Annotated in this window: 110 protein-coding genes and 1 tRNA gene (2 of these 111 only partly in view); 53 read left to right on the top strand and 58 right to left on the bottom strand. The window is 56.6% G+C overall.

What is annotated here, in order from left to right:
• From J1C54_RS07665 to J1C54_RS07625, 9 genes are all read left to right on the top strand, one after another.
• On the top strand, positions 1-1,187 hold the 3' portion of the coding sequence (locus tag J1C54_RS07665) for a 2-isopropylmalate synthase (protein ID WP_229146199.1). Its footprint begins 493 nt before the window's first position; only the last 1,187 of its 1,680 coding nucleotides appear in the window; its start codon lies off the left edge, out of view; it ends in the stop codon at positions 1,185-1,187.
• Positions 1,188-1,288: 101 nt separating this feature from the next.
• Positions 1,289-2,173: an acyltransferase gene (locus J1C54_RS07660; protein WP_229146198.1), complete on the top strand. Its 885-nt coding sequence runs from the start codon at positions 1,289-1,291 to the stop codon at positions 2,171-2,173.
• A gap of 139 nt (positions 2,174-2,312) precedes the next feature.
• Positions 2,313-2,729, top strand: coding sequence for a Fur family transcriptional regulator (locus J1C54_RS07655; protein WP_229146197.1), 417 nt, complete (start codon positions 2,313-2,315; stop codon positions 2,727-2,729).
• Positions 2,726-3,769, top strand: a complete 1,044-nt coding sequence (locus tag J1C54_RS07650; protein ID WP_229146196.1) for a GTP-binding protein — start codon at positions 2,726-2,728, stop codon at positions 3,767-3,769. The genes J1C54_RS07655 and J1C54_RS07650 overlap by 4 nt, the downstream gene beginning before the upstream one ends.
• 13 nt (positions 3,770-3,782) lie before the next feature.
• Entirely contained in the window at positions 3,783-4,316 is a 534-nt protein-coding gene (locus J1C54_RS07645; RefSeq protein WP_229146195.1) for a DUF2796 domain-containing protein, read from the top strand.
• The gene (locus tag J1C54_RS07640; protein WP_229146194.1) at positions 4,313-5,026 is read left to right on the top strand and encodes an ABC transporter ATP-binding protein; all 714 of its coding nucleotides are present in this window, start codon (positions 4,313-4,315) and stop codon (positions 5,024-5,026) included. Before J1C54_RS07645 ends, J1C54_RS07640 begins: the two co-directional genes overlap by 4 nt.
• The gene (locus J1C54_RS07635) at positions 5,026-6,282 is read left to right on the top strand and encodes an ABC transporter permease (RefSeq protein WP_229146193.1); all 1,257 of its coding nucleotides are present in this window, start codon (positions 5,026-5,028) and stop codon (positions 6,280-6,282) included. Before J1C54_RS07640 ends, J1C54_RS07635 begins: the two co-directional genes overlap by 1 nt.
• On the top strand, positions 6,279-6,827 hold the full coding sequence (locus tag J1C54_RS07630; RefSeq protein ID WP_229146192.1) for a DUF3299 domain-containing protein: 549 nt from the start codon (positions 6,279-6,281) through the stop codon (positions 6,825-6,827). The genes J1C54_RS07635 and J1C54_RS07630 overlap by 4 nt, the downstream gene beginning before the upstream one ends.
• A gap of 10 nt (positions 6,828-6,837) precedes the next feature.
• Entirely contained in the window at positions 6,838-7,176 is a 339-nt protein-coding gene (locus tag J1C54_RS07625) for a histidine triad nucleotide-binding protein (protein WP_229146191.1), read from the top strand.
• Here J1C54_RS07625 and J1C54_RS07620 read toward each other — a convergent pair.
• Positions 7,157-8,110 carry an alpha/beta hydrolase gene (locus J1C54_RS07620; RefSeq protein WP_229146190.1) on the bottom strand — a complete coding sequence of 318 codons (954 nt, stop codon included), beginning with the start codon at positions 8,108-8,110 and terminating at the stop codon, positions 7,157-7,159. The genes J1C54_RS07625 and J1C54_RS07620 overlap by 20 nt on opposite strands.
• A gap of 111 nt (positions 8,111-8,221) precedes the next feature.
• On the opposite strand from J1C54_RS07620, the gene J1C54_RS07615 reads away from it, so the two are divergent.
• On the top strand, positions 8,222-9,793 hold the full coding sequence (locus tag J1C54_RS07615; protein WP_229146189.1) for a diguanylate cyclase: 1,572 nt from the start codon (positions 8,222-8,224) through the stop codon (positions 9,791-9,793).
• On the opposite strand, the gene J1C54_RS07610 is transcribed toward J1C54_RS07615, so the two are convergent.
• Entirely contained in the window at positions 9,783-10,547 is a 765-nt protein-coding gene (locus J1C54_RS07610) for an SDR family NAD(P)-dependent oxidoreductase (protein WP_229146188.1), read from the bottom strand. The genes J1C54_RS07615 and J1C54_RS07610 overlap by 11 nt on opposite strands.
• 164 nt (positions 10,548-10,711) lie before the next feature.
• On the opposite strand from J1C54_RS07610, the gene J1C54_RS07605 reads away from it, so the two are divergent.
• Entirely contained in the window at positions 10,712-11,215 is a 504-nt protein-coding gene (locus J1C54_RS07605; protein ID WP_229146187.1) for a hypothetical protein, read from the top strand.
• Between the two features lie 2 nt (positions 11,216-11,217).
• The gene (locus J1C54_RS07600) at positions 11,218-13,065 is read left to right on the top strand and encodes a lipopolysaccharide assembly protein LapB (protein WP_229146186.1); all 1,848 of its coding nucleotides are present in this window, start codon (positions 11,218-11,220) and stop codon (positions 13,063-13,065) included.
• 2 nt (positions 13,066-13,067) lie between these two features.
• On the opposite strand, the gene J1C54_RS07595 is transcribed toward J1C54_RS07600, so the two are convergent.
• Genes J1C54_RS07595 through J1C54_RS07580 form a run of 4 tightly spaced genes read right to left on the bottom strand, consistent with a single transcriptional unit; the run spans position 13,068 to position 19,325 of the window.
• Complete coding sequence (locus J1C54_RS07595) at positions 13,068-14,024, bottom strand: FAD:protein FMN transferase (protein WP_229146185.1); 957 nt, start codon at positions 14,022-14,024, stop codon at positions 13,068-13,070.
• 25 nt (positions 14,025-14,049) lie between these two features.
• A complete protein-coding gene (locus J1C54_RS07590) occupies positions 14,050-15,624 on the bottom strand; it encodes a general secretion pathway protein GspF (protein WP_229146184.1) in 1,575 nt (524 codons plus the stop codon).
• A gap of 13 nt (positions 15,625-15,637) precedes the next feature.
• Positions 15,638-18,127 carry a LamG domain-containing protein gene (locus J1C54_RS07585; RefSeq protein ID WP_229146183.1) on the bottom strand — a complete coding sequence of 830 codons (2,490 nt, stop codon included), beginning with the start codon at positions 18,125-18,127 and terminating at the stop codon, positions 15,638-15,640.
• Positions 18,128-18,137: 10 nt separating this feature from the next.
• Entirely contained in the window at positions 18,138-19,325 is a 1,188-nt protein-coding gene (locus tag J1C54_RS07580) for a hypothetical protein (RefSeq protein WP_229146182.1), read from the bottom strand.
• 192 nt (positions 19,326-19,517) lie between these two features.
• Here J1C54_RS07580 and J1C54_RS07575 point away from each other — a divergent pair, with 192 nt between their 5' ends.
• From J1C54_RS07575 to J1C54_RS07550, 6 genes are read left to right on the top strand one after another with little or no spacing between them, the layout of a single operon-like run.
• The gene (locus J1C54_RS07575; RefSeq protein ID WP_229146181.1) at positions 19,518-22,166 is read left to right on the top strand and encodes a hypothetical protein; all 2,649 of its coding nucleotides are present in this window, start codon (positions 19,518-19,520) and stop codon (positions 22,164-22,166) included.
• Positions 22,167-22,185: 19 nt separating this feature from the next.
• Positions 22,186-22,929: an outer membrane beta-barrel protein gene (locus J1C54_RS07570; protein ID WP_229146180.1), complete on the top strand. Its 744-nt coding sequence runs from the start codon at positions 22,186-22,188 to the stop codon at positions 22,927-22,929.
• Positions 22,899-23,549 carry an outer membrane beta-barrel domain-containing protein gene (locus tag J1C54_RS07565; protein ID WP_229146179.1) on the top strand — a complete coding sequence of 217 codons (651 nt, stop codon included), beginning with the start codon at positions 22,899-22,901 and terminating at the stop codon, positions 23,547-23,549. Before J1C54_RS07570 ends, J1C54_RS07565 begins: the two co-directional genes overlap by 31 nt.
• Positions 23,550-23,604: 55 nt before the next feature.
• Positions 23,605-24,090 carry a TlpA disulfide reductase family protein gene (locus J1C54_RS07560; RefSeq protein ID WP_229146178.1) on the top strand — a complete coding sequence of 162 codons (486 nt, stop codon included), beginning with the start codon at positions 23,605-23,607 and terminating at the stop codon, positions 24,088-24,090.
• Positions 24,087-24,302: a DUF4266 domain-containing protein gene (locus J1C54_RS07555; protein WP_229146177.1), complete on the top strand. Its 216-nt coding sequence runs from the start codon at positions 24,087-24,089 to the stop codon at positions 24,300-24,302. The genes J1C54_RS07560 and J1C54_RS07555 overlap by 4 nt, the downstream gene beginning before the upstream one ends.
• The gene (locus tag J1C54_RS07550; RefSeq protein ID WP_229146176.1) at positions 24,293-25,414 is read left to right on the top strand and encodes a DUF3570 domain-containing protein; all 1,122 of its coding nucleotides are present in this window, start codon (positions 24,293-24,295) and stop codon (positions 25,412-25,414) included. Before J1C54_RS07555 ends, J1C54_RS07550 begins: the two co-directional genes overlap by 10 nt.
• Here the strand turns inward: J1C54_RS07550 and J1C54_RS07545 are convergent, their stop codons facing one another.
• Both J1C54_RS07545 and J1C54_RS07540 read right to left on the bottom strand, forming a co-directional pair.
• Positions 25,415-26,425: a phospholipase A gene (locus J1C54_RS07545; protein WP_229146175.1), complete on the bottom strand. Its 1,011-nt coding sequence runs from the start codon at positions 26,423-26,425 to the stop codon at positions 25,415-25,417.
• Positions 26,422-26,610, bottom strand: a complete 189-nt coding sequence (locus J1C54_RS07540; RefSeq protein ID WP_229146174.1) for a Trm112 family protein — start codon at positions 26,608-26,610, stop codon at positions 26,422-26,424. Before J1C54_RS07540 ends, J1C54_RS07545 begins: the two co-directional genes overlap by 4 nt.
• A gap of 189 nt (positions 26,611-26,799) precedes the next feature.
• On the opposite strand from J1C54_RS07540, the gene J1C54_RS07535 reads away from it, so the two are divergent.
• Complete coding sequence (locus tag J1C54_RS07535) at positions 26,800-28,596, top strand: acyl-CoA dehydrogenase C-terminal domain-containing protein (RefSeq protein WP_229146173.1); 1,797 nt, start codon at positions 26,800-26,802, stop codon at positions 28,594-28,596.
• A 115-nt stretch (positions 28,597-28,711) separates the two neighbouring features.
• Entirely contained in the window at positions 28,712-30,490 is a 1,779-nt protein-coding gene (locus tag J1C54_RS07530) for an acyl-CoA dehydrogenase C-terminal domain-containing protein (protein ID WP_229146172.1), read from the top strand.
• Positions 30,491-30,562: 72 nt separating this feature from the next.
• Here the strand turns inward: J1C54_RS07530 and J1C54_RS07525 are convergent, their stop codons facing one another.
• From J1C54_RS07525 to J1C54_RS07505, 5 genes are all read right to left on the bottom strand, one after another.
• The gene (locus tag J1C54_RS07525) at positions 30,563-31,204 is read right to left on the bottom strand and encodes an endonuclease (RefSeq protein ID WP_229146171.1); all 642 of its coding nucleotides are present in this window, start codon (positions 31,202-31,204) and stop codon (positions 30,563-30,565) included.
• A gap of 107 nt (positions 31,205-31,311) precedes the next feature.
• Complete coding sequence (locus tag J1C54_RS07520) at positions 31,312-31,980, bottom strand: energy transducer TonB (RefSeq protein WP_229146170.1); 669 nt, start codon at positions 31,978-31,980, stop codon at positions 31,312-31,314.
• Positions 31,977-32,381 (bottom strand): biopolymer transporter ExbD, encoded by a 405-nt coding sequence (locus tag J1C54_RS07515; RefSeq protein WP_229146169.1) that lies wholly within the window; start codon positions 32,379-32,381, stop codon positions 31,977-31,979. Before J1C54_RS07515 ends, J1C54_RS07520 begins: the two co-directional genes overlap by 4 nt.
• Positions 32,378-32,761 (bottom strand): biopolymer transporter ExbD, encoded by a 384-nt coding sequence (locus tag J1C54_RS07510; protein WP_229146168.1) that lies wholly within the window; start codon positions 32,759-32,761, stop codon positions 32,378-32,380. Before J1C54_RS07510 ends, J1C54_RS07515 begins: the two co-directional genes overlap by 4 nt.
• A gap of 6 nt (positions 32,762-32,767) precedes the next feature.
• The gene (locus J1C54_RS07505; protein WP_229146167.1) at positions 32,768-33,373 is read right to left on the bottom strand and encodes a MotA/TolQ/ExbB proton channel family protein; all 606 of its coding nucleotides are present in this window, start codon (positions 33,371-33,373) and stop codon (positions 32,768-32,770) included.
• Positions 33,374-33,629: 256 nt separating this feature from the next.
• Here J1C54_RS07505 and J1C54_RS07500 point away from each other — a divergent pair, with 256 nt between their 5' ends.
• Both J1C54_RS07500 and J1C54_RS07495 read left to right on the top strand, forming a co-directional pair.
• Positions 33,630-38,708, top strand: coding sequence for a carboxypeptidase-like regulatory domain-containing protein (locus J1C54_RS07500; RefSeq protein WP_229146166.1), 5,079 nt, complete (start codon positions 33,630-33,632; stop codon positions 38,706-38,708).
• A 175-nt stretch (positions 38,709-38,883) separates the two neighbouring features.
• Positions 38,884-39,600, top strand: coding sequence for a sulfotransferase family 2 domain-containing protein (locus J1C54_RS07495; protein WP_229146165.1), 717 nt, complete (start codon positions 38,884-38,886; stop codon positions 39,598-39,600).
• Between the two features lie 7 nt (positions 39,601-39,607).
• On the opposite strand, the gene J1C54_RS07490 is transcribed toward J1C54_RS07495, so the two are convergent.
• The 5 genes from J1C54_RS07490 to rpsU form a co-directional block, all read right to left on the bottom strand.
• Positions 39,608-39,684: transfer RNA gene (locus tag J1C54_RS07490), tRNA-Ile, on the bottom strand.
• A 51-nt stretch (positions 39,685-39,735) separates the two neighbouring features.
• On the bottom strand, positions 39,736-41,637 hold the full coding sequence (gene rpoD / locus J1C54_RS07485) for an RNA polymerase sigma factor RpoD (RefSeq protein WP_229146164.1): 1,902 nt from the start codon (positions 41,635-41,637) through the stop codon (positions 39,736-39,738).
• 133 nt (positions 41,638-41,770) lie between these two features.
• A complete protein-coding gene (gene dnaG / locus J1C54_RS07480) occupies positions 41,771-43,669 on the bottom strand; it encodes a DNA primase (RefSeq protein ID WP_229146163.1) in 1,899 nt (632 codons plus the stop codon).
• A 252-nt stretch (positions 43,670-43,921) separates the two neighbouring features.
• Entirely contained in the window at positions 43,922-44,368 is a 447-nt protein-coding gene (locus J1C54_RS07475; protein ID WP_229146162.1) for a GatB/YqeY domain-containing protein, read from the bottom strand.
• A 17-nt stretch (positions 44,369-44,385) separates the two neighbouring features.
• Positions 44,386-44,601, bottom strand: coding sequence for a 30S ribosomal protein S21 (gene rpsU, locus J1C54_RS07470; RefSeq protein WP_229146161.1), 216 nt, complete (start codon positions 44,599-44,601; stop codon positions 44,386-44,388).
• 191 nt (positions 44,602-44,792) lie between these two features.
• Here rpsU and tsaD point away from each other — a divergent pair, with 191 nt between their 5' ends.
• Positions 44,793-45,839, top strand: coding sequence for a tRNA (adenosine(37)-N6)-threonylcarbamoyltransferase complex transferase subunit TsaD (gene tsaD / locus J1C54_RS07465; RefSeq protein ID WP_229146160.1), 1,047 nt, complete (start codon positions 44,793-44,795; stop codon positions 45,837-45,839).
• Between the two features lie 28 nt (positions 45,840-45,867).
• Here the strand turns inward: tsaD and J1C54_RS07460 are convergent, their stop codons facing one another.
• The 5 genes from J1C54_RS07460 to plsY all read right to left on the bottom strand — a co-directional run bounded on the left by J1C54_RS07460 (position 45,868) and on the right by plsY (position 50,040).
• Positions 45,868-46,476 carry a carboxymuconolactone decarboxylase family protein gene (locus tag J1C54_RS07460; protein ID WP_229146159.1) on the bottom strand — a complete coding sequence of 203 codons (609 nt, stop codon included), beginning with the start codon at positions 46,474-46,476 and terminating at the stop codon, positions 45,868-45,870.
• Positions 46,473-47,933, bottom strand: a complete 1,461-nt coding sequence (locus tag J1C54_RS16715; protein ID WP_229146158.1) for a GMC oxidoreductase — start codon at positions 47,931-47,933, stop codon at positions 46,473-46,475. The genes J1C54_RS07460 and J1C54_RS16715 overlap by 4 nt, the downstream gene beginning before the upstream one ends.
• A 1-nt stretch (position 47,934) precedes the next feature.
• Positions 47,935-48,414 carry a hypothetical protein gene (locus J1C54_RS07450; RefSeq protein ID WP_229146157.1) on the bottom strand — a complete coding sequence of 160 codons (480 nt, stop codon included), beginning with the start codon at positions 48,412-48,414 and terminating at the stop codon, positions 47,935-47,937.
• An 87-nt stretch (positions 48,415-48,501) separates the two neighbouring features.
• Entirely contained in the window at positions 48,502-49,401 is a 900-nt protein-coding gene (locus J1C54_RS07445; RefSeq protein ID WP_229146156.1) for a LysR substrate-binding domain-containing protein, read from the bottom strand.
• Positions 49,402-49,413: 12 nt separating this feature from the next.
• Entirely contained in the window at positions 49,414-50,040 is a 627-nt protein-coding gene (plsY, locus tag J1C54_RS07440; protein WP_229146155.1) for a glycerol-3-phosphate 1-O-acyltransferase PlsY, read from the bottom strand.
• Between the two features lie 167 nt (positions 50,041-50,207).
• Between plsY and folB the strand changes: the two genes are divergently transcribed.
• Positions 50,208-50,567 (top strand): dihydroneopterin aldolase, encoded by a 360-nt coding sequence (gene folB / locus J1C54_RS07435; protein WP_229146154.1) that lies wholly within the window; start codon positions 50,208-50,210, stop codon positions 50,565-50,567.
• Complete coding sequence (folK, locus tag J1C54_RS07430; RefSeq protein WP_229146153.1) at positions 50,564-51,055, top strand: 2-amino-4-hydroxy-6-hydroxymethyldihydropteridine diphosphokinase; 492 nt, start codon at positions 50,564-50,566, stop codon at positions 51,053-51,055. Before folB ends, folK begins: the two co-directional genes overlap by 4 nt.
• 13 nt (positions 51,056-51,068) lie before the next feature.
• Here folK and J1C54_RS07425 read toward each other — a convergent pair whose 3' ends face one another.
• The 4 genes from J1C54_RS07425 to J1C54_RS07410 are packed head-to-tail and all read right to left on the bottom strand — an operon-like array spanning position 51,069 to position 54,374.
• On the bottom strand, positions 51,069-51,998 hold the full coding sequence (locus J1C54_RS07425; RefSeq protein WP_229146152.1) for a DUF4124 domain-containing protein: 930 nt from the start codon (positions 51,996-51,998) through the stop codon (positions 51,069-51,071).
• Positions 51,971-52,417, bottom strand: coding sequence for a DUF4124 domain-containing protein (locus J1C54_RS07420; protein WP_229146151.1), 447 nt, complete (start codon positions 52,415-52,417; stop codon positions 51,971-51,973). The genes J1C54_RS07425 and J1C54_RS07420 overlap by 28 nt, the downstream gene beginning before the upstream one ends.
• A gap of 2 nt (positions 52,418-52,419) precedes the next feature.
• The gene (locus J1C54_RS07415; RefSeq protein WP_229146150.1) at positions 52,420-53,157 is read right to left on the bottom strand and encodes a pteridine reductase; all 738 of its coding nucleotides are present in this window, start codon (positions 53,155-53,157) and stop codon (positions 52,420-52,422) included.
• Positions 53,136-54,374, bottom strand: a complete 1,239-nt coding sequence (locus tag J1C54_RS07410; protein WP_229146149.1) for a multifunctional CCA addition/repair protein — start codon at positions 54,372-54,374, stop codon at positions 53,136-53,138. Before J1C54_RS07410 ends, J1C54_RS07415 begins: the two co-directional genes overlap by 22 nt.
• Before the next feature lie 226 nt (positions 54,375-54,600).
• Between J1C54_RS07410 and J1C54_RS07405 the strand changes: the two genes are divergently transcribed.
• The 3 genes from J1C54_RS07405 to J1C54_RS07395 all read left to right on the top strand — a co-directional run bounded on the left by J1C54_RS07405 (position 54,601) and on the right by J1C54_RS07395 (position 57,107).
• A complete protein-coding gene (locus tag J1C54_RS07405; RefSeq protein ID WP_229146148.1) occupies positions 54,601-55,494 on the top strand; it encodes a DMT family transporter in 894 nt (297 codons plus the stop codon).
• Between the two features lie 80 nt (positions 55,495-55,574).
• A complete protein-coding gene (locus tag J1C54_RS07400) occupies positions 55,575-56,168 on the top strand; it encodes a TetR/AcrR family transcriptional regulator (protein WP_229146147.1) in 594 nt (197 codons plus the stop codon).
• Between the two features lie 30 nt (positions 56,169-56,198).
• Positions 56,199-57,107: a haloalkane dehalogenase gene (locus J1C54_RS07395; RefSeq protein WP_229146146.1), complete on the top strand. Its 909-nt coding sequence runs from the start codon at positions 56,199-56,201 to the stop codon at positions 57,105-57,107.
• A gap of 47 nt (positions 57,108-57,154) precedes the next feature.
• On the opposite strand, the gene J1C54_RS07390 is transcribed toward J1C54_RS07395, so the two are convergent.
• Complete coding sequence (locus J1C54_RS07390; RefSeq protein WP_229146145.1) at positions 57,155-57,529, bottom strand: DUF6746 family protein; 375 nt, start codon at positions 57,527-57,529, stop codon at positions 57,155-57,157.
• 244 nt (positions 57,530-57,773) lie between these two features.
• Between J1C54_RS07390 and J1C54_RS07385 the strand changes: the two genes are divergently transcribed.
• Positions 57,774-58,751: a nitronate monooxygenase family protein gene (locus tag J1C54_RS07385; protein ID WP_229146144.1), complete on the top strand. Its 978-nt coding sequence runs from the start codon at positions 57,774-57,776 to the stop codon at positions 58,749-58,751.
• Between the two features lie 12 nt (positions 58,752-58,763).
• On the opposite strand, the gene J1C54_RS07380 is transcribed toward J1C54_RS07385, so the two are convergent.
• The 6 genes from J1C54_RS07380 to J1C54_RS07355 all read right to left on the bottom strand — a co-directional run bounded on the left by J1C54_RS07380 (position 58,764) and on the right by J1C54_RS07355 (position 66,337).
• On the bottom strand, positions 58,764-59,783 hold the full coding sequence (locus tag J1C54_RS07380) for a radical SAM/SPASM domain-containing protein (RefSeq protein ID WP_229146143.1): 1,020 nt from the start codon (positions 59,781-59,783) through the stop codon (positions 58,764-58,766).
• A gap of 27 nt (positions 59,784-59,810) precedes the next feature.
• Complete coding sequence (locus tag J1C54_RS07375) at positions 59,811-60,992, bottom strand: nucleotide disphospho-sugar-binding domain-containing protein (protein ID WP_229146142.1); 1,182 nt, start codon at positions 60,990-60,992, stop codon at positions 59,811-59,813.
• Positions 60,993-61,066: 74 nt separating this feature from the next.
• Positions 61,067-62,266, bottom strand: coding sequence for a VCBS repeat-containing protein (locus J1C54_RS07370; RefSeq protein ID WP_229146141.1), 1,200 nt, complete (start codon positions 62,264-62,266; stop codon positions 61,067-61,069).
• A 137-nt stretch (positions 62,267-62,403) separates the two neighbouring features.
• Positions 62,404-63,843, bottom strand: a complete 1,440-nt coding sequence (locus J1C54_RS07365) for a GMC oxidoreductase (RefSeq protein WP_229146140.1) — start codon at positions 63,841-63,843, stop codon at positions 62,404-62,406.
• Positions 63,843-65,015: a glycosyltransferase gene (locus tag J1C54_RS07360; RefSeq protein ID WP_229146139.1), complete on the bottom strand. Its 1,173-nt coding sequence runs from the start codon at positions 65,013-65,015 to the stop codon at positions 63,843-63,845. Before J1C54_RS07360 ends, J1C54_RS07365 begins: the two co-directional genes overlap by 1 nt.
• A 14-nt stretch (positions 65,016-65,029) precedes the next feature.
• Positions 65,030-66,337: a DEAD/DEAH box helicase gene (locus J1C54_RS07355; RefSeq protein WP_370635625.1), complete on the bottom strand. Its 1,308-nt coding sequence runs from the start codon at positions 66,335-66,337 to the stop codon at positions 65,030-65,032.
• A 141-nt stretch (positions 66,338-66,478) separates the two neighbouring features.
• Here J1C54_RS07355 and J1C54_RS07350 point away from each other — a divergent pair, with 141 nt between their 5' ends.
• Complete coding sequence (locus J1C54_RS07350) at positions 66,479-67,012, top strand: DUF2058 domain-containing protein (RefSeq protein WP_229146137.1); 534 nt, start codon at positions 66,479-66,481, stop codon at positions 67,010-67,012.
• A gap of 14 nt (positions 67,013-67,026) precedes the next feature.
• Here J1C54_RS07350 and J1C54_RS07345 read toward each other — a convergent pair whose 3' ends face one another.
• From J1C54_RS07345 to J1C54_RS07320, 6 genes are read right to left on the bottom strand one after another with little or no spacing between them, the layout of a single operon-like run.
• Positions 67,027-67,848, bottom strand: coding sequence for a symmetrical bis(5'-nucleosyl)-tetraphosphatase (locus J1C54_RS07345; protein WP_229146136.1), 822 nt, complete (start codon positions 67,846-67,848; stop codon positions 67,027-67,029).
• A gap of 9 nt (positions 67,849-67,857) precedes the next feature.
• Entirely contained in the window at positions 67,858-68,241 is a 384-nt protein-coding gene (gene apaG / locus J1C54_RS07340) for a Co2+/Mg2+ efflux protein ApaG (protein ID WP_229146135.1), read from the bottom strand.
• Entirely contained in the window at positions 68,231-69,046 is an 816-nt protein-coding gene (gene rsmA / locus J1C54_RS07335; RefSeq protein ID WP_229146134.1) for a 16S rRNA (adenine(1518)-N(6)/adenine(1519)-N(6))-dimethyltransferase RsmA, read from the bottom strand. Before rsmA ends, apaG begins: the two co-directional genes overlap by 11 nt.
• Positions 69,047-69,048: 2 nt before the next feature.
• The gene (gene pdxA / locus J1C54_RS07330) at positions 69,049-70,038 is read right to left on the bottom strand and encodes a 4-hydroxythreonine-4-phosphate dehydrogenase PdxA (protein ID WP_229146133.1); all 990 of its coding nucleotides are present in this window, start codon (positions 70,036-70,038) and stop codon (positions 69,049-69,051) included.
• The gene (locus J1C54_RS07325) at positions 70,038-71,321 is read right to left on the bottom strand and encodes a peptidylprolyl isomerase (RefSeq protein ID WP_229146132.1); all 1,284 of its coding nucleotides are present in this window, start codon (positions 71,319-71,321) and stop codon (positions 70,038-70,040) included. The genes pdxA and J1C54_RS07325 overlap by 1 nt, the downstream gene beginning before the upstream one ends.
• Positions 71,318-73,591 carry an LPS-assembly protein LptD gene (locus tag J1C54_RS07320; RefSeq protein ID WP_229146131.1) on the bottom strand — a complete coding sequence of 758 codons (2,274 nt, stop codon included), beginning with the start codon at positions 73,589-73,591 and terminating at the stop codon, positions 71,318-71,320. The genes J1C54_RS07325 and J1C54_RS07320 overlap by 4 nt, the downstream gene beginning before the upstream one ends.
• Before the next feature lie 56 nt (positions 73,592-73,647).
• Here J1C54_RS07320 and J1C54_RS07315 point away from each other — a divergent pair, with 56 nt between their 5' ends.
• From J1C54_RS07315 to J1C54_RS07300, 4 genes are read left to right on the top strand one after another with little or no spacing between them, the layout of a single operon-like run.
• Positions 73,648-74,670 carry an aminoglycoside phosphotransferase family protein gene (locus tag J1C54_RS07315; RefSeq protein WP_229146130.1) on the top strand — a complete coding sequence of 341 codons (1,023 nt, stop codon included), beginning with the start codon at positions 73,648-73,650 and terminating at the stop codon, positions 74,668-74,670.
• A complete protein-coding gene (gene murU / locus J1C54_RS07310; RefSeq protein ID WP_229146129.1) occupies positions 74,667-75,329 on the top strand; it encodes an N-acetylmuramate alpha-1-phosphate uridylyltransferase MurU in 663 nt (220 codons plus the stop codon). Before J1C54_RS07315 ends, murU begins: the two co-directional genes overlap by 4 nt.
• 17 nt (positions 75,330-75,346) lie before the next feature.
• A complete protein-coding gene (rpe, locus tag J1C54_RS07305) occupies positions 75,347-76,024 on the top strand; it encodes a ribulose-phosphate 3-epimerase (RefSeq protein WP_229146128.1) in 678 nt (225 codons plus the stop codon).
• 17 nt (positions 76,025-76,041) lie between these two features.
• Positions 76,042-76,602, top strand: coding sequence for a carbonate dehydratase (locus J1C54_RS07300; RefSeq protein WP_229146127.1), 561 nt, complete (start codon positions 76,042-76,044; stop codon positions 76,600-76,602).
• Between the two features lie 12 nt (positions 76,603-76,614).
• Here the strand turns inward: J1C54_RS07300 and J1C54_RS07295 are convergent, their stop codons facing one another.
• Positions 76,615-77,052 (bottom strand): helix-turn-helix domain-containing protein, encoded by a 438-nt coding sequence (locus tag J1C54_RS07295; protein WP_229146126.1) that lies wholly within the window; start codon positions 77,050-77,052, stop codon positions 76,615-76,617.
• Positions 77,053-77,156: 104 nt separating this feature from the next.
• On the opposite strand from J1C54_RS07295, the gene J1C54_RS07290 reads away from it, so the two are divergent.
• The 7 genes from J1C54_RS07290 to murI all read left to right on the top strand — a co-directional run bounded on the left by J1C54_RS07290 (position 77,157) and on the right by murI (position 83,803).
• On the top strand, positions 77,157-78,263 hold the full coding sequence (locus J1C54_RS07290) for an NADH:flavin oxidoreductase (RefSeq protein WP_370635620.1): 1,107 nt from the start codon (positions 77,157-77,159) through the stop codon (positions 78,261-78,263).
• 97 nt (positions 78,264-78,360) lie between these two features.
• Positions 78,361-78,828 carry a mechanosensitive ion channel domain-containing protein gene (locus J1C54_RS07285; RefSeq protein ID WP_229146125.1) on the top strand — a complete coding sequence of 156 codons (468 nt, stop codon included), beginning with the start codon at positions 78,361-78,363 and terminating at the stop codon, positions 78,826-78,828.
• A 232-nt stretch (positions 78,829-79,060) separates the two neighbouring features.
• Entirely contained in the window at positions 79,061-80,560 is a 1,500-nt protein-coding gene (gene trpE, locus J1C54_RS07280) for an anthranilate synthase component I (RefSeq protein ID WP_229146124.1), read from the top strand.
• Positions 80,557-81,147 carry an aminodeoxychorismate/anthranilate synthase component II gene (locus J1C54_RS07275; RefSeq protein WP_229146123.1) on the top strand — a complete coding sequence of 197 codons (591 nt, stop codon included), beginning with the start codon at positions 80,557-80,559 and terminating at the stop codon, positions 81,145-81,147. The genes trpE and J1C54_RS07275 overlap by 4 nt, the downstream gene beginning before the upstream one ends.
• Entirely contained in the window at positions 81,147-82,199 is a 1,053-nt protein-coding gene (trpD, locus tag J1C54_RS07270; RefSeq protein WP_229146122.1) for an anthranilate phosphoribosyltransferase, read from the top strand. Before J1C54_RS07275 ends, trpD begins: the two co-directional genes overlap by 1 nt.
• Positions 82,196-82,996, top strand: a complete 801-nt coding sequence (gene trpC, locus J1C54_RS07265) for an indole-3-glycerol phosphate synthase TrpC (RefSeq protein WP_229146121.1) — start codon at positions 82,196-82,198, stop codon at positions 82,994-82,996. The genes trpD and trpC overlap by 4 nt, the downstream gene beginning before the upstream one ends.
• Positions 82,997-83,038: 42 nt before the next feature.
• Positions 83,039-83,803, top strand: coding sequence for a glutamate racemase (murI, locus tag J1C54_RS07260; protein ID WP_229146120.1), 765 nt, complete (start codon positions 83,039-83,041; stop codon positions 83,801-83,803).
• 84 nt (positions 83,804-83,887) lie between these two features.
• Here the strand turns inward: murI and J1C54_RS07255 are convergent, their stop codons facing one another.
• Positions 83,888-84,517, bottom strand: a complete 630-nt coding sequence (locus J1C54_RS07255; RefSeq protein ID WP_229146119.1) for a YceI family protein — start codon at positions 84,515-84,517, stop codon at positions 83,888-83,890.
• Positions 84,518-84,660: 143 nt separating this feature from the next.
• Positions 84,661-85,290 carry a cAMP-activated global transcriptional regulator CRP gene (gene crp, locus J1C54_RS07250; protein ID WP_229146118.1) on the bottom strand — a complete coding sequence of 210 codons (630 nt, stop codon included), beginning with the start codon at positions 85,288-85,290 and terminating at the stop codon, positions 84,661-84,663.
• A gap of 186 nt (positions 85,291-85,476) precedes the next feature.
• On the opposite strand from crp, the gene J1C54_RS07245 reads away from it, so the two are divergent.
• Genes J1C54_RS07245 through speD form a run of 3 tightly spaced genes read left to right on the top strand, consistent with a single transcriptional unit; the run spans position 85,477 to position 87,179 of the window.
• Positions 85,477-85,905, top strand: coding sequence for an OsmC family protein (locus J1C54_RS07245; protein WP_229146117.1), 429 nt, complete (start codon positions 85,477-85,479; stop codon positions 85,903-85,905).
• Positions 85,898-86,320, top strand: coding sequence for a VOC family protein (locus J1C54_RS07240; protein WP_229146116.1), 423 nt, complete (start codon positions 85,898-85,900; stop codon positions 86,318-86,320). Before J1C54_RS07245 ends, J1C54_RS07240 begins: the two co-directional genes overlap by 8 nt.
• 55 nt (positions 86,321-86,375) lie before the next feature.
• Positions 86,376-87,179, top strand: coding sequence for an adenosylmethionine decarboxylase (gene speD / locus J1C54_RS07235; protein ID WP_229146115.1), 804 nt, complete (start codon positions 86,376-86,378; stop codon positions 87,177-87,179).
• A 60-nt stretch (positions 87,180-87,239) separates the two neighbouring features.
• Here speD and coq7 read toward each other — a convergent pair whose 3' ends face one another.
• Entirely contained in the window at positions 87,240-87,890 is a 651-nt protein-coding gene (coq7, locus tag J1C54_RS07230; protein WP_229146114.1) for a 2-polyprenyl-3-methyl-6-methoxy-1,4-benzoquinone monooxygenase, read from the bottom strand.
• 60 nt (positions 87,891-87,950) lie between these two features.
• Between coq7 and J1C54_RS07225 the strand changes: the two genes are divergently transcribed.
• Both J1C54_RS07225 and J1C54_RS07220 read left to right on the top strand, forming a co-directional pair.
• Complete coding sequence (locus tag J1C54_RS07225) at positions 87,951-89,453, top strand: AAA family ATPase (protein ID WP_229146113.1); 1,503 nt, start codon at positions 87,951-87,953, stop codon at positions 89,451-89,453.
• Entirely contained in the window at positions 89,450-90,496 is a 1,047-nt protein-coding gene (locus J1C54_RS07220) for an AraC family transcriptional regulator (protein ID WP_229146112.1), read from the top strand. Before J1C54_RS07225 ends, J1C54_RS07220 begins: the two co-directional genes overlap by 4 nt.
• On the opposite strand, the gene J1C54_RS07215 is transcribed toward J1C54_RS07220, so the two are convergent.
• The 12 genes from J1C54_RS07215 to dsbD all read right to left on the bottom strand — a co-directional run bounded on the left by J1C54_RS07215 (position 90,432) and on the right by dsbD (position 105,514).
• Positions 90,432-93,245 carry a hybrid sensor histidine kinase/response regulator gene (locus J1C54_RS07215; RefSeq protein ID WP_229146111.1) on the bottom strand — a complete coding sequence of 938 codons (2,814 nt, stop codon included), beginning with the start codon at positions 93,243-93,245 and terminating at the stop codon, positions 90,432-90,434. The two genes, J1C54_RS07220 and J1C54_RS07215, sit on opposite strands and share 65 nt — an antisense overlap.
• A 7-nt stretch (positions 93,246-93,252) precedes the next feature.
• On the bottom strand, positions 93,253-94,323 hold the full coding sequence (locus tag J1C54_RS07210; protein ID WP_229146110.1) for a cyclic nucleotide-binding domain-containing protein: 1,071 nt from the start codon (positions 94,321-94,323) through the stop codon (positions 93,253-93,255).
• A 76-nt stretch (positions 94,324-94,399) separates the two neighbouring features.
• Entirely contained in the window at positions 94,400-95,689 is a 1,290-nt protein-coding gene (purD, locus tag J1C54_RS07205; protein WP_229146109.1) for a phosphoribosylamine--glycine ligase, read from the bottom strand.
• 28 nt (positions 95,690-95,717) lie between these two features.
• Positions 95,718-97,286 (bottom strand): bifunctional phosphoribosylaminoimidazolecarboxamide formyltransferase/IMP cyclohydrolase, encoded by a 1,569-nt coding sequence (gene purH / locus J1C54_RS07200; protein ID WP_229146108.1) that lies wholly within the window; start codon positions 97,284-97,286, stop codon positions 95,718-95,720.
• 74 nt (positions 97,287-97,360) lie between these two features.
• Positions 97,361-97,672, bottom strand: coding sequence for a DNA-binding transcriptional regulator Fis (fis, locus tag J1C54_RS07195; protein ID WP_229146107.1), 312 nt, complete (start codon positions 97,670-97,672; stop codon positions 97,361-97,363).
• Positions 97,669-98,724, bottom strand: coding sequence for a tRNA dihydrouridine synthase DusB (gene dusB / locus J1C54_RS07190; protein ID WP_229146106.1), 1,056 nt, complete (start codon positions 98,722-98,724; stop codon positions 97,669-97,671). Before dusB ends, fis begins: the two co-directional genes overlap by 4 nt.
• Positions 98,725-98,831: 107 nt before the next feature.
• Entirely contained in the window at positions 98,832-100,181 is a 1,350-nt protein-coding gene (locus J1C54_RS07185; RefSeq protein WP_229146105.1) for a DUF3426 domain-containing protein, read from the bottom strand.
• A gap of 94 nt (positions 100,182-100,275) precedes the next feature.
• A complete protein-coding gene (prmA, locus tag J1C54_RS07180; RefSeq protein WP_229146104.1) occupies positions 100,276-101,148 on the bottom strand; it encodes a 50S ribosomal protein L11 methyltransferase in 873 nt (290 codons plus the stop codon).
• Positions 101,149-101,225: 77 nt separating this feature from the next.
• The gene (gene accC, locus J1C54_RS07175; protein ID WP_229146103.1) at positions 101,226-102,572 is read right to left on the bottom strand and encodes an acetyl-CoA carboxylase biotin carboxylase subunit; all 1,347 of its coding nucleotides are present in this window, start codon (positions 102,570-102,572) and stop codon (positions 101,226-101,228) included.
• 14 nt (positions 102,573-102,586) lie between these two features.
• On the bottom strand, positions 102,587-103,045 hold the full coding sequence (accB, locus tag J1C54_RS07170; RefSeq protein ID WP_229146102.1) for an acetyl-CoA carboxylase biotin carboxyl carrier protein: 459 nt from the start codon (positions 103,043-103,045) through the stop codon (positions 102,587-102,589).
• Positions 103,046-103,080: 35 nt separating this feature from the next.
• Complete coding sequence (gene aroQ, locus J1C54_RS07165) at positions 103,081-103,524, bottom strand: type II 3-dehydroquinate dehydratase (protein WP_229146101.1); 444 nt, start codon at positions 103,522-103,524, stop codon at positions 103,081-103,083.
• Positions 103,525-103,666: 142 nt separating this feature from the next.
• The gene (gene dsbD, locus J1C54_RS07160) at positions 103,667-105,514 is read right to left on the bottom strand and encodes a protein-disulfide reductase DsbD (protein WP_229146100.1); all 1,848 of its coding nucleotides are present in this window, start codon (positions 105,512-105,514) and stop codon (positions 103,667-103,669) included.
• Between the two features lie 150 nt (positions 105,515-105,664).
• Here dsbD and J1C54_RS07155 point away from each other — a divergent pair, with 150 nt between their 5' ends.
• From J1C54_RS07155 to J1C54_RS07125, 7 genes are read left to right on the top strand one after another with little or no spacing between them, the layout of a single operon-like run.
• Positions 105,665-106,153 (top strand): TlpA disulfide reductase family protein, encoded by a 489-nt coding sequence (locus J1C54_RS07155; protein ID WP_229146099.1) that lies wholly within the window; start codon positions 105,665-105,667, stop codon positions 106,151-106,153.
• Positions 106,150-106,371 (top strand): DUF4266 domain-containing protein, encoded by a 222-nt coding sequence (locus J1C54_RS07150; RefSeq protein ID WP_370635619.1) that lies wholly within the window; start codon positions 106,150-106,152, stop codon positions 106,369-106,371. Before J1C54_RS07155 ends, J1C54_RS07150 begins: the two co-directional genes overlap by 4 nt.
• Positions 106,362-107,660: a DUF3570 domain-containing protein gene (locus tag J1C54_RS07145; protein ID WP_229146098.1), complete on the top strand. Its 1,299-nt coding sequence runs from the start codon at positions 106,362-106,364 to the stop codon at positions 107,658-107,660. The genes J1C54_RS07150 and J1C54_RS07145 overlap by 10 nt, the downstream gene beginning before the upstream one ends.
• Before the next feature lie 14 nt (positions 107,661-107,674).
• On the top strand, positions 107,675-108,553 hold the full coding sequence (locus tag J1C54_RS07140; RefSeq protein ID WP_229146097.1) for an FAD:protein FMN transferase: 879 nt from the start codon (positions 107,675-107,677) through the stop codon (positions 108,551-108,553).
• Between the two features lie 22 nt (positions 108,554-108,575).
• A complete protein-coding gene (locus J1C54_RS07135; protein WP_229146096.1) occupies positions 108,576-109,235 on the top strand; it encodes a response regulator in 660 nt (219 codons plus the stop codon).
• Entirely contained in the window at positions 109,235-110,590 is a 1,356-nt protein-coding gene (locus tag J1C54_RS07130; protein WP_229146095.1) for an ATP-binding protein, read from the top strand. The genes J1C54_RS07135 and J1C54_RS07130 overlap by 1 nt, the downstream gene beginning before the upstream one ends.
• A 30-nt stretch (positions 110,591-110,620) precedes the next feature.
• Positions 110,621-111,589: a DUF2333 family protein gene (locus tag J1C54_RS07125; protein ID WP_229146094.1), complete on the top strand. Its 969-nt coding sequence runs from the start codon at positions 110,621-110,623 to the stop codon at positions 111,587-111,589.
• 33 nt (positions 111,590-111,622) lie between these two features.
• Here J1C54_RS07125 and J1C54_RS07120 read toward each other — a convergent pair whose 3' ends face one another.
• Complete coding sequence (locus J1C54_RS07120; protein WP_229146093.1) at positions 111,623-112,951, bottom strand: AarF/ABC1/UbiB kinase family protein; 1,329 nt, start codon at positions 112,949-112,951, stop codon at positions 111,623-111,625.
• Positions 112,952-113,067: 116 nt separating this feature from the next.
• Positions 113,068-113,217 carry the final stretch of a hypothetical protein gene (locus J1C54_RS07115; RefSeq protein WP_229146092.1) on the bottom strand. It continues 279 nt past the right edge of the window, so 150 of the gene's 429 nt are visible here — the last part of the coding sequence; its start codon lies off the right edge, out of view; its stop codon occupies positions 113,068-113,070.

The following is a 113,217-nucleotide window of genomic DNA, read 5'->3' as shown; positions in this document are numbered from 1 at the left end:
CGGATACCGACTGGACCTTCCAGTATTCGCCGGAATCTTTCACCGGTACCGAAATTGATTACGCCGTGGAAGTTATTGATGCGGTGAACAATGTCTGGCAGCCGCAGGGCGGTCAGAAGGTAGTGATCAATCTGCCGGCAACGGTAGAGATGAGTACACCGAACGTTTTTGCCGATATGGTCGAGACGGTGATCGATACCATGCAGCAGCGCCAGTATGTGCGCATCAGCCTGCACACTCATAATGACCGTGGTTGTGCCGTGGCGGCTGCTGAGCTTGGTGTGATGGCCGGCGCCGACCGTATTGAAGGCACCTTGCTGGGTAATGGCGAGCGCACCGGCAATATGGATCTGATTACCATGGCGATGAATCTGTATTCCCAGGGAGTCGATCCGCAGCTGGATTTCTCGCGCATGAAAGACATCGTTGAGGTGGTTCAGGAGGTGACGGATATTCGCATGCATCCTCGTCATCCCTATGCCGGCGAGTTTGTCTATGCAGCATTCTCTGGTAGCCATCAGGATGCGATTCGTAAGTGTCTGGCCCGTTACGACGAAGGTGATATTTGGCAGGTGGCTTATCTGCCAATTGATCCAGCTGATGTCGGTCGTCGTTATGAAGAGGTGGTGCGGATCAACTCGCAGTCAGGCAAGGGTGGAGTGGTGCATGTGCTGGAGCGAGATTACGGCATTACCCTGCCGCGCTGGCTACAGGTGGAGTTTTCCAAAATTGTTCAAGGCGAAGCAGAGTCGGATGGTGGCGAGATTAATGGTGCCCGTATCCATCAGCTGTTCAATCAGCATTATCTGAGTATTCGTGATGGCTGGAAGCTGCAGGGCTATGACCTGCATCGCAGTGATGATGTGGTGGAAGCCAGAGTTTCCGTGGCCGGCTCTTCGGGTATGCCGCTTCGTGTATTGGTGGCCAAAGGTAGTGGTGCGGTCTCGGCGCTGGTGAATTCATTGGCGCTGGAGTTAGGTGTGGCCATCCGTGTGGAATCATTTGACGAGTTCTCTCTGGGTGACAATACCGCCTCCAATGCACTTGCCTGCGTGCGCATGCAGATTGACGGCAATATGGTTAGCGCCGCCGCACTGGCGGATGACACTACATCTGCGGCATTGCAGGCTGTGCTAAATGCGGTTTCTGGAATCGCGGAGGCCCGAAGTACTCGCCTGGCGGGCTGATAAATCCGGGAAGTGAAGCCCCATCAGGCGCATGCTACTGAGTTGGCGCGGCTGCTGGGGCTTGGTTATTATGCAACGGCATCTCATGGAGGATACTTGCCGTGCTGTCTACGCTGATCGGGCTGACCACAACATTATTGTTGTTGCTCAATACGCTTGTCCTCATCGGCCCTCTTTTGTTGCTCGCGTTGCTGAAGCTGGTGATGCCTACCCGCGGCTCCCGAGCCCTGCTGTCCCGTTCGGTTATGTGGGTGGCGGAAACCTGGGCGGAAGGCTGCAAGGCTATCTTTGCCCTGATGACGCCAACTCGTTGGGAAATTAGTGGTGCGGAAACTCTGCGTCGAGATTCCTCTTACCTGATTGTCAGTAACCATCAAAGCTGGGTTGATATTCCGGCTCTGATACAGGCCTTCAATCGGAAAACTCCGTACTTCAAATTTTTTCTCAAAAAAGAACTCATCTGGGTGCCGTTTCTGGGGCTGGCATTCTGGGCGCTGGATTACCCGTTCATGAAGCGCTATTCGAAGGAGTTTCTCGCCCGCCGTCCTGATCTGAAAGGTCAGGATCTGGCCATTACTCGTGCGGCCTGTGAAAAGTTTCGCGATTTACCGGTGACCATTGTTAACTACTTGGAGGGCACTCGCTTTACCCCGGCCAAGCAGGCTGCACAGCAATCGCCCTATCGGCATTTGTTAAGGCCAAAGTCCGGTGGCATTGCCTTTGTGCTGGCGGCACTGGGAGAGCAGATCGACGCATTGCTGGATGTGACGGTAGTGTATGACGATGAGCCAGCTCCCGGTTTTTGGGCATTGCTGTCGGGGCAGGTTGCCCGTGTCCGAGTGGATATTCTTATCCGTGATCTGGACCCTGCGTTATGGCAGGGCGATTACGAGAATGACCCGGTTTTTCGACAGTATATGCACGACTGGGTGGCACATTTATGGCGTGATAAGGATGCCCGCATTCACGCCCTGCTGGAAAAATAATTCTTCGATCTTCCTGCTCTGTTGTTAACCAATTATCCCCTGCAGATATCCTGAGATGCAGTCCCTGATCCAGGGGCGGCCAAATTTCATACTTGCCACACAGTTGCATTTGCAGCCCGACTTTGCTGGAATGCCGGCCATGACAAATAGCTCCGATTTTGATCTTCGCGCCCGTGAGTGCCTCGCCAGACATGGCGCTCGTATTACTCGGGCACGCTGTGCAGTGCTGGCTCGATTGTTCGCTTCCGCAAGACCGTTATCCCATCACGAGTTAGAACAGCAGTTGGCGGAGGTGTGTGACCGCGTCACCCTGTATCGGGTGCTTAACTGGCTGGTCGACCAAGGTGTAGCCCATAAGGTCAGCTCCGAGGATCGTGTTTGGCGATTTAGCGCGGAGAATCATACCGACCATCGCCATGCTCATTTCCACTGCCACGGCTGCGGTATGGTTTTCTGCATGGATGCTAAAGCTCGGGCCCCTTCCGTGCCGCAAGGGTTTGATCTCCAGGATGTGGAGATGACCCTGCGTGGGCTGTGCCCGGAGTGCGCTCAGTGAACGCTGACCGGCTGCCGGTATTTGTCTTGACCGGCTTTCTCGGCAGCGGCAAGACAACGCTGCTGAATGCCTTGCTACCGCACTACCCCGACTCCGCATTGGTGATCAATGAGCTGGGTGATGTTGGCATTGACGATCAGTTAATCGAAGATCGCTCGGTGCCGGTGACACTGCTCGCTGGTGGCTGCGTCTGCTGCACGGTGCGAGGCACTTTGAACAGCACGCTGCGCAACCTGTGGATGGCCCGTCGATCCGCTTCGATACCCCGATTTAATCGCCTGATTATTGAAACCACGGGTGCGGCAGATCCCTGGGGGCTGATCGAAACCCTGATGCGTGACCGCTTTCTCGAGCGCCACTACCGTCTTGCCTCGGTGATCACCACCGTAGATATGCGGCGTGGCGTAGAGGGATTGAAGGCTTTCCCTGAAGTTATCGAGCAGGTGCTGGTGGCGGATGTGCTACTGATGACCCACGCGGATCAAGCATCTGCGGCGCAACAACTGGAGATGTGCGCGGGCCTTGCCGGACTGAACTCTGCGGCGCGTATTGAGTCAATGCAGCCAGGTGAGCTGCCTGATTTGTCGCTTGATGATGCCGCAGAAACACGCTGCCGCTTTACTGGATTGACCGATGCAACCAGCTTTCGGCCCGCCGCTGCAGGAGCGGGTATGGCGTTGCCCGCGGGTGCGTTGCAGTCGTTGCGCCATGCGGACAGCACCATTCACGCAGCCAGTATGCGCATTGACGAGCCGCTGGAGCGCTGGTCGTTGATGCGCGCTCTGGAGCAGGTTCTGGGTGAAAATGCACGGCGGCTGCTTCGTTTTAAGGGGCTTTTCAAGGTTGCAGGAGACGCAGGACCACTACTGGTGCAAGCGGTCGCCCAGGGCATGGACGAGCCACGTAGTCTGCCCGCATGGCCGGGCCCGGATCATGATAGTCGTATGGTATTGATTGTGGATACGACTGATAACAGCCTGCCTGACAGACTATTGGCAAGGATCAAGATGCTGGCTTTGAGTAACGAGGCTGCGGGGTAAGGAGAGGTGCCTGATGATTAATCGGACCAATAAATGGAAATGGCTGATTCTGTCTTTGCTGGCTATTGCGCCCCTGCTTCAGGCGCACGGCACCCATGTGCACGGGCAGGGCGAGCTGCTGGTATCCAGTCAGGAAGGGGAATTAAGTGTATTGCTGACATTGCCGGCCATGGATGTGCTCGGTTTTGAGCATGCCCCTTCATCCGCTGCACAGGAGGCCGCCATCAGGGAGGCGGCAGAGAAGTTTAACGCCCCTCTGAAGATCGTCATGCCGGATGCCAGAGCCGATTGCGTTGTGCAGTCTTCCAAGGTGGAGAGTGTGCTGCTATCTACTGATGAAAAGAATCACCACCATGGCCATGCGGACTTTGTTATCGAATATCAGTTCTCCTGTGCCAGCCCGAAATATCTTAACCAAGTCACAGTGCAGCTGTTCGAATGGCTTCCGGCGGTGACTATTAACGCACAGGCGGTGACCGAGTATGGCGCCGAAGTGGCCAGCCTGAATCGTCGCTCGCCCGTACTTGTGTTGTCGTCTGCGCCATGAGTAATTTGCTTTCCCTGCAGAATGTGAGTTACCAGTGGCCAGGGGCTTCGGAGCCTGTGCTACAGATTGGGCAGCTTTCCCTGGCAGCGGCGGAGCGGGTTTTTATCATTGGTCCCAGTGGCTGTGGCAAGACCACACTACTATCGTTGATTGCCGGCATAGCGGTACCGCAGGCTGGGCAAGTTATCTTTCAGGGTGAGCAGGTAAGCGGCTGGCGATCATCGCAACGGGATCGTCTCAGAGCGGATCAGTTCGGCATTATCTTTCAGGTGTTCAATTTGCTGCCATATCTTTCAGTGCTGGATAACGTGCTGCTGACGGCTAAATTCTCTGCTTCGCGTCGTTGCCAGGCGGAGCAGCTTTCCGGCTCGGCAACAGCAGAAGCGGAGCGACTTCTGGAACGCCTGGGCCTGCCTGAGGAGCTGTGGCAGCGTCCGGCCACGGCGCTTTCCGTGGGGCAGCAACAGCGCGTGGCAGCGGCTCGGGCATTGTTCGGCAGGCCCGCATTGTTGCTGGCCGATGAGCCCACATCTGCGCTGGATAGTGAGCACCGAGATCGTTTTATACCGTTGCTGATGGAAGAGTGTGAGGCGGCCGGGGCCGCATTACTGTTTGTCAGTCACGATGTCAGTTTGTCGCAGCATTTCTCCCGCGTGCTGGACTTGCGGGAGCTGAACAAATCGGCCCGTGCTGATGGGGTATCTTGCTGATGTTGATTCGTTTGGCTGGCAAAAGTCTGGCTAATCGTCGCGGTACGGCGCTATTAGTGGTTTTGTCGATGGCCCTGAGTGTGGCACTGCTGCTGGGGGTCGAGCGACTGCGAGATCAGGTGCGTGACAGTTTTGCCAGTACGGTTTCCGGGGTGGACCTGATAGTTGGGGCGCGCAGCGGGCCGCTGAATCTTCTGCTGTACAGCGTTTTTCGTATTGGCGAGCCTACCGCCAATGTCAGCTGGAAAAGTGTTGAGCGTATTGCTGCGCAGCCTCAGGTGGACTGGGTTGTGCCGTTGTCATTGGGTGACTCACATCGGGGCTTTCCGGTATTGGGTACCAGCGCGGCCTACTTTGATCACTACCGCTATGCGCGGCAGCGCAGCCTTGAGTTTGCCGATGGCGAGCCTTTTGACGATCTGTTTGATGCGGTGGTTGGTGCAAATGTGGCCCAGCGACTGGGCTATCAACTGGGTCAGGAGATTGCCCTGTCACATGGTGGAGGCAAGGTCAGCCTGATTGATCATGCCGACAAGCCATTTCGGATTGTAGGTATTCTCGCTGCTACCGGTACGCCGGTGGACAACACAGTACATGTTTCATTGCAGGGGATAGAGGCGATTCACGCAGACTGGCTGGCGGGTGCGCCGTTGCCGGGGATGAGGCTGACGGCTGAGCAGGTGCGCGAGCGTGATCTGCGGCCACGTTCGGTAACCGCCCTGATGGTAGGCCTGAAATCCCGAATCGCTGTGTTTCAGGTGCAACGTTCCATCAATACAGCGGCTGAAGAGCCGTTGTTGGCGATTATTCCGGGTGTGGCACTGCAGCAGCTGTGGCAGATGATGGCGCTGGCGGAGAACGCTCTGGCCCTGGTGGCCTGGATGGTGGTGATGGTGGCAGTGGTGGTTATGTTGACCGCTCTACTCACTGCCTTGAATGAACGACGCAGGGAAATGGCTATTCTGCGAGCAATCGGCGCCCGGCCCTGGCAGATCTTTGCATTGGTTATTGGCGAGAGCTTGCTGTTAACGTTGTTGGGTGTTTTGGCAGGTGTGCTGTTGTTGCAGCTTGCTTCGCTGCTGGCGGCGCCCTGGGTGTCCGCCCGACTGGGGTTGGCGCTGACCTTGTGGTCACCAGTGGCAAAGGAATTTATCCTGATTGCAGCGGTTATGCTGGCTGCGCTGCTGGCTGGAGTGTGGCCCGCGTGGCGCGCCTACCGGCAATCACTGACAGATGGCTTGGGGATGCGTTTGTGATCACTGCATTTGGAAACGTAAGGTTGCTGTCGACGACTATTGTCGTCTGGTTTGGCTTGCTCAGCGCCAGTGTCGTTTCAGCACAAACAGCGCGGGAGCTGGAATGGGATGATCTGGTGCCGGCGGACTGGCAGCCACAGTCATTGTTTGAAGAGTTTGCCGGCATCACGGAAATTGAGGATGGAGATCCGATTGCCGAAAAAATGATGCAGCGAATTCGTGAGGTGTGGGATCAGGCGCCGCTGGTGGCAGAGCTTGATGGCAAGCATGTGCGCATGCCGGGTTATGCTGTACCTCTGGATGGTGACGCGGAGCAAGTCAGAACATTTTTGCTGGTTCCTTACTTTGGCGCCTGCATTCATACGCCGCCGCCGCCCCGCAACCAGATTGTGTTGGTGCAAATGAAGGGTCAGGGTGTCCCGGTGGACGACGCTTTTGGTGCATTGTGGATTACTGGCACGCTGAAGGTAGAGCCTGCTGAAACGGAGTTTGGTCTGGCAGGCTATACCCTGGATGCAGACAAGGCTGAAGTCATAGAATTCTGAAGGGGGCGAAATGGCAGATACACTTTTTTCCAAGATCATCAAGCGAGAAATTCCCGCAGACATTATTTATGAAGATGATGATGCGCTGGTATTTCGCGATATCAATGCTCAGGCGCCGGTGCATTTTCTGGTAATTCCGAAAAAGCCGATTGCCAAGCTCAGTGATGCCAGCGCGGAAGATCAAGCTTTGCTTGGCCATCTTTTGCTGGTGGCCAACAAGGTTGCCGCGCAGGAGGGGCTGACTGACTTTCGCCTGAATGTGAACAATGGCGCCGGTGCAAGCCAGACCGTCTTCCACTTGCATATCCATGTGCTGGGTGGGCGGCCGTTTAGCTGGCCGCCGGGCTGATCTGTGTTTTACCGCTGATCCATTCGGCCATTTCACTGATGGCGAGATCGGCGCTGGCGAGCATGCCTGCGTGAACAGGGAAGACATGCCACATCTGCTGATACACAGACAGACACACCGTTGTGCCTGCTGTTTTCAGCTTTTCATATAAGCGCTCTGAGTCATTCAGCAGGATCTCGTCGCTGCCGACAATGATCAGAGTGGGTGGCAGATTGTCCAGTTCCGCCAGTAGGGGAGAGGCGAGCGGCCCGCTGCGTGCATCGCCTACATAGGATTGCGCGGAGTGCTCCAGTGTTGCCCAGCTCAACATAACGTCATCGCACTGATTGCTGGCGCTCTGTTCCGGATTGGTCAGGTCCGCCCAAGGGGATAGCAGGACAATACCTCCGGGCATGGGTAGCGATAGTTCGCGAATCTGTAGGGCGGTAGCCAGCGTAAGTCCGCCGCCGGCGGAGTCTCCGGCAATGAAAATATCCGTGCTCGAATAACCGTTATCCAGCAGCCAGCGGTAGGCTTCTAGCGCATCATCCGTGGCAGCGGGAAAGGGGTGCTCTGGAGCCAGCCGGTAATCAATGGCAAATACTGAGGCGCTGGTGGCCCGCGCCAGATGGGAGGTGACGGCTCGGTGTGTGGCAGGGCTGCCAACACAGTAGGCGCCACCATGAAGATAAAGGATGGCTTGCGGCCCGGTCTGTGCCGGTGCGGCGAGTTCTCCCCGAACGGTACCCAGTTGCAGGGGCTGAAAGCGAATCCCCGTAGCGTTCAGCGTGCTGCTGGTCAGCAGGCGCATGCCAGCCCGTAACCACACTGCGGGCACTCGAGGGTGGAACATGGGTTTCATCAGGGTCTTGAGGATGGCGCGGAGTATGCCGGCCAGTATCCGTTGACCGCGCTGGTCTATGGGCACGATGTCGCGGCGTTGGGCATGGTTCATCAGTTAATCATCCGTTCAGGTTTGGTTCATTCCGAATGTGGCACACTAGCGGAAACAGGATTGCCAGGTAAGAGGGGAGTGTGGTGACAGCTGGGTTTCAGGGGCGGGTAGATGATTGATCGTCATCGGGTTTTTGATCCCGTATGGCAGGGCTTGGTTAGCTCTCGCGGTATGCTGATTGTTCTGGCTGTGGCGGGGATGCTATTCACCTTGTCGGTGTCAGCATGGCTTTTTCGGCTCGATTACCGGGCGGCGCAGCAGCATTTTCATCAGCAGGTAGATGGTCAGGCGCGGTTCCTGCGTAGCGAGCTGCGTCAGAATATGGAGGCACTCTATACCCTGCGAGATGTGATCCGCTATGCGGATTCACTGCCTGCAATTGTTTTTGAGGACGTGGCGGAGGCCGCCCTGCAGCGCAATCAGCTGGTGCAGAATCTGCAGTGGGTGCCGCGTGTATCTGATGAGCAGCGTGCTGAATTCGAGGCAGTACTTGGTCGGCGAATCTATTATGTGGACGATGGTCGGCAGCGTTTACCTTCTCCAGTGCGTACAGAATATTTCCCTATAAAATTTATCGTGCCGCAGGCAGATAACGAGATACTTGCTGGTATCGATCTGGCTAGTCGCCCTCGACGATTCGCTGCAATCGAGGCCGCGCGGGATAGTGGCAACTTGATCATGTCTGCGCCCTCATTATTGCTACACCCGGATCACGCAGATAGCGTTGCTGTAATGATTGCGCTGCCTGTTTATGCAGGGCGGCCTGCTTCTGTTGTGGAAAGGCGTCAGGCATTACGAGGCTTTGTCGTCGCGGTGATCGGCATTGACCAGTTTGTCTCACGCATCTTCCCGAATATCGACAAGCAGCGCTGGTTAAAAATTGTTGATGTGGATGAGGGGGGAGTGCTTCTTCAGCGAGGCAAACCCTCTGGCCATCGTTATCAGGTGATGATGGAAGAGTTTGCTGGCCGTCAGTGGCAGCTGGAGATGTCGCCTGGTTGGGGCATGGTCCGGGCAGAGATTTCCGTACTACCCATTGCGGCGCTATTGGTGGGAACGCTGATGGTGATTATTGTCTGCGGCTACCTGTGGTTGCTACAGCGTCGCGGCCAGATTGTGGAGTCACTGGTGGAGGAGCGCACCCAGGAGCTGCGTGATGCCAACCAGCGGCTTGCCTCGCTCAGTCTTACCGATCCATTAACCGGGCTGGCCAACCGTCGGGCACTGGATGACTATCTGGGGCATGAGTGGCAGCGTGCCGCCCGTGAACAGTTGCCTATAAGTATGCTGCTGTTTGATGTCGATCATTTCAAGAAGCTCAATGATACATGGGGCCACCAGATTGGGGATCAATGTCTACGTGATCTGGCGGCACTTATGACATCACACTTCAAGCGCCCCGCTGATATGGTCGCTCGATATGGCGGCGAGGAGTTTGCTGTGGTGCTGCCCAATACTGATATTAATGTACTGGAACAGGCTAATCGCTTCCGGGAAGTGCTGGCCGCCCATCGTATCAGGATTGGTGGTGGAGAAGAGCTCCGCATCACCATCAGTGCCGGCCTGGCGACTGTGGTGCCTGATGCCGCTCAATCTCCCAGAGATCTAATCAAACTGGCTGACCAGGCACTCTATGAGGCGAAGGGTTCTGGCAGAAATCGAGTGGTGCGTGCTACCACGTAATTTCACTGTTATCCCAGGCAAGGAATTTGCCACTGTCTGCCGCCGGCCGGCTGAACACGATATCCAGAAGGCGCTCTGCAACGAAGGTAGTGGAGAACAGCTTTTCCTGTGGAACATTTTTTTGGAATGGTTTGGACAGGCCGGTATCGGTGGTGCCCGGATGGAGCGCAAGACATGTCAGGTTAGGAGCTCGCCGTTCGGCTTCAATGGCAAAAGTTTTAATGAATTGGTTCTGTGCTGCCTTGCTGGCTCGGTAGCTGTACCAGCCACCGAGATGGTTGTCGCTGATGCTACCAACCCGGGCAGAAATTGACGCAAAGCACGCCGGTTGGTCGTGGTTCAGCAGTGCTAGAAAGTGTTTTGCCAGCAGAATAGGTGCAAAGGTATTGATCCTGAAAATCGCCTCCAGTTGTGCCATATCTATCTGTTCAAGTCTTTTCTCCGGGCGAATATTTCTAGCCGAATCATGCAGCAGTCCTGCGCAGTTAATCAGCCAGTGCAAGCGTTGGTCTCGCTCGCGTACCTCATTGGCAAGACTGGCAATGTCTGATTCCTGTGTGCTGTCCAGGGAAAGAACTTGCAGTCGATCTCCGTACTCTTCCGTCAGGGTCCCCAGTGGCACGCTAAGCATGGCATGCCGTGAGGCAGCGTAAACACGTTTTACCTGAGGGCGGGCTAGCAGGTCTTTTACCATGGCAAGGCCAATGCCCTGACTGGCGCCAATTACGACGGCGATGCCGGAATGGTTAAGCATATGGGTAATCCTGAGTTTCACTGCCCCAGCCTGTGCCGAGCTCCGGCAAGGCGACGTGAAGCGCTTGGCCTGGATAAGCGTAATCTCGGATGGTGTGAATTCGGTCTGCGTCTTGAGCGCTGAGTCATGATAGATTTCCGACAAGGTGAGTTTGGGGTTTGCATATGAAAAGGCTATGGCAGGGTTTGCTGGTCTGGTTGGTACTGGTGTGCAGTGTTGTCGCCGGCGAGCTCGATCAGGATCTGGCCCAGTTTCGTAAGGATGTACTGGATATCAATCGCCGATTGTTGCTGCTGGAGGAAGAGTTGTTGTTCCCTGCAGATACCCAGTTGGCGGTTTTTGTTTCTCTGGATGTGGGCAAGTACTTCAGCCCTGACTCCATTACATTGAAGTTGGATGGCAAGACCATTGATGGTCACCTATACACAGAGCGTGAAGTTCAGGCATTGAAGACCGGCGCCATTCAGAAGCTTCACGTGACAAACATTCGCAATGGCAGCCATGAACTAACCGCCTTTGTAAGTGGCAGCGGCCCGGGCAACCGGGAGTATCGACGGGCGGTAACCCTGCAGTTTGAAAAGGGTAATGGTCGCCAGTTTGTACAGCTGCGCATGGAAGATGACGCCGCCGCCCAGCAACCCGTATTTGTTTTGCATAGCTGGCAGTAACGATGCGTCGATCCGGGATCTTTGTGCTGCTGGTACTTTTGCTGTCTGCTCCATTGATGGCAAGTAACCGTATCGACCGCCCCCATCAGGTGGTAGACCCGGGTTATGGCGCGATCCTGTTCGATTACTACCAGCAGAACTGGTTCGCCGCTATGAGTCAGGCGCTGATGGCGTTGGAGACCGGCACCCTGCCAACCCAGGCACCTCAGGCTCAGGTGCTACTTGGCGCTCTCTATGCTCACTACGGCATGCCCGATGAGGCAGAGGCTTTGTTTCGCAAATTACTGGCGGAGAGTGTTGATCCGGCGCTTGCGCCAAGTATCTGGTTGCATTTGGCGGAGCTGCATTATCGCAAGCAGCGCTATACGGATGCACTGGCATTGCTGGATGAGCAGATTGGTACTCCGCCAGAGCAGCTGAATCGTCAGTTCCATGCTCTGCGTACTCGCTTGTTGATGCGTATGGGGCGCTTTGAGGAAACCGGTGATGCACTCGATTATCTTAATGAAGACTCACTGAGTGCCTATCTGCGTTACAACCTTGCGGTAAGTCGCATCAACAGCGGCGATGGTGATAGAGGGGAGGGGCTGCTTTGGCAGGTGGCCAACTTGCCGCCCGGCGATGACGAAACCAATGCTCTCAAAGATCGCGCAATGCTCGCCCTTGGAGTCCACTATTTGCGCACCGGTCAGACCAGACAGGCCCGTAAAGTCCTGCGTGCAGCAAGGCTTGATGGTCCCTACAGTGAAACCGCATTGCTGCTACATGGAAGAGCATGGATTGCCAGCGACGAGCCGGCGCGCGCTCTGGGGTCTTTGCAGACCTTGGCTGAGCGCTCGCTGCAGTTTGAAGAAACTCAGGAAGCATTGCTGTCTCTGCCTTGGCTATTCCAGGTGCTGGGCGACTTCGGCAGGGCGGCGACTGGCTATCGATATGCGATCAGTCGTTATACCGAGCACTATCGCTATCTGGCCGAATTGGAGCAGCAGATTCGTTCCGGGCAATGGTTTGCTGATCTGGTTCAAGAGCCAGTCTGGTCTACCGCCATGGAGGGCCTGCCGCCGTTCAAGCCAGGACGAGTGGAGAGTTTCGCCACTTTCCGTCATCTTTTTGCCTCCCATGACTTTCATAGTCGATGGCGCGATTATCACGAACAGTTGCGGCAGATACATTTATTACATAGCTGGCGTCAGCGTTTGCCTGCTATCGAGGAGATGGTTGCGGCACAGGTGCGCAAACACCGCGAGCAGGTGCCGCTGGCTGAGGATATGTTGGCTGCTCTCGAGCAGGCGGGTTGGCCACAGCAGTTGAAGAAAATGGAGCAGCGCTTTAAGCATGGTCAGCAGAGTAATGATCTATCCATGTTCGCCAGCGAAGATGAGCGCAAGCTGTTGGCTGCGGTCGATGAAGTAGAAACACTGATGTCCCGTTGGCCAGAAAAAATCAAGCCGGAACTACGCGAAAGACTGGCATTACAGAAGGGCCTGCTTTTGTGGCAGTTGCAAGAGAACAGTGTGCCACGGCAATGGCAGCGAGAGAGTCAGTTAAAGGAGCTTGATACGCTTCTCAAGGAAACCGCTGTACTTTCTGACCGGGTTTCTTCTGCGGCCAGCGGTGACAGCCATAGGGTGGTATCGCTCGGTCATCAGTTGGCCGGCCTTTATAATGAAATCGGCGAGCTTGAAGGGCGCGGTGATAAGCTTCTGGGTCGCCAGCAGCAGCAAATCGAGTTGCTGGCGATGACGCAGATCGAAACCACTCGCCAGCGCCTGAAGGCCTTTACCGCTGAAAGCTGGGCCGCTCTGGGAGACTTACAGAATCTGATGGTGCGAGAGAAACGTAGCCGCTGATATTAGTGGCCGGTCAGGTCGTCCGAATAGTGCACCTTGCCCTTAAGATCAATGATGATGGCCGATACCTCCGGCATGCGATTAGCTAGTGCCAGGCCTTCTTCGATTCCCATAACGAAGATTGTTGTCGATAACGCATCCGCGTCGATGCCCTGTCCGGTTAGTACGGTGACGCTCATTATATCACCAGCAGGTTTGCCGGTATGTGGATTAAGAATGTGATGAATATGCTCACCATCGCGAACAAAGAACCGTTCATAGTCCCCGGATGTAGAAACAGCGATCTCGGTAAGCGGCAAGGTAATAGCCACTGCCTTGGAATTGCGCGGATGACGAATTCCAACTTGCCACAAACGGCCATCCCGTTGGCCAAGCACATAGCTATCTCCGCCAAGACTGAGATATGCATTGTCGATATTGTGAGCGCGCAAAATGGCAACAGCGCGATCAATGGCATAACCCTTGGCGATGCCGCCAAGATCAATCCGCACTGAGGGATGGTCTTTGCTTATGCTGCCATCCTCATGCCAGTGAATATGTTGCATGCCGATGACTGTCTGTTGCAGTGCGGCATCGTCCGGTGCTTCGGCAGTGCGATAGTTATATAGCTGTCCGGCACCGGCAAAGGTGATATCGAAGGCGCCATTGCTGGTGGTGCTGTAAAGGCTGGAGCGCTCTAAAAGAAAGCGAAACTCATCGCTGGGGGAAAATTTCTGGTCCACTGCTAGTCGATTGAAGCGGGCCAGCTCGCTATCCGCAATCCACGGAGAAAGTTGATTTTCAATACGGTTGAATTCCTGTCGTATGGCCTCCGTTATGTCTTTGCCGTGATCTCCCTGATGCCAGAACTCAAGGGTGGCTCGGGTGCCCATGCTATCCCAGCTGTCACTGTGCCACTGTGCCTGAGCGGGTAGCCATAGACACAGAAGCAGTATCAGTAGGGGGCTTCGCATGATCATGTAAAAATTTTCGCCAGTTGGAAGGTCAAAAAATGGTACCACTGACGATGGGTTGGAACGCAGTCAGACGATCAAGGCTGACCGAGTTGCCAAGGCTATGCGTCGGGAAACGTGTTGCAAATTCACCGACTTCTCCATGCAACGCCATGTAGTTAAGTAGAACTGCTTCCACCAGCAGATTAGGGTTGTTGGCGGCCGGGGTTGCGGAGGTTTCCACAGAGCCGTCGCTGCGCATGTAACCCAGTTGCTGGCGCCGTGCCAGAGGGATGCCGCTGCTATCCACCAGCTGTGGCTGCCCGCCCGGGTTATACACCAGAAAGAACGAAGCGGCGGTGGCAGAGCTGTCACCGGTCCATTCACCTTTGCCTCGTCCATTAACAGAGTCATCAATGCGCCCATTGCTCGCTACGGACCCATCGCTGAATACATAAACCATCAGTGGTGTATTACGTCGTGCAGCATATTCCAGACAGGCCCCGATACAGCGGCCCGCGCGTAGATCACGTAACTCGCCCGTACCTCTTTCGCCAGTGTGGTAGTCGTATCCGCCCAGGGTGACGCACCCGGCACCCGCATAGCCATTGACCACTAACTTCATAATCGAGGCGGTTTTTCGGAACTCTCCGTCGCTGGCAAACTCAGCCGCTGAGAAAATTCCACTATCACCAACTATGTCGGCATCAAGATCCACATTCAGGGCGGCGGGGTCGCCGAATCGATCAGCGATATCCGCGGCCTTGATGTAGCCGCATTCGATCATGTCGCGCAGTACATCATCACCGCTGATGCCGAGGCCTGGGGAAACGCTGTCCAGCTTCATGCGGCTGATACGGGCAATGGACTCCATCACTGCTACCGCATCGGATTGATCGAGTAGCCCCACCAGCTTGCCGGTGCTAACTAGTCCAGTAACATCGGACGGGCGATCAATCTTTGTGGGTCGCGCCGAGGAATCAAACATGGAGGGTGGGAAGACTGAATTACCCCCTGAGTCGCTGCTGCGCGAGCCGACGGTGGCAAGCAACTCGCCGTTGGCGCCAGCCCGAAAAATTCCATACAGCGGGTTGTGTGGATTATTGGCGGTGTCATTCTCGGAGCGTGCCGGGATTACAGCACCGTTAATGAACGCAGAGCGGGTCCCGGCCTTTTCGGCTATGCCGGCGAGAAACTGCGAGTCACTATGGAATGCGAGGCCGAAATCCCGATTCATAAAGCCGGGCAAGCTTGGCACCATATTGCCGGGTACGCCGAGACGTGAATAGCCAGCCGTGGATAGAAAGTCTTCCTGTCCGCCAAGCCCGCCAACCAGGACATTGGAACCGGCAATGCTGGCGCCACCGGCCAGATCAAAGCAGATAAAAGGAATTTTACCGGCACCGGCCACAGCAATACCGCAGGGGGCTTTTAATGCTTCAAGGTCCGGCGCCAGAGCCGCATAGGCGGCCCGTGGATTACTGAATAAGCTCATCACGCCAATGCTGCTGACCAGCCCGGCACCACGCAGCATGCCTCTGGCGATAAACTCACGCCGGTTCATCGGCTTGCCATGTTCAGTCAGTTGCAGTGGAGCATCCGGATGCAGGGGGCGATTGCGTTTCATGGTATGGCCTCCGTTATTGCAGCAGCAGTGTGGCACTGCCCAGCGTTGCAGCGCAGGCGGCCTTAGTGGCAATCAGTGACTGATCGGCGGGGCAGGCACCATTACAGCGCGCCAAGCCATCAGCAATGCCGTCCGGGTCTCCCACTGGCTTGTTATCAGCCATGCTAAGTAGCAGGCTTTGTAGCTCTGCGCTGACTGCGGCGGCGGCCGGTTGAGTATCAATATTGTCGCCAACCATACGATTGACCAGCGGTGTGATCACCAGTGCCTGCCAGTCTTCATCAGAGATGGCATTAGCGTTGACGGTGAAATCCATACCAACGAAGAACTCCTTGTCTGGCCTGGCGGATTCCTCCTCAACCAGCGCGTTGCAGTACTCAATGGCAAGCTGAGCCACGCCGATCTGATGGGCGGTAACAAAGCCATCAGCTGCCTCGTTAATGGGTAGTTGCTGACGCACCAGGTTAAAGGTGTCACGCACATCCGGCTGGGTCATGGCAACGCCGCTGACCGCACTCATGCTGGCGTGCACTTCGTCGAAGGTGCGCAAGCCAATCGATGGCCGCGCCGCGCCGGGGGAAATCACCACTGGCAGGGGAGCGCTATCGGTATAGACATTTTCATGTTCGCCAAGGGTGGCAAAGGTGAGAAAGAATTCATCCTGACTCTCGCCGTTTTCCAGAGCGATAACGGTGCCCAGGTTTGACAGTGGTTGCAGTGGTGCTTGCCAGTCTGCGCCGCCGAGAGTGGCTGATAGATTGGTCCAGACCTGACCCACTCCGGTTTCCCGGCCATTGATGCCAATGCGCATGCCTTGCAGTTCAACCGGCAGCGGGCTCGGATCTTCTCCAAGGACGATAAAGAACGGCTCAGCAAATAGGTACGCGTAGTTATCGAAGCGTGATACTTCGAAACCGATGTAGCTGTCGTCGTTATCGATCAGTTCGCCGATGCTGAACAGCAGGAAGAAGCGCTCGCCAACACCGGCGGCAAAATTCTGTGCCAGCTGCTGCTCGGTAAGGGCGCGATTATGTACAGCCACAAAGCGCAGTACGCCTTGCCACTGTCGACTGCCATCCGCTTCGCTGCCCAGTACCAGCGCATAGATGTCATCCCAGGAGCCGAGCAGGCTTGGACTTTGCTGATCCATAGCACCGCTGTCCACACCATTAATAAATAGCCGGCGGCCATTGATGGGGTCATAAGTAAGAGCAACATGCTGCAGGGTCGCCTGCAGAGATTCGGCAGGGCTAAGCATGGCCGGCATGCCATTGAGGTTTGTGCCTTCGTGGCGTAGCAGGGCGCTATAGCTGGATTGTTCCTGCGCCAGGGTAACGTTGCGAATTTCCTCGCTGCCGGAGTAGCTGATGATATTGGCATCGTCCTGCGCTGGTGTGGATGGAATCACCCAGGCTTCCAGAGTGAACTCACCGCTGGCACGAATCAGGTTGGCCAATTTACTGCTGGCGGAAACGCTGCCTTGGGCTTTGCCGTCATTGATACGAACGCCCCAGCCGCCAACCCACTCGTAATCTCCACTTAAGGTCAGGTTGATGGCCGGCTCTATGCCACTGGTATCGAAGGCGGTACTTCCGGTGCCGGTGCGGAATTCATAGCGGGCGATGATATTGCTATCGAATCGTCCACCGCTGGCAGCGAGGATGCCGTCGGTCAGTCTCAGTGCTTTGCTGAAAACCAGCTCTTCTGGTGGTTGCTGTGGCTCTATAGTGCCTGCCAGTGCGGCAATGGCATTACTCATGGCGGTGGCGTCAGCGCTGCAGTCGTCGCTCCAGCAGTTGTGGTTATCGTTAGCCAGACGCTGCACCACCCGTGATGCAGATGGCTGATCCAGATTGATGACCCCCTGTGCTGCCAGATAGGCCGCTTCCACATCACTATGGCCAATGTAGGGCGATACCGGAGACTGTGCCTGCGGCGTATGGCATTCCGAGCAGAAGTTACTTAGCAGCGGGTAGACATGGGTTTCAAAGTCGCTGGACGACCTGGGGAAGTATCGCGTCTCTCCTGCGTCACGGATCACCGGTGATGCGAACTCTATCAGGCCTACCTCGCCACCATCGTTGGCGCCCGCCCAGTTGCTGATCCAGGTGGTAAGTAATTCAGCACAGGCTTGGTCGCTGTCCAGCCAGCAGTTGTGCCCACCACCTACTTTACTAACCAGCTGTGAGTTGGCCGGAGTAAAAAGATTGACCACGGTGCTGGCCGCAGTGAAGGCAAGATGGATGTCGTCACGCCGCACAAAGGCGGGGGCCTGACCGCCGGCGTCATGGCAGGCACCACAGCGATCAACCCGTACCAGGTTGTCCCATACATGGGTTTTGAAAGCAGCAACATCAGCGCTACGCGGCGTTGGCCCACTGTAGTTGACAGCATCCTCGCCCAGTGGCGGTGGATTGCTGGTTACCGGCGCGCCGCTGTCGGCACCGCATCCGGCCAGGGCGGCCAGCAACACAATTGGCGAGAGTAAACGCAGGATCATCATGGAGGTCTCCTTACTCGCCCATGCAATAAACGGCGGCATCAGCGAAAAGGTCTTTCAGCTGGTAGCCATTGTTACGGAAGTTGCTGGTCATGCTTTCAATCTGGCTAACATCCGTCGCCGAAGTGGGGCCTCGCAGGCACACTGCGCGGAATGTCTTCTGTGCCTGACAGGTGGCAAAGGCTTCGCTATTAGCCAGTTCTTCACCGAGGCTCTTGGCGCCATTGCCGTTGCCGGTCAAGGATGCAGACCAGCCCAGGCCGCTATGGGGGCCACTGCGCCAGTAATTATCCCAGCGGTCATCCGGTGTGACAAAGCCATAAGGGAAGTTATTGGAGTTGATCAGGTATTTGGGCTGTACACTGTCGTCAGTGTATTCAAGTTGGCCGTTGCCAGTGCCTTCTTCGCCAGTCCAGTTGTAGTAAGCAAAGGCTTGCGCCATCGGGTCCATGCCATTGTGACAGCCAACGCAGTTGTTTAGAAAAACGCGACTGTCTCCACCGGGACTGCGGGTAACATCCTGACGAATCCGATCCGCTGGGCGGCTGATATCATGCATCTGCTCCATGTCACGGCACAGATGGTGCATCAAGGTAAAGCGCAGCATGGCGCGATTGGTTCCTGCAACAAAATAGGCCATCGACGAGGCGCGGCTGGTGATGACCCCTGCTGTGGCATTTGCTGGAATGCCGTATATGGCTGACTGTTGTTGTTGGATCAAATAGTCCTGCAACGGTACCCGCTGATTTTCCAGTGCTTCGTAATGGGCGTTAGAGGATGCGGATACGGCCGGTACGCTGTAGCCATCATTGTTCAGCGCGGTGCTATCTCCGGCATAGAGAATATCGCCGGATAGTACTTCGCGAAAATCAATGCCATCACGGGCCATGCCTATAACGGTGGCGACATAATCATTTAGTGGGGCGAAAACGTTCTGTTGCTCATTGGTCCAAGGCATCACAAAGTTCTTCAGCGTGATGTCATAGAATGCATCCTCCTGCATGGCACGCATGGCTGCGTCATACTCGCGGTCGTCTTCTATAAGGGCCGCTAGCTCAATCAGCAGAGGCTCAGCCGCCGGGGTGCCGGTGAGACGGTCGTGCAGCTGTTTAGCCTGCTCCCGTGGCCCGGCCAGCGAGATGCCCGCAAGTGCTGTGCAGAGCAGGGCAACAACGATCTGCTGTATCCATATCCTTTCCATGACAACCCCGATTACCTGATTTGGTGCAGCTGCATTATTCTGGCACGCAATGTCTGTGCCAGTGCATATCTGTATAAATACATTGTGCAGCAAGTAAAGGTTCGCTGACTGTGCTGTACAGCGCAGATTTACAGTGAGGACATGCACGATACTTGCACGGTAGCGATAAGCGGACAAACGGCAGGGTTAGAGGTGACTATCAGGTACGGACGTTCGGTATGGATTTCTGTCTGCATCATTTTTGTGATGCTGTTCACCTTGTCTGGCTGCCTGGGAGATAGCCAGACCGGTGGTGTCGATCCCCGTTTGGGAGAGGCGCCCGTGGCCTATGTGCTGCGTAGCGCGCCGCTGGATGAGGATGGCGTCATGTTGGTGCGCAATGAGAGGGAACCAGACAGTTTCTATGCCGGTGGAGAGCTGGTAATACGAGAGGCTGCCTCACCCAGCGCCGCAGAGCGACGAATTTCCCAGCGTATCTTTGCTGAACCTCACGACGTGAAGCACCTTAGCCCTTCCTATGATGGGCGCCGCCTGCTGTTCTCTTTGCGTGCCCCGGAGATTCCCGGTGCGGACGACGATGAACAGCCCCGCTGGAATATCTGGGAGTATGACGCCGACACGGATGAAGTCAGGCGCATCATTTCAAGCGACCTGATCGCTGAGGAAGCTCAGGACCTGATGCCGCGTTATTTGCCTGACGGTCGCATTTTGTTTGTTTCTGACCGCCAGCGTCAGTCTCGTGCCCGCCTGCTTGATGAAGGTAAGCCACAGTTCTCCCCTCAGGAAGAAAGCCGTCGGGTTAACGGGCTGGCCTTGCATGTTATGAACAGTGACGGCAGTGATATTCGTCAAATCAGCTTTAACCCAAGTCATGATCTTTTTCCTGTTGTTATGAATGATGGTCGCCTGTTGCTGGTGCGTTGGGACAACAATGGTGCTGTGAATGAGTTCAATCTCTATGCCATGAGGCCTGATGGTGGCGCTGTGGATATTCTCTACGGTGCCGACAGTCATGCTCAGGAAGACCCGGCTCCGCTATATACCAACCCGGCGTTGTTGGAAGACGGTCGCTTGCTGGTGATGAAAAGGCCAACGGAGAGTCTTACCTGGTCAGCGCAGCCGTTAGTGATAGATTTTCGAGACTTTATCAATATAGACGAGCCGCTGGTGCCCGGCGCTGCGTTGCAGGCTGAGCAGTTGCTTGGCGATTTGCCATTTACAGGTGATGATGAAATCGCGGTTTCTGGCCGCTTTGCCGCACTGACTCCGCTGGCAGATGGCAGCGGACGATTGTTGGCAGCCTGGGCTCCCTGTCGGCTACGTCACCCGGTTACTGAGGAATTGCTGGCCTGTACTGATGAAAATATAAATATCACGGATATTGTCGAAGCTGAGCCTGCCTATGGGCTGTGGATTTTTGATCAGGTCAGCAACCGGCAGCTGCCGGTAGTGGCGCCCCGTGATGGCGTCATGGTGACAGAAGCTGTGGTGCTGGCGGCGCGCACGCGACCGCCAGCGCTGGCAGATGGGGTGCCAGGTATTGATCGTGATCTGGTGTTGGCAGAGCGCGGTGCCGGGATTCTCAATATTCGCAGCGTATATGACTTTGCCGGAGAGTTTGATCCGCTGGTGGAGCTGCCGCCAGGCGTCACCACATTGGCTCAGTTTGCTGACCCGGCGCTGGTCACTGCTGAGCAGCGTAGCGTCCGCTTTCTGCGAATTGCCAAGGCTGTACTGTTGCCGGATCGCGATGTTGTGATGGTCAATGGCGCTGATATTGGTCGCTTGGCGGCGTTCGGCATGCGTGAACTGGTGGGTTATGTGCCGGTGGCGCCGGATGGCTCTGTTCGGGTTGAGGTGCCGGCCAACGTCGCGTTGGATGTTCAGTTGGTGGATGCCAGTGGGCGGCGCATAGGCTCGCAGCATGGCGCTTGGCTTAGCGTTCGCCCGGGTGAGGAAGTTTATTGCGGCGGTTGTCATGAGGCCGGCTCGCCAGCGCCCCATGGCCGCGTCGATGCGCAGCCAGCCAGCATCAATCCAGGTGCGCCGGTAACCGGTTCTCCGTTTCCCAATACCCGTCCTCAGCTATTTGCCGATGCCGGAGATAGCATGGCGGAGGTGCTCACTCGAGTGGAGCCCGATCGCCTGCAGCCTTCCGTGGATATGGTTTTTGTTGATGTCTGGACAGATCCTGTAGTGCGGGTGCCAGACGACTCAATGCAGTTGCTTTACTCCGATTTGCAAACCCCTGTGCCGGCGGATGCTGATTGCATTGATGACTGGACGCCGTTGTGCCGCACTGTGATTGACTACCGTGATCATATCCAGCCGTTGTGGGAGCTGCCCCGTCAGGTGAATATTGAAGCTGTGACCACGGATGTCACCTGCACTAGCTGTCATTCCCGTCGCGATGATGCTGATATGCTGCAGGTGCCCCCGGGGCAGCTGGAGCTAACTGCGGAAATCGCCCCCGAGTCAGCCTCACAGTTGGTTAGCTATCGGGAGCTACTGTTTACCGACAATACGCTTGAGTTGGTCGACGGCGCTCTGGTAGATCAGTTGGTGCCGGTGCTGGATGATAATGGTGATCCGGTGTTTGTCACAGACGAAGAGGGCAATTTGGTACTGGATCAGGATGACAACCCCATTCCTCTTCAAGAGCCAGTGCAGATCGGTGCGCCGATGATCGCCGGGGCTTCGCGGTTTGGCCGATTCTTTCCTTTATTTCTAACAGGCGGCAGTCATCAGGGCTGGCTTGATCCGGCTGAGCTCCGCTTGCTGGCCGAATGGCTGGACATCGGTGCGCAGAATTATAACGATCCGTTTGCTGTGCCACAGTAGGCATCGCAGCAAGCAAGAGGTGACAGATATTGTGGCGATAAGGCGGATTATTTTCTTGCTGTTGATGTGCGCCCCCGCCCTGGTAATGGCCGAGGAGTGGCGTGTGCAGGTGGCCGATCCGTATATTGATATACACACGGGCCCGGGTCGGGGCTATCCCGTATTTAATGTGGCAGAACAGGGTGCATGGGTCACGCTGATCAAGCGCCGTACCCAGTGGATCAAGGTGCGAACCCCGCGTGGCCAGACAGGTTGGGTGCATCGTCAACAGCTTGCCCGTACTCTGGATGAAACCGGCAACTACGTTGCCCTGGAAGAGCGCAGTCTTGAAGACTTTTTTCGTCCTCATGGTGAGCTGGGAGTAATGGTAGGGGAGCTGGATAACACCACCTCTCTGACAGTTCATGGAGGCTATGCCTTCACTGAAAATTTGCAGCTCGATCTGATGTGGACTGAAGCGGCGGGAAGTTTTGCCAATACCCGGCTGATCAATCTGGGTTTGCAGCATCATCTCTATCCGCGATGGCGTATATCGCCCTATGTACTTATTGGAGCCGGTTCCGTTCGAGTTGAGCCTCGTACCGTGCTGGTGAAATCGGACATTCGCAGTGAGCGTGGCGCTCACGCAGGACTCGGCTTGAGGATTTATCTGACGCGCGAGTTTTTACTGCGTACTGAGTATCGCAACTATGTGGTGCTCACCACTGACAACAACAACGATGAGTTTGAAGAATGGCGAACCGGATTCAGTGTGTTGTTCTGAGTTTCTTTGCAGGTGCTTGCCTGAGTGCAATGGCAATGCCCGTGCTTGCCGTAGAGCAGGGTGACTCGGCATTGATCGATCCGCGTATTGAGCGCCGGCAGATCAGTGAGGCACAGATAGACAGTGAAAATATTGAGGTTGGCGTGTATGCCGGCTTTCTTGCGGTGGATAACTTCAATACCCCGCCGGTGCTTGGTTTGCGTGCGGCCTGGCATGTGTCGGAGGATATTTTCTTTGAGCTCGCTATGGCCGAGGCAAAAACCGGTGAAACCAGCTTCGAAAAGCTTGGCGGCGGCGTACAGCTACTCACTGATGATGAGAGAGTATTGCGCTACTACAACTTCTCGGTTGGCTATACGGTTTTGCCCGGTGAGGCGTTCGCGGGACGCAATCGTGCGTTTAGCAATGGCCTTTATCTTGTGGGCGGGGCAGGTAGTACCGAGTTTGCCGGAGATAGCCACTTCACCCTGAATGTGGGCGCAGGTTATCGCCTGCTGCTGACGGACTGGCTTAATCTTCGCATGGAAATGCGCAACCATCTTTTTGAAGTGGATGTGTTTGGTGGCGATGAGGTTACCAATAATCTGGAGTGGACATTCGGGCTGGGCGGATTTTTCTAAAGACCATTGGGCTGGAACAAGAAACCTGATGTTATCGCAGTAGGGGAGAGTAGTGATGCTTAGAATAGTCATAATGACAGCGCTGATGACGCTTGCTTCAACAGTTTTGGCGGCAGATGTATCTGGCCCCGCACCGGACTTTACCTTGAAGAGTCGTTCTGGCGAGAACATCAAGCTGTCAGATTTGCGTGGCAGTGTGGTGATGATCAACTTCTGGGCTTCCTGGTGCGGCCCCTGTCGCCAAGAGATGCCCCATCTGGAAACGCTTAGCAAGGAGTATGCGGACTATGGTTTTACTCTGCTGGGCGTCAATGTGGATGAGAAGCAAGAAATGGCGGAGAAGTTGCTAGCCCAGATCCCGGTGAGTTTTCCTATTCTGTTTGATCCGACCAGTACGGTAAGCAAGCTGTATAACGTTGATGCTATGCCGACAACCATTCTTGTTGATCGTGACGGGAATCTGCGCCATCTGCATAGAGCCTATCGGCCCGGCTTTGAAGATATTTACAGTGATCAGATCAAGGCGCTGGTGCTGGAATGAAAACTGCCGTGCTGTTGATGCTATGTCTGTTTGCGGCCGGCTGTGCGCCGGAACCATGGCTGAAGCCCTATGAGCGGGCGCGACTGGCAGACCCGGTGATGGCGATGGATCGTCATCCGGCATCATCTGCGTATCAGCACCATGTGCATCAGGCCCGGGAAGGAGCTCGCGGGGCTGAAGGCGGCAGTGGAGGCGGTTGCGGATGCAACTAACAAGCCTGTTGTTAGTGGTGTTGCTGTTGTCCACTTGGGGCCATGCGGCGGTATTGCCGGAGCAGCGGGCTGATGCCCTGTATCACCGCTATGAAGGTGGCGGCATGACCATTGATGGTCCTTCCGTGTTGGTCCGCAAGAATATCGCCGAACGGGTTTCATTGAGCGCCAACTACTATGCCGACAAGGTCTCTGCGGCTTCCATTGATGTGGTGACCACCGCCAGCCCTTACAGCGAAGAGCGTGAGGAGCATTCCGTCGGTGCAGACTATCTGGCTGGCAAGGCAATTTATTCGATCAAGTGGACCCAGAGTGAGGAAAGTGACTTCTCTGCCCGTAGCCTCAGCTTTGGTGCCAGCCAGGACTTTTTCGGTGATTTGACCACGCTCAGCTTTGGCTATGCGCGGGGCGATGACACCGTACGTCGCAGTGGCGACCCTGCTTTTGAAGAGGAAGCGGTGCGCCAGCAGTATCGAATGGGCGTAACCCAGGTGGTGACACGCAATCTGCTGGTAGCGCTGAGCCATGAGTTTGTTACCGACGAAGGCTATCTGAATAATCCCTATCGCTCAGTACGTTACCTGGTTGGCAGCGGTTACAGTTTTCAGTCCGAGGTCTATCCAGAGACGCGTACTAGCGAGGCGACGGCGTTGCGCGCCAGCTACTATTTGCCATGGCGTGCGGGGCTGCACTTGGAGCATCGCCTGTACTCTGATAGCTGGGGTGTGGCGTCAAAAGATTGGGGTCTGGTACTGGTGCAGCCCTGGAGGGAACAGTGGGAGCTTGAGTTTCGAGCCCGTCACTATGATCAGGGTGCGGCGGATTTCTATAGTGATCTTTTCCCGTTTCAGGATGCGCAGAACTTTCTTGCCCGGGATAAGGAGCTGAGCACCTTTACTTCGACTTCATTTGGCGTGGCTGCCGGTTATACCTTTTTTAAGGGCCGTTGGAAGCATGCCGACCGATTTATGTTGCGACTGTCTCTGGATCACTATCAGTTTGACTATCAGGATTTTCGAGATATCCGTGTCGCAGTTCCGGTGGCTGGGCAGGAGCCCCTGTACGGGTTTTCCGCCCTGGTAACACAGGCGCTATTCAGCGTCTGGTATTGATCAGAAAGTATCTGTCAGCAAGATGCCGACGGATATTCTGTTCTCGTAGTTGTTGTAATTGATTAGCGAATCGCCGTAGCCAGTAAAGCCCTGCAATAATCCCTTGAAGCGTCGGTTGATTGGAAAGGAATACTCAATCTGACCGCTGCCATTATTATCACTGGTGCGCAAATTGTTGCGCAGCTGCAGTTCAAGCACGTGGTTGCCCATCGGTTTAATAATATTGAGATCAAAGTGGCCCAGGTAACGTTCGATATCCGGGTTGTCATCACGCTTTGGGCTGGTAACGGGGTAATTCTGACTTTCCGGAATACGCCACCATGGTTTTACTGAGACATACCAGCTGCCAGTGCGAAAAATATAGCTGACAAACAGTCGGTCCCAGCTGCGAGATACGGGTACATCCCGGCCGTTGGATTGGTGCCAATAGCCGAAGGTCAGCAGCTCTGAATCAATCGGACCAAATTGCCAGTTTACTGGACGGGTAATAAACAGCTCCGGTTCGTAATTGACTTCCCGGAAAGGACGAGAAAGATCCCTGTTGTAAAGTTGCATCCAGTAAGTGGCGGTAAATGAGAAGTACAGCGTGGCGCCGTTCCAGAACTCATCAAGCAGAGGCGCTTTAAGGGATATCTGGAACTTTGCTTCATGGTGTTGCAGTTCATCATCGGCAATCAGCGGGTTATTACTGACAGGGTTACTCCAGTAGCTGATAGGCAACAGGTAGTTGCGCCGATGGGGTGTCAGCACGAATGGGTTGTTTTCGTTCAATTTCTCCAGCGCCAAACGGGCGCGTAGCGCATATTCATTTTGCTGCTTCTGGCTCTGGCCGTCCGGGTCACACCAGCCAATCAGGGTGGCCGCAGGGGTGTCTGGCGCGGCTTTGCTGATCGCCTCAAGCAGGCAGTCCTGATAGAGCCGATTGGCTTTGACCTCGGCGTCTGGTGCTTGAGTCTGCTCTGCGTGAGCAGTCGCACATAGCAGCAGTAGTAAAGCTAGGCGGGCTCTCACAGCTGGCGCAATTCCTCGTCAGACAGGGGATGGGCCTCTTCTTCGAGCAACACCGGGATGCCGTCGCGAATGGGATAGGCCAGACCGCTAGCCTTACAGGCCAGCTGATTGCGATCTTCGAGCCAGATCAGTGGGGCTTTGCTGACCGGGCAGACGAGAATTTCCAGCAGTTCTTTATCAAGCATGGGGAGTCCTTTTACCGGCTTTTCACAGTGTGGGGCCGATTATGCCACGGAAGCAGATTCAAACGGTCGTTTGACCCTGTGGTCACGCAACATGCTGGGACTACCGACTGGCTGGGGCTAGACTTGTCCCCCTGAAATCAGGGCCGCTGGGCTCTGCCTGACCTGACAAACGTTTTTTGAGGTGACCCCATGCCACATTACAAAGCTCCCCTGCGCGATATCCGCTTTACGTTGAACGAGGTTCTTAAGCTGGACGAGCATTATCAGGCGCTCGGCATTGAAGAGATCAATAGCGAGCTAATGAACGCGCTACTTGAAGAGGGCGCCAAGTTTGCTGAAAACGAACTGGCACCGATCTACCGTTCCGGCGACGAGGAAGGCTGCCACTTCAATGATGGTGTGGTTACCACTCCCAAGGGATTCAAAGAGGCGTATGCCAAGTATGTGGAGGGCGGCTGGCCATCGATGGGTAGCGATCCCGAGTTTGGCGGGCAGGGCCTGCCGCCGTCAGCAGGCATTCCGATTTCCGAGATGACCGGCACCGCCAACTGGGCGTGGAGCATGTACCCGGGGTTGTCTCATGGCGCCGTGGCGACCATTGAAGAGCATGGTACCGATGAGCAAAAGTCACGTTACCTTCCCAAGCTGGTAACCGGCGAGTGGACTGGAACCATGTGCCTTACCGAGCCTCACTGTGGCTCTGATTTGGGCTTGTTGCGCACCAAAGCAGAAGCCCAGGCAGATGGCTCCTACAAAATCTCTGGCACCAAGATCTGGATCTCCGCCGGTGAGCACGATATGGCTGAGAATATTGTACATATCGTTCTTGCACGCTTGCCGGGGGCGCCGGAGGGCACCAAAGGTATCTCTCTGTTTATCGTGCCGAAGTTCCTGGTCAATGAAGACGGTTCTGCAGGCGAGCGCAATGCAGTCGCCTGTGGCTCTATTGAGCACAAGATGGGCATCAATGGCTCGGCCACCTGCGTGATCAATTTTGATGGCGCTAAGGGTTGGTTGATTGGGCCGGAGAACAAAGGCCTGAACTGCATGTTCACCTTTATGAATTTTGCCCGCCTTGGCACTGCAATTCAGGGCGTCGCCCATTCCCAGCTGGCATTTCAGGGTGCGGTAGAGTTTGCCCGTGAGCGTCTCGCTATGCGCTCACTGTCTGGCCCGAAAAATCCGGATGGACCGGCAGATCCTGTAATTGTGCATCCGGATGTTCGACGCATGATTCTGACTTGCAAGGCATTCGCTGAGGGTGGCCGCGCACTGGTGTACTACATGGCGCAGCTTGGTGACATTGTTTACCGCGGCAAAGATGAAGCAACCCGCAAGGAAGCAGACAGCTTGATGGCGTTGTTGACCCCGATTGGCAAGGCATTCCTCACCGAAGCCGGTGTTGAATCTGCGATCCACGGTATTCAAGTGTGCGGTGGTAGTGGCTTTATCCGCGAGTGGGGTATGGAGCAGAACCTGCGTGATGCCAAGATTTCAACTATCTATGAGGGCACCACGGGCATTCAGGCGCTCGACCTGTTGGGCCGCAAAATCCTGCAAACTCAGGGTGCTTCATTGCGTGTCTGGACCAAGACAATTCACACTTTCTGCCAGGAGCAGGCCGACGTTGCGGAAATGAAAGAGTTCATTGAGCCGCTGGCCCGATACAACAAGGAGTGGGGTGATATCACCATGGCAATTGGTGCCAAGGCGATGCAGAACATCGAAAACGTTGGTGCGGCTTCTGTGGATTATCTGATGTATTCCGGATATGTCACGCTGGCATATTTTTGGGCCCGCATGGCGCAGGTTGCCCAGCAGGAGCTGGCAGCTGGCACTACTGAGCAAGACTTTTATCAGGGCAAGCTGGCCACTGCACGCTTCTACTTCAAGCGTTTGTTGCCGCGTACCGCGGGTCACAAGGGCGCCATTGAAGGCGGTCTTGAGTGCCTGATGGAAATCACCGAAGAGCAGCTGTCACTCTGAGTGATCTGATCTAGCATGAAGTAGACAACAATGCCCGCTTTGCGGGCATTGTTGTCTGGGTAACAGTGACTTGCCGGTTTCGAATGCTGAGGCCGTTAACTTCAGGAGAGTATTTATGGCGACCTATAAAGCGCCGCTCGATGATATGCGTTTCGTGCTAAATGATGTTTTCGAGGCAGAGAAGCTGTGGGCGTCGATGCCAGCAACGGCAGAAGTTACCCGTGATCTGGCCGATGCCATTCTTGAAGAAGCCGGCAAGATGGTTGAAGGCCTGCTTTTGCCACTCAATCGTAGTGGTGATGAAGAGGGCTGCCGGTGGGATGACGGAGTAGTAACCACACCGACAGGTTTTAAAGAGGCCTATAGAACTTTCGCGGACAACGGCTGGACCGCACTGGCTGGCAATCCAGCCTATGGTGGTCAGGGCATGCCGAAGAGTTTGTCGGTGCTGTTTGAAGAAATGATTCATGCCACTAACACTTCTTTCGCCCTGTATCCGCTGCTTTCCAATGGCGCCACCCTGTGCCTGGATGCACACGCCAGCGAGGAACTGAAAGAGCTTTATCTGCCGAAGATGTATAGCGGTGAATGGGCCGGCACCATGTGCCTGACCGAGCCGCACTGCGGTACCGATCTTGGCATCATGCGCAGCAAGGCTGTGCCGAATGGTGATGGCAGCTTCCAGGTTTCCGGTACCAAGATTTTTATCACCGGTGGGGAGCATGACCTCACCGATAACATTATCCATCTGGTGCTGGCTAAATTGCCTGGCGCGCCGGAAGGCTCCAAAGGTATTTCCCTATTCCTGGTGCCGAAATTTCTGCCCGATGCCGAAGGCAAGGTTGGTGAGCGTAACGGCGTCCAGTGTGGTTCCATTGAGCACAAAATGGGCATCAAGGGTTCCGCCACCTGCATGCTGAATTTTGACGACGCCAAGGGCTGGCTGGTAGGTGAAGAAAACCAGGGGCTGGCCGCCATGTTCACCATGATGAACTACGAGCGTTTGTCCATTGGGTTGCAGGGTACCGGCTTGGGCGAAGTGAGCTATCAGAGCGCGGTGGCTTACGCTAAGGACCGCCTGCAAGGTCGTTCCGCAGACGGGATTAAAAACGCCGCTGGCAACGCGGACCCAATTATTCATCACGGCGATGTGCGCCGCATGCTGATGACCATGCGAGCTTTGAATGAGGGCGGTCGGGCGCTGGCAGCGTATCTCGGCCTGCAGCTTGATACAGCAAAGTTCGGCGAAGACGCTGCTGTAAAAGCGAAGGCGGAAGATCGTGTTGCTCTGCTGACACCTGTGGCCAAGGCCTTCTTCACGGATCGAGGACTGGAAACCTGTGTTATTGGCCAGCAGGTCTTCGGTGGCCACGGTTATATTCGCGAGTGGGGTATGGAGCAGTTTGTTCGTGATGCCCGTATTGCTCAGATATATGAAGGTACAAACGGCATTCAGGCGCTGGATCTGGCTGGTCGTAAAGTGGCACGAAATGGTGGCAAGTCCGTGCAGGCATTTCTTGTTGATGCACGTGAATGGCTGGCGGCCAATCGTGATGTGGCGGTGATCGGCAAGCAGCTTGATCAACTGGCGGAGTCATTGGATATGCTCGACTCGTTGACTTCGGAGCTGATAGCTCAGGCAGGTGCTGACGGCAATGCGATCAGTGCATCCGCCTGTGAATATCTTGATGTATTCGGTTACGTCGTTTACGCATGGTTGTGGGCCAGAATGATGGCTGTGGCAGCGCAGCATGCTGATCAGCCTCTGCAATCAGCCAAGCTGATTACCGGCCAGTTTTACTTTGAGCGTCTGCTGCCGAAGGCGAAGTCGCTGGCCGAGCAGATGCGCGCTGGTAGCGGTACTATGATGAGCCTGCCAGTGGAAGCATTTTGAGGTAGCTCTGTGAAAAGTAAAAAAGCCGGCGCATGCGCCGGCTTTTTTATATGTGTTTTCTGCCCATCATAGTTAGCGGTTCAGATTAGTCAGATTATCCAGTCGTTGAACCAGTTCCGGGTCATCAATATAAGGGTTGCGGTTGCCCTGAATGCGCCCAATAACGCCATTGCGGGCTCTTTCCTCGTCATCTGGCGGATCGAGCTGACTCCATCGCTTGTACATTTCCAGATTGCCGACTAATGGCAAGTTGTGTTGGCGATGCATATAAATCATGGCGCGCGCCACATTCCCCTTGGCGTGATCTGGCGGGTCAAACGTCTGGAAGGCACTTTGGTAACCGCACTCGTTCTCCCTGCTGTCTTCAGGAAGGTCTCCGAAAAGGCTTCCCCGACGATCCACTTCAGTGCTGCGCTGAATCGGGTACATGTTATGCAGATCCCCGGCTACCGTATCGTAGCCGGGCTTGCTGGAGCATTGTCGAGCGGTAATGCAGCTGAACTGTCTGAGTAGCAGATGGCTGCCATAAATCGAGTCCGCTTTCACGCCGCGGTCTCTTGGGCTGAAAGGCTCCTTGCAGTACAGCGTCGCGCCGCCGCCCGCGTAGACCTGATTGATCAGGATATCCGCCGCATCTTCTGCTGTGGCTGTCGTGCTGAGCAAATAGGCACTAGCTGCGAGAAGAGCCTTTAACAGAGTCACATTAGTTTTCATAGTTTGATCATAGCAAACTGGAGGCATATGGCCAGACCGAGATTTGTGTCACAAACTCCGTTTTTTATGGCATAAGCCGGCGAACGGTAGATTTTCGGCGACAAGCGCTATCTGGCGGTGAGCGTGAATGTTACCGGTGCGGTTAGCTCCGTCAGTTCGCCGAGGATGGATGGGTCTGGTGCGGGTAGCGTTAGTCTGCTGAATAGCCGCTCTGCGGCGCGATCCAGCAAGGCGCTTCCGGAGCTGCTGGTGATTCGGTAATCACCGATTGTGCCATCGGCGGCGACGTTAAAGGTGACCTCTACTGTGCCCTGCTGATTACGCAGGCGGGCCTGCTGGGGGTATCGGTGCAGGCGCTGTATACGGTTGTGAATAATGCCCTTGTAGCGCGCCAGGGCATCTTCATTGGCGCCATCTTCCGATGATCCACTGAGCCCCATGGTCTGCCCACCGACAGCCTGCGGTTGCGCATCTCCCGTTTCTTCGGTGCTGTCCTCAGAGCTTTCCTGGAGAGGCGCCTGCACTGGCTGCGTCGGTGTTGCCGGCGACGGAGTCACTATCGGCTTTGGTTTTGCAGGGGGCGTGGCGGTCGGCGGCACAGGCGCAGTTTCGGGAGGTGCTGCCGGTGGACCTGCCAGCTTCAGGGTGATGCCCGCCTGACTGGCCGTGACAGCATTGCTATCACCATGCTGCAGACCCTCGCCAAACTGCCAGAACAGCGGCAGGTGTATCAGTACTGCCAGCCCGCAGGCGAGCAGCTTTTGCCTGAGGGTCATGGAGCGCTCCGGGTTACCAGCAACACATCGGTGATGCCGGCGTCGCGCAATGCAGCTAGCGCCGGGCGTAACAGGATTATGGGAATATCGCCATCGGTGAGCAGCTGTATCGGTCGGTCCTTGCTGATGCCATCTAGCCTGTCTGGCATGTCCGCCAGTGCCATGGGTACGTCTTGCCAATAAAGATTGCCGTCACGGTCGACCACCAGCCTGATGGCTTCACTGCTCGTGCCTTTGGCTGTTTCACTTTCTGGTGGGGTAATCTCCGCAGGCAGTTGGGGAGCCAGTCGGCCAGCAACCATAAAGAAAATGAGTAGCAGGAATACCACATTAATCAGAGGCAGCACCGGCTCGATGTCCGGGCGCTGGCTGGGCGCTGGCTGCAAGGAAAGTTTTTTCACGGCAGCAGCTCCAGATGAACCTGATGCTGGCCGGCTTGCTGCAGCATATCGGTGGCCCGTAGCACGTCCTGCAAGGAGGCCTCTCCCGTGCTGTCCACATAGACTGGCTGAGCGCGCCTGCTTTGCAGCTGCTGGCGAGCCTGCGACAGGTTCATAGGAGTGCCATTCAGCTCAATGGCGTCATTGCCGAGCACTCGGATTAACAGCACATTGTCTTGCGCCAGTCGCTCTTCGCCCGCTACCGCCACTGACAGTGGCTGGCGAGTCAGGTCGATAAAGCGGGTGGCCAGCATAAAAAACAGCAACAGGATAAACACCACATCAATCAGTGGCGTCAGGCCAATGCTGGTTGGCTTGCGAGCCGGCAGGTCGAGGCGCATTGAGGGTCAGCTTTTATGAAGCAGGCTGACAGTGATGGAGAGGCGGTCTTCCAGCAAAAAGCGTAGCCGCTCCAGAGTTCTATCAAACCAGTGAAAGGCTGCTAGAGCAGGGATGGCAACACTAAGCCCCGCTGCGGTGGTAAGTAGTGCCTCCCAGATGCCTCCTGATAGCAGGGACGGGTCCACTTGGGAGCCAGCCTGTTCCAGGGCGCGGAACGCTTCGATCATGCCGAACACGGTGCCGAGCAAGCCGAGTAGCGGCGCCACTGCGGCAATCAGTTCCAGCGCGCGCATGCCGCCACGCAGCCCTTCAATCTGGCCTCGGGCCTCCCGCAGCGCTTCCTCCTCCCAGTTGTTGGTGACTGCCAATACCTGAGCCAAGGTCCGGCTAACAGGGTCTTTCCCGGCTTGGGCTTGCTCAAGGGCGGACTCAACATTGCCTTCCCTGAGTAGTGCCAGAGCGCTGTCGCCATTGGCTGATGCCAGAGGGCGCACCACCGCAAACTGAATCAGTTTGGCAATTACGATGGCGCTGGCAACCAGTGACAACAGCACTAGCAGCCACATAACCGGGCCACCAGAGACGAGCCAAGCGGGAAGCATCAGGGACATGGGGTACCTCGTGGGCGGTTGGAGGGAAGATTTTAGCGGGTCGGGATTGTGGGGGGATAGGGCTGTAAATGCAAGTGACTCTCATTTGTGTTTGATGTTCATGCCTGATACCCCCCTGTTTGCGGGGCGTTTTTGCTTCTTATGTATTGGTAGCATCTTCAGACAATTGCGGTTTCCCCGGTATCGGGTCTACGCCACAGTCGCGGTAGAGGCCGTAAATATTGTCAGCATGCATGCAATCGGGAAGGACTCATACATGAAACCTCGCTATTCGGTGAAAACCCCTTGGACGGTGTCTCTGGTGGCCAGCCTTTTTCTGGCTCTCAGTGGTTGTGGTGGTGGCTCGGGCGGAGGCGGTGGTTCGACCCTTTCCGGTACAGCTGCAGTAGGTGCGGCGATTGTGGGCGGCACCGTCACTGCGCGCTGTGCAGACGGAAGCAGTTTTACTCAGGCAGTTACTACCGACGCAGACGGTAGCTGGAGTGGCAAAATTGACAGCTCTGCCTTGCCTTGTGCCCTGCGCGTGAGTGGTGGGACACCTCCGGTAACGCTGCATGGTTATGCCTCCACTACTGGCACAACCAACATTACCCCCTTGACCGATCTGGCGCTGGCGCAGGCGACGTCGCAAACTCCGGCTGCCTGGTTTAGTGCTTTTGCCGGCACCCCCGTCGATGTGGATGCCGCTGCAGACCAATTGGTTGATGCCTTGACCGACGCTGGCTTTACCGTGCCGGCTAGTGGCAACCCGTTTACCACCCCCTTCGCAGCAGACGGCACTGGCTGGGATGGCCTGCTGGATGACTTGAAGCAGGCTATTGAGGACGATCCGGCGTTGGCCGACTATGCCGCGCTTGTCACTTTGGTGAAGGACGGCAACCTCAGCACCAGTTTGCCTGATGCTCCGCCACCGCCGTCATTCAGCATTAGCGGCACCATCAGTGGCGCCACTGATAGCGTTAACGTGATATGGGAAACGCGTGTAGACGGCTCGATCTATCATGATGGTGGCAATACCAATGGCGCTGTCTCATTTACCTACGGTGATGGGCTTGCCGAAGGCACCAACTGGAGCGTGGTAATTAATACTGCCCCAGCGGGACAGACCTGCACGGTTACTAATGGCAGTGGCACGCTAACCGCGGACGTGGATAACGTGCAGATCAGCTGTCAGGACGATGTGGTTTCAGGCGACACCTATAGCATTGCAGGCACCATCAGTGGGGCCTCCGCTTCTGTGCTGTGGGAAACCCGTGTGGACGGCGCTTTCTATCATGATGGTGGTGATGGCAATGGTGCGGTGACCTTTACCCCACTTGAAGAAATGGATAGCGGCAGTAACTGGAGCGTCGTGGTTACTGGTGCCCCCTCAGGGCAAACCTGTGAAGTGACAAATGGTAGCGGTACGTTAAGCGCTGATGTCGATAACGTCAGTATCGTATGCTCGGATATTGTTTTGGGAACGACATACAGCATTGCAGGCACTATTAGTGGTGCCTCTGGCTCCGTGCTGTGGGAAACCCGTGTGGACGGCGCTTTCTATCATGATGGTGGTGATGGCAATGGTGCGGTGACCTTTACCCCACTTGAAGAAATGGATAGCGGCAGTAACTGGAGCGTCGTGGTTACTGGTGCCCCCTCAGGGCAAACCTGTGAAGTGACAAATGGCAGCGGCACGTTAAGCGCTGATGTCGGTAACGTCAGCATCGTGTGCTCGGATATTGTTTTAGGAGCGACATACAGCATTGCAGGCACTATTAGTGGTGCCTCTGGCTCCGTGCTGTGGGAAACCCGTGTGGGCGGCGTTTTCTACCACGATGGTAGTGACGGTAATGGTGCGGTGACCTTTACCCCACTTGAAGAAATGGATAGCGGCAGCAACTGGAGCGTCGTGGTTACTGGTGCCCCCTCCGGGCAAGCCTGTAGCGTCACAAATGGCAGTGGTACGCTGGCTGGCGACGTTAGTAACGTCAGCATTATTTGTGAAGATGAAAGTGATGAGCCAGCACCGATTTACGATTTTTCTGCGCTGAACTTGCAGCCGTCTGTGCCGGTTGGCATGGTGCCAACAGCGCCGGCAGCATCGCCAACTAATCCGGGTAGCCAGATCGCAGCTCTATTCGCCCAGCTTGGCGATGCGGAGCGCGCAAAGGTGTTCGCCCCTGAACCAGAGAATTTTCTGAGCACTGTCGGCGACATATATAGCAACTCTTTGAGCTATTACTTAGACCAGTACTCATCTGATCTGAGTTGGTACCGCAGCGTTGAGATGAGGTTCGGTGCGGATGGAGAGCCGGATACCGCAGACGATTTTATTCAGGCCTACACTGTTTCTCCGTATGGCCCCGCCGGTGTGTCCTATAGCTTTACCCATCCTGGACCGGACAATATGTGGTTCACTGAGGATGATGTTGCAGGGGAGCATAACTCTGGCAAGACTATTTACTTTCCGACTAGCGCTGTGCTCGAGTATGAGGGAGCCAGCGAGGGTGCGGTGCTAACTATCCTGTGCCTTGATACGGGTAACGACAACCTGGCTTTCACTGCGGATGACTCTCCGGGCTGCACCGCGGGTTATCAGGTGACGGTAATCGATGGTGAAGGGAATCGTGGTCAGGTGGTAAGTTATGATGCTGCCGGTGCTGATGGTCTGTGGTTTACCGCGGATGACCGGGTTAAGAACTACTCTCTGTTAACGTACAACGGAACCGACGTTAGTGTGGGCTCTGTTATCTACAATACCGCTGGCGGAGACGGAATCTGGTTTACTGCGGATGACAACGTCCAGCAACATACCATGACCCAGTTGGGCGATGACTTTAAGCCCCGCTATACCGCTACTTATAATGCTCGCGGTACAGACAGCACCTGGTTCACCGCCGACGATACCGTGCAGGCTTGGACCTACTATGGCTACGACGCAGCGGGCAACAATATTATTGTCGCCACGCACAGCAATAGAGGTGGTGACGCCACCTGGTTTACCGCTGATGACTCCGCAACCGCTGTCGTGAGTTTGAAAGACGAGAATGGCAATCCAGTAATCTCTGGGCAAATCACTAGTGGTGGTATGGGGCCGGATGGCATCTGGCTGAGTGGAGATGAAACGCTCTTCGGGTATAGCTACAGTCAGTACAGTGTTGAAGGCTATCAGACCCGCCGTGCGGACATGCAGAGTAAGGGCGCAGATAATAAGTGGTTCACCGCAGACGATCAGCCTGGTGCCTATAACTACTGGATTCGCGATTATGATGCCGAAGGCAACATCACCAAGCAGTTGTATTTTGATCCGTCTCTGGCGCCCACTGCGGTTGCATTCAGTGACGCGCATCTAAATCGGTATGCGGTTTACAGCTACGATCCCAGCTTGTCAGTGAGTGTGTATCGCGATCAGTATGGCTCCTCGTTCGGTGCTGACCAAACGCCGTTCACCGAGGATGACACCATTGGCACCTCGTACTATAGCGTTGCCACGGCCAGCGGTTTTGATCAGTTCAATGCGCCGGGCCCGGACGGCATCTGGTTTACCGCCGATGATGTCCTTAGTGCTTACGTGGTCTATTCGTTCGATGGTTTGCGCAGAACCCAGCAACGATTCGATGCTGCTGATATATTGTTGTTCTATACGGAAATCGTTGAGCTGACGCCCTCTAGTTATCGCCTGAATTATTATTATCTCAATGAGTCGGATCAGTTGGAGTTGTCCAGCTATAGCATTATTGAGGAAGGCGTCAACGGTTATCCGCTTTTCACTACTGACTACACCCTCGCTGGTGAGGTGAGTAATGTTGAGTATTCTGAGCATGACGCCAATGGCAATATTATTCGCCAGGGGTCTGCGTACTCACCGGGCAGTGACGGCACCTGGGGAACTTCAGATGACTTTGCCTACTACGGTGTCTATTTCTTCAATCTGTCCGGCGATCTATTGTCAGCTGGTTCGGAGCGTCCCGGTGCAGATGGAGTGTGGGGTACGGAAGATGACACCTTCACAATAGATAGTATTTACCAGTACGAGTCTGACATTGATGTATTGGCATTGAATGTCGGTAACACGCCGGACGTGTGTGGTAGCTTGGTGTCGGGTCTTGGTGCCAGTGGAGACATTAATCTGTTGGTGCGTGACCAGGCCGGTGCACCTTTGTCTGGCGTGATTGCGCAGCTGAATCAGTCCGGGGCCACTGTCACCACAGATGCGAACGGCGAGGCGGCGTTTGCCGGCTTGAGTGGTACTCAGGATGTGCATTTGTTTAAGGATGGTCACGCCTGGGAAAGTTTCTACTGTGTGGCTCCTGGTGTTGATGTGACGTTGCAGGCCAGGCTCGCCAGTCTTGGCCAGACGGCGCCGCTCTCAAAGATCAGTTTCCAGATCAATCCGACCAGCACGAGGGTCAGCTTGCGACTGCTAGATGCTCAGGGGCGCTCATTGGATAATCGTTCCCTGTTCATTGATCCCGCCTCGGACGCTGGCACCTTCTATGAGGACTTGGCTTTCGATGCACCGGCAGGCACTCAGATAGATGGCGAGTTGTGGGCTTTCGAAGTTGACAGTAATGGTCGCCTGCTCAGTGCTCAGTCGCTTGGCGCACAAAGCTATACCACCATTGCCTGGAACGATTACTCCTCGCCGCGTGAGCAAGTCGCGGTGTCACTGCTGGCGACTGACCGTATTCCGGTCGCCTTTGCTGGCACGCTCGCCGCTCCTGATGGTGACTTTGTAACTCTTGGGGTTTCGCTGGGCGGTTTGTATACCCTGCCATTTAAGTATGAGCCTGCTCTTCTCGCCAATGCTGCCATGGTGCCTGGTGTGGATATATCTCTGCCAGCTCAGGCACAGCCAAGCGCTGTGCTGGCATTCACAGAAAACTGGAAGGCCTGGTATCCGGGTGATTTCCCGGAGCGCAATGCCGGGACTTTCCTCGCATCACTGGCAACCGGCTTCCAGTATCAGGCTATCGTTGCGACACAGGAGGACAGCAGCAGCAATCCTCAGATTAGCTGGATACCAGCAACGCAGAAAGGTAGTGATCCATTTATTAGTGTGAATACGGTTGAGCTGCATAGCGCTGCTGGTGGTGCGGGTTACCAGTCACACTGGACCATCCATACCCCTGCGGGTGAAAGCCAGGTGACACTACCTTCGCCTCCGGCTGGTATTAGCGATCCACTTTTGCCCGAGAGTAGCTACAGCATCATCGTCAAGAGTCGTGCGGTGCCGGAGAAGGAGTACCACGACTTGATCGGCAGTGAGGACCTGTATGATCTGGATCCGGCCTTGGCTACGGAGCTATTCACTACGGGTGATGTATTCACAGGTGCCAAGTTGCTGCGCTGATGGAGTAGTTGTTGTTCGGTAAAACCCCTAAGGCCACGCGTAGCGTGGCCTTTTTTTGATCCGGCCTCTCGCTTTACATCGTTGCCACTGCTTTGCGGCCGTCCATTGGTATTGGTTTTACAATATCTGCGGCTATGCCTAGAATCAGTTCTCTGCGGGGAGAGGGGTATCGGGCGTGATTCTGTCACACAAGCACAAGTTCATTTTTATCAAGACCTGTAAGACAGCAGGTACTAGTCTTGAAATAGCCCTTTCAAAGTACTGTGGCGAAGAGGATATCATCACCCCCATCAGCTCGGTGGATGAGGAGGTGCGGCGATCCCTGGGTTATCGTGGTCCGCAGCATTATCTTAAGCCGATTGCTGAGTACTCCTTTGGTGATTACGTGACTCGCATCAGAAAGCGGCAGCCTGTCAGCAAGTTCTTTAACCATATATGGGCAAAGGATATTCGCGATCAGGTGCCGGCAGATGTTTGGCAAAGCTACTTCAAGTTCTCGATTGTGCGGAGCCCTTTTGATCGCGCCGTAAGTCGCTTTTTCTGGCGTAATCGTCATCGTGAGGATCTGGACCTTGCGGAGTTTCGCAGCTTTTTGTTCAAGGATCCCGAGGCGTTGGGCCGCAATCGCAAACGCACCGAGATTGATGGCAAGCCGGTGACAGAGTTTATGGTTCGATTCGAGCATCTTCAGGAAGACTTGACGACTCTCGCCGAGAAGCTAGGTCTCCCCGCAACGCTGCCCGATGAGTTTCGCTCGTTCGGTGCGAAGAAAGGCCACCGCCCGAAGAATGCAGGGGCTAAAGAGTTATTCGCCGATTTTGATGAGGGAATTGAGCTGATTCAGAGGGTGTGCAAAGACGACATCGCTGAGTTCGGCTACAAAGCGCCTTAACAGGATTTGGTGGGCCCAGCAGGACTTGAACCTGCAACCAACGGATTATGAGTCCGCTGCTCTAACCAATTGAGCTATAGGCCCGAAAGAAACACCGGCCCGAGCGGACCGGTGCTGTTTTTACCTCAGAGGAACTTAGTTGTCACCGTCGAGGAAGCTGCGCAGGTGCTCCGAGCGTGACGGATGACGCAGCTTACGCAGCGCCTTGGCTTCGATCTGACGGATCCGCTCACGGGTGACGTCGAACTGCTTGCCGACTTCTTCCAGGGTGTGATCGGTATTCATATCGATGCCGAAACGCATGCGCAGCACTTTCGCTTCCCGGCCGGTCAGGTTGGCCAGCACTTCACGGGTCGCTTCTTCCAGGCCAATCATGGTGGCTCGGTCAATGGGCGACTCGATGGTGCCGTCCTCGATGAAATCACCCAGGCTCGAGTCTTCATCATCGCCAATTGGCGTTTCCATGGAGATCGGCTCTTTGGCGATTTTCAGCACCTTGCGAACCTTGTCTTCCGGCATTTCCAGGCGCACGCCCAGTTCTTCCGGAGTGGGCTCTCGGCCCATTTCCTGCAGCATCTGACGCTGCACCCGATTGATCTTGTTGATTGTCTCGATCATGTGTACCGGGATACGGATGGTGCGGGCCTGATCAGCAATCGAACGGGTGATTGCCTGACGAATCCACCAGGTGGCATAGGTTGAGAACTTGTAACCGCGACGGTACTCGAATTTATCTACCGCTTTCATCAGGCCGATGTTGCCCTCCTGAATCAGGTCGAGGAACTGCAGGCCACGGTTGGTGTATTTTTTGGCAATCGAGATAACCAGACGCAGGTTGGCTTCGACCATTTCTTTCTTGGCGCGACGCGCTTTGGCCTCGCCAATGGATACGCGTCGGTTGATTTCCTTGATTTCGGAAACCGGCATGCCAAATTTTTCTTCCAATTGCTGCACGCGGCGCTGAGCTCGTGCGATATCTTCGCGCACGGCTTTCAGGCTATCTGCCCAAGCCTTGGATTTTTTGCTGCTGGTTACTTCGTCAACCCAGGACAAGTTGGACTCATTGCCGGGGAAGGTAGATATGAAGTCAGCTCGCGGCATACGACCACGCTTTACCGCGGCCAGCATAATTTCTTTTTCCAACTTGCGAATCATATCGAGGGAGGTGCGGACTTGACGTAGCAGGTCGTCATAAATCCTTGGAACCAGCTTGAACAGGGTGAAATGCTCGGCCAGAGACTCAAGAGCTTTGGCGCTACTGTTGTGGTCGCGGCCATTGCGCTTCAGGGACTTCTGAAGTTTTTCGAAGCGGCTCTTCAGCTCGTTGAAGCGCTCGGCCGCCAATACCGGATCCAGGCTGCCATCATCTTCGTCCGAATCGTCATCGCTATCTGAGTCGTCATCGTCCGTTTCTTCGCCAGCAGCTTTCGCTTTTGCCTTTGCCGCAAAGGATGGTTCGTCACGGTTATTGCTGCCGTTGTGATTGCCGGTGGTTACGGCAGCGGCGCCATCATCGTTGGGATCAAGATAGCCGGCAATGATATCCGACAGGCGCCGCTCTTCTGTGGCAACTCGGTCGAACTCGGCGACAACAGTTTCGATAACGCCGGGCCAGAAAGCTGCCGCGTGCATAACTTCGCGGATGCCTTCTTCGATACGTTTGGCAATTTCGATTTCGCCTTCACGGGTGAGCAGTTCGACCGTGCCCATCTCGCGCATATACATACGCACCGGGTCGGTGGTCCGGCCTGGTTCATTCTCTACTGCGGCAAGTACGGCGGCGGCTTCCTCGGCGGCCACTTCATCGCCGCTGTCTGGACTTTCGTCCATCAGCAGCTGTTCGGCATCGGAAGCCTTTTCGACTACCGGGATGCCCATGTCGTTGATCATCTGGATGATGTCTTCGACCTGATCCGTATCGGTAATCGAATCCGGCAGGTGGTCATTCACCTCGGCGTAGGTCAGGTAGCCCTGTTCCTTGCCAAGGGTGATCAACAGCTTGAGCTGGGATTGTTGCTGCTCTTTCTCGGTTGCCATGAATTATGCCTGTGAGAACGAGGGGGATGACAGCACTGACCACGGGGCGCGACTGTCGTTCCCCTCAGGGTGCTGAGAAACCGCGCATTATAGGCTGCTTTGCCTCTGCTCGCCAGCCACAGCTGCGTAATGGTCAGTCGAGGCGGCGGCGCTGGTGTTGGCGGGCGGCGGCCAGCTGGGTGCTGAGTTTTGCCAGCAGGTGGATATCCGGGCTCTCGGCATGGCGGGCCCGATCCAGAGATTGCTCCAGCCAGCGGATTTCCAGCTCGGTAACGCCGCCACGCCAGTCATTCAGGGCGGCGGCTTCGTCCGCCGGCACCTGCTCGGATTGGCGCATCACTTCGGCGATCAATTCGCCCTGATCCATTGCCATCAGCGCGCCCAGCAGTGCCGGGCCGGGCATTTCTGGTTGTTCTGTAAGCAGGTCGATGACCTGAATGAGAACGTCCATCTGTGTCTCTTCCAGCTCTTCGACGCCCGGTGGCAGGGGGCACTCACTCAGTATCTGCGGATGCTGAACCAAAATCAGTAGCAGGCGCTCCACCAGTGAAAGGCGTAGCCGCCTGGAGGGCGCTGCACTGCGCTGCGGTTGACGCCGATGAGGGGCTGTGCCGGTATCGGGATACGCGGGTTCTGCATCCAGCCATGGTGGCGGGCCATCATAATCCGGTGGCATATGAGCTTGTTGTGGGGGCGTGTTTGGGGCGCTTGGTGGCGTTGGCTCCGGGTCGCTGGCCAGTATGGCCAGCTCCGCCTCATCCAGTCGTGTCAGGCTGGCCAGCTCCTTGCGCAGCAGGCTGCGGTAGAACTCGCCGCGGGGCAGGCGAATCAGCGGTAGCGCCAGCCGCGCCAGCCGGGCGCGGCCGTCTACGCTGCTGATATTGAGGCCTTCAGACAAATGGTTGAACAGGTATTCGGCCAGGCCGGGGGCGTCCGCGGCCAGAGCCAGCAGGGCTTCGCGCCCTTGCTGGCGCACCAATGTGTCCGGGTCTTCGCCATCGGGCAGAAACAGGAAGCGGGCCTGCTTGCCGTCTTCCAGTACCGGCAGGGTGTTCTCCAGAGCCCGCCAGGCGGCGCGCCGGCCGGCTTCATCGCCGTCAAAGCAGAACACCACTTCGTCCACCTGTTTGAACAGCTTCTCTGCATGCTCACCACTGGTGGCGGTGCCCAGGGTGGCAACCGCATTGGGGATGCCGTGCTGAGCCAGAGCGATGACATCCATATAGCCTTCAACCACGAATAACTGATTGTGCTTGTCGCGACTCTGGCGCCACTCCCACAGGCCGTAGAGCTCTCGACCTTTATGGAATACCGGGGTTTCCGGGGAGTTCAGGTATTTCGGCTTGCCATCGCCCAGCACCCGGCCACCAAAGCCGATGGTGCGGCCGCGGGCATCGCGGATGGGGAACATTATGCGGTCGCGGAATTTGTCGTAGACCCGGCCCGTGTCCTCGCGACGTACCAGCAGGCCGGCCTCTTCAGCCCGCTGCAGGCCGCTTTGGTCCAGTGACAGGGCGCTCATCAGGTTGTCGAAGCCGGGCGGGGCAAAGCCCACTCCGTAACGGGCTGCTACTTCACCGCTGAGGCCGCGCCCTTTCAGGTAGTCGACAGCGACTGTGCGCTCCGGCGCGCTTTTCAGCTGTTGCCGGAAAAACAGATCGGCGCGGGCCAGCAGGTCGTACATTTGTTGCAGCGCGCTTTTCTGGGCAGCGCTTTGTTGTGGCCGGTTGTCATCTTCCCGGGGGACTTCAAGTCCGGCTTTGTCGGCCAGCTGTTTGACGGCTTCCGGGAATGAAAGGCGCTCGTATTCCATCAGGAAACCCACCGCATTGCCGGTGGCGCCACAGCCGAAGCAGTAATAGAACTGCTTGTCCGGGGCAACGGTGAAGGATGGGGATTTCTCTTGATGAAACGGGCAGCAGGCCATCCAGTTTCGGCCGGCTTTTTTCAGCGGCACCCGGGCATTGATCAGCTCCACCACGTCGGTACGGGCGAGTAGATCTTGAACAAAATTTTCCGGTATCCGGGCCATGGGGTGTCGGGTGTGGTGATCGAAGCGGCAGTGTAACCGAAGAAGCTTCTGGTTGGGCTCGCATCCCGCTTCTTGCGGACATGAAAGTTGCACGATGCGAGGTCTTTGCCGTGATTCTGTCCTTCCGGGACCCTCGAAGACATGGATGTCTGAGAGGAGCCTACAGGGATGTATTCACGGCGTGTCCCGGAAGGACAGGATCACGGCAAAGACCGTAGAAGATCACTGCGACACCGTAAAAAGGGAGGGTGTTCAGACTAACCGCTGTTTGACCTGACCGCTGACAGCGCCAAGATCAGCCCGGCCCTGCAGTTGCGGTTTGAGGATGGCCATCACTTTGCCCATGGCCTGCATGCCGGTTTCGCCAACCTGGGCGATGGCTGCGTCAATGGCGCTGTTGATCTCGTCCTGGGACAGGGCGGCGGGCATAAATTCGCGCAAAATGGCCGCTTCGATATCTTCCTTGTCGGAAAGATCGGTGCGGCCGGCATCACGGAACTGGGTGCTGGCGTCGATGCGCTGCTTGATCTGCTTATCGAGGATGGCCAGCACGCGGGCGTCGTCTAGCTCAATGCGCTCGTCGACTTCCACTTGCTTCAGAGACGCCAAAGCCATGCGGATTACGGTCAGCCGGTGCTGATCCTTGGCCCGCATGGCCTCTTTCATCGCGTTGGTCAGCTGATCTTTGAGGGCGCTCACGGCCTCTCCTCGAAGGATCAGTACAGACGCTTGCGGTTAAGCTGTTCGCGCTGCAGCTTCTTCTGGTGACGCTTTACAGCGGCAGCAGCTTTGCGCTTGCGCTCTTGGGTCGGCTTTTCGTAAAACTCGCGGCGACGTACTTCAGCCAGAACACCGGCCTTCTCGCAGGAACGCTTGAAACGACGCAGTGCAACGTCAAACGGCTCGCCTTCTTTAACTTTCACTTGCGGCATGCGCAATCACCTTCCAGAGGGTACTTGAATACGGGCCGATACCACCGGGTACCGACAAAGAGGCGCGCATTCTACCCGAGCCTTGACGGATTGCAAACAGCAGAAATGGTCCGATTTGCTGTGAGCGACTGCCAATCCCGGCTATCCTTGCTCCCCCCACCCTTGTGCCATGGCAGGTATTACCCTCGATCATGATCATTCTTGGCATTGAAACCAGCTGTGACGAGACCGGCATCGCCCTGTATCACACCGATAAGGGCCTGCTCGGTCAGGCCCTGTTCAGTCAGGTGGAGTTGCACGCCCTGTACGGAGGGGTAGTGCCAGAGCTGGCCAGTCGTGACCATGTGCGCCGGGTGTTGCCATTGATCCGGCAAGTGCTTGAGGAGGCTGGCTGTCAGCCAGAAGATATTGATGGGGTGGCCTACACCGCAGGTCCAGGTCTTGCCGGAGCCCTGCTGGTGGGTGCCTCCACTGCCAGAGCGCTGGCCTTTGGCTGGGGAGTGCCGGCGCTGCCGGTACACCATATGGAAGGTCATTTGCTGGCGCCGCTGCTGGAGGAGGGTGGGCCACAGTTCCCGTTTGTCGCCTTGCTGGTCAGTGGCGGCCATACCCTGCTGCTGGAGGCGAAGTCGCTGGGTCAATATATCCCGTTGGGCGAGTCCGTCGATGATGCTGCTGGCGAAGCCTTTGATAAGGTCGCCAAGATGATGGGGCTCGGCTATCCCGGCGGCCCGCGCATTGCTGCGCTGGCTGAAAAGGGCAAACCGGCCCGTTTCACCTTCCCGCGCCCGATGACTGACCGGCCTGGCCTGGATTTCAGTTTTTCCGGATTAAAAACTTTTGCCATGAACACCATGAGCCGCTGCCGTGATGCCGACGGCAAACTCAGTGATCAGGATATGGCGGATATCGCCCGCGCCTTTGAAGAGGCGGTGGTAGAAACGCTGGTGATCAAATGCCGTCGTGCCATGGAGCAAACCGGTCAGAAAACGCTGGTGATGGCCGGTGGCGTCAGTGCTAACAAACGGCTGCGTGCGCGCCTTGCACAAGCGCTGGGCGAAAAAAATGTGCGAGTGTTTTATCCGCGGCAGGAATACTGCACTGATAACGGCGCCATGATTGCCTTCGCGGGGGCGCTGCGTATGGCCGCCGGCGAACATGCTGAAAGCCTGGCAATCAGCGTGCGGCCGCGCTGGCCATTAGCAGAGTTGCAGCCTCCGCAGGGCACCATCGGCTGACGGCCTCTGCAGCTGGTCTGTTCAAGTATTACAGCTCCGCCATAACCGGTTTGCCAGAGCGGCGACTGTTTAGCCAAATTGCTCCCAGTACCGGAGCGCCAAGCAACGCAGCGATCAGTTCCACCAGCAAATTGCCCTCGGTTTTTTGGCCGCGTAGCCGCGCCAGCACGGCGTCCGCACTGTTGCCGGTCAGGTTGGCAAAATAGATGGCATGGATATAGGCCATGATTTCCCGTCGCTCGCCGGCATTGAAATGCTGCTGCAGTTTGTCTCGAGCTACTTTGGATGGATGGCGCACGCTATCGGCAAAATGTTTTCCGAAAAGAATGGCCACTGCTTCTCGCTCTTCAACGCTGCCAGGGTCGCTGCCAAGATCGCGGCCAAGCAGCGCATTCAGGGAGTCCATATCAACACCATTTTCCAGCGCCAGCCCTGTGTGCACCCAGCTGCAATAGCGGCAATCATTAACGCTTGTCACGGCGAGCATAATTTCCTCGCGCAAAGCCGGGGACAACGAGGGGCGAATCAGGGCATGGATGAGAATCGGCATGGTGATGCCCGCAGCTGCCAGAGATCGGCCCAGTAGCGGCAGGGTAAAAGTACGTTTGCGAAATACGGCTGCTTGAATGTCGCTCATGCGACCTCCTGATGTGTTGACGGTGACGAGGAAATAAGCTGTGCTGCAATATGACCTGCCCAGGCGGCAATGGTCATCGAGGGCGGTACACCCGGCGCAGCTGGCAGTGCGCTGCCATCGGCGATAAACAGTCCCGGGATGTCGTGTACTTCCCCGCATGCGTTAATCACGCTGTCGGCCGTACTCTGGCCAAGGCGTGCGCCACCAAATGGATGCACGGTGATTGGTCGATCGCGAAGAAAATATACTTTCTTGCCGCTCAGTGAGCTGATTCGGTCAAAGGCGGTATAGATATCTGCCAGCACGGAGCTGTTGCGTTGCGGGTAATTCAGTTTCAGTCGGCTCCCTTGCCAGCTGGCCGTGCCATCTCCCTGATCGGCGCCCATGCCGACTAGTACCAGGTCTCGCTTCAGTCTTGCCCGCAATGAGGATGGCATGGGAATCCGGTCGACACCGTTCAGGCCATAGCGAGTCAGGTCAGTATGGTTATCTTGCAGAGTAAAACGACCGTGACAGGGTGTGCCAGTGGAATAGTCCCGCCCGGTTTCGTTGCATGGCCAGTAGGCCGGTACATCACCGTTGCCGCCGATACGTTGGCCGAGTGCCGGCATGCCGTTAAGGCTGCCGTGGGCGCGGCTGGAAAATAGCAGTCGTAGCGTGTTAAGTGTGCCGGCGGCCAGCACCACGCGTCCTGCCAGCAGGGTGCGGATACGGTTGTGTTGATTGTCCTTAACGGTGAGGCGGAAGCCTTGATCGGTTTGGCAGATATCCATCACTTCGTGGCGGTCCCGTACGCTCAGCCCGCGCTCAAGCAGCGGCAGCAGCAGGCGCTCGTCCAGTGATACTTTGCTGTTGTCCTGACTGCCGAAAAAACTGTTGTTGCTGAATCGCCCCCGAGCAAACCGGAATCCCATTTCCGGCTGGCGCACACCGGCGACGTTCATCCATGTTGGGCGGCGGCTGTCGGTGATGATGCTGTTCGGCACCAGTGCGTCGCTGCTGGCCACTGTGCGGCTGCCCATTTTTTCCAGAATCCAGTCGTAGTGCGCGGCAATTGTGGTGCCTGACAGGGCATCATGATGTCCATCCCAGTAGTCTTCTGCCGGGCGCACATTCATGGCGGAATAAACATGGGAGCCGCCGCCAACACCACTGCTGCAGATCATGCTGAGCTGGCTGTCGTAATGCAGATCAAACAGGCCATCACCATGCAGGTTTATCTGTCCGCCGGGCAGCCAGCTTGCAGAAACCCTTCGTAGCGCATGGCTGAAAAAACTCTTTCCCGCTGGTAGTGGCGCCCGTGCACTGATGTTGGCGGCGCGGATAGCATCCGTGTCACGCCATGGACCACGCTCCAGTAAAGTCACCTTGGCGCCGGCGGAAACCAGTTTTGCCGCGGTGGTGGCACCGCCAAAGCCGCTGCCGATAACAATGATGTCGTGCTTTTCGGCAACCACATTACTCTCCTTGCAAGGTGAACCACAGCAGGGTTGTCTGTCCGCGATCGGTTTGCCACAGCATGCGGCACAGCCACTGATCCTTGCGTAGCTGCCGTGCCTCGCCGCGGATACGGCGCAGTAGCGCCGGGTTGCGTTCGACGTTGTAGTCCAACCACAGAGAGTGCTGCCCGTCGGCGCCGGTTTGCTGGCTGATGTGGTAATGGCCCAGTGCCGGGCCGTTCAGCCACAGCAAATGATTACTGCCTTTGTCATTGCTGAAAGACTTGCCGCGCCACGGATTAAGTGGGGTAGATAGCAGGGCATAAAGCCCCCGGGCTAGCGGGCGGGGCAGAAAGGTGAGGCCATGGACAGCAAACAGCTTTCCATGCAGGTGTCCTGATGGTGCTGCGCCGACTGGCAGGGTGGCGAAAAGGTCAGCCAGTTCCTGATCGCGCCAGTCACTGAGCTGAATGGGAGTGGTAAGGGAAATCTGGGTCATGCCGGCAGCTCCACAAGTTGGATGTCCGGCATCATCAAGGCAAACGTACAGGGCGACAAACGATGCTTTTTACGACTCGGTTAAGTTTTACTTAACCGCTGCGGGCAGACTGTCGAGCTGGGTCTTTAGCCAGTTGAGAAAAGTCTGGATGTCAGTGCGCTCGGCCTGGTCCTCTCGCATCACTGCATAGACCGACTCCGGCAGTGGCCCCAGGGCGGGCCATGGGGCGGCTAGCCGCTTGCTATCCAGTAGAGGTTGCTCCAGCGGCAGAATCGCCAGTGCGACTCCCACAGTTTCCGCCGCCTCAATGGCCGCCGGGTAGTCATCCACGAAAAACTGCTTGTCAGAACAGGGCTTGCCGAGCCCGGACATGGCAAAAAACCGTGTCCAGCTATCGGCCCGTTCGGTCATCTGAATCAGCGGCAGTTGCGCCAATCGCTCCGGGTGATGGGAAAGGTCGTGCTCGGAAGCCATTGCTGGCGGGCACACTGGCAGCACATACAGGTCGAGCAGTTTCTCGTGCACGCAGCCGGGCCAGGGCGGCTGGCCGAAGCGAATGGCCAGATCAATATCCTGTTTGCCGAGATCGGCATAACGCAGGCTGGCATCAAGGCGCAGCTCAATATCAGGATGTCTTTGCTGGAAATCGGTTAATCGTGGCAGCACGATGCGGCTGGCCAGCGGCGGCATCAGGCTAACACGCAGAGTGCGACTGGATTGCCGGGTGAGGGCGCGGGTACTGCGATCAATGCCATCGAGGTGCTGCTGGATATCTCGCCAGTAGCGTTCGCCGGACTCGCTCAGGATGAGCCCGCGCGGTTGGCGCTCGAACAGGGCAACGCCCAAATCTTCTTCCAGTTTGCGCATTTGCTGGCTGACTGCAGAAGGGGTGATGCACAGTTCGTCCGCCGCGAGGGTAAAGCTGAGATGGCGCCCGGCGACCTCAAAGGTGCGCAGCAGATTCAATGACGATAACGGCCGCTTCATGCGCCAGATCCACTATTGACGCGGTTTCGGTTTGCCAAAGCCGAGCTCCTCGCCGGACAGCAATTTGCGGATATTGGCGTGATGCCGGCCGATCAGCACCACACTAAGCAGCACCATGGGCCAGAACGCTGCGGGCAGCCAGAAGGCAATAACCGCGGGCATAACGACAAAGGCAACCATGGATGCCAGTGAGGAAATTCTGAGGAGGGCAAACAGGCATAGCCAGATTCCGCCGGTTAGCAGGCCGGTGGGCCAGTGCAGGGCAAACAGCAGGCCAAAGGCGGTGGCCACGCCTTTGCCTCCCTGAAAGCGGAAAAATACCGGGAAAAGGTGGCCCAGAAAGGCAAACCAGCCAGTCAGGGCGGCAATCAGCACGGGTAGCTCCAGCCAGTAGAGCGCTGCCAGAACCGGAATCACTCCCTTCAGAACGTCTCCGGCCAGTGTTAGTGCCGCTGCGGGTTTGCCGCCCAGTCGCAATACATTGGTGGCGCCGGGATTATTGGAGCCCTGAGTACGTGGATCCGGCAAGCCGAACAGCTGGCAGACCAGAATGGCACTGGAAATGGAGCCGCCCAGATAGGCAGCGATGCATAACAGGGCAGTAATAAGCCCATGATCCTGTAATGTGGCGAAATCCACCGGCTATAATCCTCCGTCCCTCGGCGTCACAGAGACTGCCTGAACTGACCGCGGCTGAACAGCCCCGTATGTAATGAAGGATGCGTGCATGATGGCACTCTCTTCGCTAAATCCTGACGTGGCTGCGGCCAGACTGCTCAGACCCTGACCCCGCAACGAGGCATATTATGGACATCGTTTATATCCGTGACCTGAAAGTGGCAACGGTGATTGGCATTTTTGACTGGGAGCGTCGTATCCGCCAGACCGTTAGTCTGGACCTGGAGATGGCCACCGATATCCGCCGCGCGGCGGCCAGTGACCATATTGATGATGCGCTTGATTACAAGGCTGTCGGTAAGAGGCTGATTGGCTTTATCGAAGCCTCCGAGTTCCAGCTTGTTGAGACTCTGGCGGAGCGCGTCGCCGAGATTGTTGTGCAAGAGTTTTCAGTGCCCTGGTTGCGATTGCGGGTATCCAAGCCCGGTGCTCTGCGTGGCTCGCAGGACGTCGGGATTATTATTGAACGGGGTGACAAACAGGCATGACACGGGTTTACCTGAGCTTTGGTTCCAATATCGACCGTGAGCGCAATATTCGTTCCGGGCTAGATGCGCTGGCGCAGCATTTTTCTCAGTTGATCTTGAGCCCGGTATACGAGAGTGCCGCAGTTGGCTTTGATGGCGAGCCGTTTCTCAATCTGGTGGTGGCCATTGATACGGATCTGGCGGTGGGTGATTTGTCGTCCCTGCTGCGTGCTATCGAGGCCGATCATGGGCGCACTCGGGGCGAGAAAAAGTTTGCCAGCCGGACACTGGATATCGACATTCTTACCTACGGGGACAGGGTCGGTCTGATTGATGGCGTTGAGTTACCCCGTGATGAAATTCTCAAGCATGCTTTTGTATTGAAGCCGCTGGCAGATATCGCCCCGGCTGAATTGCATCCGGTGCGTGGTAGTTCCTATACAGCGCTTTTGGCGGGCAAGGATTTTTCTGCCCAATCACTGTGGCAGGTTCCGTTTATTTGGCCCTGAGTTTTTTTGTCGATTAATAACGATGGGCGGTCATTTCTGACTGGGCCCAGCGGAAAAAATCATAGTCCATTTTCACCAGGCCGCCAGGGTAGCGAGCATCAATTGCGTCTGCTGTGGGCCATTGGCCGCTTTTTTCCATGTCATGCAGTATCCGGCGCAGAGTTTGCTGGCCGATCGGTGATGACATCATGAAGTACACCATGCCCCAGGCAATGCTGTAGGGAATGGCATCCATATTGTGAGCCATTTCCCGCCAGCGTTGTTCCGGCAGGTTCAGATAGCTGCGCAGGCTAACTAATTCGCCACCTTCTACCCAGTTGCGAATCCGTGCGGCTGCTGCCGGATAGGGGGCTATCTCAATGGCATTGTTACGCTGTTGAAGCATTTGCACATATTGGGCCATGCCTTCATGGATCCAGCTCGGCGCTCGGGGCGCCAGTTGGGCCAGAATAACGTGGCTGGACTCGTGCAAAATGGTTTGTACCACTCGCTCTTCGCTGGCCCAGTTCCAAACCGCCACTTCTTTGGTGGCGGTAACGTACACGCCACTGACTAAACCACCGACAGGCTCGCCGGTTCGCGCGCTCAGCCAGCGATCAAACTCTTGTTTGCTTTCGATCAGAGAGAGTTTTACCGAGACATCGCCGCGTACATCCAGGCCCAGAGTGCCGGTATAGAGCGACAGTATGGCATTGAGCCCTTCCCGTACCTGCTGCTCTGCGGCTTCACTAAGATTGAAGTCGACGCGCTGGAACTCCACAACACCTGACCGGCTCTCAGGTTCTGCGGTGGCATACAGGGAAGCGCTGTCATCATTTATGGGTGGCTTGTCGGAAAAGTGCAGGCGTCCCTGTTCGTCTCGCCATTGATAAACACCGGCCTGTGCCAGTGGGCTTAGCAGCACCAGTGCAATAGCTATTCTGTGCAGTTTTCGGCAATCCATTGACTCACCTTTTTCCGGTCAGCGGCGACTTGCTCAAGAGACACGTCGCGACCCTCGCCATCCTCGTCGACATACACGACTCGCCCGCTCAAGGCTTTCAGATCCCGTTTCGCCTGGGCACAAAGCGGCGCCATTTTTTGTCTACGCTGCTTGGCCTCTTCCTGGCGCAAGCGCTCTTCTTCTTGTTGTTTTTGCTCTTCGCCACTGCGCAGCCGCTCTAGCCGCTCGAACCGTTGCCGCACTTCATCGTCCTGACCAAGCAGTGGTTGGGGTTTGAGCTGTAATTGCTCCGGCGCACGGTCTTCAGGAGGACGATCACCGAAATGGACACGACCATCTTCGTCGGTCCAGCGATACAGGTCCTGCGCTATTGACATACTAGCCGGCAGCAGTGCCAGCAGAGCAACGAGTCGAAGCATGATCATCCTCCTTGAAATCCCAACGAGCGGCCGCCGTCCACCGCAACAATCTGCCCGGTGACATAGGGTGCATCCAGCGCCAGAAAGGTAACCATAGCGGCAATGTCGGTGGGGGCGCCACAGCGCTTGAGCGCTGTGGCAGCAATAATTGACGACTGGTTGTCCTGACCCTGTTCCGGCCACAGGATAGGGCCCGGCGATACACCGTTGACCCGCACATCCGGGCCCAGCTCGCGGGCGCTGCTGCGGGTTAGCATGGCAAGACCGGCCTTGGCCATACAGTAGAGGGTGTGCTGGGCCAGCGGCTTTTCTGCATAGACGTCAATAATGTTAATGATGCAGCCCTTGTGTTCCGCCAGAATCGGGGCCAGCGACTCGGTGAGGATGTATGGGGCGCGCAGGTTACTATTTATCAGCCTGGTCCAATCCTCATCGGTGCTGCTGCCCATTGGGGTTGGATAGAAAGATGAAGCATTGTTGACCAGTAAATCCAGTCGCCCCCATTTCTGGACGGCTGTGTTGGCAAGGGCGCGCACCTGATCGGGACTATCCAGATCGGCCTGCAGGGCGCAGGCCGATTGCGGGCGTATCTGATTCAGCTCTTCGACCAGTGCATCCGCTTCACCGGCGCTATTGCGATAGTGAATGATTAGATGCATGCCGCGCTGATGGAGTTTACGGGCAGTTTCTGCGCCGAGCCGTCTGGCAGCGCCGGTAATCAGGGCGACAGGGTTAGCCATGTCTGCTTGAGCTCCTTCAGTAAATGAATACGGGCTTTGTCGATTGCCTCGCCTAATTGCGGTCCAGTAAAACCTTGTGCCCGTATTGCATTGATATCAACGTTACCTACCGCTTCAGCGGCGCGACGCAGGTAATCCGCCTGTGGGTAGTCCCGTTCGGCAAAACCAAGTCGGCCGCGGGCATCGGCTTCGCAGGCACCGAGAAATAATTCCAGTCGCTGCGGCCGGCGTACGGCATCTAGAGCCTTGAACAGCTTCCATACCGTTTCTGCTTTCAGTTCCAGTGCCCGGTGACAGTGGGTGTGGAAACGGGCCACTAATACGCCAATATCACGGCACTCGTTGGGCGCCCTGAGTCGAGTGGCAACCTGCTCTGCGAGCCCGGCACTGCGTTCCTCGTGGGCGATATGCCGCGGCCACTCGGCGGGCTCTGTTAAGCCCTTGCCAAGATCGTGCACCAGCACTGCGAAACGTGCCGTCAATGGCAGCCCCATGAGCGCCGTTTGTTTCAGGGCAAGATACTGATGCTCCAGTGTGTCGATTTCAGGATGGTGGGCAGCGGGTTGTGGCACACCACGTAGTCGTGCCAGTTCTGGTAGCAAAACCTGCAGTGCCCCGCACTGTTCCAGTACGGCAAAGTAAATCTGCGGGTCCTGCTCCATCAGGCCCTTCTCCGTCTCTTTCCAGACCCGTTCGGCAGTCAGGTGAGCCAGTTCGCCACTGTCACTGAGTTGGCGCATTAGTGTTAGCGTTTCTTCGGCGACACGAAAGCCAAGCCAGTGGTAGCGGGCAGCAAAGCGGGCCACTCGAAGTACCCGCAGAGGGTCTTCAGCAAAGGCTTCGGAAACGTGGCGTAGCCAGCGTCCTTTAAGATCGCGCAAGCCACCATGGGGGTCAATCAGTGGGCCGCCCGGTTCGCGGGCCATGGCGTTGATGGTCAGGTCGCGGCGCAGCAGATCCTCTTCCAGCGTTACCTCAGGGGACGCATTGAAGGTAAAGCCGTGATAGCCATGACCAGCCTTTCGCTCGGTGCGGGCAAGGGCATATTCCTCGCCGCTACGCGGGTGAATGAACACCGGGAAATCCTTGCCCACGGGAGTAAACCCTTGGGACAGCATCTGTTCCGGCGTGGCGCCGACCACCACCCAGTCCTTTTCCGTGACCTTGAGGCCGAGCAGCTGATCGCGCACGGCTCCCCCCACCAGATAATTTTTCAATTTGTGACTTGCCTGTGCCGGACTGAATGCAGATGATGTTCGCACGATGAAGAGCAGCCGCAAACAACCAATGCTGAAAGTTGCAATGCGAGTCGCCCGCGCCTGGTGTGGGGGAGCGCTGCCGGCTGTCTGATTCATAGTACTGAATTCAACCAAAGCCGCAGCGTAAAGCACCTGCGGCTTTTTTTGTGCCCGGTGCCCGCTGCCCATACCAAGGAGAAAAACCGTGCCTGTCGGGCTCGCCTATCTGATCGTTGTACTGGTTTGGGCCACCACACCGCTTGCTATCAAATGGAGTGCGGAAACCTTTATGCCGGTGACCGCCGTGATGCTGCGCATGATGCTGGCGGTGGCTGTCGGTCTGCCGTGGTTGTGGCTGCTGGGCCAGCGTCTGCGCTGGGATCGGTTGGCAATCAAGAGTTACGCGGCGGCGCTGCCGGGCGTGTTTGGCGCCATGTCGCTGAGTTATCTGGCATCGGTGTATGTGGCCTCGGGGCTGATCTCGGTGATGTTCGGGCTGGCGCCATTGCTGTCCGGCTTCATGCTGCAGCTGTTGCCTAATCCGGTGCGTCTGAATCTCTGGCACTGGGCCGGCTGTGTCACCGGTGTCGGTGGTCTGGCGTTGGTGTTTGCCGATGCCCTGCAGGGTGGCAATCAGTTGATCGGCATCCTGTTACTGCTCGGCGCGGTGACCGGGTTCAGTGTCAGTGGCATTGCCGTGAAGCAGGTTGCCGCCGGGCTCGGGCCGCTGCCACAAACGCTGGGGTCGCTGATTATCAGCCTGCCTTGTTTCTGGGGGCTGTGGTTCGTTATGGGCGAGAGCTTTACCGTTGGCGAGGCAATGCATGGCGTCTGGGCAGTGCTGTATCTGGCCCTGTGCGGCTCGCTGATTGGCTTCGTCTGCTACTTCAAGGTTCTGGCCAGCCTGTCCGCCGCCACGGTAGCGCTAATTACCCTGATGACGCCGGTGCTGGCGCTGCTACTCGGCGCCCTGTTCAACGGCGAACAGCCGGGACTGAATGTGATTGTCGGGGCGCTAGTGATTATGTTCGGGCTGGCGCTGTACTTCCTTGGTGATCGTCGTACCAGGGCAGCGCTGGTGGGGGCCGTGGGGCATTGAGTCAGTTTTTGGCCTGACAGGCCTTGACCATGAGGCTTGCCGAGTTCATTTTGTAGCAATCGTTACAAAATGGACCAAGCATGGCTAGACCGCCCCGATTTCGCCAATCTGATGTGCTGACCCGCGCCATGCTGGTGTTCTGGCAGAACGGCTTTGCCGGCACCAGCGTCCGTCATCTGGAGCAGGCCACCGGCCTGACTGCGTCCAGCCTGTACAACCGCTTTGATTCCAAGGAGGCGTTGTTTGCCAGCGTCCTCGACCACTACATCGCCAAGGTGGTGCAGTGGCGCATCGATCGCTATCTGCGCGCCGAGGATGCACTGGCCGGGTTACGCCGGTTTTTCGATTCCACCTACGACTACATCAGCGAGCAGCGGCCACCGATGGCCTGCCTGCTGGCCAATACCGCGCTGGAAAAATCCGCCACGGATCTCGCGGTGCGGGCGCAACTGGATCGTGGCCTCGCATTGCTCGAAGACGCCTTTGCCGATTGCCTGCAACGTGCCGCGCAGGCAGGCCAACTGCGTGCCGACTGCGACTGCCGTCGCTGGGCCCGACATCTGCTGCTATGTCTGCAGGGTGTGCTGGTGGATAGCACCATCCATCCTGATCACGCCCGCCTGTCCGAACTAGTGGACGGGGTCATGGCGGCCCTTCCCATACAAAAGCACTGAATCTGATGACAATAAAAAGGAGTATTGACCATGCAAGCGCTGCGCACCCCTGACGAACATTTCCAGAATCTTCCCGGTTACGATTTTGCGCCACACTACCTGATGGTGGATGACACCGAGGGTGGCGAGCTGCGCATGCACTACCTTGATGAGGGTCCCCGCGATGCAGCGCCGGTATTGCTGATGCATGGTGAGCCGACCTGGTGCTATCTGTACCGGAAAATGATTCCGCTGCTGGTGGCCGCCGGCCATCGCGTGATTGCTCCGGACCTGATCGGCTTCGGTCGTTCCGATAAACCGTCAAAGCGCACCGATTACACCTACCAGCGCCATGTTGACTGGACCAGTAACATTCTCACGCAACTGGATCTGACCGACATTACGCTGGTCTGTCAGGACTGGGGTGGGTTGATTGGTTTGCGTTTGCTGGCCGAGCACCCGGAGCGTTTTGCCCGCGCGGTGGCGGCTAACACCATGCTGCCCACCGGTGATCACGATCCCGGCCCGGCGTTTTTGGCCTGGCAGAAGTTTTCTCAGGAGACCCCGGTGTTTGCCACCGGCAAGATTATCCAGTCCGGCTGCGCGACGCCGTTAAGCGCAGAGGTGGTGGCTGCCTACGATGCACCTTTTCCGGATGAGTCCTACAAGGAAGGCGCCCGCCAGTTCCCGGCGCTGGTGCCCACTACCCCGGACAACCCGGCCACCGCCGCCAACCGCAAGGCCTGGGAAGTGCTGTTCAAGTTCGACAAGCCATTCCTGACTGCTTTCAGCGACAAGGATCCGATTACTGCGGCGGCCGCTCCGGTGATCCGCAAGCTGATTCCAGGCTGTGAAGGCCAGCCGCACACCACCATTGAGAACGGTGGTCACTTCCTGCAGGAGGATCAGGGAGAGGCGTTGGCCAAGGTGACGATTGACTTTATCGCCGCCACTCGCTGACGGAATGCCTCCCGTCGCCTGTTCATATTGGCGACGGGAGTCGGGTGTTAGCGCATCAGTTCGCGGGAAAGCTCAAGATAGCCCTTGCCCTGTTTCTTAACTTTATCTGGGTCGGCATGCTCGGAACCTTTGTGCACGTCTTCCAGCATTTCTTCCAGCTCATCGACTGAGTCGTCGATTTTCTGCAGTGCATTTTCCAGCGTGTAGGTCAGCACATGGATTTCGTGCATGTCTTTTGCTGAAAGTTCGTCCTGCGCCAGCAGCGCTTCCAGTTTTTTGTTGTACTCGGTGAAGTTTGTCATCGCCTCAGTGAGGGTGGGTGATGGCTTGCCCTTGAAGTGGTCAGTGGGATCATCCGCAAGCGACGGAGAAGACAGCAGTAGGCTGGCGGTAAGCAGGGCGGAGGTACGGATAATCAGCATAGTGTGTTCCTGAGTAAGAGGATGTCAAAACGATAATGATTCTCAATAACTATGTCAATGAATGCTCTGATCTGCTCTGAGGGCTCCAACATCAGTGCCCTTTGACTGTGTTGTAAATTTATCAATCCTGATTAGCCTCAGGAACCTTTCTGCTGACTGAACCTGTCATTGCCCGTCCAGGCAGGCCATGAATAATGACTGCATCCCGCCTCCGGCTAGCGGCGGCAATTTGCAGGAGAAGTTGATGAAAACCCGTATTACCGAATTGCTGGGCATCCAGTATCCAATCGTTCAGGGCGGCATGCAGAATGTCGGTTTTGCCGAGTTAGCAGCGGCTGTTTCCAACGCCGGTGGGCTGGGCATCATCACTGGCCTGAGCCAACCCACCCCGGAAGATCTGGAAAAAGAAATCAAACGCTGCCGTGAAATGACCGACAAGCCGTTTGGAGTCAACCTGACCATCCTGCCGACGATTAAGCCAGTGCCCTACGAAGAGTATGCTCGGGTGATCTGCGAGTCTGGCATCAAGGTGGTTGAAACGGCCGGTCGTAATCCGGAGCCGTTCCTGCCGGTGTTTAATCAGTACGGTGTCAAGGTCGTTCATAAGTGCACCTCGGTTCGTCATGCACTGAAAGCAGAGAAGGTAGGTGTTGCTGCAGTGAGCGTCGATGGGTTTGAGTGTGCCGGTCACCCGGGTGAAGATGACATCCCCAACCTGGTGTTGTTGCCGGCGGCAGCGGCTGTGCTGAAAATTCCCATGCTGGCTTCGGGTGGTATCGGCACTGGTGCGCAGATGGCTGCCTGCATGGCGCTGGGAGCTGACGGCATTAATATGGGCACTCGTTTCCTCGCCACCAAGGAAGCGCCGGTGCATGAAAATATCAAGCGTGCCATCGTTGAGGCCAGTGAGCTGGATACCGCGCTGGTTTATCGGCCCTTGAAAAATACCGCCCGTGTTTACAAGAACAAGATAGCGCAGAAGGTAAATGAGATTGAGCGCGAACAGGGAGCGAATATGCAGTTCGAGCTGATCCGCGATATGGTTGCTGGCGTCAAAGGCAAGGTGGCGCTGACTGAGGGCGACATTGACTATGGTGTCTGGACGTCTGGCATGGTGCAGGGCTTGATTCACAGTGTTCCAAGCTGTGATGAGTTGGTTCGTGAAATCATCCGCGAGTGTCAGGACACTATTCGCAATCGCATGATGGCCTTCCTTGATTGATGGGCCAGACGGTTAAGCGAGGGGGCGTTTATCGCCCCCTGTTTGTATCAGGCTTATGGCCTTGAGCGAGTTTTTTGCGATGGTCTTTGCGATTATGCAGCCGGAACAAGCCTGTGGAATATTCCCCCGATTTAGGTCTTCCTGCATTGTTTCCCGTTGAGCTTTGATTGATTCAATTCCATCACAGACGTTGCCCAAAGAGTGATGGTCATAATTCTTAATGTGGCAGCAGGCCACCATTTTCCCGTCGGTAGACAGGTAGGCGCCATTGATCAGCCAGGGGCACTGAAAGCGCATATCCACGCTTTGATACAGCCGCTCATAGAAGCCGATATGATTCTTGTTTTGACGATCGTTGAGTGCTTCATGCAGTAGCTCGCTAGAGGAGATTGCTCGCTGGGCAATATTGCCTGCCTCCCGGTCGACAATTTCTTCCTTCATGCTGTGGTCGTAGATGGCCTGGTATTGGGGCATGGTCTGCAGTGCCTGGATGTTGATGCCGCCATCCAGAGAGAGCTCTTTGTAGAATGCTGGAATTCCTGCTTCCAGCTCGCCTGCGGTGCTGCGTAAAACGGTGACAGAGAGGCCGATCAATGGAGTCTGCATATTTCGCTCATTACGTGCAGCGATCAAGTGGCGAATGCCGCGCCGAACTCGATCCAGCTTGCCGCCACGTATGCGCTGAAAGTCCTGATCTTTTGCCGATTCAAGCGATACAAATATGCGTGCTACGCCATGATCAAGAATCTGTTGAATGTTTTCCTGGGTAAACATCGAGCCATTAGTGATCATGGAAACTTCCAGCTGCGGAAACTTGTCCCGCGCCAGTGCGATCATGTCAAAGAATTGAGGGTGTAGAAGAGGCTCACCTTCACCCTGTAGTTCCAGTGCCTGCAAACCTTCCACCTGATTGATAAAGCTGCGAAAGGTATCCAGTGCTATGTCCTGCTGGGGCATATGTCGGCCGACGCAGAATCCGCAGGTGTAGTTGCAGCGGGTGGTAGGTTCAATCTGGGCAAAGCGGACTTCCATGGTGACTCCTGAGCAAGAGAGGATGCTCTATTGCATGGCGCCTTCAAGAGCGCTGGCTGCGTGCTCTATTTCAACGTTCTGGTCAAAGCCAGCATATTGACTGGCAAATGCTTGTGCTGCAGCTGTATAGGCAGGGTTAAGTGTCATGGCGTCAAGCGCCTGAGCAATTCGCTCCGGGCGATCCAGAGTAATCAGCTCGCCCGCGCCAAGTGCTTTGACGCAGCGGGCGAACATCAACTGCTCCATATACAGCGGTAATTGTAGTGTCGGTGTGCCTGCCAGTAGGAACAGAGCAGTGGTGGAGTGGTTGCCATGGAATACACCCAGGTCTGCCTGTTCAGCCAGTGCGCGTAAATCAACCAGTCCATCAAGGAACTGGCAGCTATCACTGGTGAACCGCTGCTGGTGCTGCTTCTCCAGTCCGGCGCAATGGATCAGGGTCGGCATGCCGGAACGAGACAGCATGGTCAGTACTTTTTCCACGCCCGGGCGCGTGTTCAGGTAGGCAAAAATGCGCTTGCCCTTCCCCTTTGGCCAGTCTGCCTGTTTCTGCTGCTCCGGCACCCAGACGCCACTGAAATGCGGGCCAGCCGGCCGCTGAAAATGATCCAGTTCGGCGAAGGTGGTTAGCACCGTATGACGGGCTTTGCCATACAGATCGCTTATATGCGCAAGGGGCGTGCCATGCTGTGCTTGAATAACTTGATTGACGCTATCCAGTAGTGCGGCGTCCTCTGCCAGTCTGGCCGCGGCTGGCATTTTGCTTTGCATGATGCCAAAGCCTTCATTTACCGCCGGGGGGCAGAAGAAGCCGTTGCCCTGCAGAGCAAAGGGAATACTGAGAAGGTCACAGGCCACCATGGCGGAGGGAGCGAACTCCAGTAGTGCGGCATCCGCTTTAAGTGGGGCGAGCAAATCAATCCAGCCACGCACGGTCGCGGTGAGCCTGGTCGGATTGTTGAAACCGATATTGCCAAGTAGTTGCGAGTAGCAGTCGGTGCGAGTCAGCTCCCAGGGCTGGTAGCGAACCTGTGGAGCCTGCAACCACACCACTGGCAGTTCATTCAGGGCTCGCTGGGCAACAGCAACATCACGAACGATAAAGGTTAGCTTATGGCCGCGCCGTAGCAGCTCTAGGGCCAGCATGCGTAGCGGCATGATATGGCCCATGCCGTGCCCTAACTCCCAACCGATTACCCAGTGTGCCATGTGCTCTCTCTGAAAATGCAAAGCGCCCTCACGAGGGAGGGCGCTTTGCAGGTGCTAGTACTGCCCGAAGAGAATTACTTCCGACGTCTGAATAGCAACATCAGGCCAGCCAGTAGTGAGGCACCGCCAAGACTGCCAAGGAAGTCATTGTTGCTGCTTGAGTCTTTCTTATTGAGGAATACGCGAATTTCCTGCTCATCAGTGATCACTCTGGTAGCTGAGGCTTCCATTATGATGGGGGAGGACAGTTCGGCAACAATCAGGTCTGCACGGCCATCGCCATTCACGTCAGCAAAGCTCGGTGAGGCCCAGCCGCCAGAGGTCACGTCGATGCTGCCAGAGGTGTTTTCCAGCTCGACGAAGTCGGCCGTGGAGGCAGAGCCTTCATTGACGAACACTCGCAGCGGCGCTGCGTCGACAGTGCCCATTACCAGATCCAGATCGCCGTCATCATCGACATCGTGCAGTACGATCGGGGCTCCGTAATAAGGAGAGGTGAGGCCCAACGGGAAGTTGTCACCGATAACCTCATTGAACTGGAATACGCCGTAAGCACTCGTGCCGTCGTTTCTGTACTGGCGCAGTGTGCCTGCATCAACAACAATCAGGTCAACGTCAGTGTCGTTATCCAGATCGCCAGCGGCGATGGATGACGCCATGCCGTATGCGGCGGCGGTGGGGGCAAGAGTCACGCCGTAAAACGAGTTGTCAAAGTTGCCATAACCGTCATTGCCGCTCTCGTAGGTCTCGTATACGTCAACACCGGTCACTACGCCGTAAGAATCCGTATTAACCCGACCAAAAGTCACCTGAGTGGACGAGTAGGTGTTCTCCTGGCCGCCCAGAAAGTCCAGATCGCCGTCGCCGTCCACATCGGCAGCGGATACCGGATGACCGTAATAGCTGTTGTAGTCGCCAGCGAACGGGTTAACGGTAATGTTGTCGCCGGTGCCGTAGCCGCCGTATTCGGTATCAGAAACTTGGGTAAATGCGGCCTCAGAGGCGGAACCGGTATTTTCCCAAACGCTGGTGTTACCGTAATTGCTGTAGGGGAAGGAGTCGTCCTGAGTTTGGTGGAAGAGCACTGCATCCAGATCGCCGTCATTATCAAGGTCCATCATCACCAGAGATGGGAGAGAACCAGTAGAGGTGATGGCGCTGAAAGGGTTGTTTTCGGTGACTTCGACAAAATTTGCGTAGGCCAGAGAGGCTCCGCCGATGGCCAGACTGGCGGCAACGGCTTGAGCCAGGCGCTTGCGTTGAAATTGCTTCATGTGGGAATCCTTTTGTTGACGGGTGGTAGTGGCGGCTGTGTTGCTCCAGGCCACGGACAAAGGCGCGTGACCTCAGCTACTGAGTTCGCTAAGTCATATTAGACAGATAAGACAGGGATGTGAACCGGTTCCGGCCTTCACGCGGGGTTATTAATCAGGTGGTCTGCAAGCCGCTGGGCCAGAGCTGTCAGAATCAGGGTAGGCGGTACAGTGGTGCTGGTTGGAAATACACTGCTGCCGGCAATATACAGGTTGTCCGTGCCCCACACCTGCAGGTCTGTGTTGACCACGCCATCCGCCGGGTCTTTGGCCATCCGGGTTGCCCCGCACAGGTGGTGAGATGAGTGCCGGAACGGGCTGGCCGAGTCGATACCCCCCAGTTGCTCGGCCAAAGTGCGTTGCAGGCGTTGGCCCAGGGCAATAGTGGCCTTATCCAGATCGCTCAGGCGGTAGTGCATTTTGGGAAGAGGATCGCCCAGAGCATCCTTGGAGGCGCCCCGGACGATTCGGTTGCTGTGCTCCGGAGCCTGTTCAAACAGGCTTTCTATCAACGTGTATTCGCTCCCTTCCGGCCCCGGTATCAGGCCAATACGCAGGAGTGTTCCGCCCAGCCCATGGTGCGCTTTGTTGAACAGCATATCGCGTACGTGGAGATGACTTTCAGCGGCGCCGGCGGGCAGCAGCGGCTTGTCACGGTGGCCGTAGAGTCGCAGCCCAGGGTGATCCATAAAGCCGGCGCCGAGCCAGTCGCTGTGATTGCCAATGCCTTCGGCGGCACTATTCCAAAGCAGCCTGGGTGTCTGGATGCCGCCGCCGCAGACAATGATGGCGCCAGCCTCGACAGTTAATGCCTTGCCTTGCTGGTCGACACATTCGAGTCCCCGAGCTCGCCGCCCATCCATCAGTATTCGCCGGACTGTGGTGCCGGGGTGAATGGCCACGGTCTTCAGCGCCGCGACCCGGTCGATCTCGCCGTGTTTGAGCAGGCGCAACGCATCCATGCCTGAGCGTTTAAACATACCGTAGGCACCGGCCTCAAGGGTCTGGTAGTGGGGCTGCAAGAAAGCCCGCAATGCGGCACTGCTTTCGATGTAGGGATTGAGCGGCAAGTCAGGATTGTTGGCTGGGTCCGCCGGCCTGATCCGTAGCCAGGCCTCAGCGCTGGCTAGCCATGGGCGCAGCTGCGCTGGCGTAATCGGCCAGTCGACACCATATCCCCGCTGGCTGGCGGACATCAGCTCAATGTCATGGGGCCGCGGTGAGTGGCTTTGCCAAAGATTGGTGGTGCCGCCAAGCATGCGCTGGGTGGCCCAGCCAAAGTTATATGACAGGCCCCATTGGCCGGGCTCAACCTCATGCATGGCCTGTAGTGCTTCACTTTGTTGGCGTAGTCCGCCTTCCAGAACTACTACCTGTTTACCTGCCTGAGCTAATTTATCCGCCAGTGCGATGCCAGCCGGCCCGGAGCCGACGATGGCGAAGTCGGTGACTGTTTTGCGGCCACACCCGGCGATGCTGACAAACGGTGACACCGCCAGCGCCATGGCGCTATTACGAATAAACTCGCGTCTGTTCATCAGAGCAGCTCTTCTGTGGCGGCGACCATGTAGGCCACGCTGTCCTGATAATCAAAGCCTTGATAACGCTGCGCCACTTCCAGGTTGATACGCTTTTGCTCCGGGTTGTCGATCAGTGACTCCAGCATGGGTCGGATTTTCTTCGGTTGGTTTCGGAACAGGGCAGTACCCAGATTGGAGGCGACAATGCGTCGACAACAGCCCTCATGCTCCTGATGCAAAGGTAAGCCGAGCATGGGCACTCCAGCCAGCAGAGCTGCTGCGGCGGTACCGTGATTGCCATTAAATGCCAGCAGCTCAGATTGCTCCATCAGGGTGCGCATATTCTGCCGCTGACTGACAAAGCGGATATTGCTGCTTTGATGTCGCTTGAGAATGGCCGGGTCTACCCGATCAGGAAACATCAGCAGTGAAAGCTCCATATCGTTCACAGCTTGCAGAAACTGATCAATGGCCGGGAAAGGCTTCAGGTAGGCGAAAACCTTTTGCTTGCCAGCCGCTGGCCACTCAGGCTCCTCTCCGTCACTGGGTACATTGGCGCCAAGGTAGCGTAGCCCAGTGCGTGGGCCGAGGTGATCAATTTCTTCGAAAGTAAGCAGGAATTTTTTCTCTACCCGGTTATACAGGTCCGCCAGCATGCATAGTGGCGTGCCGCCATCCTGTTCTACCAGAGCATTGAAGTGTGGCAGCAGCGCCTCCTCACGAACGATATTGGGTGCCGCCTCAAATCCGGGAAATAGAACCGGCCGGCACTCCGGAGGCAGGGAAAAACCCGTGCCGGTATGAATAGCAGGAATGGACAGTGCGCGGGCCATCAGCAGGGCACCGGGACTATGGTCTGCAATGAGTACGTCGGGTTTTAGCAGCGTGGCCAATTGGCGCCAGGCATGGTGTCGGCCTTGCAGGCTTTCCGGATCAAGAAAGCCGTTCATAGCCAGCAAATCAGCTGCGCCCTCTGCCGGCCGGCCCAGTGTGTAGCGCCGGTCTGCGACCATCGGTGCTTGTACGATAGTTGTCGCAATATGGCCAAGCGCAGCCCGGGCGCTGCGCAAATCAGCTGCTGCTACCAGGAGTTGGTGGCCGTTCTCGACCAGCCTTTCAAACACCGGCCGCATCGGCATCAGGTGGCCGAGACCCTCACCCATTTCCCAGGTAAATAGTATTCTGGCCATAGACAGCTGCCTTGTTACTTTTTCTTCTTTAGCGGCGCCATGCCACCAGGATTAGATATTGCCGGCGCCTTGGGTTTGCGTGCCGGCTTCTTGGCCGGCTTCGCTTTGCCCTTCGTAGCATTGCCATCCTTCTTCTTTTTCTTGGTGCCAACGGTTTTGCCAGATGCTTTTAGTTTTTTCGGGCCCTGAAAGCTGCCCTTAAGCTCCTTGATAACGCGTAGTTCGAACTTCTGCTTCAGGTAGCGTTCGATGCTCGCCATCAAATTCCATTCGTTGGTCAGCACAAAAGAAATGGCCAGGCCACTGGCGCCTGCGCGACCAGTGCGGCCGATGCGGTGAATGTAGTCGTCACCGCTGCGAGGCATATCAAAGTTGATCACCAGATCAAGACCGCCAACGTCGATGCCCCGGGCAGCCACATCGGTGGCCACCAATACATCGATATCGCCATTGCGTAATCGGTCCATGGCCTGCTTGCGATCTTTCTGGTCTTTCTCACCGTGTAGCACATAGCTGCGGATATTCGATGCCACCATCACGCCGCCTAAACGATCGGCCTGAACACGGGTGTTGGTAAAGATAATTGCCTTACGATATTCCTCGTGGGCGAGCAGCCATTGCAGCAAGCGCTCTTTGTGGCTGATATCGTCGGCGGTGATGATTTGCTGGCCGATATGGATGTCCAGAGACCGGACATCGTCCAGGGTCAGCTGTTCCGGCTCGCGCAGTACCTGTTGAGCAACGTGATCCAGTCCGGGGCCTCCACTGGTGGCCGAGAACAGCAGGGTTTGCCGCTCGCTATTGCACAGGCCGGCCAGTTTCAGCACATCTTCTGCAAAGCCCATATCGAGCATGCGGTCGGCTTCGTCCAGCACCAGCACTTCAAGGTCACCCAGCTCCAGATGGCCGGCGTTGAAGTGCTCGATCATACGACCGGGTGTGCCAATCAGGATGTCCGGGTTGCGCCGCATGCGTGATGCCTGGATGCGGAAGTCTTCACCGCCGGTGACCAGCTCGGCCTTGATAAAGGTGTAGCGGGCAAACTGGGTGACCTGCTTCAGAGTCTGCTGGGCTAATTCACGGGTGGGCAGCAGGATCAGCGCCCGGGTGGCGGTGCGCGGCTTTGGGTCGCCATACAGCTTGTGCAGCATGGGCAGCAGGAAGGCAGCGGTTTTCCCCGAGCCAGTGCGGGCAATGGCGCGCAGGTCGCGATTATTCATGATCACCGGAATGGCGGCTTGCTGGACCGGTGTCGGCTCATTGAAGCCAAGTTCGGTAACGACGCGCAGCAGGCGCTCATGCAGGGCAAAATCGGTAAACATCATGTCGTTATTCCAGTGAGCTGGGCTGGGTGTCAGGCGATAGTGCAATGGTGTGCAGTTTACCCGTATCCGCATGGATTTGGGCTGTTTCTCTGAGCAAGGGCATAATGTCCGGGTTATTACCGTTACTGTGGAGTAGAGATGGCCGGTTCCCTGAAAGATCAGCTGCTCAAAGCGGGCCTGGCAGACGCCAAGAAGGCTCGTCAGGCAGACCATGCCAAGCGCCAGCAGGCCAAGCAGGTTGCTCGGGGTGAAGCGCAAGACCCGGCGCAAGCAGTGCGCCAGGCCCGCGAAGCTCAGGCGGAGCGCGACCGGGCATTGAATGCGGAGCGTCAGGCGCAGCAGCGTCATAAGGAGATTGCTGCGCAGATTCGTCAGCTGATTGAGGCCCATCGGGTCGACCGTCGAGGGGCAGAGCAATCATTTCAGTTTGTTGATGGCAAAAAAATTCAGAAGATTTATGTCAGCGCCCTGATCGCAGATCAGCTGGCCCGAGGCATGCTTGCCGTGGTGCGTCTGGCGGATGGCTTTGAAGTGGTGCCCACGGCTATTGCGGACAAGATTGCTGAGCGGGATGCGGCCGTTGTGGTGGTGCGTCATGAACGTGATTCTGGCCAACAGGCGGACGATGATCCCTATGCGGACTATCCAATTCCGGATGATCTGATGTGGTGAGGCTTGCCGCTACACTATTTGTGTTTGCGGCAGTCGCACTGGAAGCGTTGCTGATCTTCAAGTCGGAACGCAGTTAAAAAGCCATCCCAGACACAGCCGCTGTCCAGTGCCTCAATGCCATCGATGGCAACGTCGCCGGCTAGCGCAGCCCAATGACCAAACAGGATCCGGGTGCTGTAGTGAACTCTTTTGGGGTGGTCAAACCAGGGAAAGTAGCCCGGCGGTGGCGCAGCCGCCTCGCCTTTGGTTTGCAGTTCAAGCTCACCAGCTTCATTGATAAAGCGCATGCGGGTGAAGTGATTGGTAATGACCCGCAACCTGTCGGCGCCATGCAGTGCATCTGACCAGCCGGCCGGCTCATTGCCATACATATTATTAAAAAGATCTTTGCACTGATCACTGTGCAACACGGCTTCCACTTCTCTGGCTCGGCTACGCGCCTGATCAAGTGTCCACAGCGGCGGAATGCCGGCATGGGTCATCACTGCATCAAACTCAGGGATATCAATCATCAGTGGCTGCTGCCGTAGCCAGCCAAGCAACTCATCACCATCCGGGGCGTCAAGAATGGCCTGCAGGTCGCGATCCTTTTTTTTCAGCGGTGCAGCACCATGAGCAACGGCTAGCAGGTGCAGGTCGTGATTGCCCAGGACGCAGCGAAGATGGTCGCGGAGTCCATAAACCTTGCGCAATGTGCCAAGGGAGTCGGGCCCCCGAGCCACCAGATCGCCGGCTAGCAATAGTCGATCTGCGCCGGCTTTGAAGTTGATCTGTTCAAGCAGGCGTTCAAAGGCGCCAAGGCAGCCCTGCAGATCTCCGATGGCGTAGGTGCTCACGCAGGCTCCTTAGTGCAGGCTGTGTGGTGGTGCCAAGGTAAAGGCTGGAATATCGGCATTAAAGCAGTGTCCATCTTCAGCCAGCATCTGATAGCTGCCATGCATGCTGCCGACGCTGGTTTCCAGTACGCAGCCGCTGGTGTACTCAAAGATTTGTCCTGGCGCCAGATTGGGCTGTTCGCCAATCACACCCTCACCGTGCACTTCCTGAACCCGCTCATCGCCATCGGTGATAACCCAATGACGTGTAAGTAGCTTGGCGGCCTGCTCACCTTCGTTGCGGATGGTGATGTGGTAAGCGAACACCCAGCGATGTCCCTCCGGGTCGCTTTGCTCAGGCAGGTACTCGGTTTGTACAAACACGCGAACGTGGTAGCGCGGATCATCCTGCATGGTGGTTGTCCGGTTGGGCGGCTGAAGATAGCCGGCTGACTTGATTGGCCAGGGATACAAAGCCAGCCAGACCAATACTGTCTGGACGCAGGCCAGGGTCTACGCCGGCTGCTGCAATCTGCTCGCTGGTGAGAAAAGACTTCAAACCATTACTAATCACCTTGCGGCGCTGGGTAAAGGCCTGCGCCACAACTCGACGCAGTACGTCCACGTCATCCGCCGGGTGAGGCAATTGGCGATACGGGGTTAGCCGCACTACCGCCGAATCAACCTTGGGGGGTGGTGAAAATGCAGTGGGCGGTACAAAGAAAAGATAATCATTCTGGCAGTAATACTGAATCATCACAGACAGGCGGCCCCAGTCAGCAGTGCCGGGTGAGGCAACCAGTCGATCGACAACTTCCTTTTGTAGCATAAAGCACATGTCTTCAATGACATCGACCTGATCAAGCAGATGGAACATCAAGGGAGTGGAAATATTGTAAGGCAGGTTGCCCACCACTCGGACTCGCTGGCCGTTTTGTGCCAACGAAGAAAAGTCGAATTTCAAGGCGTCGGCACTGTGGATGGTAATTCGCTGCTTGGCAATGCGGCGTTCCAGTTCAGTGATCAGGTCACGGTCCAGCTCCACTACTTGCAGATGCTGAATGCGATCAAGTAGCGGCAAGGTGAGGGCGCCCTGGCCCGGGCCTATTTCCACCACAATTTGCTCGTCGGTGGGAGCAATGGCTCGAACCATTTTTTCTACCAGAGCGGTATCGGTGAGAAAGTGCTGGCCGAAACGTTTGCGCGCCTGATGCTGCATATTCACTGTTCCTGAGTATTTTTTTGCCGCGCCAGTCTGGCAGCGAGCCGGGTGGCGGCAATCAGGCTGCCTGAATCTGCGCGGCCGCTGCCGGCCAGATCAAAGGCGGTGCCATGGTCCACGGATGTGCGGATAAACGGCAGTCCCAGCGTAATGTTGACTGCCTCGCCGAAGCCAGCGTACTTCAGTACCGGCAGGCCCTGATCATGGTACATCGCTAGTACCGCATCATGACCCTGCAGGTGGCGGGGGGTAAAGGCGGTATCCGCCGGCAGCGGGCCGGTGAGCTTTATGCCCTGGAGGCGTAATTGATCCAGGGCCGGGATAATGATGCGCTGCTCTTCGTCGCCAAGGTGGCCGTTTTCGCCAGCGTGAGGGTTCAGTCCCAGTACCATAATATTGGGGTCAGTTATGCCGAAATGGCTGCGCAAGTCATGCTCCAGAATCTTGATGGTCTGTTGCAGCGAGGTGCTGTTAATGGCGTCCGCTACCTCACGTAGAGGCAGGTGAGTGGTGGCGAGGGCGACGCGCAGTTTGTCAGCCACCAGCATCATGACTACCCGTGTTACTCCAGCGCGTGCACAAAGATACTCGGTGTGGCCGATGAAGTCCGGCTGAGCGCCTTCACGGATAACATGCTTGGCCAGTGGCGCGGTGACCATGGCGGAAAATGTACCATCCAGACAGCCGTCTGCGGCGCGGTCCAGAATAGTCAGAATGCTGCGCGCCGTGGCTGGGTCAGGCTGACCAGCATGCACCCTGACGCCACTGTCGCAGTGCCATACGGCAAGGCAGTCAGGCGGCAGCGGGTCGCCCGGTTGCCAGTCCCGCAGAGACACGCTCAGACCAAGCTGGCGGGCTCGCTCCTCAAGAACGGCCATATCGCCGAGCACAACCATTGCGGTGTCGGGAAGCTGTTGCTGCAACTGCAAAATCAGGTCCGGCCCAATGCCGGCCGGGTCTCCACAGGTCACCGCAACAGGAGTGCTCATCAGAGGCGAATGTCTACGTAAGCTTCTTGACGCAGCTCAGCTAGCCACAACTCCAGCTCTTCCGCAAAGCGACGTTGGTGCAACGCCTGCCGAGCGCGCAACCGTCGGTATTCTTCGCTCATATCGGCGCGGCGCACCTGTTCAACTCGCAGAATATGCCAGCCGAACTCGGTGCGGAATGGATCACTGATCTGGCCTGCGGGAATTGACTGCATCTGTTGGTCAAACTCTTCTACCATTTCACCGGGAGATACCCACTCAAGGCTGCCGCCGCTGCGTGCGCTACCCGGGTCGTCGGAAAACTCCCGTGCCAGACGGGCCATGTCTTCACCTTGAATGATGCGATCGTGCAGCTCGCCACTCAAGCGCTGGGCTTCTTCGTTGCTACGTAAAGTAGTCGGCCTGATCAGGATATGCCGCACCAGGTACTGGTCCACCAATTGCTGCTCATCACCACGTCGGTCAATCATCTTCAAAATGTGAAAGCCGTTACTGGCGGGTAGTGGCCCAGCCAATTCCCCCGCCTGCAGGTTGATCACCGCATCAGCGAATAGGGATGGCCACTGCGCAGCTGGCCGCCAGCCGAGGTCCCCACCTTCAAGAGCGGATTGGCCGTCTGAAAACTCGGCTGCCTGAGCGGAGAAATCCGCACCTTCCTTCAGGCGCTGCATGATGTCATTGGCGCGCTGCTCTGCTTTGCGCTGCTGATCTTCCGAAGCGCCATCCGGAACGGCCACCATGATGTGACCCAGGCGAAACTCTGCTTCAAATAATTGGCGGCCCTGTTCCGAGCTGATAAATCGGTCGAGCTCGCCGTCAGTAATACGGATACGTTGACTGACTCTGCGCTGGCGTAATTGATTGATTGCCATCTCACTGCGCAGCTGTTCCCGAAAGGCTGCCCATTGATAGCCTTCGGAGGTCAGGTGCGCGGCAAATTCTTCCAGACTGAAGCCGTTTTGCCGGGCAATGCCTGTCAGAGCCTCGTTAAGACTGGTGTCATCAATACGGATACCTAAACGATTAGCCTGGGCCGCCTGGATGCGTTCGACAATCATGCGCTCCAGTACCTGAGTGCGAAGAATGTCGTCCGGTGGTGCCGGGCGTCCTTCCGCGCTGATATTGCGTCGAATATCTGCGACGCGGGCACTGAGCTCACTGGCCATGATGACACTGTCGTCAACGACGGCGGCAATTTTGTCCAGCGTGACAACCTCGGCGCTAGCTGATTGGGAAAATGCCAATGCCGACAGGAGCAGGGCAAGGCTGGCAAATCGAATCATTGGGTTCTCCTGTAGCCTGGAATGCCGCGTTCCAGCAGCGTGTCGACGGTGCCGCCGAAACCACCCAGACCAACCATTTGGATCTGTAGCAGCGTGGTGCGTTCTGGGTCGAGCGTGGTATCGCCATCACGGTCGCTAAGTTCGCGCAGGTTGATCAGGCGGATGCGCCAGCAGCAGTCGCGATACTCAATTCCGGAAACGTTTTCTAGAGAGCGTCGCTCGCCAAGATCATGCAGCCAGCGCCCGATCAGACTCCAGTTGCGGTGGACAGGAACCATGGCTGCGAGTTCCGTTTGGCGGATATTATCAATGGGCCGGTACTGGTAGCCCGCGTATAGATGCAGACGACTGCGGTCGCTATAGGCAATGCGCAGACTGTTCTGCTCCCGGCGGTCTTTTTCAGAGTTCCACTGGGTCTCGGCGAACATGGACCAGCGTTGATCAATCTGCAGAGTGGCGTCTGCCACGACCGCTGATTGCTGCAAGGTGTTGGCTGGCAGATCCACATTGCCTGATTCCACTACCCGGTCACGACGATGGAATTTCTGTGCGGCACGCAGAGTCAACAGGTCGTCGCCCCGTTGTGGGTCGACAAAGCGGGAAGTAATACCAAGCGTGCCGCTCTGCTCATCGCCGATGCGATCGTAGCCGGTAAAGCGGTTTTCCCGAAACAAGGTGTCCCACGATGAGGTTAGCCGGCCGCTGTCGAAGTCCGGCAAATCAAACTGTTCTTCCTGTTCAATATGATTCAGGAAAATGCGCGGTTCCAGAGTCTGCAGTAGCTGACGTCCAGCAAAGGCGAAGGGGCGTTCCAGAAACAGGCCGCCGTCGAGGTTTGTGCCCCATAACGAGCGGGTCGGAGTATCTGATGGCAGGGTGTCTACGCCACTTAGCGAGTAGGCAGTCTCGTAGAAACGAACTCGTGGGCGTAAATAACCCCATGAGGCTTCCAGGGGAACTGTCAGCGCCGGTTGCAGATGAATGCGCTGGCCACGGATATCATCTGTAAGCAGGGAGGCATCTCGGTCGAATACGGTGATGTCACTGGCCCAGTCGAGGGCTAGCGGCCCGGCAATGGGCTGCGTGCCGGTCAGGCTAAGCTGCGGTAGGCGACGATAGGGCAGGTCGTCATCTGCCAGCGTTGGATCGATGGTTTGCCAGGCTTGCAGACGAGCGAGAAAGCGCCAGTGCCGTCCGAAATATTCCGCCTGACCTTCTCGAGGCAGGTGAGTGAGCGAGGCGACTTCAAGGCCGGTGTCCAGATCCTTGAAGTAAAAATCATCGGAAACATAATTGACGTCGGTGCTGAATAGCCAGCGGTCCAGGCTGCCCTCATGGTTCCAGCTGGCAACTACCCGGTCTTCATCGTTGAATAGCTTGTCTTCTTTAAGCAGGCCGTACACCAGGTCGCCCTGGCCGAGGCGGGTCAGGTAGCGGAACTCGGTATCAATGCCATTGCCACGGCCATCGATATAGCGCGGAGCGAGCGTACCATCCGCCTGTGGGTGAAGGTTCAGGTATAACGGCTGGCTGATGTCGAAGCCGCCACTATCCGAGGTGCCGAAGGAAGGAAACAGCAGGCCGGTTTTGCGGCGGTCGTCGATCGGAAAGGTAATCCAGGGGATGTATGCGAGGGGCACATTTTCTACCCGCAAAACCACATGGCGAGCCTCACCCCAGCCCTTCTCTCGGTCCAGATCAATGCGTCGGGCATTCAGCCGCCAGCCGTCGGAGCCAGGCGCGCAGGTGGTGTAGCTGCCACGCTCAATAACAATTTGCTGGCCGTTCTGGTCAATCTTATCCGCGTCTCCCCGGGCATTTTGTTCATACAACGCATAGCGGGCGCCGAGCAGGTTGGCTTGGCGGTTTTTCATATTTCCGCTCAGAGAGTCGGCACGAAAGCTCAGGCTATCGGTGTCCAGCTGGATATCTCCGTCCAAGGAGAAGTCACCGCTGCTCTGGTTGTAGCGAGCGAAGTCGGCGCTCAGTGTGCGTCCGGGCTGTTCGATGATTACCCTGCCTTCCAGTACAGCGTCGCCATCCATCTCGAACTGGGAGCGTTCTGCGCTGATCAGGGTGTCGCCAGAGCTCGCCGGGTTGGCGAGCGCCGGATTATAGTAGGTGCCACTGCACCAGGCAGGGATTGGCTGTTGCATCTCCTGCGGCAGGGATTCCATCTCCTTGCGTTTGACCCAGTTCAGATCGTCAGCCAGCACCGGGCCTGCCAGCAAACTGGTAATCAGCAGGAATCGGGTGGGGCGCAGTGGCATTCGCAATCCGGAACAGGTAAAAAGCCGGACGGCAGTTTACTGGATAGAGGGTGGCAATGCAGCCGGCGACAGAGACAGGGCAGATCGACACTAAAACCGGTCAGGATGAGCGCAAATCGGCGCTGGATGAGTGGGTTTCTGCGCAAATTGGCCGGCCGCTCAGTGGTCAGCCGGCGTCTGCGGATGCCTCATTCCGGCGGTATTTTCGTTACAAATTTGTCGATGGCGATGGTGAGCGCAGCCTTATTGGTATGGATGCGCCGCCGCCGCAGGAGGATTGCCGGCCATTTGTACGCATTGCCGGGCTGTTTGCCGATGCCGGGGTGCATGTGCCGCATATCCTTGCCCAGGACCTCCACAGAGGCTTCCTGCTGTTGCCGGACATGGGCACCGAGACCTGGTTGACGGTGCTTGACGAAGACAATGCAGACCAGCGCTTCAGTCATGCCATTGATGCACTGATCCGGATTCAGCGGGTCAGTCAGCCCAATGTGCTGCCGGTTTACGATGAAGCCCTGCTGCGCCGTGAACTGGAGCTATTTCCCGAGTGGTATCTGAAGCGCCACCTTGGCATCGAGATAGATGCCGGCTTGAGGGCCGAGCTGGATACCATCTTTGAGCTGCTGGTGGCGCGGGCGCTGAGTCAGGGTCAGGTGTATGTTCATCGGGACTATATGCCACGTAACCTGATGGATAGTGACCCTGATCCCGGCATTATCGATTTTCAGGACGCCGTATACGGGCCAGTCAGTTACGACGTCACCTCGCTGTTCAAAGATGCTTTTATTAGTTGGCCGGAGCAGCGGGTGTTGGGTTGGCTTGAGCTTTACTGGCAGCGAGCGCGGTCAGCTGAGTTGCCAGTGCCCGCTTCATTTGAGCAATTTCTGTATGACTGCGATCTGATGGGCGCGCAGCGGCATCTGAAAGTGATCGGCATCTTTGCCCGCATCTGTCACCGTGACGGTAAACCAAAGTACCTGCAGGATGTGCCCCGCTTCGCGGCCTATTTGCGTACCGTAATCAGCCGGCGTGAGCAGTTGGCTCCGCTTGGCGCCCTGATGGATCGAGTTGGTCTGTGAAGGCCATGATCCTGGCTGCAGGCCTCGGCACGCGCATGCGGCCGCTGACGGATCACACCCCCAAGCCATTGCTGCCGGCGGGTGGTAAAAGTCTGATTGAGTGGCACATTGAGCGCTTGCAGCAAGCTGGCTTTCGCCAACTGGTGATCAATACCGCCTGGCTCGGTGACAGGCTTGAAGCTGCGCTGGGTGACGGCAGTCGCTATGGTGTATCGATCGAGTGGTCCCGTGAGGGCACGCCGCTGGAAACGGCTGGCGGCATTCGTCGGGCACTGCCATTGCTCGGTGATGAGCCGTTTGCCGTGATTAATGGTGATATCTGGACAGACTTTGATTTCGCCCGGTTGCATGAGCCGGTCGGCCTTGCTCACTTGGTGCTGGTGACTAACCCGGAACATCACCCGAACGGTGACTTTGGTTTGGATTCCCGCGGTCTGGTCCGTGACAATGGCAAGTCGAAGCTGACTTTTTCCGGGATTGGCGTGTATCGCCCGGCTTTGTTTTATGAGCTTGCCGACGGTGAAGCGAAACTGGCACCGCTGTTGCGTGCGGCGATGTGCCATGATGCGGTTAGTGGCGAGCACTTCACCGGGGCATGGTGGGATATCGGCACTCCCCAGCGACTTGAACAACTGGATGCGTATTTGCGCGCGAACTGATTTTTTCGGGGGTTTTTATGGCCAAGCAGGACTACTGGATTGCTCCGTCTATTTTATCTGCTGACTTCGCCCGGCTCGGCGCAGAAGTTGATGCGGTGCTAAACGCCGGCGCCGATGTGGTGCACTTCGATGTGATGGACAACCACTATGTGCCGAATCTGACTATTGGCCCGATGGTATGCAAGGCGCTGCGTAACTATGGTGTGACCGCGCCCATTGATGTGCACTTGATGGTTAGTCCGGTGGACTCCCTGATAAATTCGTTTGCCGACGCTGGGGCCAGCATCATTACCTTTCATCCGGAGGCCAGTGATCATGTTGACCGCTCGTTGCAGCTGATCCGTTCACGGGGCTGCAAGGCGGGCCTGGTGTTGAATCCGGCCACCTCGCCAGATTGCCTCGAGTATGTGATGGACAAGCTGGACATGATTCTGCTGATGAGCGTCAACCCGGGCTTTGGTGGTCAGTCATTTATTCCCGGCACATTGAAGAAAGTGGAGAAGGTTCGTCGTTTGATTGATGACAGTGGTTTGGCTATACGCCTTGAAGTGGATGGCGGAATCAGTGAAAACAATATTGCCGATATTGCTGCTGCTGGCGCAGATACTTTTGTTGCCGGTTCAGCAATTTATGGGCGTCCGGATTATGACGTGGTGATTGATGCCATGAGAGCGGCATTGGCATCGGTTAGCTAGTCACTGGGGAATAGAGAATGATTCGTAAAAACCCGAGTGGCGATTTGCCTGTGGTGGCGGAGTCTGCGTTCGTGGATCCGACGGCGATTATCTGTGGCAAGGTTATTATTGGTGAAAATGTATTTATTGGACCCTATGCGGTGATTCGCGCCGATGAGGTTAATGCGGAAGGCGGCATGGAGCCCATCGTCATAGGGGATAACTCCAATATTCAAGACGGAGTGGTTATTCACTCCAAGTCGGGTGCTCGAGTCGAGATCGGTGAGAATACTTCGATTGCCCACCGCTCCATTGTCCATGGTCCCTGCAAGGTCGGTAGCAATGTGTTTATCGGCTTCAACTCTGTGCTGTTTAACTGCGAAGTCGGGGCGGGTTCTGTGGTGCGGCACAACTCGGTGGTGGAAGGAGTAGTGATTCCGGAGAATTTCCATATTCCATCCACCAGCAATATCCGCAAACCGGCTGATCTGGCCACCATTAAACCGGTGCGCGCGGATGCATCAAGTTTCTCTGAAGATGTGGCGCAAACGAATCTACGACTGGTTCAGGGCTACAAAAGGATTCAGAACGAGCTTTAATGGCGCATAAAGTCAGCTGGCGGCAATGGCTACCTGATGAAGCTTTAGCGGTTGGCCGTCGGCGTCAAGCACCTGTACCTGTTGTACCGGGCGGTCGCTGATGCGGTCGACAAGAAGGAATGGCGGCTCGTTCTGGAATACCCACTTGTCGGCCCACTGCCGCAGGGCAGTGAGCACTACGAAAAGATCCCGCCCCTTGTCGGTCAGGCGGTACTCGAAGCGGGTGCCATGTTCGCCGGCGTCGACTTTGCGCAGAATGTCCCGCTCCACCAGCTTGTTGAGCCGATCGCTCAGGATATTGCGGGCAATGCCGAGGTTCTGTTGAAAGTCCGAGAAGCGGCGGGTGCCGTACATGGCTTCACGGATGATCATCAGCGACCACCAGTCACCGACCTCGGCGAGGCCGCGGGCGAGGGAGCAGGGGTCGGTGGCAGGGTTTGGCCGGTTCATGTTGGCCAGTTTCTGCAATATGGTTGCAAAACGCAACCTTTATCAATAAGGTTGCAAATTAAAACTAATGTCGGGCGACTGTCGCCCCTGATGCCGAGGTTTTCGTGACTGATACCAGCCCACTTTTTCGCCCGTTCGAGTGCAAATCCCTGCATCTGGCCAATCGGGTCGCCATGGCGCCGATGACCCGTATGCGTTCGCCAAATTACATTCCCAACGACGAGGTAGTGGCCTACTACCGTCGCCGCGCGGAGGCCGGGGTTGGTCTGCTGATCACCGAGGGCACCACGGTTAACCACAAGGCAGCCAATGGCTACGAGCAGGTGCCGGCGTTCCATGGCGCGGCCCTGGATGGCTGGAAAAAGGTGGTCGAGGCGGTGCATGCCGCCGGCGGCAAGATTATTCCCCAGCTCTGGCATGTCGGCTCGGTGCGCCGTCCCGGCATTGGCCCGGACAAGGACGTCCCCGGCTACAGCCCATGCGGTATGGTCAAGCCCGGTAAGGTGGTTGGCCATGCCATGACCAGGCAGGATATTAATGATGTGGTGAGAGCCTTTGCTGAAGCCGCCAGGGACGCCAAGGCGCTGGGTTTCGATGGTGTGGAAATCCATGGCGCCCACGGCTATTTGATTGACCAGTTTTTTTGGGAAGGTACCAACCAGCGTGATGATGAATACGGCGGCTCGCTGGAAAATCGCGGTCGCTTTGCCGTAGAGATCGTGCGGGCGGTGCGTGAGGCGGTGGGAGCGGATTTCGCTATTGTTCTGCGTTACTCCCAGTGGAAGCAGCAGGATTATAGCGCCCGTTTGGTTCAGACGCCTGATGAGCTTGGCCGCTTCCTTGGGCCGCTGGTGGAAGCGGGCGTGGATATCTTCCACTGCTCCACGCGTCGCTTCTGGGAGGCAGAGTTCGACGGTTCAGAGTTGAACCTGGCCGGCTGGACAAAGAAGCTGACCGGTAAACCAACCATGTCCGTGGGCAGTGTTGGCCTGGATGACGACTTTATCGGTGAGGCCGGCATGGCCATGGGCGGTGAGGCTGCGCCGGTGGGGATCGATGAACTGCTGCGCCGGATGGCTGCTGATGAGTTTGATCTGGTGGCGGTTGGCCGCGCCCTGCTGCAGGACCCCCAGTGGCTGGAGAAAATTCGTGATGGCCGCAATGACGAGTTGAGCCCGTTCAGTAAAATGTCGCTGGCAAAATATTATTGAGGTTGTCGGGTATCAGCGGGGGCAATGTATGACCATGACAGGTACTTTAACCAATTTATTTGTTTCCGCAGCTTTGCTGTTAGGGATGTATTTGGTTATGAGGCTGTTGCGCCGGCTGTTTCGCAAGTTCGCCAAGCGCCACGACTACGGCCCGGGGCGCGTATTTCAGGTTCAGGCTCTTAGTAATGCGCTGATCGTGCTGATAACCCTGATCTTGCTTGGCGTGGTGTGGGGGTTTTCCGGGCAAGGCTTTGTCGTATTTGCTTCTTCTTTGTTCGCTATTGTCGGGATCGCCCTTTTTGCCAGTTGGTCGATTTTGAGTAATTTGACCGCTGGGTTGATCCTGTTTTTCGGCGCTCCATTCCGGCTTGCGGACCGTGTTCGGGTGCTGGATGGGGATAACACGGTGACCGGACGGGTGGTACAGATGGGGCTGATCTATCTTGGCCTTGAAGATGATGATGGCCACTTCTATACCCTGCCCAACAACGTCCTGCTGCAGAAGACCGTGATTCGCCTCAAGGGCGGCAAGGAACTCCCGGCAGACAAGAAGCATTGTCGTTAGCAGGCGGTTTTCTGGAGGTCTCTCTCTGGTAGCCGCCTTGTGCCAATGCCGCTACAATTCGGACCATTACTTTCCGAGATATGAATCAGGATACGTCGGTGGCCCACTTTCCGGTTGCAGCAACCTGCCTGACCGTCATCCCCGCCCGTTGGCGATGGTGACTTGAGCCCTGCCGGGTTTCCCGGCAAGACCGTCTGTGCATGCCCTCCAAAGCAGAATACCGGGAATACTTATGCCATCGAATACTACTTATCCAGTTAGTCCGGAGCAGCTCCACACATACCTTGATGCCGGCTTCAACCGCGTGCCCGTGGTGCGTGAAGTGCTGGCTGATCTTGATACCCCGCTGTCCGCCTACCGCAAACTCGCCGCAGGGCCCTATACCTACCTTTTTGAATCCGTTCAGGGCGGTGAGCGCTGGGGGCGTTACTCGATGATTGGCCTGCCGGCGACAGAAGTGATCCGCGTCTATGGCGAGCGCATCGAGATCAGTGGAGAAAATGGCAGCCGGGTGGAGCAGGGCGATCCGATTGCCTTTATCGAAAACTACCGTCAGCAGTTCAGAGCCCCGGAAGTGGAAGGCCTGCCACGTTTTAACGGCGGCCTGGTGGGGTATTTCGGTTACGACAGCGTGCGCTACTTTGAGCCTCGTCTCGGCCCGGCGCGGGGCAGGGATACCATCGGTGCGCCAGACATACTGCTGATGCGCTCTGAAGAAATTGTCGTATTCGATAATCTGCGCGGAAGTCTGTTTCTACTGGTGCTGGTGGATCCGAACGAGGCTGGCGTGCTGGCGCAGGCAGCAAGACGACTGGACGCGCTGGAAGCAAAACTGCGCGCGCCGCTGGCGGAGCCAGAGCCGCATCGTGCCGCGCCGCTGTCGGAGAAGGAGTTCGTTTCCGAGTATCCAGAGGCGGATTTCAAGGCGGGTGTTGAGCGTATTCGTGAATACACGCTGGCAGGAGACATCATGCAGGTGGTGCCGTCCCAGCGTATGTCGGTGCCATTCGATGCGTCGCCATTGGATTTGTATCGGGCGCTACGTTATCTGAATCCTTCGCCGTATATGTTCTATCTGGATCTGGATGACTTTCATATTGCAGGCTCCTCGCCGGAAATTCTCACCCGGGTGGAGCATGGCATGGTGACGGTAAGGCCGATTGCCGGCACACGTCGCCGTGGTCGCACGGCAGAGGAAGATCTGGCGCTGGAGCAGGAACTACTGGCCGACCCTAAAGAAATCGCTGAACACCTGATGCTGATTGATCTGGGCCGTAATGACGTTGGCCGCATTGCGGAGCCGGGCACTGTTCGGGTTACCGAAAATATGAGGGTGGAGCGTTACTCCCATGTCATGCATATCGTTTCCAATGTCGAAGGTAAGCTGAAAAGAGGCTTCGGCCCGTTGGAAGTATTGAAGGCAACGTTCCCGGCCGGCACCTTGAGTGGGGCGCCGAAGATTCGCGCCATGGAAATCATTGATGAACTGGAGCCGGTGAAGCGTGGGGTTTACGGTGGCGCGGTGGGCTATATCGGTTTCAATGGTGAAATGGATACCGCAATCGCCATTCGCACCGCGGTAATTCGCGATGGCCGTCTGTACGTGCAGGCTGGTGCCGGCGTGGTCGCGGACTCTGTTCCGGCACTGGAGTGGAAAGAAACCATGAACAAGGCGCGGGCCATTTTTACCGCCGTTAATATGGTGTTGTCCGGTCTGGAGGTGCGCTCATGATTCGTGTGCTGATGATCGACAACTACGACAGCTTTACTTACAACATTGTCCAGTACTTGCAAGAGCTTGGCGCCGAAGTGGTGGTCAAGCGCAACGATGAGTTATCGCTGGATGAAATAGCTGCCGTGGGAGCGGATAGGCTGGTGATTTCGCCGGGGCCGTGCACGCCCAACGAGGCGGGTATTTCCATGGAAGCGATTGAGCATTTCGCTGGTCAGTTGCCTATTCTTGGTGTCTGCCTTGGCCATCAAAGTATGGGGCAGGTTTTCGGTGGAAAGGTGGTACGGGCACGTCAGGTGATGCATGGCAAGACTTCGCCGATTTATCACAATGGCAAGGGCGTGTTTCACGGCCTGCCATCACCGTTTACGGCAACTCGCTATCATTCACTAGTGGTGGAAAAAGACAGTCTGCCGGATTGTTTTGAGATCACCGCCTGGACACAAAACGATGATGGCAGCATGGAAGAGATTATGGGGTTGCGGCACAAGACGCTAGATGTGGAGGGTGTGCAATTCCACCCGGAGTCGATCCTGACCGAGCATGGCCATGCCATGCTGAAGAACTTCCTGCTGGGAGAGCGTTGATGGATATTCGCGAAGCACTGGGCCGGGTGGTCGAAAATCTTGATCTGAGTTTGCAAGAGATGCGGGAAGTAATGCGCCAGGTAATGACTGGCGCTGCCACTGATGCTCAGATTGGTGCCTTTCTGATGGGTATGCGCATGAAGAGCGAGACCATCGATGAAATCACCGGCGCAGTGCAGGTAATGCGTGAGCTGATGACCCCGGTAGAAGTTGGTGAGCTCCCTTATCTGGTCGATATCGTCGGCACCGGTGGTGATGGCGCCAACCTGTTCAACATTTCCAGTGCATCCGCCTTTGTTGCTGCTGCGGCAGGCTGCCATGTGGCAAAACATGGTGGTCGCTCTGTGAGCTCTAAAAGTGGAGCAGCTGATGTATTAGAGGCTGCCGGGGTACGCCTTGACTTGAATCCCGGGCAGACTGCTAGGTGCGTGCGGGAGGTGGGTGTTGGTTTTATGTTTGCACCTAATCATCACAGCGCGATGAAATACGCTGTGGGCCCGCGACGTGAGCTAGGGCTGCGCACAATTTTCAATATTCTTGGGCCGATGACTAATCCGGCGGGTGTAAAAAGGCAGGTGGTTGGGGTGTTTTCGTCGCGCCTGTGTCGGCCCATTGCTGAGGTGCTTGGCCGTCTTGGTGGTGAGCACATCATGGTGGTTCATGGTATGGATGGGCTTGATGAATTTAGTATTGCGGCCAGTACCCATGTGGCCGAGTGGCGTAATGGCGAGCTTAAGGAGTACGACGTTACCCCTGAAGATGTGGGCCTGACCTCTGCTTCGCTGGTTGGTCTGAGTGTTGCCGATGCGGCGGAGTCATTGGCTCTGATTCGCGATGCTTTTGGTAAGCGTAGCACTGACGCAGCAAAGAAGGCCGCCGATGTGATTTCCATGAATGCTGGCGCTGCTATCTATGTGGCTGGTGTGGCTAACTCGCTGAAAGATGGCGTCCGTATGGCGGAAGACCTGGTGCATAACGGCGAAGCCCGTGAGCGTATGAACCAATTGCGCGATTTCACCGCGCTGCTCAAACAGCAGGAAGATATTCAGTGAAGATCACAGGTACGGTTCTGGATCGCATTCTGCTGCGCAAGCAGGAAGAGGTGGCCCAGCGGCTTAAAACGAAGTCGCTTGAACAAATAAAGCAGCAGGCTAGCGAGCAGCCCCCGGCCCGCGGTTTTATCCGAGCCTTGCAGAGCAAACTGGATAAGGGTTTGCCTGCAGTGATTGCCGAGGTAAAAAAAGCGTCGCCATCGAAGGGGGTGATTCGAGAACATTTTGTCCCTGCAGAGATTGCCGCCAGTTATGAAAAAGGCGGTGCCGCTTGTCTGTCGGTGTTGACTGATAGGGATTTTTTTCAGGGTCATGAGGATTATCTGCAGCAGGCCAGAGCTGCCTGTTCGCTGCCGGTGTTGCGCAAGGATTTCACCATTGACCCGTATCAGGTATGGGAAGCCCGTGCCATTGGTGCTGACTGTATCCTGCTGATTGTGGCCGCCTTGGAAGACGACACCATGGCCGAGCTATATGCAGCTGCCAATCAAGCGGGCCTTGATACTCTGGTGGAAGTACATACCGGTGAGGAATTGGATCGGGCTCTGAAGTTGGGTGCGCCGATGATTGGTATTAATAATCGGGATCTGCACACTTTTGAGCTGTCGTTGGAGAATACCTTCAAGCTGCTCGACCGTGTGCCAGCCGATCGGTTGTTGGTGACTGAAAGTGGCATTCTTGCTCCCACGGATGTGGCGGCCATGCGCCAGCGTCAGGTTAATTCGTTTCTGGTGGGCGAAGCGTTTATGCGTGCCGCCGACCCGGGCGCCGAGCTGAAAAGATTTTTTTCCCTGTAACGGTGCTGCGGTAAAGCAGTTCTGAGGCTAGCCGGATTCTTCATGGTGACAGCGAGCTCCCCGGTTTTAGTATTCGACTCCGGCGTTGGCGGTCTTAGTGTGGCTGCGGAAATTCGTCGGCGCCTGCCGGGTCTGCCGCTGCATTACCTGATGGACAGTGCCGGCTTTCCCTATGGCAACAAGGATGACGCTACCCTTGTTGAGCGGGTGCTGAAGGTGTGTGCCGAGGCGGTCGCTGAGCATCAGCCCCGCCTGCTGGTGGTGGCTTGCAATACGGCCAGCACGCTGGCTTTGCCAGCGCTGCGTGCGGCGCTGGATATTCCGGTGGTGGGTGTGGTGCCGGCGCTGAAAGTAGCCGCTGCAGCCAGCGACAGTGGTCAGATCGGCTTGCTGGCTACCCCGGCCACGGTCAATCGACCCTACACCGATAATTTAATTCGCGATTTCGCAGTAGGTTGTCAGGTGCGGCGATTCGGCAGTGTCGAGTTGGTGCAGTGGGCAGAGGACTGGCTAGCCTGCGGACGCGAACCGCAGAGCCTGGCAGAGCATTTGGATGACTGGCTGATGCGGCCGCAACCTGTCAGTCATGTGGTGCTGGGCTGCACCCACTTTCCGTTGCTCAGGCCCATGCTGGAGCGGCTCTGGCCGACCATCTGCTGGGTGGATTCGGGAGAGGCTATTGCGCGCCGGGTGGCGCAGCTAGTCGGCCAGCAGCAAGTGACTGAGCAGGCCGGCAAGGTGATGCTTTCATGGACCGGAGATTTACCTCCGGCAGAGGCGGTGCGGAGCTACGTGGCTTCACTCTGAGGCGTCACCCGGTGACGCTGAGTTTTTCGCTGCTGAGTAGTTCTGCCCGAGCCGCTCTGGCTCAGGCAGAGCCCATGACTGCGATTACTTCGAGCTTTCCAGCTTCTTCAGATAGCCCTTGGTCTCAATGGCTTCCAGAGTAATTTTTACCTCTAGTTCGTCACTGACGGCGGGGGCATATTTGCCCATGCCGAAGTCGGAACGTTTGATCGTAGTCTCCGCACTTAAACCGAGTGCACGGGCGTTGTCCCACATTGGATGCTCGCCAATCTTGTTCACCTCAGTATCCAACACCACTTCCTTGCTGATGCCATTTACCGTCAGGATGCCGACCAGATCGAACTCTTCGGCATCTCTATCCACATTGGTAATAGCGCTGCTCTTGAAGCTGATGGTGGGGTGATTCTTAACCTTAAAGTATTCCGGCAGGGTGAGCAGATGTTCGTTGAGCAGGGGCACGCCGGTTTCGATACTGTCTACCTGAATGCTTACTGACACGGAGGACTTTTCCGGGGTGGTTTCGTTGGCCAGAATCTCGCCCTCGACCACCTTGAAGATCGCGCCCGGTGATGAGAAGCCGAAGTGGTCCCAGCTGAACTGAACCTGAGTGTGCATGGGGTCAAGGGTAAAAGAGGTGACTTTATCAGCGGCATGGACACCGCCAACCATTACACCGGCTGCGGATAGCAGGGTGGCAAACATAAACTTGCGCATGGGAAAACTCCTGTGTGGTCAGAGGTTTTCCATTCTGCTGGGGCGGGTAAAGAAGAAACAGCTGTAGATCACGCGGCATATCATCGAAAAATTAGATGATGGCCCGGCGGCCTTCCGCTAACAACATTGAGGGAGATCAAAGATCAGCGGGTGCCGTACACCACCATGGTCTTGCCCTTGACCGACACCAGCCCCTGATCTTCCAGATTCTTCAGTACCCGGCCGACCATCTCGCGGGAGCAACCGACAATGCGGCCAATTTCCTGACGGGTGACCTTGATCTGCATGCCATCCGGGTGGGTCATGGCGTCGGGCTGTTTGCACAGCTCCAGCAGGGTGCCGGCAACCCGGCCAGTAACGTCGAGGAAGGCCAGATCGCCGACCTTGCGGGTGGTGGCGCGCAGGCGCCCGGCTATCTGGGCAGATACGGCAAACAGGATCTCCGCGTCTTCCCGGGCCAGTTGGCGGAACTTGGCATAGCTGACTTCGGCAACTTCGCACTCGGTCTTGGCCTTGACCCAGGCAGAGCGCGCGGCCTCTTCGAACAGGCCCATTTCACCGAAGAAATCACCTTCGTTGAGGTAGGCCATGATCATTTCACGGCCATCGTCGTCCTCGATCATCACGGTGACCGAGCCCTTGAGGATGTAGTAGAGCGCGTCAGACTCGTCGCCCGCGTAGATAATAGTGCTCTTCGCCGGGTACTTGCGGCGATGGCAGTGGGCCAGGAAGTGGTCCAGATTGGGGATGATCTTGTTGAAGATCTCTGTCATGGGGATCCGATAAGGCTTCACAGTGGTGACAATGGGCCGAGTTTGCCCGTTTTCACCCCCTCTGCCAAGGGAGTGCATCACACCTTTTTCTTAGAGTGGCGCGATCGCCGCTGGATGTGGGCAGATACTGGGTGGCGCGGCAGGGTTGTGTTAATCTGCGCGCCCTTCGGCATATCGAGGTGGCTGATGAAAGCTGTAGTCCGTTGGCAGGGTGATGTGTGTTTTGAGGCGGAGTCCGAAACCGGTCACAAAGTACTGATGGATGGGCCGTCGGATCACGGTGGTCAGAATCGTGGCGCAAGACCCATGGAGATGATCCTGATGGGCGTAGGTGGCTGCGCCTCTTTTGATGTGGTGCATATCCTGAAGAAGGCCCGTCAGGACGTTACCGATTGCCGCTGCGAAATGACTGCGGAGCGTGCTCAGGATCAGGTGCCGGCGGTATTTACACGCGTGAACATGCATTTTGTGGTGCGCGGCCGCGGCCTGAAGGACGCGCAAGTGAAGCGTGCGGTGGAGTTGTCCGCCGACAAATACTGTTCTGGTTCAATCATGCTGTCCCGTGCTGGTGTCACTATCGAGCATAGTTTCAGTGTGGAGCAGGAAGATGCTTGAGCGACCAAAGCATGCCGGGTTGCGCCATGTGGCGCTGTTCTGTCGTGACTTCGAAGCAAGCGAACGATTTTATGTCGACCTGATGGCTATGCAGGTCGAGTGGCGCCCTGATGCGGATAACGTCTATCTGTGCTCAGGGGCCGACAACTTGGCCCTGCATCGCTGGCAGGAGGGAGATTTCTCCGCCGCCCAGCGACTGGATCATATTGGCTTTATTGTAAATCAGCCGGCAGATGTGGATCAGTGGTTCACCTTTCTGCAAGATGCCGGCGTCAAGATGAAATCGGAGCCACGTACGCATCGGGACGGTGCGCGCAGCTTCTATTGTCTGGATCCAGAGGGTGTGGTGGTGCAAATCATCTATCACCCTCCGATCTCCGGTGGTCGCTTTGTCCGTGAACCGGCGGGTGGCTGATATCCATGGGGTGCCGTCGGTGGCGCCCCGCTCTGGCGAGTAGAGAAGGAAAACAGTGAAAGATCTCAACCCCAAGATCCGGCTTCACGGCTTTAACAATCTGACCAAGTCCCTGAGCTTCAATATCTTTGATATCAGCTATGCGAAGACAGAGCAGCACCGCAAGGAGTACATCGAGTATATCGATGAGCTGTACAACGCCGAGCGGTTGACTGAAATTCTGACTAACGTCACCAAAATTATTGGTGCCAATATTCTGAACGTGGCACGGCAGGATTACGATCCTCAGGGCGCGTCCGTAACTATGCTGATTGCAGAGCACGAAACGCCCCCTACTGACCCGGACTTCGATGAAGAAGCGCCTGGTCCGTTGCCGGATACCATTGTTGCTCACCTGGATAAGAGCCACGTGACCGTGCACACCTATCCGGAGTCACACCCGGATAATGGTATTTCCACATTCCGTGTGGATGTTGATGTGTCGACCTGTGGTGTCATTTCACCGCTGCGCGCTCTGAATTATCTGATTCACAGTTTTGACTCGGATATCGTCACCATTGATTACCGTGTTCGTGGCATGACCCGTGATGTGGATGGCACCAAGCACTATATCGATCACGATATTAACTCCATCCAGAACTTCCTCACCGAGGAAACCCGCAACGCCTATCAGATGATCGACGTTAACGTGTATCAGGAAAACATCTTCCACTCGAAGCTGTTGCTGAAGGACTTTGATATCGATAACTATCTGTTTGGCGCCGGCCGTGAGGAATTTTCTGATGCGGAGCTGGCAGATATCGAGCACCGCTTGAAAAAAGAGATGCTGGAGATTTTCTATTCCCGTAACCTTGACTGATCTGTTGCGCTTAGCGACAACCTGAAAAGCCCGGCACTTGGCCGGGCTTTTTTATCTGGGTCAGACTCGGTATGTGCTCCAGGTCATCACCTTGCTCATTAACGACATCATGTTGCGGATTGGCGGTGGCAGGGCTGCGCCTCCGGCACCCTCTGCGGTGACTGCATGTTTGAGCTCGTCTACGCGCATCTGCTCCAGAATAGCTCGACTACGCTGGTCATCAGCGGGTAGTTGCTGCAGATGATCCTCCAGATGGCGCACCACCTGGTGTTCGGTTTCGGCAACAAAGCCCAGGCTCCAGCGGTCCCCGGCCAGTCCGGCCAGCGCACCAATGCCGAATGACATGGCGTAAAACAGGGGGTTCAGCTTGCTGGGTGCGCTATTGAGCTCGCGCAGGCGGTCCTCGCACCAGGCCAGATGGTCTTCTTCTTCACGGGCCGCCTGTTCCATGGCATGACGAACATGGGGCAGGCTGGCGGTGCTGGCCTGCCCCTGATACAGCGCCTGGGCGCACACCTCTCCGGTATGGTTGATGCGCATCAGGCCGGCAATGTGGTGCCTGTCCGGGTCTTTCAGGGCGGCCGCAGGGGCGTCATCCCGTGGCTGGCGTTCCGCCTTGGTGGTGCCCGGTGTAAGGGTGCGCAGGGCGTTGTCGGCGCTGCTTAGCAACTTGTCCAGAGGGCTGAGCTGCCGGCTTCGGGGCATGTTCATGATGCTGTCCGGTGTCTGTGCGTCGCGTGCTAGGATACCGCCAAAACGGGGGGAGTTGGCGTGAAAGAAGTGAAAGATCTGCGGTTGCTGATTGATTCCCGCTATCCCGTCATTGTTATCGAAACCTGGGAAGAGCGACGGGCACTGGATTTGCTCACCCGGATCGGCATGGCGGAATCACGGCCAGTGTTCAACTGGGCGGTTACTGAGGGGCTGAATCGTCTGGAGTTTTCCGATGCGCCGGCCTTTACCGACACCGTTGAGCCTGAGCAGGTTTTGCAGCATATCCGCAAAACCAACCAGCCGGGCATCTATGCGTTGTGCGACTTTCATCCCTTCATTGGTGATGACCCCAAGGTTATCAGGCTGATCAAGGAAATTGCCCTGAATCACGACAAGGTCGCCCACACCTTGGTGCTGATCAGTCATGAACTGACTGCGCCAGCAGAGATCCGGCGATTCTGTGCCAGCTTTAGTCTGGCGCTGCCTGATGATAGTCAGCTGCGCGCTATTGTTCAGGAAGAGGCGAGACGCTGGCAGCAACAAAGTGGTCAGCGGGTTAGTGCCAAAGGTGATGTTATTCCGCGCATGATTAGCAACCTGCGTGGTCTGACTCGGGATGATGCCCGCCGTCTCGCTCGCGGGGCAATTGCCGATGACAACGCCATTTGCGAGGCCGATCTGCCAGAGATTAATCGCGCCCGTTTTGAACTGCTAGACATGGGGGGGGTGCTGAGTTTTGAGTACGACACAGCACGTTTCTCCGATGTTGGTGGCCTGCAAGGGCTGAAGGCGTGGCTGGGGCGACGCCGCGATGCTTTCATCGGTGGTGTCAATGAGCGGGATAACCCACGCGGCATTTTGTTGGTGGGTGTTCAGGGTGGCGGCAAGAGCCTGGCCGCCAAGGCCGTTGCCGGACTGTGGCATTTACCGCTGCTGCGTCTGGATATGGGGGCGGTCTATAACAAGTTCTTTGGCGAGTCCGAACGCAATGTCCGCGAAGCGCTGGCGCTGGCGGAGACCATGGCGCCCTGTGTGTTGTGGATAGATGAAATTGAAAAAGGTATTGCTTCCGGAGATAACGATGGGGGCACCTCACGGCGCGTACTTGGCACTCTGCTAACCTGGATGGCGGAGCGCCAATCGCCGGTCTTTCTGGTGGCGACGGCAAATGAGATTGATCGGTTACCGCCGGAATTGATTCGCAAGGGCCGGATGGACGAGATTTTTTTCGTTGATTTGCCGTCCCTGGAAATTCGAGAGGAAATCTTTCGTATTCATCTGCGTTTGCGTGATCAGGAACCACAACAGTTTGACCTGACCATGCTGGCGGGCGCCAGCGAGGGTTTCACCGGTGCAGAGATTGAGCAGGCAGTGGTGTCTGCCTTATATAACGCCCGTGCCCGCTCGGTGGCTTTGTCCAGTGGGCTGTTGCTGGAAGAGATCGCCAGCACCGTACCGCTATCCGTGACCATGGCAGAGCGTATTGCTGATTTGCGGAACTGGTGTCAAAGCCGCGCGGTGCCGGCGGATGGTATGCCGGTAGTTGGAGATGCTCAGTGACGTCACCTCGTGCGCCGTTAAATCCAGATATCGCCGGGACGGACCGTAGTTTATCGGTGGCCTATCTGACCTCAATCCTGCCGGAGCTGGCAGCACACTATAAGCTTGATGTGGGCGAACTGCTGGCCGAGGCCGGGTTGCCTGCCGACTTGCTTGGCCGCGTTGATGGCATGTTGCCGCTGGTAGACGTGATGCGATTGTTTCTGGTGCTGCTCAATCGCTGCGATGATTCGGGAATGGGGTTTGAGGTTGGCCGGCTGGTCCGGGCGCGCTCCTATCAGGTGCTTGGCTATGTGATTCTAGCCAGTGCGGATATCGGTGAAGCAATTGATAAACTGATCCGTTTTGAAAAGCTTAGCGGCAATCTGGGGCGCGCCGAAGCACAGATGGAGGATGATGTGCTGCGGCTGGTTTGGCACTGTCCGCTTGCGGGTGAGCCTGGGCGCTATCTGGTTGAGGCAGCAATCACTGGCTGGGTCACGTTTGCCCGGCAACTGATAAATGTGCCTGCAGCACCACTGCGAGTCTGCTTTCGCCACCAAAAGCCGGCGGACATTGCCCGCTATGAAGAGTATTTCGATTGCCCGGTGGAGTTTGCTGCTTCTTTTGATGGGTTAGAGGTGTCGCGGGCTTTGTTGTCCCAGCCTTTACGGGATGCAGACCCGGGCCTGAGTGGGTTAATGGAGCGTGAGGCCAGCCAGTTGATGGCTGACTATGACAGTGGTACCAATCTTATCGCTGCAGTGCGCCGTGAAATTTATCGCTTGCTTGCAGAGGGAGAGCCGACGCTCGAACAGGTTGCATCACGTTTGCAAATGGCCGAGCGAACGCTGCAGGGCAGATTGCGCAAGCAGGGGCAGGGCTTTCAGGAAGTGCTGGATGGCTTGCGTAGAACCCTGGCGGAGCTTTACCTGGAGGACCAAAAGCTATCGCTAACGGATATTGGCCTGTTGCTTGGCTTTGCCGAGCAAAGCTCGTTTACTCGGGCGTTTCGTCGTTGGTTTTCCGAGTCCCCGGCCCAGTATCGCCAGCGTCTGAGCTAGTTGTTGTCGCCTTGCGGGTGAATCTGATGATGATCTCCGCCAAGTTGCCAAGCTCGACGGGCTTGCCCACATGTGCATTCATTCCTGAACTCAGGGCGCGTTGGCGATGTTCGCTTAGGACATGGGCGGTCAAGGCAATAATTGGCACTGCGGGCTTGCCGTCTTTACGTTCCAGTTCACGGATACGTTGGGTCGTTTCGAAACCATCCATCTCCGGCATTTCACAGTCCATCAGAATCAGATCGTAGGGCTTTTCTCCATAGGCTATCAGTGCCTCGATACCATTACTGACAAGATCTGCTTCCAATCCCAGTTTGCCCAGCATGCCGCGGATTACCTTCTGGCTAAGCATATGATCTTCCGCCACCAGAATTCTTAATGAAGGGTCCGGCATGGATGGTTCTTCGTGATGGCTGTCTGGACCAGGCAGTATGCCGAGGGCTTCGCTAAGAGCATGGCGCAGGACTCGACCGGAAACCGGTTTGGTGAGCACTTTATGAATGCCGACATTGCGAGCCAGATTAGTGGTTGGTGCATCCTGCACGCCGGTGAGCATGACCAGCACCAAAGGGTGAATGATAAGTGGATCTTCGTGAATTCGGGTGGCCAATTGCATGCCGTTCATGCCTGGCATCAGGTGATCAAGGAGAACAATGTCATAGGGGTCTTTCAGGTTGGCCTGCATGCGAATGCTGGCCAGCGCTTCGCGTGGGTCGTGGCATACGGTGACCCGCATTCCCCAGCTTAGTGCCTGATGGCGAATGACTCGGGTAACAGTGCTGGAGTCGTCAACAACCAGCATGTGTCTACCCGTGAGCCTGGCGCTGTTGTCTTCGGACTGCTCGGGTTGCTCTGAATAGACCTCAGGCAACGGGACGGCGACCCAGCATAACTGGCCGTTGCGTCCATCGCGTAAACCACAACGACCACCCATCGCTTCGCTGAGCTGATGAGCAATATTGAGGCCCAGGTCAGTGGCGTCGTGTTGACCGAGGCTATCGCGGTCCTGAAGAGCGTTGAGGCTGCCGTCGATGTGCTTAAGCGCAGAGCCCTCGAATTCAAAGCGCAAGTGGTCTGCCCTTCCGGATGGGTCGCGAGAGGCATCAACAACCAGCTCGCCCGCTCCGGCATGGCGCACGCAGGCGGCAAGAATGTTGGTCAGAATCTGCCGCAGCCTGCCCGGATCACCTTCGACCATGGCTGGTACATTGGAATGAATGTGGGCAATCAGCTCGATTTTCTTTTCTTCGGCGCGCTCCCGAAACAGCTCCAGCGCCGCCATAACAAGCTCGCCGGGATCAAAACGCTCAAGGTTGAGGTCGCTGCCGCTCTGTTCAATCCGTGAGTACTCGAGCACGTCGTTAATGATGCGCAGTAAATTTTCCCCGGAAGACTGGATCGAGCGAACACACTCTTTCTGATTGGGGGTGAGGGGTGTGTCCTCAAGGAGTTCTGCCATGCCCAGAATGCCGCTCATGGGGGTGCGGATTTCATGGCTGACGCGCGATAGCGTATCGCTACGAGTACGCCACATTGAATCATCCAGCATCTGCCGCTGCTGGCCGAGTAGTTGTTCGCGCAGGGAATGTTCTCGGTGCATCATCAGGCCGATGGCAAACAACACAGCCTCCACCGACATGGCACACAGTATCAACAGGGAGAAAGGCATGTTCATGGGAATCACGCCAAACGCAGCAAGCAAGGAAATAGTCACCACCGCGAGCAGGCTGCCTCGGCCAAGAAGATATAAACCTGCCCGCGGCAAGTTGACGTATAGCGCCGCGATGCCGGTGGCGGCCATTACCAATGCGCCAAGCAACCAGGCGGAGTAGGCCAGTATCCCGGCATTCATTATTGGCAGTGACAGGCTGAATAAGGCCAGCGCAGGAAACACCATAGCTATCAGGCGCAGAACCAGATCCATCCGCGGAAGCTTCTGACCGGGCTTGAGGAACTCTCGGGTAAACAGTGCGGCAAATGACAGAGCGATTAACTCTGTGAAGGTTTCTATACGTGGCTGTAAACCAGGGCTGGAACAACAGAGCAGGCCAAGAAAGCCGGTGCCAGCGGCAATGGCGGCCAGTGCACTGGACTGAAAAAGAAAGTAATGCATATAGAGGGACTGACGGGTGTAAAACCACAGCCCGGCGGACAGAATAATCAGCCCAAATACCAACCCCCCAAGTAGCAAGTAGGGCATGTTTCTACTGAGTTGCCGGGCACCCTGTTCGGTGATGTCGTGCAAGTGAAGGGAAAAGCCAAAAGACAATGTTGGCATGATGCGAATGTAGTAGAGCCGGGTTTCTGCAGCGGGCAGGTTAATCAGAAAAAGCTGGTCTCGACTGCGCAGATCTGCCCATGGAGGTGTGTGGTCGGTGCCGCTTTGCCGCCCTCGATAGGCGCCTTCTAATGCTTCATAAAAGGTAATGCTGGAGCCAAATCCGGGGGATAATTCCAGTATCCGCTGTAAATCCCGATCAGTGTCATTGCGAATTGCCAGCCGAAGCCAAAATGGATTTTTATGGAAGCCTAGTCGCTCGGTGCCTCGTCTCGCTGGAATAAACTGATCATCGAATACGCCGCTGCGTATATCGTCCAGCGTGAGGGCTCCATCTATGTCGGCGAGATATTCGGCATAGATAGTAATTCTGGCGCTGTCAGTCGGATCATCAATAGCATAAGGGGGAGGGGCAGAAGCCAACGCGATGCCGCTGGCCAGCCATAGTACGACGGCTAGATGCCAATTCATGCAGGTCTTAGCCTTGATCAGTGTCGTCCGCAGTATTTTCCGCAACATCCTTTGCCTTGGGTCGGTCCAGCACATAGGCGTCAAGGCCGGCTTCGGTAAGCAGATAGGCTCCAAGCTCACTGCGTCTGCCGCCATCACAGCACAGCACATACACAAACGCCTTTTGCAAAGAGCGTATCTGTCTGCGCAGTTCATTTAACGGGATATTGCGCGCACCGGAACTGCGGTCATGGCGGAACTCCATGGGCAGCCGCACATCAATCAGGACAACGGCGCGATCGCCCTCTTCCTCGAGGCTGTCGACCTGCTCCTGTGTGATATGCCGGATAACGGAGTCCTGCAGAAGTGAGCGAAAATCATCCTTGCCCAAGACCATCAACACGCCGTCGCTGGTCATGGTGACGGTGGCGTTACGCGGCGCGTCAGAGATCAAGGCATCTTCGCCGAAGAAATTTCCAGTGGTCAGGGCGGCCAGGGTTTCCTGCTTGCTTCCCTGTGTGCGGCTGACCATGGCTTTGCCCTGTTTGATAACAAAGAAGGTGTCGCCTGGTTCCCCCTCGCGAATTACTTGCTCCCCGAGTTTGACTGCCCGCTCCGTAAACTTCACAAACAGGGACTGGATTTTCTGGGGCGGGATCTGCGCGAACAGATCTGATGCCAGCAGGGCATCCATCCAGTCACGCTCGGAACTATCATCGTCTTCTTCAAGCATGGACTCAGCGGCCTGGGTCCAGGTCATCAGTAAGTCGAGCTTGTCCCGCTCAATGGCATAGACCACGGAAGGCTCGGTGCTGATTGCGTTGACGCTGTGCTGGGCGTAATTGTCGATGGCGAGATAGTTTTCGTCATCCTCTGCGGGAAATTTGCGTACTTGAAAACTGGCATCAATCAGGTCGAGTGCACCCGAAATCAGGAAGTAGGCCAAGTCCGAGCTTTCTCCCCGCTTGAAAAGAACCCTGGCCGGAGCCAGATTCAGTACCTGAATCTGGCCGGCGATATCACGCAGGTGGGACTCAGACAGGCAGTCGAAAGGAATGAAGTCGTGCAGCCTTTCCAGATTAATGTCCGCGTCTGCCATGATGTTCCCGCCCCCTGATAAGTACGAACCCGATTATGAAAGTGATAGCGGTGACAAGTCCAACCCTTGAGACACCTCAGACAGGCATTTCACGAGCAACTGCCCGGTAGCCAATATCACGACGGTATTGGCAATCCGCCCAATGAATTCCAGCTAGCCCCTGATAAGCGCGCGCCTGTGCGGCCGCCACTGATTCACCTAGCGCGGTGACACAGAGCACCCGTCCCCCGTGGGTGAGCACCCGGCCATCTTGCTCCACGGTGCCTGCATGAAACACTTTCAGGTCGCTGCTGTCTGCGCCCTGCAGACCATCGATGCGGTCACCCTTGCGGTAGTCGTCCGGGTAGCCCCCTGCGGCCATAACCACGCCCAGTGCCGGACGTGGGTCCCAATCTGCCTGCATTGCATTCAGCTTGCCGTCAATTGCGGCCAGACACAGTGCCGCCAGATCCGAGCGCAGCCGCATCATTATGGGCTGGGTTTCCGGATCACCGAAGCGGCAGTTGAACTCGATTACTTTAGGTGCGCCACTGGCATCAATCATCAGTCCGGCGTAGAGGAAGCCGGTGTAGGGATTGCCTTCAGCAGCCATGCCGCGCACGGTGGGATAGATCACTTCGCGCATAATGCGGTCGTGGATTTCTGCAGTAACAACCGGAGCAGGAGAGTAAGCCCCCATGCCACCCGTGTTTGGGCCGGTGTCGCCATCGCCAACCCGTTTGTGATCCTGACTGGTGGCCATGGGCAGGACGTGCTCACCATCGACCATAACAATAAAGCTGGCCTCTTCACCTTGCAGAAACTCTTCGATGACCACGCGGTGGCCCGCGTCACCAAAACGATTGCCGGCTAGCATGTCGCGTACAGCGGCTTCGGCTTCATCCATGGTCATGGCGACGATCACACCCTTGCCGGCGGCCAGTCCATCCGCCTTGATCACAATCGGCGCGCCTTTTTCTTTCAGGTAGGCGAGAGCCTGATCGAGGTCGGTGAAGTTGCCGTAACCGGCGGTGGGGATATTGTGGCGGGCGAGAAAGTCCTTGGTGAATGCTTTCGAGCCTTCCAGCTGGGCGGCACCACGGGTCGGGCCAAAGCACTTCAGACCTTTGGCTTTAAAGTAATCCACCAGACCGTCCACCAGGGGCGCTTCTGGGCCAACGATGGTCAGAGTGATGCCTTCGCGGATGGCCAGCTCTGCCAGTGCCTGCTTGTCCAGCGCGTCAATGGCGGCATTCTCTACCTTGGCCTCGCGGCCGCTACCCGCATTGCCAGGGGCCACAAAGACCTTGCTGACATCCGCAGACTGAGCCACCTTCCAAGCCAGTGCGTGCTCCCTTCCACCAGAACCGATAATCAATACTTTCATCGCGTTGTACTCCGGTCAGTGGCGGCTTTTAATGTCGGAAGTGGCGCATGCCGGTGAACACCATGGCCATGCCATGTTCATCGGCGGCGGCAATGGTTTCCGCATCGCGCATTGAGCCACCTGGCTGGATTACGCAGGCGATGCCGTTGGCGGCTGCATTGTCGATGCCGTCACGGAACGGGAAGAAGGCGTCGGATGCCATCACCGCTCCTTTAACTACCAGTCCAGCATGCTCGGCCTTGATCGCCGCGATGCGGGCTGAATTCACGCGGCTCATTTGGCCTGCTCCAACGCCAATGGTTTGACGGCCTTTGGCATAGACAATGGCATTCGACTTGACGAATTTGGCCACCTTCCAGGCGAAGATGAGATCGTGCATCTCTGCTTCGGTGGGCACCCGCTTGGTGACCACTTTCAAGTCGCTTTCAGTGATCATGCCGTTATCGCGATCCTGCACCAGCAGACCGCCATTGACGCGCTTATAGTCCAGGCCGGCGATACGCTCTGCGCCCCACTCGCCACACTCCAGTACGCGCACATTCTGCTTGGCCGCCGTCACTTCAAGGGCCTCTTTGGAAACCTTCGGAGCAATGATTACCTCAACAAACTGGCGATCAACAATCAATTTTGCAGTGGCCGCGTCGAGCTCACGGTTGAAGGCAATAATGCCACCGAAGGCAGATTCCGGGTCGGTCTGATAGGCCAGCTCATAAGCTTGGCCGATGCCATCCAGACTGACTGCCACGCCGCAGGGGTTGGCGTGTTTGACGATGACACAGGCGGGCTTGACGAATGACTTGACGCATTCCAGCGCAGCATCAGTGTCGGCGATGTTGTTATAAGAAAGCTCTTTTCCCTGCAGCTGCCGGGCAGTGCTGATGGATGCTTCGGCCGGGTTTTCCTCGGTGTAGAATGCCGAATTCTGATGCGGGTTCTCGCCGTAGCGCATGTCCTGAGTTTTGTTGAAATTCAGATTGATAGTGCGCGGGAAATGGGCGTTACCGTTACCGACAAGCTTGCCAAAGTGATTGGCAATGGCGCCGTCGTAGGCTGCTGTGTGTTCGAATGCTTTGATAGCCAGGTCAAAACGGAACTCGAGGCTCAGCTCGCCATTGTTGCTTTCCAGCTCTGCTAGCACTCGAGGGTAATCTGATGGGTTGGTGACGATGCCGACATGAGCATGATTTTTCGCCGCCGAGCGGACCATGGTCGGGCCGCCGATGTCGATATTCTCTACCGCGTCTTCCAGAGAGCAGTCCGGCTTGGCCACGGTCTGCTTGAACGGATACAGGTTGACCACCACCAGATCAATTCGGCCGATGTCATGTTCGGCCATGACGGCATCGTCCTGGCCGCGGCGGCCAAGGATGCCGCCGTGGATTTTCGGGTGCAGGGTTTTTACCCGGCCATCCATCATTTCCGGAAAACCGGTGTAGTCCGACACTTCCTGCACAGCAATACCGGCATCCTTCAGGGCGCGGAAGGTGCCGCCGGTGGACAGCAGCTTGATGCCGCGGGCGGCGAGGGCGGCAGCAAAGTCCACCAGCCCGGTTTTGTCGGAAACGCTGATCAGCGCGCGTTCTACTGCCTTGCTCATCGGAAAATCCTGATCGTGGTTGGTTGAAAACGAAAAGGGGCAGAAAATCTGCCCCTCGGGTCGTTGGGCTGCTGTTATAGCAGGCCGTATTGCTTCAGTTTCTTGCGCAGGGTGCCACGGTTGAGGCCGAGCATTTCAGCGGCACGTGTCTGATTACCGCGGGTGTACTCAAGCACCTTTTCCAGCAGTGGGATTTCCATTTCGGCAAGTACCGTATCGTACAGTTCGCTGACATCTTCGCCGTCAAGGTTACGGAAGAAGTCGTTCAGCGAGCGGCGTACACAGTTGCGTAAAGTATCGCGACTGTCCGCCTGGGCCAGAGTCAGCTCTGGTTTGCGTTGTTCGGGGGTATCAAGTGAGTCAAATTTACGTACTGCTGAGGTCATGCGGCCTTTGCTCCGTTCTGGTCACCGCCGCATCCATCGGCGAGAGATACTTCACCGTACCGACCAAAGCGAACCCGGTCAGTGACAGTATTGAGATTGTGAAAAAAATGCGCGACTGCGCGTTCCTGCGCTCCAGCATCGTCAATACGGTTGAATTGCTGGCGGAAATCCTCCCCGCCTGGCAAGTTGGCCGTGTACCAGCCCAGATGCTTGCGTGCGATCCGGACACCGGCGGCGATGCCATAAAACTCGTGCAGCGCATGCAAGTGCTCTGTGACCAGAGCCTGCACCTCTTGCACCGTCGGGGCGGGCGGCAATGTGCCTGTTGCCAGCCATTCGGCGGTGTCGCGAAAGATCCAAGGGTTACCCTGAGCTGCGCGGCCGATCATGATACCACCGGCTCCGGTGGATGCCAGTACTTTGCGGGCCTTTTCCGGCGAGTCGATGTCGCCGTTAGCAAGTACCGGAATTGACACGCTTTTTACCACCTCGGAGATGCTGTCGTACTCAGCCTCGCCGTTGAAGCGACAGGCTCGGGTGCGGCCATGCAAGGCTAGAGCCTGAATGCCACAGGCCTCGGCAAGCCGGGCAATGCGTACCGCGTTGCGTGTTTCCGGGGTTGGCCCGGTGCGGAACTTCAGGGTTACCGGGACGCTGACGGCGCCGACCACGGCCTGAAGGATTCTCTCCACCAATTGCTCGTTCTGGAGCAATGCAGAGCCTGCCTGCTTTTTGCAAACCTTCTTGGCAGGGCAGCCCATATTGATGTCGATAATCTGGGCGCCGAGATCAACATTCTGACGTGCCGCTTGCGCCATCATGGCGGGGTCTCCGCCGGCGATCTGGATGGATACGGGGCCGGGTTCATCGGCGTGTGGTAAACGACGCATGCTTTTTCTGGAATGCCATAGCGACGGGTCGCTGGTGAGCATTTCTGACACGATCAGGCCTGCGCCCTGTCTGCGGCACAGCTGGCGAAACGGCAGGTCGGTGACGCCAGCCATTGGCGCCAGCACCAGGTTGTTGCTCAGCTCATAGGGGCCGATCCGCATCTTCGTACTCCGTCGCCGGAAGGCTTGAAGGGGCAGCGATAATAGACAAGCAAAGGCGTAGGGGAAAGCGGCGTTTGTGGTCAGCGGCCCGGTGGGCCGCTATCTGCTTAGCCCTGCTGAGGTAGTGGTAGCAGCCGCAAGGTGTAGTTCTGGGCGTCGCTGCCCGGGTCAAGGATCTCCAGAGACAGGCGCACCGGAACGCCTGGTGGTATTTCCGTCATATTGCTGGCCTCGCCGCGCAGATACTCATTCGGCTGAAAGCGCCGGCTGGCAATGGCGCGACCGTTGAGGTCGGTAAAGCCCAGCTCAATTAGAGGAAAGGGCTGAGCATACCGCCCGTCATTGAACACGATAACGTCAACCACCAGTGCACCCTGAGCCCGCGGGTGAGCGCGTACTATCAAGTTGGAGCCGCGCAATTCAGAGACGTTGGACAGGTTGGGCAGGCTGCAGCCAACGGCGCCGCAGATGTTGGCATAAAACGGTCGCCATGCCGGCGTACGCGATAGCTCGTTGAAGTTGAAAATCAGATACTGGCCGGCAAACACCAGCAGAGCAGCCAGCGACAGCGCGCCCCACTTGAGCAGCTCACCGCTTTGCTCGGTGATGCTTTCCAGAGGCAGGTTTACTTTGCCGGGTTTGCGCTCTTCAATTGCAGGGACATCAATGGCCGCGATGTCGTCGCCGTCATCAATGCCATCTGTCAGTGCGCCTAGAGAGTCATCGTCAAAAAAGCCTCCTGAGTCCATGGCCCAGTCAGGCATGTCATCGGATTTTTTCTGACTCGCCTGAGTGGTGCGCTGCTTCTTCTGTTCCTGTTTTTCCCTGCGCTGCTGATCTTCTGAGCGCTCGGCGAGCGACATTTTATCGGCCTGTACCTCAACCGGAGCTGGCTTGTCTTCCAGCTCTTCCAGCAGCTTTTCAGCCCAGGACTCGTCGCTATCCTCGCTCTGCATCTTCTTGCCGGCGCCAGCCATGTCGGAGAAGTTTTCATCCCTCAGGCTGTCATCGTCATCACTGTCCAGCGACATAAACGAGTCGCTTAGTTCCAAGCCTCCCATGGACAGGCGGGTGTCGTTCGATGGGATGTTGGAGGGTGGTGGCTCATCGATCAGCTTTTCAGGCATCTCGTCATCGATGTCGTCGCTGATATCGTCGTCCATAATCCAGCGCTTGGCGGAGGGAGTGGCCTGGGTGGCCGGCGGCGATGACAGATCCTCGGTCAGGCTCCATTTTTTCTCAGCGGGCTTCTCCGCAGGAGGGGGCGCAGGCTTGGCGCTTTTCGCCGGGCTTACAGGCTTCGCTGCGGGCTTACCTTCAATCAGGTGATCGGTGGCCTGAAAAACCTTCAGGCAGGAGCCACAGCGCACTGCACCCTTGGCCTGAGCCAGATGCTGTTCGCTGATACGGAACTGAGCGCCGCAGTGTGGGCACTGGGTCTTGTATTGCGCTGCCATGCCGTCGACAGACTCCCTATTCGGTGATTAACCGCAGTGTTACCCAAGCCGGGCGCCGCCGGCAAGCCGCGTGATCAGGATGCGGTGAAATTTCTCAGCGGCGTACCCCATGAATGCGAACCCAGTCATTTTTTTGAGCCACAGCGGAGAGCTCAAAATGGTTGCCATACGCTGCCATTACGGATTCGGCCTGATCGGCGAGAATGCCGGATAGCAATAAATTACCGCCGGAGCGGCAGTAGCCGGTCAGCAGCGGGGCCAGTTCTACCAATGGCCCGGCAAGAATATTGGCCAGTACCAGATCGTAATCGCCTGCCGGCATGGCTTCTGGAAGGTAGCAGCGCAGCTTGCCATCGACGCCGTTGGCTGCGGCGTTGTCGTTAGTTGCCAGCAGGGCCTGTGGATCCAGATCACAGCCTACGGCGCTTTCCGCTCCCAGTAGCAGTGCCGCAATGGCAAGAATTCCGGAGCCGCAACCGAAGTCCAGAACCTGTTTGTTGGCAACGTTGGCGCTATCCAGCCAGCTTAGGCAAAGCGACGTGGTTTCATGGGTTCCGGTGCCGAATGCCAGACCGGGATCCAGCTTTATGTTGATCGCCTGCGGATCAGGAGCCTCGCTCCAGCTGGGTACGATCCAAAGGCGCTGACCAAACTGCATGGGTTTGAAGTCTTCCATCCAGGCCCGCTCCCACGGCTGGTCTTCAACTATCTCCTGATGGAAGTCTGCCAACGGGCCCAATGCAGACTCAATCGCTGCCCGCAGCAGATTGGCATCAGTGTCCCTGTCAAACAGGGCGGTGACTACGGTTTGCTGCCACAGCGGTGTGGCACCTGGGGGCGGCTCGAAAATAGGTTGATCAGCGGCGTCGGTGCAGGTCACCGCCTCCGCACCCAGTTCGGCGAGCAGGTCCTGCAAAGGCTCGGCATGGCCGGCGTCCGAGGGGATGTGAATTTGCAGCCAGGCCATGGGGGCTCCCGATAATCAGCGAGGCGCGATTATGCCATGGTTCATCCGAACCAGTACGGACGGATGAACCATGAGTGTTACTGGGTGCGCAGCTTTTTTTCCAGATAGTGAATATCGATACCACCGGCGGCGAAGCCCTTGTCGCGGAAAATTTTGTCGCGATGCAGCGGGATATTGGTCTTGATGCCTTCTACCACGACCTCTTCCAGTGCGTTACGCATGCGCGCAAAGGCGGTGGCCCGGTCTGGCCCCCAGGTGATCAGCTTGCCGATCAGAGAGTCGTAATAGGGTGGCACGGTATAGCCGGAATAGATGTGGGAGTCGACGCGAACACCATTACCGCCCGGAGCGTGGAAGTAACTGATCTTGCCCGGGCTTGGAGTAAAGGTATGGGGGTCTTCAGCGTTGATTCGCACTTCGATGGCATGGCCATTCATGACCACATCAGACTGGCGAATCTGCAGGGCCTGTCCGCCTGCAACCAAAAGTTGCTGCTTGACGATATCCACGCCGGTGATCATTTCGCTGACCGGGTGCTCTACCTGTACTCGGGTGTTCATCTCGATAAAGTAGAAGTGGCCATCTTCGTATAAGAACTCGAAGGTGCCGGCGCCACGATAGTTGATCTCCAGGCAGGCACGGACACAGCGCTCCGCAACCTCTTGCTTGATGTCCTCAGGAATGCCCGGCGCGGGCGCTTCCTCTACCACTTTTTGATGGCGGCGCTGAAGAGAGCAGTCCCGATCCCCCAGATGCACCACGTTGCCCTGACCATCAGCCAGTACCTGAATTTCCACATGGCGCGGATGTTGGAGAAATTTCTCCATATATACGGTGTCGTCGCCAAAAGCATTTTTGGCTTCCGAGCGAGTCAAGGTGATGGCGTTGAGCAGCTGATGCTCGCTTTCCACCACGCGCATGCCGCGGCCACCACCACCTGCTGCTGCTTTGATGATCACCGGATACCCTATTTCCCGACCCAGGCGCAGTGCTTCGTCGGCATCTTCACCCACCGGGCCGCCTGAGCCAGGCACCGTTGGCACGCCGGCCTTCTTCATGGCTTCGATGGCAGAAACCTTGTTGCCCATCAGGCGAATGGTTTCCGCGCGCGGGCCGATAAAGGTAAAGCCGGAGCGCTCCACGATTTCTGCGAAGTCTGCGTTTTCCGCAAGAAAACCGTAGCCCGGGTGGATGGCATCCGCATCCGTCACTTCGGCGGCGCTGATGATGGAAGGAATATTCAGATAGGACTGGCTACTCGGTGCCGGGCCAATGCAAACAGCTTCATCTGCAAGGCGAACATGCATCAGGTCACGGTCCGCTTTCGAATAGACGGCGACGGTGCGAATGCCTAGCTCGCGGCAGGCGCGCAAAATACGCAGGGCAATTTCGCCGCGGTTAGCAATCAGAACTTTCTCAAGCATGACGTATCTCCCCGTCAGACGATGCTGAACAGGGGCTGGTCAAACTCCACCGGCTCACCGTTTTCTACCAAAATGGCCTCTATGGTGCCGGACTTGTCCGCTTCGATCTGGTTCATCATTTTCATCGCTTCGATGATGCACAGCACATCGCCTGCTTTGACAGTTTTCCCCACTTCCACGAAGGATGGTGCCTCTGGAGAAGGGGAGCGGTAGAAGGTACCAACCATGGGGGAGCGAACCTTGTGGCCAGCTGGTTGGCTGGCAACCTCTGCTGCAGCCGGGGTGGCCGCAGGTGCAGCCGCTGGTGCCGCTGCGGGAGCAGGCGAGTAATAGGCTTGCTGCATGGGCATAGCTGCTGCACTGCGATTGTTACGGCTGATGCGAACGGACTCTTCGCCTTCGCGGATTTCCAGTTCATCGATGCCTGATTCTTCCAGCAGTTCAATGAGTTTTTTGACTTTACGAATATCCATGTCCAGTTCCTGTTATTCAGTTCGGTTTATTCAGTTCAGGGTTTTTCGAGCCTGGAGAGTGCGGCATCCAGGGCCAGGCGGTAACCGTCTGCGCCCAGCCCGACGATGACGCCCTCAGCAATATCGGAAAAATAGGAGTGGTGCCGAAATGCTTCGCGGCGATGCACGTTGGACAGGTGCACTTCGATAAACGGGATGGCCACAGCGAGCAGGGCATCGCGTAACGCCACGCTGGTATGAGTAAACGCCGCCGGATTGATGAGGATGAAATCTACACCCTCGCTACGGGCGGCCTGAATCCGGTCGACCAGCTCGTATTCGGCGTTGCTCTGCAGGCTTAGCAGGTGATGCCCGCGAGCCTTGGCCTGATCAACCAGAGACTGATTGATGTGTGCCAGAGTGAGGTGGCCATAAGTGTCCGGCTCGCGGCTGCCGAGCAGGTTCAAATTGGGGCCATGAAGTACCAGAATCGTCGCCAAAGTGGCTGCTCCCGGGCAAAAGTTCGTTAATTGTGCTGAACTTGGAGGAAAAAGGTGCCGAATCGGCACCTTTTTCCATATGACCGGGAAGTCTAGGGGGAAACGCCCAAAGGTGGAAGGGCTTTACAAGGCTAGTTACAAATCACTGCGTGTTCGCTGCAGATACCTTCGTTTTCAGGTGTAAAACGAAGGACTCTGGTCCCATTTCACCTAATATGCGGCTACCAGCGACCTCATTGCCATCACTATCAAAGAAAATCAGGCAAGGCAGGCCGATAATGCCAAATCGCTGCATGATCCCCTGGTTGTCACGGTTGACTTCGGTAATATCGGCCTTGATCAGGCGGTAGTTCCGGGTTGCCAGAGCTGCAAGCACATCGCTCTGGTTAAGGGTCTTCTCCTCCAGAACCTTGCAGGCCGCGCACCAGTCGGCATAAAAGTCCACCAGCACCGGCTGGCCGTCGCGCCGGGCCTGATCCAGCTGCTGCTGTAATGCATCTGAACCCTTAACCTTCAGCCATGCCCCGTGCGCTGCAGTAGCGGCCGTACCGACCTCTGCAACAGCGGCCGGTCGATCAAGCGGTTGTAGCGGGTCAGTGCCACCACCAGCGGCCCCCACCAGCATGATTGCGCCGTATAGTGCCATCACCAGAGCCAGAGTTTTCTTAAGCCGTGACTGTCCGGCCTGAACCGGTTCCAGTGCGCCAAGCCAGACTCCGTAGCTGGTCAGCAACAGGCCGTACAGTGCCAGGGTCAGGCTGGCTGGTATCACCCGGCCAAGCAGCCAGACGGCCACGCCGAGCATCAGCACGCCGAAAAAGCGTTTGATATCTTCCATCCAGGCGCCGGCTTTAGGCAGCAAATGTCCGCCTCCGGTACCGAACATAATCAGCGGAAAACCCATGCCCATGGATAGCGCAAACAGGCTAAGTGCGCCGGTAAGTGCATCGCCGCTGGCAGCAACGTAGACCAGTGCACCGGCCAGAATCGGGGTCACACAAGGGGATACCACCAATGCGGAAATTGCGCCAATCAGTCCGGCGCCCCAAAGCGATCCGCCGTTGCGACCTTCGCCCATGGAGTTAAGTCGGTTGCGCAGCGCGGCTGGCAGTTGCAGCTCGTAAAGGCCGAACATGGCCAGCGCCAGCACCACAAAGATGATGGTCGAAACAATAATGGCAGCCGGTTGCTGGAGTATGTACTGCAGGTTCATGCCGGCACCAAACATGGCGACCAGCAGGCCGGCGATGGTATAGGGAACGGCCACGCCGAGCACATAGGCACTGCTAAGCATGAAGCCGCGACCTGCTCCAGGATTATCAGCGCCGGCGATAATTCCGGATAGAATTGGAATCATGGGGAAAACACAGGGGGTGAAAGCGAGCAGCAGGCCGCCGGCAAAAAACAGTAGTAGCACCATGCCGAGGCCGTGGCTGCCCATCCAGTCACTGAACGCGCCGGCACTGTCTGAAGTGAGTGTATCCATAAAGCTGACCTGAGCGCTGCTGGCGGTAACTGCCACCGGCTCTGGCTTGGCAACGAATACCAGCGGAATGCGAGCAGTTTGCGGGGTGTAGCACAGCACATTCTCCAGGCAACCTTGGTGGTCCAGCTCCAGCACTGTGGCCACCAGGGGCACGCTATCCAGGGAAACAGTGAATTCCAGTTGGTCGTAATAGACCTCTACGTTGCCAAATATCTCATCGACCTTGGCTTTGCCGGCGGGGGGCTGAAAGTCAGCAAAGTCACTCAGAAGGTTGCCGTTTTCATCCAGCAGGCGCAGGCCCAGGCTGTGCTGATAAAGGTAAACGCCCGGGTAAAGGTCTACTACTACACGGATCTGCTGCTGCTCAGGCTCCGCAAAGGCACTTACCTGCATGGCATCGCTGGCCAGCGGGATATCGTCTTGAGTGCCTGTAAAGGGGCTGCCGTGAACCTGCCCCATAAGCAGAAGCATGCTGGCGGCGATGGCGAGTAAAAATCTGTACATCAGTGTCTCCGTTGTCGACCCGGTGGACATCCCGGTAGTGGACAAGTTTCCGTAACTTCGCTTAACGCTATCTTAACAGTGGCGGACAGGTCCTTAAGATTGCGTTAAGGCAGCCGGCTGAAACTGGGGCTGTCTGAATTGGAGCCCATCATGCGTCGACTACGTTTTATAAGAACCTTGAATGTCTTTATCGCCCTTATTGTGGCGGGTGCTGCGCTGCCCGCATTGTCGGCTGAGCAGGAACTGTCGGCGGAACAATTTTCCCCGGCACTGTATCCGGAGGCAAAGGTTATCTATCTGGATTTCTGGGCCAGCTGGTGCGTGCCCTGCCGACAGTCCTTCCCCTGGTTGAATGAGATGCAGGCGAAGTATGCCGCACAGGGACTGAAAATTGTCGGAATTAATGTTGATCGTCGTCACGCAGATGCAGAACGTTTTCTGGCCGACCATGCAGCCCACTTTACTTTAGTGATGGACCCTGCCGGCGGATTAGCAGAGCAGTATCAGCTACAAGGTATGCCCTCCGCCGTGATGATTGGCCCGGATGGTAAGGAGTTGGCCCGCCATATTGGCTTCCGTGCTGATCGTACTGATGAATATGAAGCCGGGCTGCGCCGGCTGCTGGAGGAGCAGAAATGATGATGCGTTTAATTGTGGCAGCAAGTTGTCTGCTGGTACTGGCCGGTTGTCAGAATCTTGGGGTAAATCCCTGGGAGCGTGATGTGCTGGCTCGTGAAGCGATGATTCCCGGTGAAGCGGACGGTCTCGATGATGCCTTTGATGACCATATCTACTTCTCCAAGGAAGGCTCCAGTGGTGGTCGTGGATTTGGTGGAGGTGGCTGCGGATGCAACTGAAAAAGCAAAATCAATCAATGGCTTGTGCCGGCTCTGTGGCCAAGACTCTGGCGCTGGCCAGCTGCGCTTTGCTGGGCGTGCCTGCACTGGCAGCGGATGCGCCAACGGATCAGTGGAAAGTAGACGGCACTATGTTGCTCTACTCGGAAACCGATCGTGTTTCTGCGATTGAGCCTGTCATTAAAGCCAGCCGTACTTTCGAGAACGAAAGTAAACTGGATCTGAAGTTGACGGTGGACTCCCTGACTGGCAATTCACATAACGGTGCCGCAGTGTTGGGGGCGCCACAAACCTTTACCAGTCCGTCGGGTAAAGACGTCTATCAGGTTAATGCCGGTGATGTGCCTCTGGATGACTCATTCAAGGACACCCGTGTGGCGGTGAGCGCCCAGTACAGCTGGCTGCTTAATCGCAACCTGCGGGCTACCAGCGGGCTGAATTTTTCCAATGAATATGACTTCTTCTCGGTCGGTGCCAATGCGGGTCTGAGCCTGGATCTGAATCAGAAAAACACCACACTTTCATTCCTGCTTGGCCTGGAAAGCGACACCATCGAGCCGGTTGGAGGTGTGCCTGACCCGTTGACCCTGCAGAGCGACGGTTTGCGTCTGGACAGCAGTGAGTCTCGCACAGTAACTGATGCATTGCTGGGCTGGACACAGGTCATGAACCGTCGCTGGATCATGCAGCTGAACTACAATGTGTCAGCGGCTAGCGGTTATATGACAGACCCCTACAAGGTGGTGACACTGATTGACGAATTGACCGGGCTGCCTCTGGAGGCGGAAGATCTCGGCGGCGCGAACATTGGCCCTGGCGATGGTCAGGTTTATGAGCTGCGTCCAGATTCGCGCACCAAGCATGCACTTTACTGGGAGAACCGCTATTCCAGAGAGAACGATGATGTGATTGCTGTCGGTTATCGGTTTATGACCGATGACTGGGGCATCAGCTCTCATACCCTCGACTTGAAGTATCGCTGGCAGCTGGAGAACGGCTGGTTCGTTCAGCCACACGTGCGCTACTACACCCAGACCGAGGCGGACTTCTGGTATGAGTCCCTCACCGAGGTCGACTATAACGCGATTGTGGCCAGTAACGATTACGCCAGTGGTGATTACCGCCTTGGCAAGCTGACCGATACCACCGTAGGGGTGAAGTTTGGTCGCGAGCTGGCTAATGGACGCAGGTGGGATACACGACTTGAGTTCATGCAACAATCCGGTGACACCGATGCTGCGGATGTCAGTGCCGTGATTGGTCAGGTAGGCTATCGCTTCTACTGGTAAGCAGAGATGGGGCGATGGCCGGAGAAACCCGACTGAGTCGCACCCGCGAGGGCTGGATTGGCCGATTTGAAGCCATGGCCAGCCCTTGCGAGGTGCAGTTGCGTGATGTCAGCAGGGTGCTTGCCCAGCATGTAACCGATCTGGTGGCGGCGGAAGCCTGGCGAGTCGAGCAGCGCTTTTCCCGTTATCGGGATGACAACATCATTGCCCGGATCCGTGACGCCAATGGCGAGTGGGTGGAGCTGGACGACGAGCTGGAACGCTTGCTGGATTACGCCCATAGCTGCTGGCAACTCAGTGACGGCCGCTTCGATATCACCTCCGGAGTGTTGCGCCGGGTTTGGCGCTTTGACGGCTCCGACAGAATTCCTTCCGCTGAGGAAGTGGCGCAGCTATTACCGCTGATCGGCTGGGATAAGGTTGAGAGAGAGCAAGGCCGTTTGCGTATGCCCGCCGGCATGGAGGTCGATCTGGGTGGCATCGGTAAAGAGTATGCGGTTGATCGGGCGCTGTTGCTTGCCCGTCAGCACACCTCCGTTGACCTGCTTATCAATTTTGGCGGCGACTTGGTCGCTTGCGCACAAAAGCCATGGCAGGTTGGCATTGAAAATCTTCGTAATGACGGCGTGGCCGGGCAGATATCCCTGAGCCAGGGCGCCGTCGCCACCAGCGGCGATACCCGCCGTTTTCTGCTGCGCGCCGGCAAACGCTATAGTCATATTCTTGATCCGCTCAGTGGTTGGCCGGTGGAGGGCGGACCACATTCCATTACTGTGGTCGCTGCCCGTTGTACCGAGGCCGGGATGTTGGCCACTCTGGCGTTGCTGCGTGGAAAAGATGCCGAGGCCTTTTTGCAGGCCCAGAATGTGCGCTATTGGGGTCTTTGGGACTAGTCAGTATCAAGAGGAACAGGTAATGCGGATTCTGCTGGTCGAAGATGATCAACTGCTTGGTGATGGTTTGCAGTGTGCTTTGCGGGCGGATCATTTCACCGTTGACTGGATTACCTCTGGTAGTGAGGTGGAGGGCGCCCTGAAGAATGGCCACTTTGACCTGGTGCTGCTAGATCTTGGATTGCCGGGAATGGATGGCATGCAGGCACTGCGTCGCTTGCGGGCCGGCGATAACCCGGTTCCCGTGCTTATTCTTTCTGCCCGCGATCAGTTGCCGGACCGTGTGGCAGGTTTGGATGCAGGGGCCGACGACTATCTGGTGAAGCCCTTCGAGATGGATGAACTGCGCGCCCGTATTCGCGCGCGCATGCGACGTCTTGCGGACCAGCCCGTGCAGCAGATTGTGGTGGGGACGCTGGCGATCAATAGCGACACTCTTGAGGTGGTCTTGAATGGTGAGCCGGTGGCCCTGTCGCGTCGTGAAACTGTGCTGCTGATGGCGCTGGCACGTGATGCCGGGCGAGTGCTGACCCGGGATCGCCTGGAGCAAGAGTTGTATGGCTGGTCAGAGGACGTGGAGAGTAACGCTCTGGAAGTGCATATCCATCACCTGCGTAAGAAACTCGGCACCGATCTGATTCGCACCGTGCGCGGAGTCGGTTATCAATTGGTGACACGCTGATGTTCTCTATTCGACGCTTTCTTATTTTTTCCCTGACGGCGGTTCTGTTTGCTGCAGGAATTCTTGTGACCTCACTGGTTTACTGGATTGCCGGACACCAGGTAGAGGAGCTGTTTGATGGCCAGTTGGTTCAGCGTGGTCGACTGTTGGCCAGCTGGCTGGAGCAAAGTGATGCTGAAGCAGCGCTGACGGTGCGTGTCTTGCCCGCGCCCGGGCATAGCTATGAGCGCTACGTGGCAGTGCAGCATGTTTCTGCCCAGGGTGAGCTATTGTTCAGCACATCAGTGGCGCTGGATGAAGTGCTGGGCCCCCTGGTGCCTGGCGTTTCCGTGCAGACCGTGGGACAGCGCCATTGGCATGTATTTTCCCAGCCGTTGAGCGATGGCAAATGGCTTATGGTGGCCGAAGAGCAACATGTGCGTGATGAGTTGTCTAATGAGGCAATGCTCGCAATCGTAACCCCATTCCTGCTGGTTTGGCCTTTTCTGATTCTCGCCCTGCTTTGGGCTTTGCGCCGTGGCTTGCGCCCATTGGCGGAGCTGGAGCGGGCTCTCCGTGAGCGTGACGAGCGCCACCTGAAAGCCCTTGAGTACGGTAGTGACGTGGCCGAACTGCATTTGTTTGTCAGGGAGCTCAATCGACTGTTGGCGCGTATTGATGAAGTGCTGGCAAGGGAGAAGCGCTTCACTGATGACTCCGCCCATGAGCTACGCACGTTGCTCAGCATTCTGCGGCTGCACGCAGAAAATGCGAAGAGGGCTGAGTCAACGGCGGAGCGGGGCCATGCCCTCGATCAGTTGCAGGCAGGAATCGATCGGGCAGCTCGTACGGTCAAGCAGCTGCTGTTTCTCGCCCGTTTGGATGCAGATATAGCGGTTGAAAGTCGCCCTGTTGCTGTGATGCCGGTACTGCGTCAAGTGCTGGCAGACATGCTCCCCCACGCCGATTCTGCCGAACAGGAGTTAGCTCTGGAGCCTGAGGGTGTTGAGCAGGTAGAGGTTCGGCTGGATTCGGAGCTGCTTGCCACGCTGTTGCGTAACCTGGTTGATAATGCCATTCGCTATTCGCCATCTGGCAGCCTGATTGTGGTTAAGGCAACGGTAGACCGAGGGATGTTAGATCTGCGCGTTGAGGACGGAGGCCCGGGCATGCCTGCGCAAATGGCAGGTCGTGAGGGAGAGCGTTTTTTGCGTGGTGACCATGGCGTGTCAGGTACCGGACTGGGGCTATCTATAGTGCGCAGAATCGTTGAGTGCTGTGGCGGCGAAATCAGTTTTCAGCCCCGTCAGGATGGGCAGCCGGCGGCGGTGGTGATTCGTTTGCCTGTTGTCGTTGAGGCCTCTGGGGTAGTCTAGGCACTATTCGGGATAATCAGCAGGAGTAACATGAAACTTCCAGACAATATGACCGAGACGGTGGGCGATAGATTGCTGGACCCGGGTAATAACCGCGTCTGGCGGGCAGCGGTGGCGTTGATAGTCCTGTTGTTGCTGGTGGATGCCGGGCTGGGATGGTACTGGAGCCAGGAGCCGGATCTGGTAGTGGTGGAGGTGGTGCCGGATGCTGTGACTGGCGATGCCACCACGTCGGCTCTGATCATGGTTGCTGAAACCCTGCTAGATAAGCCGGGTGGCTATCTTAGCAACGACATGCTGCCGCACCGGTTATGGCTGGATAATATGCCTAGCTGGGAGTTTGGTGTGGTGGTGCAAATCCGTGACATGACCCGGGTGATGCGCCGTGATATGAGCCGCTCTCAATCACAGAGCGAAGACGACGCCGACCTGATGAGGGCCGAGCCACAGTTCAACTTTGATAACGCCAGCTGGGCCATCCCTGCCACCGAGCGGGAGTACCGACGCGGTATCGATGCGCTGAAACGTTATCGGTCCCGGCTGGGTGAAAATGAGTCACGCTTCTATGCCCGGGCGGATAATCTGTCCTATTGGCTGGGAGATGTTCAGAATCGGCTCGGTGCCATGTCCCAGCAGCTCAGCCAGAGTGTTGGCCAGGAGGCCATTGAGGGGCAGGTTGATAGCAAGCGTGAAAAAACTCCGTGGATGGATATTGATGATGTTTTCTACGAGGCCCGAGGTGGTTGCTGGGCGTTGATCCATTTTCTCAGGGCAGCAGAGCATGATTTTGCTGATGTGCTGGCCAAGAAGAACGCGATGGTTAGCTACCAGCAGGTTATTCGCGAACTGGAGGGCACTCAGGAAACCATCTGGAGCCCGATTATTCTGAATGGCTCGGGCTTCGGCGTGTTGGCTAACCACTCTCTGGTGATGGCTAACTATATTTCCCGGGCCAATGCGGCGTTGCTTGATTTGCGCCAGCTGCTGTCTCAGGGCTGATGCATCGGCGGGCCGTTTCAGTGGCCCGCCATATCAGTTCACTTCAGCGAGTGTTTTTTCCACATTCTCGCGGAACGCATAGTTCACACCCAGCCGCTTTAAGGTCCAGTAATGGCCGCCCAGTACCCGGTTAATTAACAGAGTACGTGGCGATGGCTGGAACGACTCCAGATACTTCCAGGGCACGGCGCGAGTGTGCTTGACCAGCTCAATATGCAGTCGTGAGTTGGCAAAGTCGAACGGTTCGTTGCCAAAAGCGGGTAATAGCATTTCCACCCATGGGCGGTAAAAGTCACCACCCACCCGGGGGCCATCACCCTTGCGTACATCCAGATCCACTAGCAGTTTATCCAGCGCTTCGTAGTCGCCCTGGTAAGCAGCAAGAGTGAGATCCTTGAGCGCTTTGATATCTTCTTCAGGAATGCGTTTCACGGCGCCGAAATCGTACATCACTACGCTGCCATCCGGCCTGAAGGCAAAGTTGCCCGGATGAGGGTCACAGTGCACTTCTCTGAGCAGAAACATTTCCCGGCCCATGGCATCAAATAGCCGCGAGCCAAGTTGATTGCGCAGGGCCTGATCGTAGGCATCGCTATGCTCCACGGTATCCAGGTCGTCGCCTGGCTCATAGCGCAAGGTGAGAACCTGCTCTGAGCTTAGTTCATCGACCACCTCGGGAATAATGATCCACGGCTCAGGGCGATGGAACTCGCGAAACTTTGTCAGGTTGGCAGCTTCCTGAACGTAGTCCAGCTCTTCCTCGAGCTGCTCACGAATCTCGCTGAAGATGGCATCCAGAGTCGCTTCGTTAACCTTGAACAGGGCGCCAAGTCGGAGGATGCGGCGCAGTTGTCGCATATCTGAATCGATGGATGACTTGACCGCGGGATACTGAACTTTGACTACTACTGCGCTGCCATCTTGCAAGGTGGCTCGGTGCACCTGACCAATTGAGGCGGCGGCGAAAGGCTTTTCTTCAAAGGTGGCAAACAGGTTGGCCGGGTCGTCGCCAAGTTCTTTTTTCAGCTGACGTTTAATAATGGAAAAAGGCATCGGTGCAGAGGCTTTTTGCAGCACAGTCAGGGCTTCGGCGATTTCTGCAGGAAGCAGATCCTGCATCTGTGAGGCGATCTGCCCGACCTTCATTACTGCGCCCTTCATCTGGCCCAGTGTTTCCGCCACCTGACGACCCACATCACGCATCAGCTTTTCTCTGTCGCGCTGCTGTGCTGCTTCATCCTGAAACAGCTTTTTGACCTGATGGCCTGCCACCCGTGAGGCAATGGAGGTGGTCATGCCGGTCAGCTTTAACAGTCGGCCAGCATGGGTGGTGGCGCCGAAGGGTTTTTTTTCTTTTGCCATGATCTGATCCTGTGGCCCTGGCGAATGATCCATCTTAGCCGCTAGCGCCGCTCCATGGGCAAAAAAAAGAGGGGCCAGAGGCCCCTCAAAAACGGAGATATTCAGTCAGGTAAGAATCAGGCGCGTTGCTCGCCGGTAGCGACCAGCTCATTGAACAGCTTTTCGCTCTCTTCGCGGGCGGTTTGTACTGCGCCCAGACCTGCCAACACGAACTCATTGGTTTCAGCGGCTTTCTCGCCACGCTGGCCACGGCCGGCGTCAACAAA

This window comes from Alcanivorax sp. 1008, from assembly GCF_020667895.1.
GTDB lineage: Bacteria > Pseudomonadota > Gammaproteobacteria > Pseudomonadales > Alcanivoracaceae > PGZG01.
This window is presented reverse-complemented; position numbering and strand designations above follow the sequence as displayed.

Excerpts from the sequence above, each read along its gene's own strand:
- J1C54_RS07655 (WP_229146197.1), top strand. The coding sequence starts at position 2,313 with ATGACAAATAGCTCCGATTTTGATCTTCGCGCCCGTGAGTGCCTCGCC.
- J1C54_RS07645 (WP_229146195.1), top strand. The coding sequence starts at position 3,783 with ATGATTAATCGGACCAATAAATGGAAATGGCTGATTCTGTCTTTGCTG.
- J1C54_RS07640 (WP_229146194.1), top strand. The coding sequence starts at position 4,313 with ATGAGTAATTTGCTTTCCCTGCAGAATGTGAGTTACCAGTGGCCAGGG.
- J1C54_RS07635 (WP_229146193.1), top strand. The coding sequence starts at position 5,026 with ATGTTGATTCGTTTGGCTGGCAAAAGTCTGGCTAATCGTCGCGGTACG.
- J1C54_RS07625 (WP_229146191.1), top strand. The coding sequence starts at position 6,838 with ATGGCAGATACACTTTTTTCCAAGATCATCAAGCGAGAAATTCCCGCA.
- J1C54_RS07620 (WP_229146190.1), bottom strand. The coding sequence starts at position 8,110 with ATGAACCATGCCCAACGCCGCGACATCGTGCCCATAGACCAGCGCGGT.
- J1C54_RS07615 (WP_229146189.1), top strand. The coding sequence starts at position 8,222 with ATGATTGATCGTCATCGGGTTTTTGATCCCGTATGGCAGGGCTTGGTT.
- J1C54_RS07610 (WP_229146188.1), bottom strand. The coding sequence starts at position 10,547 with ATGCTTAACCATTCCGGCATCGCCGTCGTAATTGGCGCCAGTCAGGGC.
- J1C54_RS07605 (WP_229146187.1), top strand. The coding sequence starts at position 10,712 with ATGAAAAGGCTATGGCAGGGTTTGCTGGTCTGGTTGGTACTGGTGTGC.
- J1C54_RS07600 (WP_229146186.1), top strand. The coding sequence starts at position 11,218 with ATGCGTCGATCCGGGATCTTTGTGCTGCTGGTACTTTTGCTGTCTGCT.
- J1C54_RS07595 (WP_229146185.1), bottom strand. The coding sequence starts at position 14,024 with ATGATCATGCGAAGCCCCCTACTGATACTGCTTCTGTGTCTATGGCTA.
- J1C54_RS07590 (WP_229146184.1), bottom strand. The coding sequence starts at position 15,624 with ATGAAACGCAATCGCCCCCTGCATCCGGATGCTCCACTGCAACTGACT.
- J1C54_RS07585 (WP_229146183.1), bottom strand. The coding sequence starts at position 18,127 with ATGATGATCCTGCGTTTACTCTCGCCAATTGTGTTGCTGGCCGCCCTG.
- J1C54_RS07580 (WP_229146182.1), bottom strand. The coding sequence starts at position 19,325 with ATGGAAAGGATATGGATACAGCAGATCGTTGTTGCCCTGCTCTGCACA.
- J1C54_RS07565 (WP_229146179.1), top strand. The coding sequence starts at position 22,899 with ATGGCGAACCGGATTCAGTGTGTTGTTCTGAGTTTCTTTGCAGGTGCT.
- J1C54_RS07560 (WP_229146178.1), top strand. The coding sequence starts at position 23,605 with ATGCTTAGAATAGTCATAATGACAGCGCTGATGACGCTTGCTTCAACA.
- J1C54_RS07555 (WP_229146177.1), top strand. The coding sequence starts at position 24,087 with ATGAAAACTGCCGTGCTGTTGATGCTATGTCTGTTTGCGGCCGGCTGT.
- J1C54_RS07550 (WP_229146176.1), top strand. The coding sequence starts at position 24,293 with ATGCAACTAACAAGCCTGTTGTTAGTGGTGTTGCTGTTGTCCACTTGG.
- J1C54_RS07540 (WP_229146174.1), bottom strand. The coding sequence starts at position 26,610 with ATGCTTGATAAAGAACTGCTGGAAATTCTCGTCTGCCCGGTCAGCAAA.
- J1C54_RS07535 (WP_229146173.1), top strand. The coding sequence starts at position 26,800 with ATGCCACATTACAAAGCTCCCCTGCGCGATATCCGCTTTACGTTGAAC.
- J1C54_RS07530 (WP_229146172.1), top strand. The coding sequence starts at position 28,712 with ATGGCGACCTATAAAGCGCCGCTCGATGATATGCGTTTCGTGCTAAAT.
- J1C54_RS07525 (WP_229146171.1), bottom strand. The coding sequence starts at position 31,204 with ATGAAAACTAATGTGACTCTGTTAAAGGCTCTTCTCGCAGCTAGTGCC.
- J1C54_RS07520 (WP_229146170.1), bottom strand. The coding sequence starts at position 31,980 with ATGACCCTCAGGCAAAAGCTGCTCGCCTGCGGGCTGGCAGTACTGATA.
- J1C54_RS07510 (WP_229146168.1), bottom strand. The coding sequence starts at position 32,761 with ATGCGCCTCGACCTGCCGGCTCGCAAGCCAACCAGCATTGGCCTGACG.
- J1C54_RS07505 (WP_229146167.1), bottom strand. The coding sequence starts at position 33,373 with ATGTCCCTGATGCTTCCCGCTTGGCTCGTCTCTGGTGGCCCGGTTATG.
- J1C54_RS07500 (WP_229146166.1), top strand. The coding sequence starts at position 33,630 with ATGAAACCTCGCTATTCGGTGAAAACCCCTTGGACGGTGTCTCTGGTG.
- rpoD (WP_229146164.1), bottom strand. The coding sequence starts at position 41,637 with ATGGCAACCGAGAAAGAGCAGCAACAATCCCAGCTCAAGCTGTTGATC.
- dnaG (WP_229146163.1), bottom strand. The coding sequence starts at position 43,669 with ATGGCCCGGATACCGGAAAATTTTGTTCAAGATCTACTCGCCCGTACC.
- rpsU (WP_229146161.1), bottom strand. The coding sequence starts at position 44,601 with ATGCCGCAAGTGAAAGTTAAAGAAGGCGAGCCGTTTGACGTTGCACTG.
- tsaD (WP_229146160.1), top strand. The coding sequence starts at position 44,793 with ATGATCATTCTTGGCATTGAAACCAGCTGTGACGAGACCGGCATCGCC.
- J1C54_RS07460 (WP_229146159.1), bottom strand. The coding sequence starts at position 46,476 with ATGAGCGACATTCAAGCAGCCGTATTTCGCAAACGTACTTTTACCCTG.
- J1C54_RS07450 (WP_229146157.1), bottom strand. The coding sequence starts at position 48,414 with ATGACCCAGATTTCCCTTACCACTCCCATTCAGCTCAGTGACTGGCGC.
- J1C54_RS07445 (WP_229146156.1), bottom strand. The coding sequence starts at position 49,401 with ATGAAGCGGCCGTTATCGTCATTGAATCTGCTGCGCACCTTTGAGGTC.
- folB (WP_229146154.1), top strand. The coding sequence starts at position 50,208 with ATGGACATCGTTTATATCCGTGACCTGAAAGTGGCAACGGTGATTGGC.
- folK (WP_229146153.1), top strand. The coding sequence starts at position 50,564 with ATGACACGGGTTTACCTGAGCTTTGGTTCCAATATCGACCGTGAGCGC.
- J1C54_RS07425 (WP_229146152.1), bottom strand. The coding sequence starts at position 51,998 with ATGGATTGCCGAAAACTGCACAGAATAGCTATTGCACTGGTGCTGCTA.
- J1C54_RS07420 (WP_229146151.1), bottom strand. The coding sequence starts at position 52,417 with ATGCTTCGACTCGTTGCTCTGCTGGCACTGCTGCCGGCTAGTATGTCA.
- J1C54_RS07415 (WP_229146150.1), bottom strand. The coding sequence starts at position 53,157 with ATGGCTAACCCTGTCGCCCTGATTACCGGCGCTGCCAGACGGCTCGGC.
- J1C54_RS07400 (WP_229146147.1), top strand. The coding sequence starts at position 55,575 with ATGGCTAGACCGCCCCGATTTCGCCAATCTGATGTGCTGACCCGCGCC.
- J1C54_RS07395 (WP_229146146.1), top strand. The coding sequence starts at position 56,199 with ATGCAAGCGCTGCGCACCCCTGACGAACATTTCCAGAATCTTCCCGGT.
- J1C54_RS07390 (WP_229146145.1), bottom strand. The coding sequence starts at position 57,529 with ATGCTGATTATCCGTACCTCCGCCCTGCTTACCGCCAGCCTACTGCTG.
- J1C54_RS07385 (WP_229146144.1), top strand. The coding sequence starts at position 57,774 with ATGAAAACCCGTATTACCGAATTGCTGGGCATCCAGTATCCAATCGTT.
- J1C54_RS07380 (WP_229146143.1), bottom strand. The coding sequence starts at position 59,783 with ATGGAAGTCCGCTTTGCCCAGATTGAACCTACCACCCGCTGCAACTAC.
- J1C54_RS07375 (WP_229146142.1), bottom strand. The coding sequence starts at position 60,992 with ATGGCACACTGGGTAATCGGTTGGGAGTTAGGGCACGGCATGGGCCAT.
- J1C54_RS07370 (WP_229146141.1), bottom strand. The coding sequence starts at position 62,266 with ATGAAGCAATTTCAACGCAAGCGCCTGGCTCAAGCCGTTGCCGCCAGT.
- J1C54_RS07365 (WP_229146140.1), bottom strand. The coding sequence starts at position 63,843 with ATGAACAGACGCGAGTTTATTCGTAATAGCGCCATGGCGCTGGCGGTG.
- J1C54_RS07360 (WP_229146139.1), bottom strand. The coding sequence starts at position 65,015 with ATGGCCAGAATACTATTTACCTGGGAAATGGGTGAGGGTCTCGGCCAC.
- J1C54_RS07355 (WP_370635625.1), bottom strand. The coding sequence starts at position 66,337 with ATGTTTACCGATTTTGCCCTGCATGAGCGCCTGCTGCGCGTCGTTACC.
- J1C54_RS07350 (WP_229146137.1), top strand. The coding sequence starts at position 66,479 with ATGGCCGGTTCCCTGAAAGATCAGCTGCTCAAAGCGGGCCTGGCAGAC.
- apaG (WP_229146135.1), bottom strand. The coding sequence starts at position 68,241 with ATGCAGGATGATCCGCGCTACCACGTTCGCGTGTTTGTACAAACCGAG.
- rsmA (WP_229146134.1), bottom strand. The coding sequence starts at position 69,046 with ATGCAGCATCAGGCGCGCAAACGTTTCGGCCAGCACTTTCTCACCGAT.
- pdxA (WP_229146133.1), bottom strand. The coding sequence starts at position 70,038 with ATGAGCACTCCTGTTGCGGTGACCTGTGGAGACCCGGCCGGCATTGGG.
- J1C54_RS07325 (WP_229146132.1), bottom strand. The coding sequence starts at position 71,321 with ATGATTCGATTTGCCAGCCTTGCCCTGCTCCTGTCGGCATTGGCATTT.
- J1C54_RS07320 (WP_229146131.1), bottom strand. The coding sequence starts at position 73,591 with ATGCCACTGCGCCCCACCCGATTCCTGCTGATTACCAGTTTGCTGGCA.
- J1C54_RS07315 (WP_229146130.1), top strand. The coding sequence starts at position 73,648 with ATGCAGCCGGCGACAGAGACAGGGCAGATCGACACTAAAACCGGTCAG.
- rpe (WP_229146128.1), top strand. The coding sequence starts at position 75,347 with ATGGCCAAGCAGGACTACTGGATTGCTCCGTCTATTTTATCTGCTGAC.
- J1C54_RS07300 (WP_229146127.1), top strand. The coding sequence starts at position 76,042 with ATGATTCGTAAAAACCCGAGTGGCGATTTGCCTGTGGTGGCGGAGTCT.
- J1C54_RS07295 (WP_229146126.1), bottom strand. The coding sequence starts at position 77,052 with ATGAACCGGCCAAACCCTGCCACCGACCCCTGCTCCCTCGCCCGCGGC.
- J1C54_RS07285 (WP_229146125.1), top strand. The coding sequence starts at position 78,361 with ATGAGGCTGTTGCGCCGGCTGTTTCGCAAGTTCGCCAAGCGCCACGAC.
- trpE (WP_229146124.1), top strand. The coding sequence starts at position 79,061 with ATGCCATCGAATACTACTTATCCAGTTAGTCCGGAGCAGCTCCACACA.
- J1C54_RS07275 (WP_229146123.1), top strand. The coding sequence starts at position 80,557 with ATGATTCGTGTGCTGATGATCGACAACTACGACAGCTTTACTTACAAC.
- trpD (WP_229146122.1), top strand. The coding sequence starts at position 81,147 with ATGGATATTCGCGAAGCACTGGGCCGGGTGGTCGAAAATCTTGATCTG.
- murI (WP_229146120.1), top strand. The coding sequence starts at position 83,039 with ATGGTGACAGCGAGCTCCCCGGTTTTAGTATTCGACTCCGGCGTTGGC.
- J1C54_RS07255 (WP_229146119.1), bottom strand. The coding sequence starts at position 84,517 with ATGCGCAAGTTTATGTTTGCCACCCTGCTATCCGCAGCCGGTGTAATG.
- crp (WP_229146118.1), bottom strand. The coding sequence starts at position 85,290 with ATGACAGAGATCTTCAACAAGATCATCCCCAATCTGGACCACTTCCTG.
- J1C54_RS07245 (WP_229146117.1), top strand. The coding sequence starts at position 85,477 with ATGAAAGCTGTAGTCCGTTGGCAGGGTGATGTGTGTTTTGAGGCGGAG.
- J1C54_RS07240 (WP_229146116.1), top strand. The coding sequence starts at position 85,898 with ATGCTTGAGCGACCAAAGCATGCCGGGTTGCGCCATGTGGCGCTGTTC.
- coq7 (WP_229146114.1), bottom strand. The coding sequence starts at position 87,890 with ATGAACATGCCCCGAAGCCGGCAGCTCAGCCCTCTGGACAAGTTGCTA.
- J1C54_RS07215 (WP_229146111.1), bottom strand. The coding sequence starts at position 93,245 with ATGAATTGGCATCTAGCCGTCGTACTATGGCTGGCCAGCGGCATCGCG.
- J1C54_RS07210 (WP_229146110.1), bottom strand. The coding sequence starts at position 94,323 with ATGGCAGACGCGGACATTAATCTGGAAAGGCTGCACGACTTCATTCCT.
- purD (WP_229146109.1), bottom strand. The coding sequence starts at position 95,689 with ATGAAAGTATTGATTATCGGTTCTGGTGGAAGGGAGCACGCACTGGCT.
- purH (WP_229146108.1), bottom strand. The coding sequence starts at position 97,286 with ATGAGCAAGGCAGTAGAACGCGCGCTGATCAGCGTTTCCGACAAAACC.
- fis (WP_229146107.1), bottom strand. The coding sequence starts at position 97,672 with ATGACCTCAGCAGTACGTAAATTTGACTCACTTGATACCCCCGAACAA.
- dusB (WP_229146106.1), bottom strand. The coding sequence starts at position 98,724 with ATGCGGATCGGCCCCTATGAGCTGAGCAACAACCTGGTGCTGGCGCCA.
- J1C54_RS07185 (WP_229146105.1), bottom strand. The coding sequence starts at position 100,181 with ATGGCAGCGCAATACAAGACCCAGTGCCCACACTGCGGCGCTCAGTTC.
- prmA (WP_229146104.1), bottom strand. The coding sequence starts at position 101,148 with ATGGCCTGGCTGCAAATTCACATCCCCTCGGACGCCGGCCATGCCGAG.
- accC (WP_229146103.1), bottom strand. The coding sequence starts at position 102,572 with ATGCTTGAGAAAGTTCTGATTGCTAACCGCGGCGAAATTGCCCTGCGT.
- accB (WP_229146102.1), bottom strand. The coding sequence starts at position 103,045 with ATGGATATTCGTAAAGTCAAAAAACTCATTGAACTGCTGGAAGAATCA.
- dsbD (WP_229146100.1), bottom strand. The coding sequence starts at position 105,514 with ATGTACAGATTTTTACTCGCCATCGCCGCCAGCATGCTTCTGCTTATG.
- J1C54_RS07155 (WP_229146099.1), top strand. The coding sequence starts at position 105,665 with ATGCGTCGACTACGTTTTATAAGAACCTTGAATGTCTTTATCGCCCTT.
- J1C54_RS07150 (WP_370635619.1), top strand. The coding sequence starts at position 106,150 with ATGATGATGCGTTTAATTGTGGCAGCAAGTTGTCTGCTGGTACTGGCC.
- J1C54_RS07145 (WP_229146098.1), top strand. The coding sequence starts at position 106,362 with ATGCAACTGAAAAAGCAAAATCAATCAATGGCTTGTGCCGGCTCTGTG.
- J1C54_RS07140 (WP_229146097.1), top strand. The coding sequence starts at position 107,675 with ATGGCCGGAGAAACCCGACTGAGTCGCACCCGCGAGGGCTGGATTGGC.
- J1C54_RS07135 (WP_229146096.1), top strand. The coding sequence starts at position 108,576 with ATGCGGATTCTGCTGGTCGAAGATGATCAACTGCTTGGTGATGGTTTG.
- J1C54_RS07130 (WP_229146095.1), top strand. The coding sequence starts at position 109,235 with ATGTTCTCTATTCGACGCTTTCTTATTTTTTCCCTGACGGCGGTTCTG.
- J1C54_RS07125 (WP_229146094.1), top strand. The coding sequence starts at position 110,621 with ATGAAACTTCCAGACAATATGACCGAGACGGTGGGCGATAGATTGCTG.
- J1C54_RS07120 (WP_229146093.1), bottom strand. The coding sequence starts at position 112,951 with ATGGCAAAAGAAAAAAAACCCTTCGGCGCCACCACCCATGCTGGCCGA.